Source organism: Gracilibacillus caseinilyticus (assembly GCF_022919115.1).
Classification (GTDB): Bacteria; Bacillota; Bacilli; order Bacillales; family Amphibacillaceae; genus Gracilibacillus; species Gracilibacillus caseinilyticus.
Window position 1 is genome coordinate 2593361 of the sequence record NZ_CP095072.1, and the last position, 115343, is coordinate 2708703.

Sequence of the window (115343 nt, forward strand, 5' to 3'; positions counted from 1 at the left end):
TCATGTTGGTGACTCTTTATCAAGTGATATAGGTGGAGCTAATAACGCCGGGGTTAGAAGTGTCTGGATAAATCGTAATAACAAAGATTGCAGAGAAGAAGATAAGCCTGACTATGTAATTAGTAGTCTCACTGAATTGCATAATCTGGAGATTTCTGTATAGAAATATTTTTAATTAACATGGAGAAAGTTATTCGCTAAATACAAGCATTTGGCCATAGCAAAAGCCTGTTGTTCCATAAGGAGGAAAAACATTGATTGCCGAGTTAAATAAACAAGATTTTTATAAATGCAAAGATCTGGTCAATAATTTTGGTCAGTTAGAAATCCTGGCAATAATTAATGGAGTCAACCCTGGTCGTATATTTGTAGATAATCCGGAAACTCCTGGTTCTGGAGTGGTTTGGCAAGGGAATAAGGATGGATTTGTCTTTTTTGGAAATGAACAAAATGAAGAATTTAATAGCCGGATCAACTATTTTATTGATAATGTGATTGAACCGCAAGCAAAGAGAATCGGATTAGATTGGTTTGAAGCTATCGGAAACCATGAGGGCTGGAATAAAGTAATCGAAAAAATATTTGAACATCGCGACCTCGGCGATTGGGATCAAAGAGTATATGTATTAGATAAAAATGATTATATCGCTACCAATAAACCGAATATTAACAAAGAATATACTGTTCACAAAATCAATAAAGGTTTCTATGAAACAAATCAAAACTCGTTAAGTAATTTTGACTTTTTACGATCGAAACTATTAGGAGCATGGTCTTCACTAGACAACTTTTTTAATAGCGGTATTGGATACTGCATTGTTTACAACAATGCAATTGTAAGTATTTGTCATTCGGAGTTTGCTGTGGATAACGTACATTGTATAGCCATTGAAACAGTAAGAGAACACCAGGGAAAGAAATTAGCGCAAAAAGTAGCTCACCGTTTTGTGACAGATTGTTTAGACAAAGGGATGGTTCCATATTGGGACTGTATGGAAGTAAACAAAGCCTCGATTGCATTAGCGGAGAATATCGGGTTTAGAAAAGTTTTTGATTATAAAGGTTATGACTTTAAATTATAGAATTAATTGATCAACAGCAAATGATCGGAATGTGTATTACTATAAAGAAGGAGTGAAATCTTTGAAACTAAGACAAATGGCAGTTGCTTTCCTCTATAATAAAAAAGAAGAGATTTTATTTCTCCAAAAAAAGAAAAGAAGCGCTTTGCATCCGGGGTTATTAGTACCAATCGGTGGCCATATCGAAGGTGATGAAATAAACGAACCTAAAAAAGCATGTCTAAGAGAAATTGAGGAAGAAACAGGTCTAAAGAGTCATTGCATAAAAGATCTTACACTTAGATACATTGTGCTTCGCGTAAAGAGTCATCAGGAAGTGCGAATACAATATGTTTTCAATGGTACGGTTTCTGAACAGGCTACTTTAATTGAAAGTGAGGAAGGATCACTATCCTGGTTGAGTTATGAAGATATTATTCTTAACCATAATGTAACAGCAACAACAAAAGAAATAGTAAACCATTATGACAGGACAGGGAAGTTCGATGGAAAAATATATGTAGGTTCCATGACATCTATAGAAGGAAAGCCTGATATAACGTGGGGGTTATTAGAAGATTGGGAACCGCAGATTTTTAACTGACTTGTGGTATTTCAATCAAAAGTGAGATTTGGAAAGGTTGATCAGCTAATGGTATTCCGCTCAAAAGTTGATACATTTTTTGTTAGTTTTATATCGATTGCAGTACTTATTATTGGATTGGTCTGCTTTTTTCCTTTGTTTCTTGAAGGTGGAAGTGAACTGCCGGTAGCCGTAATACTAATATTGATATTCCTTATGCTAGCAAGTTTTATTTTGTGGTGCGCCTTCTCGGTCAAATACGTCTTTTATCAGGAATACCTATTTATAAAAGGTGGACCATTTAAAAGCCGCATTTCCTATGAAAAGATCACAAAGGTTTCACCTGCCAAAGATATTTTTACTGGCTATAGAGTATTATCATCAAGGGATGGGATAGAAATCTTTTATATTACAGCGGTTTTAGGAAGTGTGAAAATATCACCTGAAGAAAAAAAGGAATTTATCACTGAATTAACAAAACGATGTCCGAGCGTACAGGTGCATAACTAGCCGAACAGAAAGATTACCAGTATATATTAATACAACAATAACTACGATACATTTGATTAATTTTATTGATCCTAAAATATCTGTCATTGCAGATGATGTTGTAAACGGAAGAGGAAGTTACCACAAGCTGAAAAGTATGTCCATCAGGATGGTTACTGCGAGGCTGCTTGGGACATTATTTGCTCAATTGTTATTTATATGGGGCAAAGTATATATCGTGTAATCGTATTAATTTTCTAGGAGGAATAGGATGCTGAAGAGAAGATATGGAGATCGTTCAGGCTGGAGCCGGATACTGGAACGAAAATATTCGCAGACATATCTGGAATCTGATGAATTTAGAGGCTATTTATCTTTATTAAACACAATAAAAGTAAACGAACCTTTATCGGTGCATTATGGTGAAAAAAATATCTGTATTGTGGATGACGGTTACATGTGGTTACAACAATTTCCACTTGATAGAAACCATGCTGTAACGACAATGTTTGATGCTAATGGCAATATCGTTCAATGGTATATTGATATCTGTCTTTGTATCGGTATTGAAAATGGTATTCCATGGATGGACGATTTATTTCTGGATCTGATTCTCTTACCTTCTGGAGAAATATTTGAAAAAGATGCGGATGAATTGGACGATGCTTTATCGAAAGGAATTATAGATGAAGCTCATTATGAGTTAGCGTGTAATGAAATGAAAAAGCTTAAGAAACTAATTAGTAAACAAGATTTCCATTTAATAAAGCTGTCAAACAGTCACAAGGAAATGCTAACTGTTAATTTGAAGTAATTGTGGTGAATGTGGAAGATCCACCAGTATATTCTTAATCTTGAGGAGAATAGCAATATGAGTAAGTCTAATTCAACATATAAGGCAGAGAATGCTAATATCGGTTTCAAAGCCGAGATAAGCCGGCTTAAAGCACAAGCTTTGATGGGATGACAGAAAGAATATAAATATTTTAAGTGGTATGGTTTACAAGATGGGATGAACATATTAGAAGCCGGCTGTGGACCTGGTTTTGTTATAGAAAAACTTGTGCAGTCCTTTCCAAATAGCAAGGTAACGGCATTAGATGTAGATGAAAAATTACTAGCTAAAGCTAAATTACTTTTGAATACGACTCCTGATGCACATGTAAAATTTATACAATCGTCTGTTTATGATACAGGTTTTTCTAATAACAGTTATGATTTCGTAATAGCTCGTTTCCTTTTTCTTCATTTACACGATCCAATTAAAGCTCTGCTAGAACTATTCAGAGTATTAAAACCAGGTGGGAAGCTAGTAATTATCGATGTTGACGACGGAATCTTTGGTGCTGTCCAGCCAAAGATAGAAAATTTCAATTCTATTATCCAGAAATTGATTGAAATGCAAGGGGAAGCTGGTGGTAATCGGGAAATCGGCTGAAGTTTACCACGTTTGCTCATGCAGACTGGGTTTTTAGATGTCGATCTAGATGCGATCTCCGTCCATAGTGATTTAGTCGGTTTAGAAGGGTTTAAGGAGCAATTTAATCCGAAGAGATTCGCACCATTTTATGAAAGCGGTATATTATCTGAGAGTGACTTTGATAGTCTGCAAAAAGCCTATGAAAATTTATTATACAATCCTGATTCATACGCAATCATGATTTTCCATTTAGCTTGCGGGACTAAAAAATCATGACTCAGTATGTTTATATTGCTTCACCCAGTAACTTGCCAAATGGTTCACTCGATGCAAATCGATTGTCTATGGAATAAACAACTGTTCTAAAAATATCTTAGAGTTTACACATTTGCATGTGGAGGGATTTATAGCTATGTTTATCGTAAATGTCGAAGGTGCGATACGAAAAAATGATAAATGGCTGATAATTAAAAGAAGCCAAAAAGAGGAGCACGCTGGTGGTCTGTTATCTCTCGTTGGAGGAAAGGTTGAATTAGAAGTCAGCTGTTCGGATGTTTTAGAAGAAACGTTAAAGCGTGAAATATTTGAAGAAGTAGGTGTAACCATTTACGACAACTTAGACTATGTGCACAGTACATCTTTTATTACTGATCAAGGTAAACATGTAGTAGATGTTGTGTTTCTTTGCGGATTCCAATCGGGAGAGGAAGTTCCAAAGAGCCCTGATGAAGTAGAAGAAATCGTATGGCTTAGTTCATATGAGGTAGCCACCCACCCAAATGCTCCTGTTTACTTAAAGGAAAGCATTGCGCGTGCAGCGAAAATGATATCAACCAAAATGGAGGTTGTGAAAGATTGGGAAGATTGATCAACGTCTGTGGTGTGCACATTTACGTAGAGGAATTTGGCAAAACGAATGAAGAGGCGCTCTTATATTTACATGGAGGTCCAGGGGCGAGCTGTATAGATTTTTGTTATTATCAAGCAAAAGCATTGTCAGAAAAACTTAGAGTTATAGCGCTGGACCAGCGTGGAGTGCTTCGTTCAGATCCGATTATGAGCAATGAAAAGTTTGGTGTTGATGATATTATCAGTGATTGTGAAGCGCTAAGAAAAGAATTAGGTATTGAAAATTGGACGGTTTTAGGGCATTCATTTGGAGGTTATATTGCACTGAATTATGCATATGAATATCCGATGTCAGTAAAAAAAAGTGATTTATGAAGCTCCTTCTTTTGATATTGGGCTGTCAGCTAAATCATTAATGAAAAAAGCTGTTTGTTTATTGGAGAGGGATGAACGGAAAGACGTCGCAATGCTTTACAGTAAATACGTGAATGATTCATATCCTTCAAAAGCAATATGGAAAGCATTAGCATTAATCTACAATGAATTTTCTGGAAATAGAAAAGATTACATATATCTTAAATCAATGGAACCTCAAGAATTAAATAGAATCTATGATTCGGTTAATGTTCCTGATGAATTCTGGGAACGTACAACAGTTCATATCCGTAATCTTGAAGAAGAAGGGCTGATATTTGAGAGTTTACTTCCTATAATTCCATCGGTAACACAAGCCTCTTTGGTTCTGCATGGACAGTTTGACCCTGTATTTTGTGATCAACAAAGAAATATTTTTATAGAATATGCTTCAAAAGCTAAAATGATAGTATTCGAGGAAAGTGCTCACTTTCCTCGGTTAGAAGAACCAGAGAAGTACACAAAGGAAGTAATTAATTTTATATTGAAAAATTGATAAGATGTTTTTTGGTGTAAATGAATGGAAGGTATTTCTAATGAAACTATTAATCATGCAACCAAATCTTGAAAAACAGATTGCCCAACTTGAAGCTGAGTTAAAAAATAATCCAGACGTGGATGCGGTCATTTTTCCAGAAGGTTATTTAAATGAAAATGTAGGCAAAGCCTGTGAGCTAGCAAGCAAATATAATACTGTGTTAATCGGAGGGCATAGAAGACTGCAAGAAAGTCCAAAAGACAGGATTTTAATAATAAATCGTTTCGGTGAGCTGATTTTAGATAGGGTTAAATATAGTAAACCCTGCCTTGTTATGATGGAAGAATTAAAAGTTGGTCACATTCTCTGTGATGAGCTAATCGTTCAAGCTATTAACGATGAAGATCATTCGAAAGCCGATTTAATAGTGCATCCAATAGGAGTTGGAATGTTTAGTGAAGAACAGTTTCAACAGTGGATAACAGAAGCGACTAAAATTGCAATAAAGTATAAAACAATGATAATCGGCACTAGTCATGCTGATGGTTCGTATGGTGATACAGGTATTTCTATACCAATAGCTTATTGTATGGATGAAACTGGTGAAGTTGTTTTTATAGCGAAGAATGATGTGCGAACACGCCTGTTAAATGCGGAAACAAAAGAAGTGTCCGTTCTACATAGGTAATGTTAGGTAATCTTTTCCTATTCTCTATAGTACTACACAGTATTGTTTTGAAATTTTGCCAAAAGAAAGAGTGAGGTTGTGAGTTCCTATCAAATAATAAAACTAGCACCGAGTGAATTTTATAAATGCAGTAATATTTGGGATATGACCAGACAAGCAAAAATGGCTGAAATTTTTTTGGAGGAACTGGTCAACGGTAATAGAATAACATTTGTATATGTAGAGAATCACCAGTTTATTGGTGAATGTTCATTGGTATTTAGAAATAATGACCCGGATTATACGATACCAAATAAACGCATCTATTTATCTCGTATGATTGTTAAAGATGACTTTCGAAATCGCGGTATCGGCAGCATTCTCCTGGATTATTTGATTGAATTCGCTATACAGCTTGGATATGAAGAAATCTCGCTTGGCGTTGATACGAATAACTGGAAGGCAATGTATTTATATCACAAAAAAGGATTTACACATGAATTATACACAGGGAAAGATGAACATGGTGAATATGTAAAGCTTCTTAAAAAATTAAGATAGTCGTTTCATTTTTCTGCGTCAGTGATTGTCGGAAAGGAGTATAATAATGAAGGTAGCTTTTTTTGATAGAGACGGTACCATTATCGAAGATTACCCTGATAAGGAATGGAGCTCAATCAAACATCCGTTATTTTTAGATGGTGCAATCGATACATTAAAAGAAGTCGTTGATAAAAAGTATCAGATCATTATTATCACCAATCAATACATCATTAACGATGGTTATATAACGTTAAATCAATATCACAGTTTAAATAAGCAGATGCTGCATGAGCTAAAAAATCATAACATTGAAATACATGATATTTTTTATTGTCCTCATAGTGAAAGAGAAGGTTGTTCCTGCATGAAACCTCGAGACGGAATGATAAAATCAGCACTAGAGAAATACCCAACAATAAATTTGGCTGACTCCTTTCTGATCGGGGATTCACCTGTTGACCTGGAACTTGCTGTCAGCATGAAAATAAAAGGCTATGGAATTGGCCTTGGAGCAGATTATCAGACAGAAAATATTGTGCAGTTGAATGATATAAAAGAATTAACGAAATTTATTTAACTTGTATCATTATACTTTGCTATCCAAGAATAGATGGATAAAAAATGAGGGAAAGTGTGATTTTTTGAGAGGAGATAAATGGATCGCATACGTAATGATAGGAATTATTATTTATACAGTCGGGATGATTTCCTTTTTCTCAAGATGCTCCAGTCATTGCAGATCAAATAAACAGCAGTGTCATGATAGGGTTATTGATTGCCATTTTGCTTAAAGTTAAGTAGTAATTAATGTAGGTAAAGCACATGTCTAACCTGCTTACTGTAATAAATAGTGAGTTTCTTTAAAAGAGTAGCAAAAATGTATCGTTTATACCATAACTGATATAGCAAGATATGCAAGAGTAAAAATGGATAAGGCGGGAATAGTATGGACCAACAACGAATTACGATTGTCCCATTAACAACAGAAAATATAAAAGATGTGAATGTAACAAACGATTATTTTACGATCTTCGGCAAGCTCGTCCCAAGTTTTAAAGATGGAATATGGTCACATGGAGAGGAACTTTTTGATAAACCTAGAGAGACATGTTTCCCTGATGATGATTTGAATTGGCAAGCGTATATCGATAATAACAGTAAAGCGTTATTTCTAGCTTATTCAGACGGAAACTGTATCGGACAAGTCCGGATAATCAAAGATGTAAACCGCTTTTGCTACATTGAAAATATCGCGATCATTAAATCAGCAAGAAGACAGGGAGTTGGAAAGCTTCTTTTACATAAAGCGGAGGAGTGGGCAAAGGCACAGAAACTTGTCGGGCTTTCACTGGAAGCGCAGGATGACAATTTAGGTGCATGCAGATTTTATCTAAAGCATGGTTTTAAATTAGGTGGAATGGATACGTATAGACATTACATAAATCCTAATATTGATACCGCCTTATTCTGGTATAAACCTTTTGCATTATCTGATTAGTGTTTATTGATTCATTGAAATAGTAACGAATGATAATAATAACAACTCATTAAGGTGTGGTATAACATGCTCAGTATAATACTGCGAGGAATGGCGATGGGAATGACAGAAGCAGTTCCAGGTGTAAGCGGAAGTACAGTTGCGATGATTCTAGGTATCTATCAACGCCTGATATATTCGTTAAGCATGCTAACGACAAATAAAAGAAAAGAAGTAATCCCTTTTTTGATTACTTTTGGTTTCGGTATGGTTATTGGGTTTGCAGCTGCTTTCAAAATGATCGGTTATTTATTAGATCACTATCATACGCAAACCCTTTTGTTTTTTCTAGGTGTTATTGTAGGGTTCCTGCCTTATTTATGGTCAGAAGCTAAAACATATACGAAATCGGCACTGCGACTTAACCATTATTTGATCATCATACTATTTATAGCTATTGTAATCGCCGGGCAAGTCTTGGGTGGGCTACACCAGATTAATGGTAGTGATTTGTCCATGTCAGATTACATGTTTCTGGTTGCTTCAGGCTTTATTGCCAGTATAGCTCTCGTGCTTCCTGGTATCAGTGGAGCTTTAATTCTCACTATTCTCGGGATTTATGAATTGGCCACAGACTCACTATCATCATTCCACGTGCCTATTATCCTTTCTCTAGGTACTGGTGTTGTTTTAGGAGTTCTGCTTACGAGTAAATTAATTCAATATTTATTAGACCATTATGCTGCGGAAACGTATTCAGCTATGATCGGCTTAGTCGGTGGATCTATTTTTGCTATTTTGAATAATGTGGAAGGAGTTATCACTGGTAATATTATGATAACGTCAATGATGACATTTATTGCTGGGGCAGCTTTTGTGTATTTCTTAAAACAGAGACAGAGGCGTTAATTTGTTTATGGGAGCATCTGCTAAATCGTGCTAGTGGATGCTCCGTAAACGTATAGTCGCGATGCTCGAAGTAGAAGCTGTTTTTCAATGTTGAAGTAAAGAAATCTTTAATTATGTGATGTAGTGAGCAAACTTTAATTTATAAAAATACCTAAAACACATTGAACCACACGTGATAATGTGGTAGAGTAGTATAGACACACAATGTGTATTTGGATTAATTCACTATTATCCCTATTCTTATTATACATCGCAAACTGTATTTTTGTCAACTCTTTTGTAAAAAATTAAGGAGTGTTTGCCATGAGTTTGGAGTATCAGCAGGAACAAAAGCGAGTCAGCAGTGTAATGGAGACGATAAAAGAGGAAAAGAATCGATTAGAAGAAGAAACCTCCAGGCGTAAATACGAGGTGATCGATATCCGCAAACACTTTTGGGAGGAAGTTAAGGTAAATACAGATACATTTGACGATTACCTTGAGACGATCATTGGTCTGAGGCAAGAAGCGCAAGCCCTTTCCGTCAGTCAAAGCAGCCATCAACACGCAACCAAGCGTTTGTCACAGCTACGTCGCATGGAGGAGATTCCTTACTTTGGCCGCATCGATTTTACCGAAGAAGGCAGCTCTGGCCAGGAGCAAATCTATATTGGCATCTCCACACTAAGTGATACGAGTGGTGAAAATTTTCTTATCTACGATTGGCGTGCGCCTGTCTCGAGTGTTTATTACGATTATCAGCCTGGTCCGGCTAAGTATGAAACTCCTGATGGTGTAATAGAAGGCAACTTGGAGAAAAAGTGGCAATATCTAATCCGTCGTGGTGAGCTTCAATCGATGTTCGATACGAGTCTTACTATTGGAGATGAGATTTTACAGCAGGTTCTGGGCAAAGGCACAGATAAACAAATGCACAGTATTGTAGCGACGATCCAGCAGGAACAAAACCGTATCATCCGACAAGATCAGGGTAGACCTTTAATTGTTCATGGTGCGGCAGGAAGTGGTAAGACGTCTGCCGCCATGCAGCGAATCGCTTACCTGCTCTATAAGTACCGAGGGCATCTGAACGCGGATCAAATTATTCTCTTTTCACCGAATTCGATGTTTAGCAGTTATGTGTCCAATGTCTTGCCAGAGCTTGGCGAGGATAATATGCAGCAGGTTACTTTTCAGGAATATTTGATGTATCGGCTTGATAAAGATTTTCAAGTCGAAAATCCTTATGAGCAACTGGAATATGCGTTAACGGCAGCGAACACCCCGTCATACTCTTCAAGAGTTCAGAGTATGCAATTTAAGGCATCTATTCATTTTTTTAAGGCAATTCAATCTTACCGCCAGTCACTGGAATTATCAGGTATGGTATTTAAAAATATTACCTTCAGAGGAGAACCGCTTGTTACCGCACAGCAATTAACTGAACAGTTCTACCGTTACGATACTTCTCTTCGTTTTCCGAATAGGTTGGAGAAATTGAAGGATTGGCTGCTGAAGAAAATCAAGGAAGTCCAAAAGGAAGAACGTGCGAAGCCGTGGGTACAAGAGGAAATAGAGCTGTTGAGTAATGAAGATTATCATAAAGCACATGCTTTTTTAGCGGAAAAAAGAGGCTATCAAAGAGAAGCAATTGCCGACTATGAGATGGAACCAAAAGCACTTGCGCAATTGATTGTTTACCAAAAGTTAAAGCCGTTACGAAAGCGAATCAGCGCTTATCAGTTCATAGACTTTAAGGGAATATACAAACAACTTTTTACAGATCCGCTGCACATTAATAATTGGCTTGAGGTAGATGCGCCAGATAAGTGGGCTTCGATTTGCCAGGAAACACTTAACATGCTCGATGAGAATAAATTGTTTTATGAAGACGCGACGCCGTTTCTGTTATTGAAAGAGCTGATTCAGGGCTTTCAGATTAACAGTTCGATTAAACACATCGTTGTCGATGAAGCACAGGATTATTCGCCATTCCAATTTGAGTTCTTAAAGCGTTTGTTCCCGGCGACTAAAATGACAGTACTAGGTGATTTTAATCAGGCGATTTTCACACATGCAAGTGAGCACGTTAATTTTGATACACTTACCAATCTTTATGGGTCTGAAAAAACTGAGTTAATTAATATCAGCCGCAGCTACCGTTCCACCAAACCGATTATCGAATTTACCCGAAGTTTAGTTCCTAATGGAGCACAGATTATCCCTTTCGAACGCGACGGTGAACGTCCTGCTTTGAAAAAAGTAACGGATTACACAGAGCTGCATGACTCGATTGCCGAGAAAGTCAGAGCATTGCGGCAGGCTGATTATCACAGTATTGCGATCATCTGCAAATCCGCTGAGGAAAGTTATCGTGCCTATGAATCTCTAGCAAGCATTGATGGGATAAAACTGTTGAAGACAACCTCTTCGGAATATGAACAGGGAGTGGTGGTTGTGCCATCCTATCTCTCCAAAGGGATTGAGTTTGATGCCGTGATCATTTATGATGCTTCGGAGCATATATATAATGACGAAAGCTTGCGCAGAATTTTCTATACTGCCTGTACGAGAGCGATGCATGATTTGCAGTTGTATAGTGTAGGGGAGCCGAGCAAGTTTATGCGAGATGCGTTGCGGGATGGTCTCGTCGAAACCTGTTAAAATCAATTCAGTCGGAAAGTGTCTCAATGGACTTACCGGAAAATGTTACTAGAAGATATTAGCAACTTTAAAGATCTAGTAATTATCATGGCAAAAAAATTAATAGTTGTGATGTTTATTTATAGCATTGGTAAGAGGTTTCATTCAATCTTCTTAAAATAAATTATTTGAAAAGACGATCAAACAGTGATCGTCTTTTTTTAGTTGATAATTAACATATTTATGTAATTATGTGATAAAATTGGTACGGAAGATCCTTTTCTGAGGTAGCAGTGTGAACTCAATTGGCAGAGGGAGTTCTGAGAATGATAAAAAGAAAACTGATAACAGTCTTATTAGCAACTCCTATATCATTATGTTTTATTTTTGCAATAATATTTGGTGAATGGAAACAGCCTCGCGAATTGATGGTGATGACTGGGACATTCAGTTTGTGGATCTCACCAATTATATTAGTGTACGGGGTTCCAGTGACATTTTTGTCCGATTATTTATGTAAACGATTTACTGAAAATCTGCGGACTTTGTTTGCATTTCTTATACATATCTTTTTTGGTATATTGTTTGGATTACTATTTCCGATGGGTACAACGCAGTTTTCCTTGTTAGGAGTAGAGATAAATTTTGCTACGCTCTTTGCCTCTATTACAGCTATTTTCTTTTGGATGATAGATGAGGTGATAAGAAGGGTGATACGCTCAAAATAACTTACTAGTATTTTTAAAATTATCAACATACATCGTAAATTAATGTATAGAGAATGATGTGGAAAGGACAATCAAAAATGGAATACATAAAACATGTAAGATCAATGGTCGGAAATGAAAAAATATTGATGGTAGTAGCAGGCGCAATTGTTTTTGATGAAGAAGACAGAGTACTGCTGCAGCAACGTTCCGATAACGGACAATGGGGATTTCCAGGTGGATTTATGGATCTAGGGGAAAGTGTTCAAGATGCTGCAAAAAGAGAGGTTAATGAGGAGACAGGACTTTATTTAGAAGAAATGGAGTTGTTTGCGATTTATTCCGGTCCGCAATATGACAAAACATTCTCGAACGGTGATCAGGTATCACTAGTTTTAATATCATTTATTTGTAAGCGGTATAGTGGTGAACTCATCAAAAGTAACAGTGAATCCCTACAAAATAAATTCTGCTCATTGCAAAACTTGCCGGACAATATATTTACAGAACATAGGATGATAATCGATGATTTATTATCGAACAAAACGCTGCCGATTATTGGCTGACGTGGAGGTTTTATATGAACAAGTGTGTGACGTTAGACAAGGTATCCTTCCAGCTTAAAGAAGACCATAACTTTGACTGGTTAACTGCTTTAGGAGAAGTCTTTTCTGTATTTGATGAACAAGATTCAGGAAATATTTGCTTCGGCATTGAACAAGACGGGGTTAAAAAATTCGTAAAGTATGCTGGCGCTAGAACAAAAGAATATAGTGGACTACCGGAAGATGCTGTCACAAGATTGAAGGATTCGGTAGCTGCTTATGAAAATTTACAGCACAAACACCTTGTGAAGCTGATGGATCATTTCGAAGTGGAACAAGGCTATGCATTAGTATTTGATTGGTTTGATGGTGAATGTCTACACTCTCCTTGGTCTTTTCCTCCACCAGATAAATATTCTCATCCTGATTCACCTTATTTCCCTTTTAAACAATTGCCGGTTAAACAACGATTAGATGCTTTCCAAAGCATCTTAGCATTTCATGTCAATGTCGAAAAACAACAATTTGTTGCAGTCGATTTTTATGATGGCAGCATTTTGTATGATTTTAAAAACAATGTAACGAAATTTTGTGACATTGATTTATATAAACAAAAACCGTTTAAAAATAACATGGGAAGACTGTGGGGATCATCGCGATTTATGTCACCAGAAGAATTCAAAATGGGTGCAGCTATCGATGAAAGAACGAATGTATTTAATATGGGGGCCATTGCTTTTGGCTTACTGGGTGGTGAACTGGATCGTTCCTTTCCAAAGTGGGATACAAGTCAAGAACGGTATGATATCGCAAGCAAGGCTGTTAATCCGGATAGAGTGGAACGGTACGCAACAGTGGAGGAATTATACAATGATTGGGAGTTAACAACAACCTCTGAGCGTATGTAACTCAAATTATCAGTGTGAAGGAGTTTTTAGTCATGCGAAACTGGTTCGGTGCGTCAGGTGTATGTATCAATGAAGAAAATAAATTACTTATGGTGTTACAAGGCAAGCCAGAGGAAGTTAAAAAATGGTCAGTACCATCTGGCGGATTAGAGGAAAAGGAATCATTTGCAGAATGCTGTAGAAGAGAAGTGAGCGAAGAAACAGGATTTATTGTAGAGACAGGTGATAAATTACAGGTGAAGAAAGGTGAAAATAAGGAAATTGGGATAACGTTTGAAGTGCATTATTTTTTAGTGGGCATTTTCGGTGGGGAAAGAATGATGCAAGATCCAGATCATTTAATCTACGATATTGACTGGGAAAGTATAGATGAGCTGAAGGAATTAGATTTAAGTTTTCCGGAAGATCGAGATTTTTTAATTGATTGTATCGAAAGGTTTAGAGCTGGGGAAGGTTTACATTTAAGGAGTTAAGCATATGGCTATTCATTATATAAATCCAAGTAAAGAAACGCTTCATGGTTCTTTTTCGAAAGACTTCAAGCCAGTACTTACCATAAATTCCGGGGACACAGTACGTTACGCTACGCTTGATGCGTTATGGGGTCTGGAACCATTTAAGGAGCAAAAAAGAAGAGTTTTTGAACCGAAAGACTCTATGCGTGATCAGGGCCATGCTCTCTGTGGTCCCATCGCCATTAACGGAGCAGAGCCGGGGATGGTTCTCCAAGTGAACATAAACGAAATTCGCCCATCCTCCTGGGGGTGGAGCTTTGCTGGCGGTCCATCCCGTGTGAAGAAACGTCTCGGAATAGAGGATCAAGAAGTGTATCACTTGAACTGGTCGTTAGATGTCGAACAAAGGCTGGGTACGAGCCAGGAGAATCACATGATATCGTTAAGTCCTTTTATGGGGACGATGGGAATGCCACCAAACAAATCTGGCATACATTCTACCATTCCACCTCGGTTTTGTGGAGGTAATATGGACTGTAAAGAGTTAGTCGCGGGAAGCACCATATATTTACCTATCCCTGTTTCAGGTGGATTGTTTTCAGTTGGAGACGGACATGCAGCACAAGGAGATGGAGAAATAAGTACTCAGGCCGTGGAATGCCCAATGGACCTGGTCGATTTAACGTTCACACTTTGTAAGAATAAGACCTTAACCATGCCACGTGCGCAGACCCCAAATAGCTGGATTATTTTCGGTTTTCATGAAGATTTAGAGGAAGCGTGCATGATTGCTCTAGATGGCATGTTAGACCTGATGCAGGAACTCTATGAATTTGAACGAAAAGAAGCTTATACACTTGCCAGCATTGTGGTGGACCTGCGCATTACCCAAATTGTAAATGGGGTAAAAGGGGTACATGCGGTATTGCCACACGAGGCAATACAGAAGTGAATTTGTTTTGGAGGAGGAGAAGAAAAAATGAAGCTAGCTGTTAATTATTCTGAAGAGGCTGAAAGATTGGTAAGTGATTCTTTAGTGGAAATAGATTTGTTTAAATGCCCAGACTTTAGTAGGGAATGGATTGATCATGCAGAAAAGACCATTCCATGTTATATACACTTTGGATTAAATGCCGGTGATCGACAAATGGACAAAGTAAATTGGGAAAAGGTTAAAGAATTAAGAGAGCAGTCCAAAACACCGTACGTTAATGTGCATGCTGTTGCATTTGCAAAGGATTATCCGAATACAGATATTTTTTCAACGAGCCCTTCTGTGGTTAATGGAATAGTAGATGCAGTCGTACGGGATATAGAAATCGTTGCCGAAAAAGTAGGTATGGAAAACGTCATAATGGAAAATATTGTTTGCAGAGGTCAAGGAGAGAATACGATGCAGGCAATAATAGATCCAACGATCATTAGTGAAATTGTTCATCAGACGGGTTGTGGACTTTTGCTAGATACAGCTCACGCCCAACTGACTTCCAAATGCCTTGGTTATGATGTGAAAGAATACATTTCACAATTCCCTGTTAAACAGCTTAAAGAACTTCATATTACCGGGATACAAGCAGATGAAGAGGGGCGTCTTCGTGACAGCATGTCGATGACCAAAGATGATTGGGAGTTGGCTCGATGGGTTATGCAGCGAATAAAAGATGGAGACTGGCAAGAGCCATGGGTGGTATCGTTGGAATACGGTGGTGTTGGACCAAAATTCGAATGGCGATCAGATCAGGATGTTTTAATCGAACAAGTGCCAATGTTATGTGATTTAGTGAAATAAATGGATGCTTTCATATTTTTTGTACGGTAGGAAAGTATAAAATTTTAACAATGAAGAAGCCCGACGTAGTGAAAATTTAGCATGTACCAAGTATAAGAAAAACTTCGGCACTCGCTAATAGACGAGGCGAATGCCGAGTTTTTCTAATATGATCTGTAACAGTAGAGGGGGATTAGTCAATGAACAAGTTGTATATCTCTGACTTAGACGGAACTTTATTAAATAATGATGCCAGAATTTCAGATTTCACTAAGAAAACATTAATAGATTTACTTGCAAATGGTTTGGATTTTACGATTGCCAGTGCAAGAAGTATACATTCAATCAAGCATATTCTCGGAGAACTGCCTTTTAAACTTCCTGTTATCGAGTTTAATGGAGCTTATATATCCAATTATGAAACCGGCCAGCACGAAATCGTGAATAATATTGAAAAAGCCCTTCTGATTGAGTTGTATTCTGAGTTACAAAATTGTGATTGTACGCCTTTTATTTCTTCATTTGATGGAAGGGACGACTGTCTATACTATGATATTCCAACCAATGATGGCATGAATTATTATTTGAACGCAAGACAACAGGCGAAGGATAAAAGGCTGAGGGAAGGTTTCGATGTAAAACAGATTTTTTCTGAACAAGTCGTCTGTTTAACTTTTATACATAGACAAGACAGCTTGCAAGACTTTTACTTTAAAATAAAGGAGAAGTTCGGCGAATTTATTGAAGTACATTTTTTTGAACATTTATATTCACCAGGATGGTATTGGTTCACCATTCATGATAAGCGAGCGACAAAAGATCAGGCAATAAAAGTGCTCCAGAAGCAATATGGTCTGAGTGCTTCCTATTTAACGGTGTTTGGAGACGAATCGAATGATATAAAGATGTTCAAGGCAGCGGATCAAGCAGTGGCAGTAAAAAATGCAATAGCAGACCTGAATGAGGTTGCCACTTCGTTTATTGGAACTAATGAGGACGATAGTGTAGTGAAGTACATTTTGAGTGATAGATTGTAAGGGACAAGAACTGTGCCGATATTATGAGAGTTTTTAGAAAGATGAAATGGAATAGGTTAAATGGAGGTAGGTATGTTGAATTTAGTAAGAACGATACAGAAAAAGTTTAGAGAGCGAAATAAGACATTTTTAGCTTTGGATATTTTTTTTAGCGGTTTAACAATCTTCTTTGCTCTTCGAGTACTATTCGAATCTATATCGGCTTTGTCAAGTTCAGATGTGTCAACTGATTATTCCACTTCATTGATGATTGGTATGTCCTTTTGCTTAGGGTTAACGTTTGTTGTACGGGTTGTTGAAATGATCGTAACTCGTAAGAAAGAATATTTCAAATTGCTCCTATTATCAACGATTTTTATTCTCGCTGTAACTGTGTATATGTTTTTACTAGAATACATTCTTTGATGTGGCCCAAATTCGGAAAGCATGGTTGTAAATGGAACAATTTTTTAAGGAGAATAGCTATGCCTGTAATAATACATCAGCAATTTATTGAAGCATCGGTAGAAAGGTGCTTTGATCTAGTAAGAAATGTAGATATCCATACACAAACGACTTTGAAGACAAAGGAAAGAGCTGTTGGCGGAGTAACGGAAGGGCTATTAGAGCAGGGTGATACCGTTACCTGGGAAGCGGTTCATTTCGGTGTGAAGCAAAGACTGACAGCTAAAGTAACAGTAATGGAGAGGCCTCATCAATTTGTAGATGTTATGGTAAAAGGAGCTTTCCAATCCTTTACTCATACACACGAATTTATCGAAAAAGAAGATGGCACTGTCATGATTGATCGATTCCAATATAAGTCACCAATTGGTTTCATTGGCGTTTTAGCTGACAAGTTATTTTTAGAGAAATATATGCGCGGATTTATTGTATCTCGGGCAAGGGCACTGAAGAAGATTGCTGAATGTTCATGCATGTAAAATATTGTTGAAAGGGTGCGGTTGGATGGCATTTGTTGTAGGGTATGGTGTTGCGATTCTTGGGGCGATTTTTGCTTATCTGCTGAGCGAGAATAAGTCTAAGAAAAGCAAATATATTATTTGGGGAATCGCTCTTATGGTAGCAATATCGCCATTTTTATCCTTTGCTGTCGGTTTGACATATGCATCTCTAGTAGAAAACGGCTGGGCCATACTTGGTATATTTTCGATATTGTTTCCTATAGGATTTGTATCAGGACTGATCATGCTTTTGAAGGGAATATTTAAAAAGGAAAAAGCAGAGGAACATCTTTAGCGATTTCTTAACAGAATAGTTACACTGGAGGAGGCTTTTGATGGACTGGAACTGGCAAGATTCCGAAAGAATTAGACCTCTCAGAAGAAACAAATTAATAATTACACTTGGAACAACCTATTATCGATACTGATGATGTACAATCCGCTGCTTGCTTATCAGAGTGAGGTTGATAATCTGTAACCAATTATATTATTCTATCTATTATAAAAAATGTGTAAAGGAATGAGCGCTCATGAAATTTGTGTTAGTATTCGGTCCCCAGGCAGTTGAGAAAATGACAGTAGGGCAAGAACTGTCGAGCATAACGGATCTGAAACTATTCCACAACCACATGACGATTGATATGCTTGTACCATTTTTCGATTTTGGACCTGACATGTGGAAATTATCAACGCTGTTTCGGGAGGAGATTTTTAAGCATTATGCCAAAGGTGATAAGTATGGCATGATCTTTACATATGTCTGGGCATTTAATGAAAGAGAAGATAGGGAGTGTGTTGAGAATATTTGCAACATTTTTAGCTCACAAGGTGGTGACATTTATTTTGTGGAATTAGAAGCAAATGTAGAAGAACGGCTTAAACGAAATAAAACACCTAATCGCCTGGAACAAAAGCCGAGGAAGAGAAATATAAAACAATCCGAAGAAAATTTACTGAACAGTATGGATACATATCGATTGAATTCAGAGCAAGGAGAAATAAAACAGGAAAATTATGTGAGAATAAACAATACAAATTTGAGTGCTGATGAAGTGGCTCGCATGATAAAAAAAGAATTCATGTTATAAAGGAGCTTTATGCTTAATGAACAATTCTAGAGAAATAAAAGCTGTATTTCTAGACCGGGATGGCACAATTTGTGGGGATGACACTGTACATTATCCGGGAAAATTTAAATTATTTCCTTTCACACAGGAACTGATTAGTAACTTAAAAAAGGATGGTATAAAGGTATTTTCGTTTACCAACCAACCGGGAATATCAGCAGGAAAAGCTGCTACGCATGATTATGTCGAAGAACTAACTGCTTTTGGATTTGATGATATTTTTATTTGTCCTCACCACCCAAGTAAAGGTTGTTTTTGCAGAAAACCTAATACAGGCATGCTTCAAACGGCTGCTGAAAAACACAAGCTATCATTAGAGAATTGTGTGGTGATCGGTGACAGGTGGAGTGATATGCTAGCTGCTTCAACGGCTGGTTGTGTGAAAATCCTAGTCAAAACGGGGGCAGGTCATGCAGCACTAAACGAACATTTTGACAAAATAAATGACATTGAATTGGAATATATTGCAGAAAATTTGGAAGATGCAGTAGACTGGTTGTATCAGGAATATAAAATAACATAAGGAAGTGGAAGAATGGAAATCTATCAAGCTACCATAGCAGACCTGGACGGAGTATCCGATTTATTTAATTTGTACCGTGTGTTTTATCAGCAAACTTCAGATATAGGGGGAGCTAAAACGTACATAAAACAACGTATGGAAAACAAAGATTCTGTTATATTTGTTGTGAAAGAGGATCAACAGTATCTAGGATTTACTCAATTGTATCCTGCCTTTTCATCGATATCTATGAGTAAAGCATGGATATTGAATGACCTGTATGTGGATGCAGAAGCGAGAAAACGAGGGATAGGAGAAAAACTTCTACATAAAGCAAAAGAACATGCTATCGAAACAGAAGCTAATAGCATTAGTTTAAGTACAGCGCCTGATAATGCAAGTGCTCAGCGATTATATGAAAAAAACGGATATGTACGAGATTCGCAATTTTATCTTATGAATTAAGTTTGGTGTAAGTAATTTCGCTTACGAAAAATTTTGTCAAATAAAGCATTCAACCAATTTAGAGGTGAACTCATGCATTTATCTTTTCAAACGCATAATTATACCGTTACCCATGCAGGAGAAACGGTTCAGCTACTAAGAAAGGAGTTCGCGCTCCTTCACTATTTATTTACGAACGCAAATCACAGCTTTACAAGGGATCAACTTTTAGACGCGGTATGGCAATCAGAGGCTCCAAGTGATCGCACAGTCGATGATCATATTTATCGTCTGAGGAAAAAATTAAATGATTGGAAACACGTCATAACGATTGAGACGGTGAAAGGCTATGGATATCGTTTAGCGATCCATCATACTGAAAAAACATCCCCGTTTGTTCATGACGAAGAATTTAGACGATTGACATCCGATTTGTTTAACAAATATCACTTATTCGGTCAAGGAGAAGCACTAAATATACTACTTCAACAGGATTCACTTGGCATCGAAGTCGAACGAGATAAAAGAGCCTCTATTGCATTTATGCAGGGAGATATGTGGAGTTTTATTGATGCTGGCGAGATTTCATTTCCAGAAAAGGCTTTATTTCTTTTTTACATATATATTATTATTACGAATCAACCTGAGAAGATTATTCCATATTTTGAGAAGGCATTAAGAAGAGATGTATTTTCTAGTGAAACTAGTGATGAAGCAAGAATATTATCACCAATCACTTTTTATATTTTAGGAAGAGATTTTGTAAAGGCAAAAGAGCATTTGCATCTAGCGTACAAAGACGTTCCAAATGATCACGGATTTTATCCTTTCCTCCAGCTAAATAAGATGATGTACCACATGTGTTTAAAGAACTCATCTGAAGTAACGCTAATTATTAACGAAATGAATGAATTTTTTTCAGAAAAACCGTATCAACGAGAGTTCGGTTTGTTTCATGTATTAAAAGGATTGTATACGGTTCAACTAGGTGATAACGAACAAGGAAAACAAGAGATCGTTAAGGGCTTTACTATTATTCGCCAAACTCGTTTTAAATCACATGTATTTTTAGCAATTAGAATTTGTTTGTTTATGTTAGAATACGACATTAAAGAACCAGATTTGTTTACGCAATGCAAAGCAGAATGGCATACACTTAATAAAGATTATAATTTCGTGGACATAGAAGTGGCCGTCGAGCAACAAATAAGAGAATTCGTATAACCTTCAAATATTTTTGGAGGTTATTTTCTTGCTTATCTGATATTCCTCTGACATTCATCTTTTAAAATGAAATCATTCTATTAAAAGTGAGGAATTTCTTATGACAACTGCATCCATTTGGAAAAATAAAATGTTTTTGCGTTTATTTAGTTCCTATTCCGTTTCTATGCTAGGCCGCTGGTTCGACATGGTGGCTATACTGATTCTGTTTAGCTATGTGTGGGAAGCAAATCCATTCATTATCGCTTTAATTCCGGTAGCTTATGCTTTACCGCATGCGTTTTTAAGTCAATTTTCTGGTGTTCTGGCAGACCGTTTTAATAAAGTAAAACTCATGCTGACTGCTGATATTGCCACTGCCATATTGACACTGATCTTATTTTTTGCTCCGAACCCTGCCATTGCTCTTCCGGTTTTACTTTTACGAGCAACGGTTACGGTGATTCATTTCCCCGCCCAGCAGGCACTTATTAAAAGCGTAGTAGAAGAAAAATTAATAGTCAAGGCTGTCACCCTAAATGGTTCTGTTGATCAGTTGACAAAAATTATTGGACCATTTCTTGGAGGGGGATTAGCTTCTGCTTTCTCACCAAAACTTTGCATACTGTTCAACGCTATCGCTTATGGGGTGTCAGCTCTGATTCTTGTAAGTATTTTAAAAAAAGACCTAAGCAGTATCCATTCAAATTTGGCGCAAAAACTCTCTTTTTGGCAATCCTGGCGAGAAGGATGGTCTACTGTTCTTAACAGTCGCATACTAATTGTTAGCATTATTTTCTCCTTATTGGCTTTTATAGCGATTCAGATGGTGGATGCTCAAATTGCTGTATTATTCCGCGAGATTGCGCCAAGTCGACCAGAATTAATTGGCTGGCTCATGGCCTCAGCAGGGGCTGGCGCTTTTGTTATGCTAGTAATGATGAATCGCTTGGATAAGGTTCATTCATATGGATTTATCTTTGGAGGAAGTGTTCTTTTTATCGGAGCAGGTTTTGGCGGTGTGGGTTTTCTGTATGTTGGAGTACCTAATTATATTCCTGCCAGTTGTGGATTTATTGCCGGATTAGGTGTAGGGCTCTTTTCTGTTGGATCAAATTATGTGATTCAAAAAGAATCCACTAGTACAAATATCGGTTGTGTGTCAGGTATATTTAGTTCGTTAACCAGCTTAATGGTTTTAGTTGCTCCGTTAGCAGGTGGAATGCTAGTTAGTTTGATTAATGTTGAAACGGTATTCCAAGCTGTCGGCATATCGCTAGCTGTTATTGGTATCATAGGTATTATGTTTAGAAAAGTTTTATGGCGTGAGACTGTGCAGACTGATTCTACTTCACGAGTAACTAAATCTGTATAAAGGTATGACATATAGTGAGTCGGGACCAGGTTGGTTATTTTTACAAATAAAAGCCCATTTTCTTAATCGAGTAAATGGGCTTTTATTTAATTTTTGCTTATTCACTATGTGACTAATTCGCTTTCCGATAATGTCCATGTTTCTTCTTCACGCTATATTCTGTCTTTAACCAATCCTTTGGCCCCTGACTAATTTTGTCAGCCCCAGCGTATTTCGTAACCGTTTCTACCACACGATCTAACGGAATGACATTATACGCATAAGGAAGCTGCTCCTCATAGTTATATTCAAAAGTAAAAGGATCGGACGGTGGGTTCATTTTCTCCATATTTTCACTTCCGACAATATGAGAAGACCATGCCCAGTTGCCGATGGTTGATTTGTCATGCCATGTGAATCCTGTTGTGAACAGGTTTTCACCATTATTGTCCCAACTGCTTCCAGTATAGGTTCCATACTGGTTGGTTACTTTGGAGTTTACAATTAAATTTCGGTTATAGGCGTTCTGGAAGAGCTCCGCCCACTGTTCATCCATGTTCTTTGTATCTAATCCTTGAATCTCCGCACCAATGATTGGTTCGTTAATGTCATGGAATACAGAGGTGTCTGCTGCGATGGAAGCTCCGTTTCTCGCATTAAGTGCTCGGGAAAGTTGATCTCTTCCGTGTTCTGCAATAGCACTTACGTGATCCAGGACATTCTGGTGTGTAGAGTTATCCAGATACAAATTGTATGCATGTCCAGTACCTTGTCGAATCATCGGGACACGCTGGCCGATATTCGTATAACGATTATAGGCAAGGGTTAATCGGATTCGCTGATTACCATCTTTATAATTCGTTCCACTACTGCTTACATAGTCCACATAATCTTTATCCCCTGAGCCAGTTAAGTGTACTTTGCTGTGATAGGCAGCATATGCCATAATCTGCTCTTTCGTCGCACCATCATGACGCATGTTGTAGTATACACTGTCGCCAGTAAGCTCGTTTGCCACGTATTTTTCTTCCATATACTGAATCGATTGATAAATATCACTGTCTTTTGCTGGGTGTTCATTGGCAGGTAAGCCAAATTCAGACCAAGAGATGGTAATATTAGAGCCACCATTTTCGGTATCAATTAATCCGTCTGATGCAATCGAAAATTGACAATGGTCAATCCATACATTGTTGGCACCATTTACTTTAATAAAGGTCCAGCCTACTTCCTTATGTCTCCCGGTATCATCCCATTGCCACATGCCATCAAAATTAAGGTTTCGTATCACAATATCATTAGAAGAACGTTGTAAATTTATTTCTGCACTCCTGATCGTTTTCCCTTTTTTAGAAAAGATCGTTAACCCATCTACATTATTTACATCCAATTGTGAAACACCGGAGGAAGCTAATTTTGGGTTGGTAAATCCGTTCGTAGGATCTCGGTATTCTCTTATGAAGCGATATTTCTTCGTTTCTTCTTCATTCAGATTTAATGATTTCCATCCAAGGTTAAGATCTTTCGCTATTTCAATTACTTTAATGTCTCCATTTCCAGCATCCAATAATGCTTGCAGGAACTCTCTTTCTGTTTTTACTTTACGATAATAAGAAGTACCCATGTATTCACTTCGATCATGAACGCCTGATGAAGCATAACCAGTTACGGATAGATAACTATTATCATAGTTTTTGAAGTGTCTTTCTGTGTTCGGTATCGAATCGATTGCTGCTGCATTTGCTACACTATTGCTACTGAATAGTAACGGTAGAATAATCAATGATAGAAATAATAACCAAATGAGTGATTTTTTCATCGTTATCTTTTTCCTCCTTTTAATAATTGTCCATGTAAGTCTGGATGGGATGCCATATACTCTTTAGCCAATTATTTTTCAAGAATCACCTCCCGATAATTGTAAGCCTTTTCATTGTTGTGGTGCCAAAATAGGCTGTTATGTTCATTGTATCAATCTTTTTATTACATATTTTGTTGTTTTGTGGTGTAAAAGGTTACAATTTCTGCTTTTGGGGGGAGTTATGTATAGGGAGGAAGGTTGTAACCTGGGCAGGAAACCTTCCTCATCCATCTTTTTCTGCGCAAAGTTATACACTTTCAGTTAGCTGCCGCTCCAAACATCTTTCGCTAATTTTCCATCTGCCTGTAGTGTTTCCAGCCACTGTATTGCCTCGTCGTCTTCTTTTTCGTGTATTGATTGATAACAGCGTTTTAGTGTATCTTCTACATCTGGCGCCATATTGTTTCCATCTCCACAAATATATAATTTAGCTCCTTGGTCAAGCAGTTCGATTATGGTTGCGGCATTTGATGTCATTAAATCCTGAACATATGTTTTTTGTGTACCAGGTACTCGTGAAAAGGCAGTATGAAGCATCAATTCACCATTCTTTTCATATTGCTTTATTTCATCTTGGTAGATAAAATCATTCTCATTTCTGCAGCCAAAATAAAGGTGCGTCTCACCTAATGGAATTCCTTGTTTCTTCAGCTCGGATCGTGCCTGAAGAAAGCCTCGAAAGGGTGCGAGTCCTGTTCCTGGACCAACCATAATAATAGGTGTTGCCTCTCTTTCTGGTAATTGAAAGTCAGAGGCAGGCGTCCGGATGAATATTTTCAGGTTATCTCCAGGTTTACAGTTAGCTAAATAATGTGATGCCACGCCACGATAGATCCCATTCTCACTTCGGGCAGGGCCTTCCACTACCGCAACGGTAATGCTCACATGCTTTGGATGGACACGTGATGAACTGGAAATCGAATAATATCTTGGTTTTAATGGAGGTAAAAGTGCTAAGCATTTTTTAAACGTGATCTCACATGCTTCATATGTTTCTAGCAAATCCAGCATAGAAACTCGTTTTTCTAAGATGGCAGTTTGATAGATTTCTTCTTCTAGTAGTGCCTCGAGCTCCTTTTGGTGGGGAGGACATGTTGTACAATCAGCAAGTTCCCGAATTTGTGCGCGAGTTGCTGGTTCCTGTAATTCCACATTGTAAGTAAGCAGGCTCTGCAGGCTGACTGGGCGATCCTGCGGCAAATGTACAGCACTTCGTCCACTCGTTTTCAGGATTACCAGGTCGTTTTTAGTGAGATGAAATCTGTTCAGAACACGGCTCACATTGTCGCTGCTATTAGCAGGGAGCACTCCGAGATGATCGCCTTCCTGATAGGTCACCCCTTGTGGGAGCTTTATTTCGACATGCCGGGTGCTTCGACCGCTATCTGAAGCCTGTAATTCTCTGTTCTCGGTGATGGTAGCATCAAACGCTTCATAAGAACGGACGAGAGGGGATTCCTCCATTTCTTGTACATATTGAAGTGTTAATGTATTTTTTACAGTTTCTACTTTTTCATTTAGAGATAAATGGAAGGTCTCCATCGCATCGGACCACATTTTTTCCTTCCATTTGTCTAACAGATCTTCAAAATCACCATTCACATCACCTTCTCCTCGCTTAGAGAATCGAACGGCTCCTTTTTTCGTCAGCTGTTCATCAATCATTCGAGGAACGTCCTGATAGGTGCTGGCCCAATTACGGTCCCCACAGCCGAATACTGCATAGCTAACACCTGCAAGTTCCCCTTGCTTCGCGGTCTCTAACCATTGTACAAATTGACCGGCATTACTCGGCGGCTTGCCATTATAAGAGGAAGTAACGATAATGACGGCACCTTCTTTTGGAAGAGCTCCTTGTCGGTTATTTAGTGCATCCACCTCTGTTTCAACACCATAAAGCGAGGCAGTATCCGCCAGTTCTCTTGCAACTCCTTCAGCAGTTCCGGTATCTGAACCATACAAAACGAGTAATGGACGTTGGTTAAGTCCTGAGATGGTAGGTGTTTGATTGGCGGTAAAGTCTTTAGCTGCGGTTTCGCTATTTGTCTTGTTCGCATTGTTAAATGCAGCTTGCTTGCGTGGTTTAACTTTTATCTTAAAGTTGTCTGGTTTTAATGTTAAGGTTTGTTTCACATCAAGCTGGTAGTTTTGAAAATCGATGAATTGAAATTGCTGAAGCAACATACCTAAGACGAGCGTTGCTTCATGCAGGGCAAATTGCATCCCAATACAAGCTCGCTGACCGTTGCCGAATGGTTTAAAGGCATGAGGTGGTATTTGATCTCGATCTTCAAAACGTTCTGGCTGGAATGTTTCGGCATTTTCTCCCCATGCTTCAACATCTCGATGCAATTGTGGGATGAGTACGGTTAGTCTTTCTCCTTTTTGTATGGCATATTTTCCGCCAATCACTGTATCCTCTTTGGCATAAAGGCTGAAGGCTGGGGCAGTTGGCCATAATCGCAGCGCCTCATTTAGTATCATGCGTACGTATTTAAGTTTTAGAACTTGTTTGTAGGTAGGAGTGGCTTCAGTTAATACTTGATCGACTTCTTCATAAGCTTTTTTCAGTTTATCTGGATTTTTTAATAAAAAGTAGAGTGCAAAAGATAGTAAACCACTTGTCGTCTCATGTCCGGCAATGAGAAAAGTAATGATTTGATAGCGGATATTCTCATCGTTCAGCTTCTCACCGGTATCGGGATCCTTCGCGTGTAGCATGCGCGCAAGTAAATCATTCTCTTGTTGACTGCTATTGGCTTTGCGGTCCGTAATAATGCCATCAACTAACTGAAACATCTCCAGAATGTCTTGTTTAAACTGTCGTTGGGTTTTGTGCATAAGTTTTGTTTGTAACTGGAATCGCTGGTTTTGGTGCATGGCTTCGTCCAGTGCACGCACCATACTCGTAATGAAGGGAAGGGGAGTTTCTCTATAATAGCTGTTAAAACGGTAATTAAAGGCACACAGACCGATAGTATCTAAAGTAAGACGAGTCATATCATCAGGAACATCAATGGTTTCATGTGGATTGAGCCGGGCCCATTTTTGTACGAGTTGTTCGGCAATATCCGTCATGACTGTATGATAGCCTTTCATAGCAGGCTGGCTAAACGCCGACATCAGAATATTATGTGCTTTCTCCCAGTTAGGTTCGTGTGTCCAGCTTGTAAATAATCCATCTCCTCCAAAGGCACGGACTTTGTCTAGAGGGCCATCAATACTTTTGTCAAATCGTGATTCGTCACAGACTTCCTCTACAAGCTTATGCCCGGACACGATAATGGTTTCGCTTGCAGGAGTTTGCAGGCGGTAAATGGGACCGTGATCTTCTGCTAATTCCATAAAGGATAATATAGGTTTATCTGTATCTAGCAATGGTAGATTTCTAATTGGACCATATGTCTTTGGTTGTGGAATGGTAAAGGTTTTTTCCATATTAAACACCCTTTCTTTATGATGAAATGATAGATTCAAAAAGATCAAAAATCAAATCTGTCATGTTCTGCCGTCTATTTTTAGGATTTACCAATAAGGCTGTTTGCTATAATATGACATTCTTTCACGTCGATCTTATGACGATTCCTCCATTTTCTCAATTATTTTATGAATATATCGCATTTGTCATGCGAAAAATATTTGGATATTTTGTTTTGTGACGAAATATGCAGTAAAATACAAGGCACTCCAATGACGAGAAATCCCACTGTTTTACGTCGGTTTTACGTCGGTTTTACAGAGGTTACCATTTGTTCCTGATCTGTAATATAAAAATCCATTTCTGGTCGTTCCTCGATTAATTTTAATTTTTCCAGCTTGAAGAAATTTACCTTAAGATAAGGATCATGATCGATGACGGGCAATTCATTTGTTTGCGCAATATATTGATCGACAGCATGCTGGATCTGATCCAATGCTAGTGCAATATGTTTTTCCTCCTCCTCGAACAAGTCATAGGTTTCCTTGGACATGTAGTAGTTCTTTTCGGGAATTCCCTTTAAGAACGGAGCAAGTAACGAATAATCTAGTGATAAATCGTCTTTTGCGACAATTTTTAATGGAATATCTGCTGGCAGTTCTTTACTGAATGCATGGATGGCATGACGTACTTCTTCTAAGGAAATATCCTTAATCGGGTACGTTTTTTCTTTGTCTTTTTTCTTCTTCTTAAACCACATTCGTATCACCTCATTATTTGCGAAAATTGTATAAAAAATGGTCACTGAATAGCTGCTTTTAGTTAAATTATAGCAAATTTTAGCTAAGAACACAGAATATTACTTTATTTTAGCCGAAAAACTGTCATTTCATATCCAAATTTATCAAAACTTGTTACATTATAAGCGAATGCAAATCCAGAGGAGGAATAAAAATGGAAATGTTAATGGAGAAAGTACGAGAAATCAGTCCTAAGACACTCGCAATTGTTGGAAAAGAGGAAGGTGGTCAATATTTTACAAGGGTGATTGAATATGATGAAGCAGATGATTATGAAACGACCTGGAGTACACAGAAAGTACTGGATTACACGTGTAGAGAATTTGGCATCAGTCTTCGAGGGTTGATTGAAGGATCACGGATGTTAAGTAAGATCACGCATAAACCGCCGATTGCTATTGACCGGATCAGTGGTATGTATTTTTTTCCGATTGAATCTCCCCAAAGAAAAGCCTGTACCTGGATTGCGCATTCTCATGTGCTCGAGTTGGAAAAAGTCGATCATGATTTAACAAGAATTGTTTTCAAAAATGGGCGTGACCTGATTTTGGATGTTTCGTATGCGACAATGATTAATCAACTGTATCGCACCGCACAATACCGCTATTTATTAAGCAATAAAATGGAACAGATTTTAGAGTCTGCCCAATTCGTGGCAGAAGCCAAATGGCATAAGCATTAATCGATGAACCGTTAAGACTGCTCTCCAGACTTAACGGTTCTTTTCATAGGTGAAGAAAGTAGAAAATCACTATCATTAAGAAGAAATTGTGCTGAAGATTAAATAAAAGAATGGGTTTTGATGATACGGATTATGTAAAGTAGAAGCTTAGTGATAATTTTGAAATGATTCCTGTGCTGGGATACCGCTCCGGCCAACCACTCCGCGTCCTGCGGGGCATATTTCCGGAGATATGCTACGCACATACTATCCGTCAAAATGACCATCTCTAAATAGTTTACTTTACATAATCCGTATTATAGGTAGCTGTATATACTTAAGATTAATTAGGGGGCCGGGTTTAGGCCTGGTTTTGCTTATATTTATAATTTTATTTTTTCTTGAGAGGTAGATTGTAAGGCGGCGTTTGCCATTAATTCTTCTAAGATGACCTCTACTTTTTTTCGGATAGCAGGGTTGAAATAGTTGCGTTTTTCTTCTTTACCCTTACAGGTGAACAAATAAGAGGTAAAGGAATCGTTTTTGTCTAAAGAGACGACTTGAATCTTCTCCTTGTACATTTCTTTGCGTAATTTTCTTCTTTCTTCTGTTGCATTTTTTTCTATTTTTTTCAATAACGCGATGTAAGGTTCGTTTATTTTAAAAGGGGAAAGCTGGTTCATTTTTTCTAAATCGTGTTTAATAACAGTTAAAGCCATTGATAAAAACAGAAAACGCGATGCTAATTTCCATTCGTGTTCGTTTAAATATCTCATTTTCTATTTCCACCTCCATAAAGGGAACATTTGTTCTAGTATATGCTTGATTTTAAAAAAATGCAACAAAATTGTTAAAAATGCAGGTAGAAAATCATGGAATCATTATGGTGCCGTGGTTCGTAAGTGAAAATAAGGGTATTTGAGAAGGAGAACGACCGCTAATACCCTGATAAGTCTCGCTATCCATAAGCAAAAAACCGCTTATGGAAGTCTCGCTTTACCACGGTGATAAGCGTTCGTAAGCGAAGAGGTTTAATCGGGAAGATGGACGACCGCTAATACCCTGATAAGTCTCGCTATCCATAAGCAAAAAACCGCTTATGGAAGTCTCGCTTTACCACGGTGATAAGCGTTCGTAAGCGAAGAGGTTTATTCGGGAAGATGGACGACCGCTAATACCCTGATAAGTCTCGCTATTCATAAGCAAAAAACCGCTTATGGAAGTCTCGCTTTACCACGGTGATAAGCGTTCGTAAGCGAAGAGGTTTAATCGGGAAGATGGACGACCGCTAATACCCTGATAAGTCTCGCTATTCATAAGCAAAAAACCGCTTATGGAAGTCTCGCTTTACCACGGTGATAAGCGTTCGTAAGCGAAGAGGTTTAATCGGGAAGATGGACGACCGCTAATACCCTGATAAGTCTCGCTATTCATAAGCAAAAAACCGCTTATGGAAGTCTCGCTTTACCACGGTGATAAGCGTTCGTAAGCGAAGAGGTTTAATCGGGAAGATGGACGACCGCTAATACCCTGATAAGTCTCGCTATTCATAAGCAAAAAACCGCTTATGGAAGTCTCGCTTTACCACGGTGATAAGCGTTCGTAAGCGAAGAGGTTTAATCGGTAAGGGGAACGACCGCTAACCCCCTGATAAGTCTCGCTATCCATAAGCAAAAAACCGCTTATGGAAGTCTCGCTTTATGTGAATAATTAGGAAAATTGGCAAAAAAATATTAAAATAATAATAAGTTATATTTTTAGTTGTTTGAAGGAGTTAAATCGCTGATGCTTACATACAATATTAGTAATATTGATAACATTAATGTCGATCAAATAAAAGAATATATCGAAGCACATGAATTTGGGCAATTGGTTGATTTTTTGCTGCGGAGTTACGAAAGTTTAGGTCCGCTTCCGGGTGTGCTGTTGCCCTTTTTAGAAGCTTTTTTACCTTTTTTGCCATTGATTGTGTTTGTGATGACAAATGCAGCGGCATACGGGCTGCTGGAAGGTTTTATCCTGTCATGGGCTGGCGGCAGTGCCGGGGCAATTGCGGTATTTATGCTGGTACGCCGATTTAGGCATATCCGTTTGCTACGTTGGATCAGCCGGAATAAGCAGGTGTCGAAAGTGACGGAATGGTTAGAACGGCATGGATTTGGTCCGTTATTTATTCTGTTATGTTTCCCATTTTCTCCTTCGGCTATTATTAATTTAGTCGCTGCCATTTCCGGTGTGGGATTTTACCAGTTTGTTCTGGCAGTACTGTTGGGCAAAGGTGTCATGATTCTTACCGTATCATCGATTGGAGACAGTATCGTTTCGTTTGCACAAAATCCGCTTAAAACGATTATATTACTAATAGGTATTTCGATTCTTTGGGTCGTTGGAAAATATATAGAGAAACGTCTGCAAACACGAGCAGATCAAAAAAAACGTGAGTAAACGGATTAAATTTTTCCAAATGGGGTAAATTAGTTAATAATGAAAGTCCCTTTGGAGGGAAGCCAATGGATAAAAAAAGAATATGGTCAATCGTACGTATCGTCATTTTTGCAACAGTGTTGGCGGTCATTTTCCGTTCCTATTTATTTGCGAGTTATGTCGTTAACGGAAAATCAATGGAGCCGACACTGCATGATGGGAATCTCTTAATGGTCAATAAAATGGTATATGATTTAATGGATATACATCGCTTTGACGTAATTGTGTTTCATGCGAATGAACAGGAAGATTATGTGAAGCGCGTTGTGGGTAAACCGGGAGATCATATTGAATATCGGGATGATGTCTTGTATGTCAATGGTGAAGCTGTAGAGGAGCCTTACTTGGAGCCATATCGCGAGTCTGGTGAGATCCTTACTAAGGATTTCAGCTTAGAGGTTGTCACTGGTGAGAAAGTAGTACCCGAAGGCAAGTTGTTCGTATTAGGAGACAACCGGACCAAGAGCTATGACAGCAGAGAAATAGGCTTTGTTGATCAGGAGACGGTAGTTGGCAAAGTGGATATACGTTACTGGCCAATGTCAGAACTGAACTTTCAATTTATACACTAAAGAGAAGAAAGCGCTTCAATTATAAAAAGTCTAATTTGAGAATGAGATCATTCTTGAATTAGACTTTTTTATGTCGGACGAATTAGAAAATAATGTGAAAAAAAAGGTGTGGGATTATGGTATGATGAATGAAGAAAGGTAAGCGGTGGCAAGGGGGAAGAAATCAATATGAATGCCTACAACGAGGATCCAGCATCTTTACCAGCGCTATTCATTGTGTTAGCAGGTATGCTGGTTGTGATGTGGGGATTTAATAAAATAGTCAGAAAGAAATTGAACGTTAAAAAATCAATTCTTAAGCACCATTTAAATGATTGGCATAAAAAAGTAGACTGGACGATCAGAGTTGTAATTATTATGTTAATAATCCTCGGTTATGCCGTGAATATAACCAGACCGGTTGAAGAAAAGATCTGGTTTTTGCAACCTTTGTATATAGGTCTTTTCGGTACATTAGTATCAGAGTCAGTCAATGCCTACATGGAATGGAAATACGCTGAAAATCCGAAGCAATATTTAGCAACAGTCAGCGAAATATACATTGGTGCTGTCTTAATAATAACTCTATTTACTACGGACTGTTTTGGCCTGTTGTAACAGAGGAGATAATAGAAAAAAATAAAGATAAAAGAGGGAAAGGAAGCCAATATGAATACCGTTGATTTGGAGCCAATGTTTTTTCTGATATTAATTCTTATAATTGTCGTCAGAAAATTGAATGTCGATAAGTTACCTCCCAATCAGCATTTTAATAATCAGTACAAATAGTGAGACTGGACGATTCGAATAATCACAATACTGGTTATTATTTTTGGTTTTATCTTTAATAAAACAAGAAAATATGGTGATACGATCTGGTGGTTGCAGCCTTGGATTTTACTTGCGATTGGCGCACTGATAGGCGATGCAGCAAAGGCTTATATGGAGTGGAAATACGCTGAAAATCCAAGACAATATTTAGCAACCATCAGTGAACTGTGCTTGGCTGTGGTCTTAGCAATCGGTATCATTACTGCAGCCTTTTTTGACTTAATTTAAGAAGGAGAGGAAAGCATATGCAGCAACAAACAGTAGGTATTCTATTATTTAATGAAGTCGAAGTGCTCGATTTTGCAGGTCCGTTTGAAGTCTTTTCATTAGCTTCAGATTTAGTAACAGAAGAAAAATTCTTTCATGTAGTAACCATTGCCGAAAAAGGAGAAGCGCTTCAGGCACGAAATGGACTACAGGTACTGCCAGATTATCAGTTTGACAATCATCCTAAGCTTGATGTGTTAATTGTGCCAGGAGGATATGGCGCAGAGGAAATAGAAATACATAATCCTAATGTTATAGAGTGGATTCTTAAGCAAAAATCCGAAGTCGATATTGTTGCCTCTGTTTGTACAGGAGCATTGCTGCTAGCAAAGGCAGGTATGCTCGACGGCAAAAAAGCGACAACGCATTGGCTTGACCTCGACCGTTTAGCAAACGAATTCCCCAAAGTAGATGTGCAACGCGGTGTTAAATTCGTGGATGAAGGAGCACTTGTTACTTCCGGAGGGATCTCAGCAGGCATTAACATGTCTTTTCATCTATTGGTACGCCTATGTGGAAAAGCAGTTGCTGAGCATACAGCGAAAAGAATGGAATATGATATTCCGTTTATGGAGGATAAGGATAGTAGGAGAGATCAATGAAAATACCTCTAAGAACGAATCACGTGGACAAAGTTTAGAGGATAGAGCAAAAAGGAGAATGGCATGAGTACGCAGATGAAAGATTTCTTTGGTACAATCATCATTTGTATCATTGCATTTTTCCTACTCGGGAATTATTTCGATGCTGGAAACTACATAGAAACAGCAGTCTATACGTTTGGAACAATTATTATTGGATTATTGTCTTATATCATCTCGTTCTTACGTCAATTACGAAGAGAAATGATGGGAGAAGACGATTCATTCTCTGAGGAGTGATCGGATGTTAGGTGTTAATAAAGGAGAAGTAAAACTTGATCCACCTTCTGAAGATTGGAAAAACTTATTTCAGATAGAACAGAAGCTGTTACACACGATTACTGGAGCTGACATTGTAGATATGCAGCATATAGGGAGTACCTCTATTCAGCATATCAGTGCGAAACCAATCATTGATATGCTGATCGGAGTGAATGATTTAAAGCGAATAGAGCATTTTGGCAGAACAAAATTAAAAAATCATGGTTACTATCATTTATCGAAAGTACGTGTGGAGGGGAAAGAGGTTTTTGCTAAGTTTAGTAATATGGAAAAACTGACGAAGACACATATTCTCCATGTTGTGAAATATCAGGGACCGCTATGGAACCAGCTCACTTATTTTAGAGATTATATGAATGCCAACCGAGAAAAAGCAAAAGAATATGAGGCACTCAAGCAGGAATTAGCATGGAAATATCCTAATGATGAACGTTCGTATACAATGGAAAAAAAGAAATTTGTAGATAGGATAATAAGAGATCTCCAATAGAAAAAGAGGTGTAATCTATGTTTTACCATAAAATAGACGAAGAATTATCCTTAAAATTAATAGAATTAAAAGATGCCGAAAAAGTATTTGCCTTAACTGAAAGTTCACGCGATTATCTCCGTGAATGGCTGCCATGGCTTGATTTCACAACAAAATTAGAAGACACCAAAGCATTTATCCGAAATTCCTTGAAGGGCTATGCGGAAGGAGAGAGTCTTACTACTTTTATTGTCTATCAAAATGAAATCGTAGGAACCGCGAGCTACAATAATCTCGACAGGAGCAACAAAATAGCTTATATCGGTTACTGGCTTGGAGAGGATTATCAAGGAAAAGGCATTATGACACGAGTGGCAGGTGCGTTAACAGACTATGCCATAAACGAGCTGAACATGAATAAAGTAGATATTCGAGCTGCAGCACAAAATCAAAAAAGCAGAGCAGTCCCAGAACAATTAGGATTTGTCCAGGAAGGAAGCGTCAGACAGGCAGAATGGTTATATGATCATTATGTTGATCATGTTATTTATGGCATGTTGGCGGATGAATGGAAGAAAGCCTAATCCCATTTAATCCGTGCTCCTTGTGTAAATAAAAAAGAATGATATGGCATATGGTGAAAAGAATGTATATGTGAGAAGTGTGGGATAAGTGGAAACTTTCAACATTCAACTGGCAGCGTTAATACTAGTTGTTATTTTTGTGGCGATAGCAATCTTTCAAATGTTATTGATACTTGGCTATCCAGTAGGTGAATATGCTATGGGTGGAGAAAACAAAGTATTACCTGGAAAATTTCGTCTGGTCAGTATTGTAAACGCAGCTCTTTTACTTGGTATGGCGACCGTTGTTTTGCATCATACCTCTTTCCTTACCACTTTTGATATGCCCACACTTATCTTGATGTGGATCATCACCAGTTTTCTCGCTATAAATACGATTGCCAACCTCGTATCTCCTGGCAAAAAAGAAAAGCTGGTGATGACACCTGTTGCCGGATTGGCCTTTCTGTTAAGCTTTCTCATCACCATTATATAACCTAATCATAACATAGCAATTTTTTCATCACTTTCCTTTACCACAGAACATTCGTTTGCTATAATGGGTGTTAGAATATCAGACGTGTAGGAAAGTAGGTGTTTTCTGTTGTTGCGATTTTTAATGGGTAGTGCGACAGTGAATAAAAGCGAGCAATGTTTACAAGAAATCAGACAAGAACTCAGGCAAGATCCCCAAGGTCCTTCCATTATCTATTTAGTTCCAGATCAAATGACATTCCAGCAAGAATATGCGCTTTTAAATGGTGACGACATAAATGGTTCGATTCGTGCGCAGGTGTACAGCTTTTCACGGTTGGCTTGGCGTGTAATGCAGCTGACAGGTGGGGCAACCAAGAAATATATTACGTCCACCGGGATGCAAATGATGCTGAGAAAGATTGTCGAGGAGCGGACAGACGATTGGAAAGTCTTTCAAAAAGCAATCGAAAAGCAAGGTTTTATCGAACAGTTAGAGGAAATGATCACTGAATTTAAACGATATTGTGTGACACCGGATCTTATTACGGCACAATTAGATGAAATGGATCGTTTCCAGCATAAAACTGTCGGAGAAGTGGCATTACATCATAAATTAGATGACTTATTATACATTTATCAAAGCCTGCAGCATGCATTGGCAGGGCATTATATGGATAGTGAGGATCAGCTGCAGCAGTTAGTAGAAAAACTCGAAGACACGAATTTTCTTGAGAATACGACTGTTTATATTGACGGTTTTCATCAGTTTACACCACAAGAATTACTAGTCATTGAGGTAATGATCAAAAAAGCCAAAAATGTGACGGTTACGTTAACGTTAGAGGAACTGAACAATGAAGTGACGCCGTTAGACTTATTTTACCAAACAAAAGAAACCTATTATCAGTTACAACAACTGGCAGAACAAGCATCAGTCCCGGTGGAGATAGAATATGCAGATCAGAATGCGGAGACTAAAGATGCCTTTATTCATTTGGATCATCATTTTGACAGCCGGCCTGTACAGCCTTTTTCTGGTGAAGCGCCGATTCGGATTGCGGAAGCAGTACATCCGCGTGCAGAGGTGGAGGGGACTGCTCAGGAAATAGTACGGTTAGTGAGAGATCAGGGCTATCGTTATCGTGACTTGGCTATTTTAATACGCGAACCGGATGTGTACCATGATTTAATTACAACCGTTTTTCAAGATTATCAAATACCGATTTTCGTTGACGAGAAGCGTACGATGCTGAACCACCCTCTCATTGAGACCGTTCGCTCGTTATTAGATGTTGTGGAAGGGAATTGGCGTTACGATGCCGTTTTTCGTCTGTTAAAAGCTGGTTTTATTCCGCAAGGCGAGGGAGAATTCCGGCTGGATCAGGAAGCTATTGATGAGTTGGAAAATTATGTGCTGGAATATGGTGTCAGGGGCAGAAGCAGATGGTTATCAGATAAAGACTGGATTTTTCAGCGATTCAGAGGGTTTGATCAATCTACCCAGACGGATCGGGAATTAGTGGCGCAAAAACGCATCAATCATTATCGGGATAAAATTGCCGAGTCATTGACGAACATTGACACAAAGCTACGGACATTACCAACGATCCGTCAAAAAACAATTGCATTATTCGAATGGCTTGAATCGATCGGTGCCCCTGCGCAATTAGAACAAATGCGGGAAGATTTCGATGCACAAGGACGGGTGGAGAAAGGCCGTGAGCAGGACCAGGTCTGGGATGCGGTCATTCAGTTGCTGGAAGAAATAACGGAAGTAGCGGGCGAGGAGGAAATGTCGCTTTCCACCTTCCGAAATGTATTAGAATCCGGGTTCGATGCCCTGCGTTTTTCACATGTGCCTCCAAGTATTGATCACGTTGTGGTTGGTTCAATTGACAGATCGAGAATGCACGGTATTAAGACAGCTTTCTTGTTAGGTGTCAATGAAGGGACCTGGCCAATGAAACCAGGTAGCGATGGACTGATTACAGAGGAAGAGCGATCTGTGTTACAAACACATGGTTTAAAGCTGGCGGAAGGTAGTAAACGTCAGTTGTTGGATGATTGGTTCTACGTCTATTTAGCCTTTTCCTTGCCAGCGGATTATTTATGGATCAGTTATCCAATCAGTAATGAAGAGGGCAACCAAAAGGCTGCTTCCTCATTGATAAAGAGAATGGAAGAGTTATTTCCTCATCAACAGAGTCGATTATTTTTGCAAGATCCGGAGGAAATGACGGAAGCAAATCGATTTGTCACGACACCGAACAAAACACGAGGTGCGTTGACAGCACAATTGGCAAGAAAGCTGAGAGGTTACCCGATTGAATCAATTTGGGAATCTGTGTTGAATTGGTTTATTGAGCATTCGGTCAAGCAACAGATTCATCAGCAAGTATTAAAGAGTTTGTTTTATCAAAATAAACCGGTGGATTTGGAAAAGGATACGGTTCAAGCATTATATGAGAAAGAAATCAATGCAAGTGTATCAAGGTTGGAAATGTATCATCGTTGTTCCTATCAGCATTTTGCCAGGTACAGCTTAGGATTGGAAGATCGTCCAACCTACAAGCTGGATGCACCTGATATTGGGCAATTATTCCATGAAGCATTAAAACAAATTACCGAATGGATCCAGAAAGAAGGCAGGCAATTTGCAGATGTTTATGATCAGGATGCCAGGAAATATGCAAATCGTGCGGTAGGTGAGCTGGCGAATGTGCTGCAGCATCAGATACTGCACAGTTCCAATCGTTATCAATATATCCAAAAGAAATTAGAGAGTGTCATCGCAAGAGCAACCTTTATATTAAGTGAACAAGCGCGGAAGACACACTTCGCCCCGGTAGGCTTAGAAGTTGGGTTTGGTTATCCGGATCAACTGCAGTCATTAACGGTACCGTTACCGAACGATCACACGTTATTGTTGCGTGGACGCATTGACCGAGTCGATCAAGCGTTTGAAAATGAACAATTATATTTGCGAATTATTGACTATAAATCCAGTGCAAAAGGGTTAAATCTAACGGAAGTGTATTATGGACTTGCACTGCAGATGCTAGCTTATTTAGATGTCGTATTACAAAATGCAGAAGGCTGGCTTGGACACCCGGCCTCACCAGCAGGGGTGCTTTATTTCCACGTCCATAATCCGATGATTTCAGCAGACGACTTTTTATCAGAAGACAAACTCGAACAAGAAATCTTCAAAAAATTCAAAATGAAAGGTCTGATGGTCGATCAGGAAGAGGTTGTCCGGATGATGGATACCACATTAGATTACGGCCGAAGTAATATTATTCCTGCTGGCTTCAGTAAAACAGGGTCCTTTTATAAAGGTTCACAAGTAGCGGAGCAAAATGTCTTTAACGAACTGCAAGGCTATATTCACCGATTAATGGAGAATGCCGGACTTGCGATTACAGAAGGTAAAGTGGATCTTAATCCATTTCAACAGCAGCAATTAACAGCCTGTACATTCTGTGATTTCCGTTCTGTCTGTCAATTTGATCCGACACTTGCGGAAAATAATTATCGTAAATTAAAAGAAATGAAAGACGAAGAAGTAATCGAAGCAATCAAGCGGGGTGAAGCATAGTGCCGCAATGGACAAAAGAACAAGAAGATGCTATCTACCAATCAGGTAAAAATATTCTCGTGGCAGCAGCGGCAGGATCGGGAAAGACAGCGGTATTGGTCGAACGGATTATTAAAAAGCTGTTACACGAAGAGAAACCGGTCGATATTGATACGCTGTTAGTCGTTACCTTTACAAATGCGGCAGCACAGGAAATGCGTAATCGAATTGGTGCTGCCATTGAAGTGTCACTAGAGGAAAATCCGCGTTCCTCACATCTGAAAAAACAATTATCATTGTTGCAGAGTGCGTCGATCTCTACCTTACACGCTTTTTGTATGGACTTAGTCCGTAAGTATGCCTATCAAATTGACATTGATCCCAACTTCCGAATTGCAGACAATATGGAAGCTGATCTGATCCGTCAAGATGTACTGGAAGAACTTTTTGAAACGTGGTACGGCGAAGCGGATGAAGAACAGCAAGCTGCTTTTTTCTCTGTAGTTGACCGGTTTAGTAATGATCGAAATGATTTAGAAGTGGAATCGCTCATTTTAAAAATGTATGAATTTTCAATCCAGCACCCGAGTCCAGATGACTGGCTTGATCAAATGGCAACTATCTATCAAGTCGATCCAGAGACAGATGAGACGGAGATTCCATGGCTCCAATTGCTGAAACAAGAAGTAATCGAACAGCTGGATGTAATGGAACTGCTGGCAGATCAGGCCTTGGGTGTCACGAGAGAAAGTGATGGTCCTTATCATTATGCGGAAGCAATTGATGCGGATAAAGAAATGATTCAGCAAGCAAAAGGGGCGATCCAGATATCTTGGGATGAGGCGCGCTCTGTTTTTGCCGGAAGTAAATTTAAGGCATTGTCCCGTAAAAAGGTAGAATGTGATGAAGCCAAGAGAGACCAGGCCAAAGATTTACGAGATCAACTGAAAAAAAGGTGGGACAATATCGCGAAGAATTGGTTCACCCGGAGTTTACAGGCGCACATCACGGATATGCATGCTCTTTATCCGACGATTGTAAAATTAACGGAAATGATCAAACAATTCAAAGCTGGTTATCAGGAAGCGAAGAAAGAAAAAGGCTTAGTAGATTTTGCGGATTTGGAGCATTTTGCATTAGATATTTTAATGAAGGATAAGTCATCGCGAGAGCCATCTTCTGTAGCAGTTGACCTGCAAAAGAAATATTCCGAGGTAATGGTCGATGAATATCAGGATACGAATATTGTACAGGAGACGATTCTTTCACTCGTGTCTGATCAACAATCAGGCGGGAACATGTTTATGGTAGGAGATGTGAAACAAAGTATTTATCGTTTCCGCCATGCTAATCCAGCACTATTTATTGAAAAATACAACCGTTTTGCCAAACAGGATGATCCAGGCTATCGGATCGATTTGGCACGGAACTTCCGAAGCAGAAGGGAAGTGCTGACGGCAGCAAACTACATCTTCAGGCAATTATTCGATCCTGATGTCGGTGATATTGAATATGATCAAGATGCCGAATTAATCTATGGCAACACCGATTATGAGAAAGTTCCATTTCCTAATGTCGATACCGAATTGTTGATCATTGATCAGGAAACGCAGGAAAGTGATCCGGCTGATCAGGAACTGGAGAGCGAAGAAGATCTGGAAAAGGCCCAGCTCGAAGCACGTGCATATGCAACGAAGATCAAACAGTGGATCGGTGCGAACGAGGAAGACGCCACTGAAATTATGGATAAACAAACAGGACAGTCACGTAAGGTGGAATATCGGGATATCGTTATTCTGTTACGCTCGATGACATGGGCCCCAACCATTATGGAAGAGTTTAAGAAACAGGGAATCCCTGTATATGCCGAGTTGTCCTCCGGTTATTTTCAGGCAATCGAAATCCAGGTAATGATCAGCTTACTAAAAGTACTGGATAATCCAAGACAGGATATTCCGTTAGCCTCTGTGTTAAAATCACCAATCGTTGGCTTGAATGAAAATGACTTGACTCAGATCCGTCTTGCGAAAAAAGGAGCACCTTATTATGAGGCACTAAAGGCGTATCTGAAAGCTAATGAGCATACATCACTGGAACGATTTATGTCTCAATTAACTTATTGGCGGAAAGAAGCAAGACAAGGAGCGCTTTCCACATTAATCTGGGAGATTTTCCAGGAAACCGGCTACTATGATTTTGTCGGCGGAATACCAGGTGGACGACAGCGACAAGCGAACTTACGAGCTCTCTATGATCGAGCCAAAAGTTATGAAGCAACGTCATTTAGAGGATTATTCCGTTTCTTACGCTTTATTGAGCGAATGGAAGAGAAGGGTGATGACCTTGGTGCAGCGAAAGCTCTCGGTGAACAAGAAGATGTGGTCCGTATCATGACCATTCATAAAAGTAAAGGATTGGAATTCCCGCTGGTAATCGTTGGAGCGGCGAACAAGCAGTTTAACCAGCAGGATATTCGGGAGAAGTACTTGCTGCATAAAGAACTTGGCTTTGCTTCGAAATATATTGATCCGGTCAAACGAATCATGTACCCAACTTTAATTTATCACGGAATAAAGAAACAAATACAACGTGAAATGCTTGCAGAAGAAATGCGTGTACTGTATGTGGCGTTGACCCGTGCAAAAGAGAAAGTCGTGTTAGTTGGAACGGTTAACTCGTTTGTAAAGAAGAAAAAGAAATGGGCGAATATCTTGTCCCATAAGGACTGGGTGCTACCTTCCTATTACCGGCTTGAGTCATTGTCTTATTTGGATTGGATTGGTGCCAGTCTTGTTCGTCATCAAAGTGGTGAAGTACTTCGGGAACAGAACGATCCATTATATGTACCGAATGATATAGCAGAGGACCTTTCCGTCTGGAAAATTGACCGGATTCATCAGAGTGAGTATCAGACAATTGACGAGAGTAATCAGGAAGAGATTGAAGCTATTCAAAAGGCGATTTACCAGTGGCATGGCCTTGAATTAGAAGATGAGCAATTAGCACAGCAAGTGAAGCGTCAATTGGAGTATCAATACCCTTATCAGGATTCTGTCTTTTACCGTGCGAAACAGACTGTAACAGAAATGAAGCGACAGCATGAGGTGAAGGATGACTACAGTGCGCAGCAGATCATTGAACCATTTCGTGCCCCAATACGAAAGCGGCCACGATTTATGCATTCAGAGCAGAAGTTGACAAGAGCAGAAATCGGTACTGCCATGCACACAGTTATGCAGCACATTCCGTTATCATCGGACTGGACAGCTTTATCTTTAGCAGAATATATTGCGCAGCTAGAGGCAAAGGAAATACTGACTGCTGATGAAGCGTCAGTCATAGACGTCGATGCGATATTGGCATTCTTTCAAACCGATATTGGTAAACTGTTAGTACAAGCAGAACACGTCGAACGCGAGATTCCTTTTAGTTTGACATTACCTGCTCAAGAAGTATATCCGAACTGGAGCGAACCTCAACAGGAGAGAATCTTTTTACAAGGGGTTATCGACTGTGTGATCAAGACGGAGCAAGGTTGGTTGTTATTAGATTATAAGACCGATCAGATAACAGAAGATCACTCATCTGAATTAGAGCAAAAATTAATCAACCGTTACAAGGTGCAAATAGATCTTTATGCAAAAGCACTCGAAACTATTTGGAACCATCCTGTAACGGAAAAGTATTTATATTTCTTTGACAAGGCATTATTGGTACATGCATAAGGAGTAATCCTCCTTATGCATTACCCCCAATTATCTGATCAACTGCATCTGGATCAACCGAGTTGGTAATGTTAAAACCAGTATTGGTGTTAGAGAAATCGCCATTATTATTGCCACCAGCACCATTTGCTGATTTTGACGCACTTTTTGGAGAAAGATAGAAACTGTCACCAAAATTAATAACACCACCACCAACACTATTTATTTTAATTGGTCCTACGATAGAAGGCATCCTTTCACAACCTTTCTAATTATCTTTTAGTATACGGATGTGTTTAATTTTCGATAGCGCGTTAATATGTTTGTTACTGCCAAGCTGAACGACACTAGATGAGGAAACCCCGTTAATAAAAATGGTGGAAACGGATATGTTGGAATGGTAGTGGCAATGTTCACCAGTTACGATTTCAGGGTCTTGTATAGGATAGACCTCTGTGTTGAAAATTGGATATTGATCCAATTCAAATCCTTTGTCAGAGGAAATACCGCCTTCTTTTTGGACTGCGAGTACGTCTGCCTTTGGTTCAATTTTCTTAGCATCACCAATTTGAAAGATCGAACTATAGGATAAACTCTCCATTTTTAATTGTTTGACTCTAGTCATTCGCGGAAACATCGGTTATCAACTCTTGGTTTCTCGTATTCGTATTATCGCCCACTCCGACGACATAGGATTCCGGTGGTGTATCGAATAAAGATGCTAGATGGATCTCATGGCTGTCACCTACAATAAAAAGTGAGGAAGAGGATACCCCAAGAATAGAAATATTTCCAACACCAATATTCCAGTTATTAACTTGATAGTGCATGCTTATTACCCCTTTTGTTGATTTTCGAACCATTTTTTTAATCCTGTCTGCAATTCCTGTTGAACACTTGATAAGATATGCTGAGGCATTTGATCTGGTGGCACATTGGCCTGTTGATAATGTGCGATGCGACTAGTCAGTTGTTGCCTTAAGTCCTTTAGCAATGTTTGACGGTAACTCTCATCTAAAGGATAGTGAAATTGCTCCTCTAACGATTGAATGTATGGAGGTAAGTCTTGATTGACATAGTTTTCTAATGTTTGATGGACGGAAGGCATTGGGCTGCCAGTTGCCTGAGGAATAGAGAAATCCTCCATCTGTTGTAAATCTTCAGGTGTTACCCCAATGTGTAAGGAGCCATCTAGCCGTTCGATTTTTAGCTGGTCAAAATGATATTCTAATTTTTCTATGTTTGTTTTTGGACCTGCTTGTTGCTGTTCGAGCTGCTGGATACGATTCTCTAAGGAGTTGATCTGCTGAGATTGATGCTGTACTTGCTGCTGCAGTTGATGAATGTAATAAGACATCATGTGATAATCCATATTGATTACTCCTTTCTGAGAATGTTAAAAAGGTGTCAATGGTACTAATGGTTCTGTAATTCCTTGGGGAACAGCTTCTTCCGCTGGCCCCTCAAATTGCCCAGTATTATATAGCTGAGACAAGGCTTGCATTTTTCCAGTGCTGCCGATTTGTAATACAGAGGAATTACTGACACTTCCTACTTTCAAAAAATGAATATAAATCGATTGGTTAACCGTGATATGCAAAAGAATCACCTACTAAATGCCCGAAATATTTTGATCAAATTGGTCATCATCGACCATCGTTGTCTGGGCGTTTTCTAAATGAACACGAATGCCATCACCAGTATTAAACGAGCCTCCTCCAGCAAAGGTTTTTGCTTGTGTATAGGGCTGGATCCGGTAAACATCCCCGATATGAAAAATACTGGAAGAACCAATGTTAATTACTTTTACTGCACCAACAATCGCTGGCATAAACATCATCCTAACATTGATACATCATTCCTTATTTAGTTTATGAATCTAGACCCAGTTTGTGAAACGAGTGTAAAAAAAACTTCGAAATACTAGTTTCTTCCAAATATTTAAAATAAAGTGAGACTTCAATCAGTGGGGGGGTTGCCCCCCATTGATTGCTAGCGAAACTTATCAGGAAGTTATCGTCCGTTTATCCCCTACTTAGCTTCTTATTTATCTCTCGAATCTTGAAGTGGGGGTATTACGGACGGTTAGCTTCGTGATAAAATGAATGAACAATAGCTACCGTTAAAAAAAGGGGGAAAATCTGTGAATCAAGCTACACCATTACAGGACTCTAACAGACTTCCATGGATTGATACAGCAAGAGGCTTCGCTATTTTTGGTATATTTATGGTTAATTTAGCTTCTTTTCATGCGCCATACTTTATGTACGGGAATGGACGTAATTATTGGGGGACAGGAGAAGCAGGGCTATGGCAAGTCATCCTGGATATCTTCTTTCAGGCTAGTTTTTATTCCTTGTTTTCTTTTTTATTTGGATTTGGTGCTCAAATCATTTATGAAAATCTACAAAAGAAACACGTGGCATCACCTCGTAAATGGTTGATTCGAAGATTTGCTATATTATTAGTGATTGGCCTGCTTCATGCGTTCTTAATCTGGTATGGAGATATCCTGATTACATATGCAGTAATTGGTTTTTTACTGTTATTATTCCTTCGTCGCAGTAATCGTACCATACTGGCATGGAGTTTTTCATTATTGTTGATTCCGGTACTGTTGTATTCCGGTTTGCTATTTCTCGCGAGCTTCATTGAAAATATTGAAAATCTTTCTGATCAGGAAGCAATTGCTGCAGCTTTTCAGCATTATGGTGATGGAAGCTGGAATGAAATTATCAGACAGAATGCCATAGATTGGTTTCACGGTAATTCGCCGATGAATTTTATCTTGGTTTTGTTAAATATTTTACCTATTTTTCTTCTCGGCTTACTTTTTGCCAGAAATAAGTGGCTGCATGACATCGAGCAATATCAGAAAATACTCAAGCGTTGGTGGATTGCATCTTTTGTAATCTTTATGCTTTGTAAAGTAGGGCCGTATGCGTTGGGTAATCCAATTTGGCTTTCATTGATACAGGATGAATTTGGTGGCACTGCATCTGCGATTTTTTACATGATTACCATCGCATTTAGTTATCGCTATGTGAAGACATTATTTGATCTGATCGGTTACGTCGGAAAAATGGCACTCACGAATTATATTTTACAGTCGTTGATCGGTATCATCCTGTTTTATTCCTTCGGTTTTGGCTTATATGGTGAACTATCACCATGGCAAACGTTCTTCGTTGGGATCATTGTGTACCCATTACAAGTGCTGTTTAGTTATCTATGGCTCAAACGATACAAAAGGGGTCCTATTGAATGGCTGTGGAGAAGTCTCATCTATCAGAAGAAATTAACGAATAAACGATCTACCGGAGGTGGACAGAAAGATGAACAAACAGCAAATAGCTAAGGAAGCAAAAAAATGGCTAGATAAAGATATCATTGATATTAGCCAATATCATCAGATTGTTGGTCAGTATGAAAATAAAGATCGAACCTTTTTGCTATTGTTGTTTGCCAGTTTATTTATTGGATTGGGCTTTCTGACATTTGTAGCTTCTAATTTGAATAGCATTCCTGATCTGGTGAATATGGCGGTTATTATGGTGTTTATGCTTATTTATTACGTAACAGGGGAGCATTTATACCGCAAGCGTTCGGAGAAAGTCGGCATCAGCATTATGATAATTGGCTTGTTTATATTCGGTGCGGGCATTTTTTTAACTGGTCAGATGTATCACTATGTGTTTGATTATGCTTTTCCATTTTTAATTTGGGCGATCGCTTCATTTGGCTTCTTCATTCTTTACAAGCATCCAGCATTTTTCGTACTGACGTTTACGATAATGACCATAGGGCAAGTTTATAATGGGATCATGCATCAATCTTTTTATCTGTGGCTGTTTATATTTTTTCTACTGTCTGGTCTGTATTATGTATACCGTCATACCGTTTCGTTATACGGTAAGCTGTTTGCGATCGGCTACCTTTTACAAGGAATTGTGATGGTGGCAGCAACTGATCTTGCCTATTACTGGATCGTTGTTCCATTTCTTCTGTTGTATATAATGGGTGATCTGTCGATCAATTTGGTCATTCAATCACCGTTTCGATGGTACGCTTTGTTAGGTGCCTTCGTTTTAAGCAGTGGCGAAACTTTTTTCCTATCAAGTTACCAGGAATATACGGAACTGGAGTGGTTCCCTTTCTATGCCTGGCTTGTTGTGTTTATCATAGCGATCCTATGCAAATACTGGAGGAAGGATAAAGAGGGGCTTACTGATTTAGTCTTGTTTCTACCGGTGATTTTTGCGGGAGCATTTGCCGATCATATCTCGATGGCTTCTTTGTTTATCTTTTCGCTGGGTTATTTATTTAGCGGATACAAGGTGGAAGATCAGTTCAAAATTGGAATAGGAACCGGAGCTTTTCTGATCAGTACATGTATTGCTTATTTCCACTTAGCTTGGGCCTTTTTAGATAAATCCTTGTTCTTCTTTGTAGGTGGCATTCTGTTATTTGCTATGAGTTATTTCTTAGAGAGGAAACGACGTCATGTCAAAAAGGAGGCAACCCGATGAAAAGAAAAGGAGTCTATCTATTAATCGCCGCACAAGCCCTTTTTCTAATTGGAATGGCAGGACTGTATTATACTATAGATATTTTTGGGCAAGAAATTCGCTTGCAAACAAAACCAATTGATCCACAAGATCCTTTTTACGGAGATTATGTGACATTGAGCTATCAGGCTGAAGATATTAATAAAAATAAATGGAAGTTAGAGGACGAACCGAACTATAACCAGCCGGTATATGTGACGTTTGCACCCCAGGAGGATGGAGTATATGAAGTCACTAAAGTGACGGGAGACCGACCGAATACATCCGATCAGGTAGTGGTGGTAAAAGCGAAATATAACTATGATGATTTGAACACCTATCATGTAGATTATGGTTTGAATCGTTATTATGTGGAAGATAATACTGGAACGGAAATAGAAGAAAGAGAACAATTAATTGTGACGATCGCCATTGCTCCTTGGGGTCAGAAGAAGATTGTGACAATTGAGTGAATAGATAGATGAAAAATGAAATCTAATCGATTACATGATATGATGAGTTTGATAAATATATTTTGGGGGTGTACAAAAGATGACACACTTACACATCACAGCATGGGTATTAGCATTAATTCTGTTATTTGTATCCTATGCTATGTACAAAAACGGTAATAAAGCAGGAAAAATCCTACATATGATCTTACGTCTGGATTATCTGCTTATACTTTACACAGGTGGAGATCTATTCGCACAGTATATGGACGGAGGATTTTCAACATATGCTGGAGAGTTAATCATTAAAGCATTAGCAGGACTGTGGGTAATCGCAGCCATCGAAATGATCCTTGTCAAAACGTCAAAAGGAAAACTAGCCAAAAGCTTTTGGATTCAGTTAGTGATAGCATTGATTATAGTGCTTGCACTTGGATTTGGACGTTTACCAATGAACGTACAATTATTTTAATAAAAAGTCGCGGTATTACATCCGCGACTTTTTTTACTTTTAAAAGAGTATATAGTTACTTTCATTAAGGTATTTTGCTGTAGGAAACGGTCCAAGATAAAAAATGATTTTCTATTATACAGATTATGTTAATTAACTTAGTGGTAATGTTGAAATTATTCATATACCGCTCCTACCAACCACTCCTTTTACTTACCACCGACAGTACGAAACCTGGTTCATTTTCCTAGGGCACTTGCATACATTATTAAGAGCTACTAAGAAAGGGAAAGGTGTGTCGATACAGTATGTGTGGGATTACAGGATGGATCGATTTTACCCGCAGCATTGAGCAGGAGCAACAGCAAGTCTATCAAATGACAAAAGAAATTGCCGATCGTGGACCTGATCAGAATGGCTTTTATTTTGAAACACATGTTGGATTTGGCCATCGCCGTTTAATCGTTGTGGATCCAGCAGGTGGGAAACAGCCAATGATAAATGAGAAAAACGGTGATAAATATATTCTCGTGTATAATGGAGAGCTTTATAACACAGAAGATATACGGAGAGAATTATTAAAAGCAGGGTGGCAGTTTGATTCCCATTCGGACACAGAAGTATTACTGAAGAGCTATATGGAATGGGGAGAGGACCACGTTGATAAATTAAATGGCATTTTTGCCTATGCCATCTGGGACCAAAAAAAACAACAGTTATTCATGGCCCGTGATCGACTGGGTGTAAAACCTTTGTTTTATTCCTTGCTTCAAGATGGGGTGTTATTTGGTTCTGAAATTAAAGCGCTGCTCGCCCATGATGAAGTAGAGCCTGTTATCAAAGAAGAAGGTCTATCCGAAATATTTGCACTTGGTCCTTCACGTACACCGGGACATGGTGTTTTCGATGGTATCCATGAATTGCGTGCGGCACACGTTGGTATATTCGATCGAAATGGTTGGAAAACCAGGCGTTATTGGAATGTAAAAAGTGAACAACATACCCATTCTGTTGAAGAAACTGCTGAACAAGTCCGTGCATTGTTCATTGATGCAGTGGAAAGACAGCTCGTCTCCGATGTCCCACTGGGAACCTTTTTGTCAGGTGGGGTTGATTCCAGTGCCATTACAGCAATTGCTACGAATTACTTGAACCAGCACCAAAAAGATCCCCTGCAAACTTTCTCAATCGATTATCAAGAAAACGATAAATATTTTAAGAAAAGCAGTTTTCAACCAAACCGAGATAATGAATATATCGACAAAATGGTAGAGCAATTTGGAACGATCCATCATAATTTTGTGATTGATAACCTAACTTTAGTAGATTTGCTGAAGGATGCAGTTAAATATCGCGATTTACCAGGGATGGCTGATGTAGATTCTTCCTTGTTATGGTTTTGTCAGCAAACCAAACGAGAAGTGACCGTTGCATTATCTGGCGAATGTGCAGATGAAATATTCGGAGGATATCCTTGGTTTTATCGGGAAGATGATTTGAATCGAGAAGGCTTTCCTTGGATTCGATCTTCCGAAGTCCGACAAAATCTACTACGAGATGATATGAACGAAAAACTTAACTTGGCAGATTATACCCAACAAAGATATGAAAAGACTATCAATGAAGCACCATTATTAGATGGGGAAGATCCAGAAGCTACGGCAAGACGCCAAATGTTCTATCTGAATATGCATTGGTTTATGCCTACACTGCTGGATCGTAAGGACAGAATGAGTATGGGGGCTAGTTTTGAAGCGCGTGTGCCTTTTAGTGATCATCATTTGGTAGAATACGTTTGGAATATTCCCTGGGAAATAAAAAACTATGGCAATCGTGAAAAAGGCATACTTCGAAAAGCATTAGAAGGCATTCTACCCGATGAAATTCTTTATCGTAAGAAAAGTCCATATCCGAAAACACATCACCCGGCATATACGAGTGCTGTCGTAAATTGGATGGAAGAAATTATTGCGGATAAAGATGCGCGATTATTCGAGATATTAGACAGGGAAAAGGTGAAGGAACTAGTTACACAAAAAGCCTCCAATATTAGTGCGCCATGGTTTGGTCAGTTAATGACAGGTCCCCAGCTGTTGGCACACATTTGCCAGATTGAACATTGGTTAAAGCTGCATGATGTAAAAATTAAAGTGTAAGCTGAATATTTTAGAAAGTAGTGAGGGTTATGATAAGAAAAAAGTTGCTTATCAGTATGCTGCTTCTTTTATGGATCCCGACGTCTCTTTATGCATTAACATGGGCATACCCTTTTGTCGTTTTAGACGGACGTGTATATGAAGTCACATCATATCAAGTAGATCCCTCCGATGTAGGACTACTGCTCGGGCAAGTCACGAAGGTCGCTAATGAACATACTGGGAGTTATCATGGTAATGCCTCCAACCAATATCCGGTTGGAACGAAGTATTTCAAGATGGATAAAGTGGACGAAAAAGATGCGATCGCGGTAAAGGCTGATCAGCTCTATTATAAGGCAACATTTATAAAATACATGCCATTTCACTGGCGAAACATCCTATCATTTATCATCCCGATGCTTTTTTTAATCAGTTTAATTTTGTTGTACCGAATGCGGGAAAATTTGAAAAAAAGATATAAGAAATCGATAGTGCGTTAATGGAAAAGATAGATGAAGCAGGAATCGTTCTGTTTCTATCTATCTTTTTGCATTATAAAAGTTTTTTAACTTGAAAGGCCGTGTCCACGCAAACGTCCAGAAACCAGGTGCCATTATCACACAGGAGTCTTCGCATATTTCCTACGCTTTAGTAAAGTGCTACAACGTTTGAAACAGCTAATAGCAGTAGTGCTAAGCATAATGTTTTATTAGAATTATAGGATATTAAATTTATAAATACGGTTGATTACCACTCCATATGCTAACTCTTACATAAGTTGTAGAGTCTTCACCTTAGCGTAGGCCAACCACGTAGACTCCCGCAGGACGCGGAGTGGTTGGCCGAAGCGGTATTCCAGCAGATGAATCATTTCAAAATTACCACTAAGCCACTTTACATAATCCATATTATAGGTAGTCGTATATATTTACATTAGTTAAGACCGGCCGGGTATATGTCCGGTTTTTTTATAAGGATTCACAAAAAATTCATAAGAAATTACCTGACGGGTATTTGACTTTCTGTAATTGTCTAGGATAATAGAGGAGGAATCTATTGAGAAAAGGGGAGCAATATGTATTACATAAAACGAATACTAGCAATCTCCGTGCTGTTACTTCTTATTATGCCAAGTATTTCAGTGATGGCAGAGGAGCAGCCTAGTGAACAAATCTATTACCTACTAGTAGATCGATTTGTAAACGGAGACAACAGTAATGATATCAATATTAATATCGATGATCCTTCTGCCTATTACGGGGGCGATTTGCAAGGGGTGACTGATAAGTTAGATCACTTTAACGAGCTGGGTATCACGATGATTAACCTTAGTCCAATTATGTCAGCAGAATCATACCATGGCTTTGATACCGTCGATTTTCAAACGGTAAATGAGCAATTTGGTAATATCGCTGATTTACAAAACTTAGTGAAAAAAGCACATGAACAGGATATCGAAGTCATTCTTGATTTGCCATTAACACATGTCGCAACGACGAACCCATGGGTTCAAGAACCTACTGACTGGCAATCCGGTAATACAGTAGACGTTTTTGGTCAGTCCTTACCAGGGTTAGATTTAGAAAATGAAGAGTTGCAAAACTACTTTCTCGAAACGGCCGTACATTGGTTGACGAGTGCTGATATTGATGGATTTCATGTTTATGTTGATCAGGAAACACCAGCGTCTTTTATTAAAGAATTGCGCGATCGCCTGAAGGAAGAAAACGAGGATGTCACATTAATAGTGGATGGAAGTGAGACAGACTCTACCATGGAACATTCTTTCCAGTCGGAAGCGGTAGACATTCTCAAACAGCCAGGTGAATCGTTGGAATCATTAGTAACGAACGCTTCCGGCGGGGTGCACTATATGGAATCCGCTTTTACCAACCGTTTTACCCATGAAGCTGTACAAGCAGGATTTCATCCGGTTACAAGATGGAGATTAGCATCAACGTTGCTTTACACATTACCTGGATCTTCATTTCTTTACCAGGGGATAGAAGTACCAATGGATAATGGTAAGGCAGAGCCGGATCACCGAATGGCGCAAGTAAATAAAAACGATGAAGAGCTAGTGCAGCATCTTCAAAAATTAGCACAGATCAGAAGTCAATCTACTGCATTACAACAAGGCGATCTCGAAGTTGTTGGGCAACAAGGGGCAATGACCGTTTATAAGAGAATCGATCAAAATGAAACGATGTACATTGCCATTAACAATGACACGGAAACCCAAGCTGTCTCACTAGAGGGGCTTGGAGATGACATGCAGCTTCGTGGCTTATTAGAAGACAATATTGTGCGAAAACAGGACGACGGCACCTATAGATTGATACTGGACCGCGAAACGAGTAATATCTTTGTTTTAGAAGAAAATACAGGTTTTAACTGGATTTTCATCGCAATGATGGTTTTTATTTTTGGTGGCTTTGTGTCGTTTATTGTGGCAGTTAATCGCAGAAGTAAGAAGAACAAACGAGCAAATTAGATTAAATATAAGTAGTTCAGTTTTGAAAAGTACAAACTGAACTACTTTTTTATTAGAAGGCAAATACTGCTCAAGATTGAAACAGATAAAAGTATTGGTTCTGATAATATGGATTATGTCAACTAGCAGCTCTAAGCTATGTGATAATTTTGAAAGAATGAATCAGCTAGTATACCGCTCCGGCCAACCACTCCGCGTCCTGCGGGGCACGGCTGAAGCTAACTTTGTGAAGAAGACCGCTTCACAAAGTGGATCTTCAGCACCTGCATGTCCCGCGGGAGTCTACGTGGTTGGCCTACGCTAGAAAAGGTGCTCTACAACCTTTGTAAAGGCTAGCATATTGATTGCTTTCATAAATATCAGCATTTGAATAACATAATGCCTATAATCACTGCTTTTAGCTGTTCCATACGTTGTAGCACTTCACTTAAGCGCAGGAAATATGCGGAAACTCCCGTGGGATCAGTCGTGTCCGAAAATCCCGCAGGAAAGCGGTCTTTGCTTTCTGAGGAAGTTGAGGCCGATCCCACAGGACGCGGAGCATATTTCCGGAGCTCTGTTGCGCATATAAAACAGTTCAAAATTACCACATTGTGTATAGGTTCACTTTACATAATCCATATTATCGGTAGATAGGACCGCGCTATCAATTTTGTTCATCACGAATAAACACATTTCCCGTCCATACACGTGATTTCCAGCGTTGCCACATTAAAATCCCTCGTATCCATTCATTGGCAATATACCCGATCCATACGCCTAGAAGACCTAATCCGAGATAAATTCCAAAGAACCAGGCAAAGGTAACACTGATTCCCCACATCGAAATAATGCCAGCAACCACTGGAAATTGGACATCGCCTGCAGCACGCAATGAATTAATCAACACCAGATTGAAGGCACGACCAGGCTCTAATATGATGGTTACCAGTAATAAAGTCATCCCCATTTCGATAATGGTGATGTCATCTGTGAAAAATTCTAACAGTGTTGAACCGGCGAAATAAAAGAGAATAGCAGCTAACGTGCTGATCACAAACGCAATCTTTAAACTTTTCACCCCTCGTTTATAAGCCACTTCGATCTGACCTGCACCCATCATGTGTCCAATTAATATTTGCGTCCCGTGTCCGATAGCAATCGAAAACAGCATAAGGAACAGCATTAAATTCTCTACATAAACGCGTGTGGTAATACAAAAAATTAAGTTTGTATGCGCTAACTTGGCCTATTTTCATTTAAATTATGCTACACATGTTGATGGGAAATATTGATCCGTATTAGTTGCACAAAATCTAGGTACCGAAAAACCGATAACAGCTGGAAAAATTGCAGTATCTTCTATTAGTCTAAATCTATTGTTCTCCTTATCATTAAGTATGTTGTTATTTTTATTCAGTGACGGTATCCTGCAGTTCATGAACATACCAGAAGAATTAATGGCGGAAGCATCAACTTATCTCGATATTGTTGGGAGCTTTATTTTTGTACAAGCATTAATTATGACCGTATCTGCCATTCTACGCAGCTATGGTTTCACGAAGGATACGAAGTATGTCACCATACTTATGAATATCATCAATGCAATTGGTAATTACTTTATGATATTCGGTCCTTTCGGTTTGCCGGTATTTGGTGTTGAAGGGGGTTGCCTATATGACAATGATCAGACACTTCGTTGGTTTTGTGATCTTATTAGTGATTCTTTTGTGGCGCGTTCTGCTGATTCATGGTTAAACTTCCTTCTCTGTAGTCTTCTAAGTTTAAACTCTACACTATTTAGGCGGAAAAGGGAATGGCATTAATATGGATGATTATTATTGAAAGATAAGCTTACAAAGTGAAACATTTATTTTGACAGATCGTATATACTGTACAGAAGGGAGCGTTTATTATGATAGAAAATCAAGCTTCATCCTGTCCAAAATGTGGAGAGACAGAATTAGGAATTGGAAAACAAAATGGTTATGCAGCTGTAGCACCAGCGAATAAAATGAGTTTTGGATCTGACATAGAATATCTTTTGTGTACGAATTGCGGTTTTATTATTGAAAGTTATGTAACGAAGCCACATAAGTTTAAAGGAACGATACTTTAATTGAGGTGAACCCCTATGTTGCAAGTTGCAACGTTACTATTTTGGCTGTTCCTACTTTTTAGCAGTATCAGTTTTATTTATGGATTACGAAATAAGTCTGTAAAAGCTTTTCTCATTAGTGCTATTTTATTATGTCTGTCAATGCTCTGTAATAGTAAAGTGAATAATGCTTATCAGTTGTTCGTTTTTGCGCCAGTTATTCCGCTTGTATTTGCTTTTGCGATAAGACGAAAGCAGCATATGTCAGGAAAAGCTGGATGAACGAGCGGTTTGTGTATTAATAGTGTAATCAGAAGGTTTCCGTATCATCTGTATAGATAAGCGGAACTTTTTTTAGCTAAGAAAGTATATTACCTCAGTAATGCTGAGTTACTAAAATTTTCGCTTAAGTTTGAGAAAATAAAAATGTAGGTTCTTATAATACGGATTATGTCAACTAACCTTAACAATGTAGTTAGTGGTATGATAACGCTCCGGCCAACCACTTCGCGTTCTGAGGGGCACGGCTGAAGCTAACTTTGTGAAGAAGAGCGCTTCACAAAGTTAGCTTCAGCACCTGCACAATCCCGCGGGAGTCTACGGAGGTCACTGAAAAACACATTATGGAAATTTATTCTCCCACTAAGGTAGCTATAAACAGGTTTAAAGTGGTTTCAATCCACCACTTTTATATGATATTTTGCATGAATTTTGGGATTCGATTTTCCTGTCGCAAATTTTTATGGAGTTTACGTGGTTGGCCTACGCTCTAGTATTGGTTCTACAACTTATGAAAGAGTTAGCATTTTGAGCAGTATCCATCAGATTCCATAATTCACTGTAACAATACTTAGAACTACTGCTTTTAGCTGTTCCAAACGTTGTAGCACTTCCCTAAAGCGTAGGAAATATGCGGAGACTCCTCATGCCTCAGCACGAGCTGAAGATCCACTGTGTCTGTGCCTACTAGTATCGCTTCGAAGTAATCTTCCTCGATACAAGGCAGAAAAGAAGCTGTTCAAGCAGTAGCCTAGCTGAAGCCGTGCCTCACAGGACGCGGAGCATATTTCCGGAGCTTTGCTAAGCATATAAAACAGTTCAAAATTACCACATTTTACTATAGTTTAGGGGTACATTCAAAGGATAACATCCTCTGCTATACGATCTTCCCGCCATTCACATGAATCGTTTGTCCCGTTACATAACTAGCATCGCGGCTAGCTAAATATACGTAGGCAGGTGCTACTTCACATGGCTCACCTGGTCTTCCCATTTCCGAGTCAGAGCCAAAGGTGGCTACCTCATTTTCATCGAAACTGGCAGGGATTAATGGTGTCCAAATCGGACCGGGGGCGACACTGTTTACCCGTATGCCTTGTTTAACAAGCGACTTAGCTAGTGATTTAGTAAACGTAGTAATGGCGCCCTTTGTACTCGAATAATCGATCAGATTCTCACTTCCTTGATAAGCAGTAATAGAGGAGGTGTTGATAATCACACTGCCTTGTTTCAAATAACGGAGGGAGGCTCTTGTTAAGTAGAAATAAGAAAAGATATTGACGCGAAATGTCTTTTCGATTTGATCATCGGTAATATTTAAGAAATTTTGTTGTGGAAATTGGATGGCTGCATTATTGACGACGATATTTATTTTGCCATGTTCTTCAATCACTTTTTCTACTACATCATTACAGAAAGCACTGTCAGATACATCTCCCCTGAACAAACTGCAAGAGACCCCTGCTGCCTCGACCAACTTTTTCGTTTCGTTGGCATCTTGATCTTCATCTAAGTAGATAATGGCAATATGAGCGCCTTCTTTTGCATAATGAACAGCAACCGATCGACCGATGCCACTGTCTCCACCGGAAATAATCGCTACTTGATCTTTCAATTTTTCACTTCCCTGATAACTCTCTTTAACGTACTTAGGGAGAGGGTGCATCTTATATTCGAAACCGGGCTGACGATCTTGATGCTGTTTTGGTAAAACTTCACTCTTTTGATTGTTAGCCATTTTGTACACTCCTAGACACTTTTTATATCTAGTATGGCGCATCCTGATATTGATATGCGAAAAAAAAACTCCCACTTTTTAAAAGTGAGAGTTTCATGTTTATTCATTTAAGAAAAATAACGCAATCGTACCAGGGCCGGCGTGAGCACCGATGGAAGAACCGATCATATTGATCTTGATCTCTTTTACTTGCCATTTTTCGCGGATCATGGTCGCGATTTCTTCAGCTGTCTCGATTGCATCCCCATGGCTGATACCAATCGTTTGCTGCTCCAGGTTCACACCGCGTTCTTCCATTAGCGCAAGCATTCGCTTGTATACTTTTTTGGAACCGCGTATTTTCTCCAGTGGAATTAATTTACCATCTTCCATATGTAACAAAGGTTTGACTTTTAATAATGTACCGACAAATGCAGCCGTTTTACTGACCCGTCCGCCACGGTATAAATATTCCAGATCATCCACGGTGAAAATGTGCTCCATATGCTGATAATTGTGCTTACTTGCCTGAATAATTTCCTTCGCATGAGCACCTGTTTGAGCAAGTGCAGCCGCTTGTAAAACGACCAATCCGTAACCTAATGAGGCACATTTTGTATCGAGGACATGAAGATCAGCATCAGGAAATTCCTCTTTGATTTCTTGCTCCATCAATTTCCCAGCCTGATATGTGCCGGACAAATTTGAGGAAAAGGCTAAATAAATAACAGATGTATTACTTTCCGCATATTTTTGAAATGTATCTTTAAACAATTGAGGACTTACTTGTGCCGTTTTGGGTGCTTTCCCTTCTCGCATGGCATCGTAAATCTTTTTGGAAGAAATCGAGATGCCATCCTCATATTCTTCGCCATCTAATTGGACGGTTAAGGGAAGCTTTTCAATTCCGTATTGCTGACAATCTTCTGCTGTCAGATCACAAGCAGAATCTGCAATTATTTGTACTGGCAAGGGTACCCCTCCTTTTTTCCAAAATCATGAATGAATAATCTTGATTTCGTTTAATATAAGTGTAAGCGTAACAGTAGACTACGTCAAAAAAAAGCCATACAAAAATTTTGACAAAACACTTGGTTTCTCGTCCGAAATTTAGTATAGTGAATCATTGTCTGCTTTGTCGTCGTACAAAATCAATGATTAAGCAGCGTTGAAAAAGGGTATGGAATCATGTGAATTCCGTAAACAGGAGGAATGACAGTGTTTTTAATGGAGACTAAACGTATTGCGATTGTGTTCATCGGTGCAATTCTGAACGCAATTGCGCTTAATTTTTTCTTTATAAGTGCGCATGTTTATGCTAGCGGATTTACCGGTATTTCACAAATTTTGGCGACTGTTTTTTCAGAGTATCTAGGCATAGAAATTGCTAGTACAGGTATTATATTATTTATTCTTAATATACCAGTAGCTATCCTTGGCTGGTTGATGGTAGGTAAAGGATTTACTATTTACAGCTTTCTTTCCGTACTTGCGACTTCTTTCTTTCTAGAAGTGTTACCAATTGTCACGTTATCAGAGGATATTATGCTGAACGCAGTATTTGGTGGTGTCATTGCTGGTGTGGGTATTGGTATTACATTGAAGTGGGGGGCATCAACAGGCGGTTCTGACATTATTGCTATGATCCTGTCCCGGTTAAAGGATAAGCCGATTGGCAGCTATTTAATGCTTATTAATGGCTTAATTATTGTGATTGCTGGTCTCTTAAATGAACCGGAGAACGCTTTGTATACACTGGTAGGTCTGTATGTATCCACTCGCGTGATCGATGGTATCCATACCCGTCATGAGAAAGTAACTGCCATGATCGTCACAAAGAAAGCAGACGAACTGCAGCAAGCGATTCATGATACCATGGTTCGAGGGATCACGATTCTGCCGGTAAAAGGTGCTTACACGAAGGAAGATAAGCACATGCTTTATTTAGTGATTACCAGATATGAATTATATGATTTGGAACGCATTATTCATGAAGTCGATGAGAATGCCTTTACGAACGTGATTGAAACAGCTGGTGTCTATGGTTTCTTTAGGAAAAATGAATAAATAGAAAAAAGAGAAGGAACTGGGATAATCCTTCTCTTTTTTATTAATAACCGTATTTAGCGATAACTTCTTTCACGTTATTGGTAAGCTCGTCCCACTCTACGTCCATTTTTTTATTAATGGTAATAAAATGCTGGAAGCCAAATACATTATCTACACCTTCAAGTGTCATTAATTCATTTAAAATGTCATATTCACTTGTTTGTCCAGGCAAGACTGAGATACTGCCATTACCTTCAAAGATCATTTTGTCACTAGTAAATTTCATTGCATTCGGATTTGGTGTTGCTTCAACTTGAATACTCATGATTTTCCTCCTAGATTACCTACTTTAACAACATGATATCAAACTATAGCGAATTATGAAAGAAATTCAATGGTGGAAGAACAAGGAGGGAGAGCAGTTGAGAAAACAATGGCAATATGTGTTGGTTATTGGTACAATAGCAGGTTTTGTATTGGGCGTATTTTTGTGGATCATGGAAAGAAACACAGGGGAAAAGGTCTATACATTATTATTAAATGTCGATTTCATTCCTTTTTTGCGAAATAGAACATCCATTATACTTGAATGGTTCTTTCATTTAATGATCGCTTGGATGATTACCTGGTTTTATTTAAAGCTTTCGCAGAGGAAAATGTATTTGGCTCTTTTGGTTGGTTTTGTAGCTGGACTGACGTATTTACCTTTAACAATAATCGCTGTACAGTCAACACCGGCAGTAAATGACGGTATGGCTATTTTGTATTGGTTTATCGGTCATGGGACCTTTGGCATAAGTCTGTATTATCTAGAGAGATTCTTTCGATAATAAACAGAAGGCATACCCAGTGTATGCCTTCTGTTGAGGAGCTTATTTCAGTTCGTTCTGTTGCTTCAACTGTTCTTCAAGTTGACGAAGTTCTTGCTGTTCTTCAGCAGTAGCATTCGTATATGCTGATTGAATGGCATCTTGCGCGGCTTGCCTATCTGCATTTGAGAAGTTTCCGTTCTGACGATTCATCATGCGATTGACGGCATTTTTGGCTTGTTCGAACATTTGGTTCTGCATTAGTAAATCCTCCTGTTTGTAGAATCACTAGGTTTATCTTTTGGATGACCATCATGATCCATTCTCAGTAGACTTATGAGTGAGATGGCGGCTACAAAAGAAAACATGTCATCAAACTGGAAATCCTGCTTTTTCCTTTTCTGACTTTCCTCCAGTTTTATCATGCCTTCTTTTGGTATACCTCTATCTAAAGCCGCCACCAAAATCAGAAGCTTAAGGAAAAAGCATGAACACCAATGTGATGTTCATGCCTTATTATGAGCCATTAAGCGAATTTTATTCTGTGAATCACTTGGAAATTTCAGGATTCGAACCGAGCTTTAAATAATCGGCAAGAAAGTTGCCAATGCCATCTTCTTCGTTTGTTTTTGTCTGATAATTGGAGATTTTCGTTAATTCGTCAATTGCATTTCCCATCGACACACCGACACCCGCGAATTCAATCATTTCTAAATCATTATCCTCATCTCCGAAAGCGATGATGTTTTCAACAGGAATATGATAATAGTGTGCAATTTTCTTTAAGCCGACTGCTTTGTTGATGCCTTTTCTCACGACTTCGATGATATCCCAAGGCACCCCCCATTTTCGATGCTCAATAATCGAAGCATGCTTATCATCTAAATATTTTCGTAATTCCTCCACATGATGAGCTTTAGGGTGGATTAATAACGAAGTTGGATCTTCTGCCAGATGATTTTTTAAACTTCCTACAGTAATCAAGTCTTCTTGTTCAGGCTCAGTAAAAATATCTAGAAATTGCTGGTCAAAACGATCAAGGTACATATTATCCTTTATTTCTGCAAAAATATTCTCCACTTCGAAATCATAACAAGTTTGGATGATTTTTTTTGCGGTTCGGTTTGGCAGTGGCGTGTGTAATACATCCCATTTGTGGTCTGTTGGATGATGTATTAAAGCACCGTTGAAATTCACCATGGGAGTATCTAAACCAAGCTGATCATAATATGAAATACTCGCTCGGTGTGGACGTCCTGTTGCAATCACCACAATATGTCCTTCTTTCATGGCTTGTTGAACGATTGATTTAGTATACGTACTAATTTCCTTCTGGTCGGTTAGCAATGTTCCATCTAAGTCTAACGCGACTAAATGTCGATTGGTTGGCATATCATCATCACCTCACTAATGTAATTATAGTCTATAGTTGTTTTCTGCTATTGTAAAGGATTGGCTCATAACAGATATCACCAGGTATGTTACCAATATGCTGCTATATAAACTGCAGATATACCTATCGAAAAGTGGGCTTTGTAAAGATTTTGTATTGTTTCATTTCTATTTTTTGCATGATTAGGTCAGAAGTTATATCATAAAAGTATGACTAAGTTTTTGCAGAAAGGATTGTACCGATGATAGGAATTAGCAAAGAATATTGGGATGGCCTGCCATTACTTCATGTTGTCGACCACGATAAAAAAGATCATCCATTACCAACTTTAACGTACATACATGGATATACCAGTGCGAAAGAGCATAATTTGCCTTTAGCCTTCTTGATGGCAGAGAAAGGCTATCGGGTTATATTACCTGATGCGATGTTACATGGTGAAAGGGAAGAGGATATTTCTTCTTCTGAAAGAGAAATGCGATTTTTTGATATTGTTAAACAAAATTTAGACGATATTGAAGCAATTTATGAAGAGTTAGTAGCAAAGCAATTACTGGATGGCAATCGTTTCGGATTAGCTGGAACGAGCATGGGTGGCATTACGACAGCCGCTGCATTAACACAATTTTCCTGGATCAAGTCTGCAGGCATTTTGATGGGCTCTCCAAAAATATCAGCTTTTGCAGAACGATTAATTGGCGCAATGAAAGCAGAGCATAAAGAATTACCGCTTACTGATGAACAACTGCACCAATTGATGCAAGAATTAAGTGAAATGGATTTATCGATGCAAGTAGAGAAATTATTCGGAAGGGCCTTGTTTTTCTGGCATGGTGAAGCGGATCAGGTTGTACCATTTGATCATGCTTACAGCTTTTATGAAGAGGCAATTGACCATTATAAAAATCCGGAGAACATTCGCTTTTTAAAGGAAATCGGCAAGGGGCATAAGGTCACTCGTTTTGCGATTACGGAATTTGTCAAATGGTTAGAATATCAGTTATAATACAAATCATTTAAAAAGTTGCACAATTGTTTTATAATAGTGACAATAGCTTTGAAGGAGGGATACAGAATGGATCAAGCATTAGAAGAAAATTTAATGGGAGCACTGGAAAACGTGATTGACCCAGAGCTTGGTATAGATATCGTAAACTTAGGACTAGTTTATGGTGTGGATTTAGATGATGAAGGTATTGCTACTGTAACGATGACACTTACGGCTATGGGGTGTCCACTTGCAGGTCATATCGAACAAGATGTGAAACGTGTCATGGAAGATATTCCAGAAGTAAGAGATACAGAAGTAAATATCGTTTGGAATCCACCATGGTCTAAAGACCGTATGTCTAGATACGCTAAAATTGCATTAGGCATTCCGGATTAATAAGAAAAAAGCGTCCCGTACAGGAGACGCTTTTTTTATGTAGATAATGCTTGTCATAAAGGCGTGCCCATAAATGTTTGGTTCTTATAATACAGATTAACGCAAACGGATTATGTAAAGTGGAACCATAAGTCGAATGTGAAAATTTTGATAGGTTTTATATCCGTGGCAAAGCTCCGGAAATATGGTCATCCAAAATACTACCTCTGACATCAGTTTGTAGAGTCTGCACCATAGCGCAGGCTAACCACGTAGACTCCCACGGGACGCGAAGTGGTTGGCCGGAGCGATATCATACCACTTACAACATGTCAAAATGACCGCTTAGCTAACATAATCCATATTATAGGTAATTGCGTATATGTTAGTGATAGTCAGGAATGGGGCGGATTAGTGCCAATAAAAAATCGAGTATAGAAGTGCTATACTCGATTTCAACTGTGTTAAATTTTATAAGAAAATGACGGCTAGAATACCGACGATAAAACAATAGAATGCAAAGTACTTCAAGTTTCCTTTAGCCATTACATTCATAAACCAGCGTAATGAATAATACGTTGCAATTAATGATGCAATAAAGGCAAGTGCATATGGAATCCATAATGTATTAAATTGTGGATTATTGACAACATCGCCGACCGATAATGCCATCGTTCCTACGCTGACTGGAATAAATAGTAAAAAGGAAAAGCGTAATGCCGTTTCCTGCTTCATACCTAGCAGCATGGCGGCAACAATCGTTGCTCCGGAGCGGCTGATCCCTGGGATGAGCGCTACTGCTTGCGCAAAGCCGACGATCAATGCGTCCTTCATCGTCAATTGACCATCATTTTTATCCCCTCGCAAGTTTCGAATAGTCCAGAGTGCAATCCCCGTAATAAACAGTGTAATACCGATCATTTTGGCATTACCACCAAAGGTATCTGAAATGAGGTCTTCAAACAATAAACCGATAAGAGCTGCAGGTACGGTCGCTACTACTAAATAAACAATAAACATAAAATCATCATAATATGTTTTGTCTTTTGTGGTGATATAAGATAAACCATTTTTAGCAATTTGCACAATGTCTTTCCAGTAGACAATTAAAACGGCGAGCAACGATCCAAAGTTCACCAGCACTTCAAATGATAAATTGTCTTTTAAACCAACTTCAAATATTTTCTGCACCATTACTAAGTGACCACTGGATGAAATTGGAATCGGTTCTGTGAAACCTTGAAGCAGCCCTAAAAATAAATATTTAATCAAAATCAAAAAATCTTCCATTATGTATCCCCCTAAATCATTCTAAGATAAAGATAACCCTTGCCATAATATTGATGACAAGGGTTATCGGTCGAGTCTATAATAATTTCTATTCTTCTTCTTTTAAGAGACCGTTTCCTAAAACAATAGCGGCAATGGCAAAAATAGCGCCGATAGAAATAACAGAGCCGAAGTTGAAAGCTTCTCCACCCATACTTGTTAATACATATGATACAACTGTTAAAATAATGACTGCCCAAAAAATCGTTGCGAAATATTTCATCGTCTCACCTCTCCATCTATATATATGTAACTTTAACAAATGATTTATAATTGATGTATACCCTTACGATAGTTCGCCATTATAGTGTATCAAATTTTTTATGTAAAATAAACAAAAATCTTGTCCGATTAGTGATTTGTCATGATACTGTTAAAAAGCTGTATTCAGTTGGTATTGTTTCTTCTGTAAAAGTAATTCGGTTGCGAAGAAGATTTTAAGTCGGTGATATAGGTCTACTTCACCTTATTAATAGGCATTTGCAACACTTTCTTTTGCATTTGTAATCAATTTGTAATGTTTTCTTAGTTTACGGACATGATGCAAAACGATAAAATAGTCCTAAGTGAAAGGTTCGTGGATGCCAATGGTGTAAGGGGTGCAGATGATTGAAAAAATTTATCGTAATGCTTTCATCTATTATATGTATGATTTCGTTTTTATCTGGTTGTCAGTCTGGTGGAAATGGAGAAAAAATAGAAAGAGTCGGCATGCTGATCGAGCATACGGTTCATGATCAGACATGGGGCAATAAAGGGTATCGTGGATTGCTCAATATTCAAGAGGAATATGACACGGATGTTTATTTTCAAGAAGGTGTTCAGACGCAACAACAAGTGAATGTTGCTGTAGAAGAGTTTGCCAGTAAAGGGGTTCAGGTGATCATCGGACACAGCAGCAATTATGGAGAAATGTTTAACCAAATTCATGCCTCTTATCCTGATATTCAATTTATTTATGTCAATGGCGGTTATTCTGCTGATAATTTAATCAGCTTAAATTTCAATGCACAAGCGATGGGTTTTTTTGCCGGCATGATAGCAGGGGAAATGACGGAAACCAATCGAGTCGGGATAATTGCAGCATATGAATGGCAGCCAGAGGTGGAGGGCTACTATGAAGGGGTGCTGTACAAAAATCCCGATGCCAATGTGGATATTCAATATGTCTATGACTGGGATGAACAAGAGTTAGCGATGGAACATTATCAAGCTATGCGTGATCAGAAAACGGATGTTATTTACCCGGCAGGAGATGCGTTTAGTGTCTCCGTTGTTGAAGCAGCAAAAAATGATGGCATTTTTTCCATTGGTTATGTCAACGATCAGCAGCCTGCAGGTGGTTCTTCCGTGTTAACGAGTACCATTCAGCACATTGACAAGCTGTATGTATACGCTATTGGTCAATTAAAAGATGGGGATTTGCCAGGTGGGATCTATAACTTTGGTTTCGATGAAGATGTTATTACGATGGGACCTTACAGCAAACAAGTGCCCGAACGATTTGTCGACCAGGTCAGTGAATCCATCAACGAATATAAGGAAACAGGATTACTGCCACATCAAACGGAAAAATAGCTGTCGATGCCGTCGACAGCTATTTCTTTGAGGACTTTACGAATATGTCTTTGAGTGGAGATAATTTTTGATACGTATCATTTAATAACTGAAAAGTATCAATTAAATCGAATGTGTCGTCGGTTTCTTCAGGAACTGGTTCTTCTTTTTCTGCTTTTTTGCCAAACATCAGTCGATCAAAACGATTATCTTTGTCTTGCGCCAACTATATCCCTCCCGTATTTATACTATGTTAGAGAAAGATTTCTGTATGGTCATTATCCCTAGTTTTTGGTTTTGTGGAAGAAAATAAACTTGAAAAATAAAAGTAGTTATTATAAAATTAGTACCAAGTCTTAATAATTGATAATAATTCCTTTGAGAGGAAGGATAGCTATGAAAGCAGGCGTATTAGGTACGGGTCATTATGTACCCGAGAAAGTATTAACCAATAAAGATATGGAACAAATCGTGGAAACCAATGATGAATGGATTCGTACACGAACTGGAATAGAAGAACGCCGAATTGCAGCAGATACGGAAGATACTTCCGATATGGCATATAACGCAGCAGCACAAGCACTAGATGAAGCAGGTATAACAGGAGAAGATTTAGATTTAATTCTAGTCGCAACGGTAACTCCTGATCAGCCTTTTCCGACAGTAGCTTGTAAATTGCAAGAACGTTTAGGAGCAACAAAAGCAGCGGCGATGGATATCAGTGCAGCTTGTGCCGGATTTATGTATGGTATGATTACTGCACAGAAATTTATTGAAACCGAATCATATAAACATATTTTAATTATTGGAGCAGAAAAACTGTCTAAAATTACAGACTGGTCTGATCGTAATACTTGTGTGTTATTTGGTGATGGAGCAGGCGCAGCCGTTATGGGGCCTGTAAGTGACGAACGAGGTATACTCTCGTTTGAACTAGGCGCTGATGGCAGCGGCGGCCAATATTTAGCACAAAACGAAGACTTTATTTTTATGAATGGTCGCGAGGTGTTTAAATTTGCTGTTCGCCAAATGCCAGAATCCTCTGTAAATGTTGTGGAAAAAGCAGGTTATGCTAAAGAGGATGTCGACTATTTAATTCCGCACCAGGCAAACATCCGTATTATGGAAGCTGCCAGACAACGACTTGGTATTGAAGTAGATCGAATGGCCGTGAATGTTAATAAATACGGCAATACTTCAGCGGCTTCCATACCTATTGCTTTGTCTGAAGGCGTAAAAAACGGTAAAATAAAGGATAATGATTTAGTAGTCTTAGTAGGCTTCGGTGGAGGTCTAACTTGGGGCGCTGTCGCGTTAAAGTGGGGCAAATAAAGAAATGGAGGAATCATAATGACTAAAAATCGAGTTGTGATAACTGGTATGGGGGCGGTCACTTCATTAGGAAATACCGTTACTCAATTTTGGGATCAGATTCAATCAGGTACTTCTGGAATAGATTATGTGACAAAGGTAAATAAAGATGATTTTCCTGCGAAAGTAGCAGCTGAAGTAAAGGATTGGGATCCTAAACAGTACATGGAGAAAAAAGAATCCAAGCGAATGGATTTATTTACACAGTACGCGGTAGCAGCTGCAAAAATGGCAGTTGAAGATGCGAAGCTTGATATTAATGATGACAATGCTCATCGTGTAGGTGTTTGGATTGGTTCAGGAATCGGTGGTATGGCTACTTATGACGAACAATTCCGTCGATTTATGGATAAAGGCTATAAAAGAGTAAGCCCATTTTTCGTACCGATGCTTATTCCGGATATGGCAGCGGGTCAAGTATCAATTCAATTAGGTGCAAAAGGAATTAACAACTGTTCTGTTACAGCTTGTGCTTCAGGTGCCAATTCGATCGGTGATGCATTTAAAGTAATCGAACGCGGTGATGCAGATTACATGATTACTGGTGGAGCAGAAGCACCATTGACGGATATGTCTTTTGCTGGTTTCTCGACTGCGAAAGCTTTATCTTTCAATGATGATCCGAAAACAGCTAGCAGACCTTTTGATAAAAATCGTGACGGTTTCGTTATGGGGGAAGGTGCAGGTATCCTAGTGATTGAGTCATTAGAATCCGCTCAAAAACGTGGGGCGACGATTTATGCCGAAATCTTAGGATATGGTGCTTCCGGCGATGCTTATCATATTACTTCACCAGCACCGGAAGGAGAAGGAGCAGCACGTGCAATGCAGCAAGCGATTGATGATGCTGAAATCTCTCCAGAGCAAGTTGATTATGTAAATGCCCATGGTACAAGTACGGCATATAATGATTCCTATGAGACAGCAGCAATCAAGTCGGTGTTCAAGGATCATGCTTATCAATTTAATGTGTCTTCTACTAAGTCCATGACTGGTCACTTATTGGGTGCTGCAGGTGCAATTGAATCCATTATCTGTGTGAAATCGATTCAAGACAGCATTGTGCCACCAACGATCAACTATGAAACACCAGACGAAGCGTGCGATTTAAACTATGTTCCGAACAAAGCAATCGAACAAGACGTTAACATCGCCATCACTAACTCACTAGGTTTCGGTGGTCATAATGTAACGTTAGTCTTTAAGAAATATCAATAATTGAAAAAAAACTCCACTTAGCATAAGTGGAGTTTTTTTATGCATATCAATATGGCCATTTTGACAGATGGAATGTGCTTAGCAAAGCTACGGAAATATGCCCCGCAGGACGCGAAGTGGTTGGCCGGAGTGGTATCCCAGCACTCACAATATATCAATGTGGTCCAAAAGCAGACATAATCTGTATTAAAGGAAGCTGGCAATCTGCACTTCTTCGTTCCTGTATCGTAAACAAGAGCATCCTCACAATCCTATTATAGAAAGAAAAATCCTTGCATAACGTTCCTATCATTTGTAATAGATAGAAGGCTTGTACATATACATGTATAAACCGGTTAAGGAGCGGATTAGGGTGGTATATGTATTTATTTTTTTAATAGGATTTGGCTTTTCTATCTCCGGTGGTATTTCGATCATACTCTATTTGAATTTTATTCCTGCTGGCTTATCTTTCATCGATTATCTGTCAATTGTTCAGACAAAAATGGAGTGTTATTTTTTGATTGTTGGCATTATTTTGATGGGCTTTTCATTACAGAAGATCTCGATGTATTCTGTTAAATAATAACAAGAGAAGAATAAATTATCTTGTAATGGTCATACTGTTTGATAAACAGATTAGCTAAAGTGAGGGTTCGTAATATGTTGTATTTACATGATGTATGGGTCAACTGGTTTGAAGGTGAAGAAAATGGCTACAATGTATGTCCTTTTCATGAATGGAGAAAGGCTGACGGCATAGAAATTCTCGATCAAGCTCCAATACTCTTCATTGACAACAAAACCTTCGATTACATTGAAAATGACTTACAAGATATTCCTCAAGAGATATTAGACAAAATTTATCAACGTGCGTATGTGCGAAAAAATCAGGAACGAAAGGCGTTAGATTACGCCTGTATTGTAACGAATGGTACGGCAATTCTGGCATTCGATACAATGGGTTATCATATCCCGATTAGAAAAAGCCGGTTAATTCCTCGCCAGGAGCGTTTAGTAGCAGACCTGATTGAAGGAAGAACGGCTACAACCTATTCGTTAAGTAATACAACGGATAAAGAATTTCACATTTTATCATTGCCAACCAATTATATGGTGGGCTTAACAAGAAAAGAACGTCAATTAAAGCAATTATTAATGATCGCATTAGACCAGTTAAATGTAGGACAGTGTTCGGAAGAAGTACGGTATTGGCTGACAGAATGGTCACCGGAACGCTATCACACCATCAAAGAAATGACATTCCAGAAAGCTTGGCAAACGCTATATAATGAGGTGGTAGAAGGCTGGAGTATCCATCATGAAGAATTTTGCAAACAGATCATCAAAGGACAGGCTTTCTATGAAGACATTTGGGAGCGCGAACAGGATACCTATTCCACAAAATCATTACGATCATAATTAAGCACATAAAAAAGATTCCGATAGTCAAAAGATATCGGAATCTTTTTTATTAAAGTGAATCAAGTTGGCTTATGATTAAATATGGGTTCTTATAACATGGATTATGTTAACTAGCGTTGAAGAAATCTTGAAATGATTCATGTGCTGGGATACCGCTCCGTCCAACCACTCCGCGTCCCGCGGTGAGTCTACGTGGTTGGTCTACGCTCATGTATAGCTCCACAATTAATGCGACAGGTAGGTTAAGGAGCATCACCTGCAAGATTTACATCTAAATTTGATGATGTTCTATGCATAACACGACTGCTTTAAGCTGTTCCATTCATTGTAGCACTTTACTTAAGCGTAGGAAATATACGGAGACTCCCGTGGAATCAGCGCGAGCTGAAGATCCACTTAGTCTGTGCCTGTGTCTACAAGTATTGCTTCGAAGCGGGCTTCCTCGGCACAAGGCAGCAACGAAGCAGTGCAAGTAGTAGCCTAGCTGAAGCCGTGCCCACAGGACGCGGAGCATATTTCCGGAGCTTTGCTAAGCAGATAAAATCTATCAAAATTACCTCCATATCAGACAGCTCCACTATACATAATCCATGTTATAGGTAGTTGGATATTATTTTGTTAGTTAGGATCGGGGGTATTCCCGGTTTTTCTCGCTTATCTTTTCTTTTTCACTCTGCCAAGTCCCATTGCTTTTTTCGCTTTGCGTATCATTTTAGTAGCGGCGAAATTAGCTTTATCTGCGCCTTGATCGAGTAAGTCGTCCAATTCGTCTGATTCAATTAACTGGTAATAGCGTTCCTGGATAGGGCGTAAGGCGTCGATCACAGCATTAGCTGTATCTTGTTTAAACTCACCATAGTTTTTTCCTTCATATCGTGCTTCTACTTCTTCAACGGTTTCACCTGTACAGCTTGCAAAAATAGTAAGCAAGTTGCTTATTCCCGGCTTATTCTCTTTATCAAACTTCACGATACCATCAGAATCGGTTACAGCACTTTTAATTTTCTTTTCAATCTGTTTTTCGGTATCGAGCATAAAGATAGATGCTTTTTGATTATCATCAGATTTACTCATTTTTTTCGTTGGTTCCTGTAATGACATGATTCTTGCTCCTACCTTCGGAATGCTGATTTCCGGGATGGTAAAAATGTCATTAAATCGATAGTTGAATCGTTGAGCGAGATCACGAGTCAGCTCAAGATGCTGTTTTTGATCCTCGCCAACTGGTACGATATCGGTATTATAAAGTAGAATATCGGCAGCCATTAATGGTGGGTAGGTTAATAACCCTGCAGACACGGCTTCTTTTCCATGAGATTTGTCTTTAAACTGTGTCATTCGCTCGAGTTCGCCTATATAACTTACCGTTTGTAACATCCAGCCTAACTGCGTGTGGGCAGGGACCTCGGATTGGATGAATAATACTGATTTATCAGGATCAATACCTGATGCAATATATAACGCTGCAAGTGATTTAATATTGTCACGAAGCTTCAGTCGATCTTGTGGGACGGTAATGGCATGTTCATCTACGACGCAGAAATAGCAATTGTTCTCTTCCTGTAGTGAAACAAAATGCTTCATCGCTCCTAAATAATTTCCTAATGTTAGACTTCCACTTGGTTGAATACCAGAGAATATTGTTTTCATTTTCCTCACCTCTACTGTTTTTTTTGCATTAAAAAAAGTCCATTCTCTTCCCGAAAAAAGGGACGAATGAACCGCGGTACCACCCTTGTTATCACGATAAAAGTGATCACTTAAGTACTAGTAATGCCTAGTGACATGGAATACGTCCTAAGAAAATTCCAATTCCTTTTTCCCTTAGTACCTATTTGCAGCATCCATAGGCTCTCTTCAAGCTAGCGGAGAAAAAGTACTTCTATCTTCTAAATTCCAGACTTTATGATTTGATTGAATTATATAAAATGTTGCAAGATTTTTCAAGCATAATTCGAGTTATCCATAATATATTACAAGTAATACGAGCATTATGATCAGTAAACCACTTCCCTGTACGATGAAAAATCGAAGTGCTTGTATACTGACCCGTTCAGATGGGGGGCGTACTGAAACAATGGTACTTTCCCATTGTTTATGTTTACTAGTATTCGTAAAGACTTTCTGAAAGCTGCCTGCCGTAATATCGAAAAAACGTTTAGCCGTAACATACAATAACAATCCTGCTATTAAGTAGCCTCCACCAAGGTAAAACAATATATTAATATAATGCAAAAGTACGAACTTTTCCATAAATAGAAATACAAAAGCTAGGCATAATAGAAGGTGTATGACAAAAAGAATGGTCTGCCTCTTAATGTGAGTCATAAATGTCGTCTCCTTTCAAGCTAATTATGCAGTATGATAACCTCAAAATCAATTATCAGAATAATCGGAATATAAAGAAAACTTTAAATATTCCAAATATAATAAAGAAAATAAGACTTAAATACCATTTTTTCGCGCGAATCGGTCTATTTTATTAGTTTTTTTAACAAAATGTATAAAAATTTAGTGAATTGTGTGAAAATTCCTTGTATAATAAGAATTGTTAAATTTGTCTTCATAATAAATTAATAAAACTAGGGGGTTTAATTAATGAGACAAAACAAATGGTTTTTGCTAGTAGTAGCTCTGCTTTTAGGACTAGTACTTGCAGCATGTTCAACAACAGGAAGTGATTCTGAAGAAGGATCAGAAGAGGAAGGAAATACCAATGAATCTGAAAGTACGCAAACAGATGAAGAAAAAGTCTTGAATATTGCGGCAACTGCAGATATTCCGACAATGGATCCGATTATGGCTGAAGATAACGTCTCCTTCCAATATGTTTCGGCTGTCTATGAGGGCTTATATCGTATAGCAACTGGTGGTGAAATTGTATCAGGTGTTGCGAATAAAGACGAAACAGAAATTAGTGAGGATGGATTGACTTATACTTTCCATTTGCGTGAAGATGCAACATGGGAAAATGGAGATCCTGTAACTGCACAAGATTTCGTTTATGGCTGGCAACGAGCAATTGATCCAGATAATGGTTCTTTTTACGCTAATTATTTAATGAGTGGTAAAATTAAAAATGCAGCTGAAATCTATGCTGGTGATATGGAACCATCTGAATTAGGTGTAAGTGCACCTGATGATTATACGTTTGTAGTAGAATTAGAAAAAGCGGTTCCTTACATGGATTCATATGCAGCATTTATGACATTTTTACCGCTAAATCAAGAATTTGTTGAAGAACAAGGTGAAGATTTTGCATTAGCACCTGAAAACATGCTTTCTAACGGTCCATTCAAAATGACGGAATGGGAAACTGAAAGTGGATGGGTATTAGAAAAGAACGAAGATTATTGGGATGCAGAAAATGTTGCATTAAATAGTATTAATGTAAAAGTAATTAAAGATGCGGATACAGGTCTTTCTAACTACGAAGTTGGTGAACTTGACCGTGTATCTTTACAAGGGGCTCAAGTAAAAGACAATCAAACAAGCCCAGAATTTAAATCATTAACAGAGACAAGTGTCTTCTGGTTAAAAATGAATCAAGCTTCTGCTGAAAAGTCTGAATATATGCAAAACCTTAATTTCAGAATGGCACTAGCTAAAGGATTTGATAAACAATCTTATATTGACGTGGCATATGGTAATGATTCAGAGCCAGTAAACTATTTTGTACCACATGATTTTGTTCAACATCCTGAGACAGGTGAAGATTTCCAAACTGGTAGTGATGTGTTAGCGTTTGATGTGGAAGCTGCTCAAGAATATTGGGAAAAAGCGAAAGAAGAGTTAGGATTTGAGGAAGTAACTTTAAGCTTTCTAAGTGGAGATACAGATGTTTCTAAATCAATTAGTGAATTCATGAAAACTGAATTAGAAGAGAACTTAGAAGGACTAACATTGGAAACAGTTAACGTTCCATGGGCTCAACAACTAGAATTAATGCGTAAACATGAGTATGAATTAGCTGTATCTGGCTGGGGTCCAGACTATAAAGATGCTATTTCCTTCGTAGACCTTTGGGTGACAGGTGGAGAAAACAATGACGTTGGTTATTCTAACGAAGATTATGATGCACTTGTGAAATCTGCGAAGAACGAACTTGCGACTAAACCTGTTGAGCGTTTTGAAGCACTTCAACAAGCTGAAAAAATTGCTTTAGAGGATGCAGCAATTGCACCGATCATGCAACGTAAAACTTCTGTGCTTTCTAAAGACTATGTAAAAGGTATGGATACCATGAACCCATTTGGTAATGATTACAGCTTTAAATATGTAGATATTCAAAAGTAAGCTAATCTAATATCAAATAATGGAAAAGAGAGTATAGCCGATGATTAGATGAGCTGTACTCTCTTTTATCCTTTTTAGGCAATAGTGTGAATATTTCGTCAATTATAAAATTATTTAGGGAAAAAACAGGAGGTGGATGCGATGGCCAAATATATACTGCAACGACTTATATACATGATCATCACGTTATTCATCATAGCAACAGCAACATTTTTTCTAATGAAGATGCTTCCAGGCTCTCCTTTTGACGCAAATGCGCAAAAAATGTCGGAAGAACAGTATGAGTCAATGTTGGAACACTATGGTTTGGATGAGCCGGTGCCGGTACAATATGTCAAATATATGGCTGGTATGGTACAAGGTGATTTAGGCGTGTCGTTTCAATATGATAATCGAGCGGTTACAGACGTAATACTAGATCGACTTGGTCCATCTGCACAATTAGGAGCACAAGCATTAATTATTGGGGCAATATTGGGGATTATTTTAGGTATGGTCGCTGCGATTCGACACAATACATGGGTAGATTATACATCAAATGTTATTGCGGTAATAGGGATTTCGATTCCGTCCTTTGTATTTGCCGGTATCTTACAGTATTATTTAGCGGTTCAGTGGAGATTGTTCCCGCCATCTTTCTGGGAAACACCGATCCACACGGTCTTGCCGACGATTGCATTAATGATATTCCCAATGGCCATCTGTGCACGATTCATGCGTACAGAAATGCTTGAAGTATTAGGGTCTGATTATATTGAATTGGCGCGCGCCAAAGGGGTGTCCAGTAACAGTATAATGTTTAAACATGCGATGCGAAACGCATTAATTCCGGTTATCACAGTATTAGGTCCGATGACAGTTAGTTTGATGACCGGTACGTTAGTAATTGAACAAATTTTTGCGGTACCAGGTATCGGGGAACAATTCGTAAGCTCTATCAACACGAAAGATTACCCAGTTATTATGGGTACAACCATGTTATTCTCCATTTTATTCATTGTGGTTATTCTTATTGTTGATTTACTGTATGGATTAATTGATCCACGTATCCGTATTTCGGGAGGGAAGAAATAATGGACAATCATTCAAACAAGAAAATTAGCTCGGATAGATTTAAACGAGTCCATTTAGAAGAGGATCGTGGTGAAGAATTGACACGTCCTCAGCTCTCCTACTGGAAGGATGCCTGGATCAGGTTAACCAAAAATAAAGGGGCAATATTAGGTTTAATCGTCCTAGTGTTTATCATATTTATGGCATTAGTAGGACCTTTCTTTAATGATTATGACATTGAAGATGCCAATTATGATGCAGCATATTTACCACCTAAAATACAAGGCTTGGAATGGCTTGGATTTGATGGTTATCAAACCTATGAAGTACAAGGTGCTACGGAAGAAGAGGCAATCAAACGTGGTATGGAAGGCTATGAGTTAGAAGAGCAATATGTTAGTAGTACAGAAGTTATCTTAACGCCAGAAGAAAGTGATGATGGTTATTATACCGTAGCTATAGAAGCCGATGCCTATAGTGCTCAAGGTTTTGAAGATGAATACTTCTGGTTCGGAACCGATAAAATGGGCCGTGACTTATGGACAAGGATTTGGAAAGGAACACAAATTTCCTTATATATCGGTTTCTTAGCAGCGATGATTGATATGGTTATCGGGGTTCTGTATGGTGGAGTTTCCGGTTATTATGGCGGACGTACCGATAATGTCATGCAGCGGGTAATTGAAGTATTATCCGGTATTCCGAACTTGGTTATTGTTATCCTGATGATCATCTTACTGAATCCAGGTTTGCTGGCGATCACGATTGCCTTAACGATTACTGGCTGGATCGGTATGGCAAGAATTGTTCGTGGTCAAGTATTGAAATTGAAAAACCAGGAATTTATTTTGGCAGCTCGTACGTTAGGGGCAAACGACAGCAGAATTCTAATGAAGCACTTAATCCCAAACGTGATCAGTGTTATTATTATTAACACGATGTTTACGATTCCGAGTGCGATTTTCTTTGAATCGTTCTTAAGCTTTATCGGTTTAGGGCTTCAGCCACCAATCGCATCACTCGGTACTTTAATTGACTCAGCATTTGACAGCTATCGAGTATATCCATACATGTTATTATTCCCAGCTGTCATTATTTCGTTATTAATGATTGGCTTCAATATTTTAGCAGACGGTCTGCGGGATGCGTTAGATCCTAAGATGAGAAAGTGAGGTGGAGCATATGGATCCAATTTTAGATGTTCGTAATTTACATGTAACCTTTGACACGTACGGCGGGAGTGTTAAAGCTGTACGAGGAGTTAATTTTCAATTAAATAAAGGGGAAACATTAGCCATCGTGGGGGAATCCGGTTCTGGTAAGTCGGTAACTACAAAAGCTTTGATGGGGCTTGTAGCAAAACCAGCAGGGCGTATACCAGAAGGTGAAATCCTTTTTGAAGGAAAAGACTTAGCGAAACTAGCGAATAAAGAAATGCAAAAAATCCGTGGAAAAGATATTTCGATGATTTTCCAGGATCCGATGACTTCGTTGAACCCGACCATGAAAATCGGTAAACAGATTATGGAAGGTTTAATTTTACATCAAAAAATGTCAAAAGCAGCAGCGAAAAATCGTGCGATCGAATTACTGGAACTAGTAGGTATACCACAGCCGGGTAAACGGATTAATCAATATCCGCATCAATTCTCCGGCGGTATGAGACAACGTGTCGTTATTGCCATTGCACTGGCCTGTAACCCGAAAATGTTAATATGTGATGAACCAACTACTGCACTGGATGTAACGATTCAGGCACAAATTCTTGAATTAATGAAAGATATCCAGAAAAAAATGGATACATCGATTATTTTTATTACACATGACCTGGGTGTAGTTGCGAATGTTGCCGATCGTGTTGCTGTTATGTATGCAGGGAAAATTGTCGAGACAGGAACTGTTGATGACGTCTTTTATAACCCGCAGCATCCATATACATGGGGCTTATTAGGTTCCATGCCAACAGTGGATAGTACCGAAGAAAAGTTAACGGCGATTCCTGGTACACCACCGGATCTTATGCACCCACCAAAAGGGGATGCATTTGCTGCCCGTAATGATTATGCGATGCAAATTGACTTAGAAGAAGAACCTCCAATGTTTAAGGTTTCCGATAGTCATTACGCCGCAACATGGTTATTGCATGAGGATGCACCAGAAGTTGAGCCACCTGCATCTGTAAAATTGCGCATGAAGGGAATGGCGAGACGAGACAGCTCAACAGGGGGAGGAAACCCATCATGAGTAAAGAGAAACTTTTAGAAGTTAAAGATTTAAAGCAGCACTTCGATACAGGGAGAAAAGGCGTTGTTAAAGCGGTAGATGGTATCAGCTTTGATATTTATCGTGGCGAAACCTTTGGACTGGTTGGCGAGTCAGGCTGTGGTAAATCGACAACAGGACGAACCATTATCCGTTTATACGATGCTACAAATGGTGAGGTTAAATTTAATGGGGTAGATGTCCATGGCAAGAAATCAAAGAAAGACTTAAAACAGTTTAACCGTAAGATGCAAATGATCTTCCAGGATCCGTACGCTTCGCTTAATCCGCGAATGACGGTAAAGGAGATAATATTAGAAGGTATCGAAATTCACGGCTTGATAAAAAATGATAAAGAAAAAACAAAGCGTGTAGAAGAGTTACTAGATACAGTCGGCTTAAATAAAGAACATGCTACGCGTTATCCACATGAATTCAGTGGTGGTCAGCGTCAGCGTATCGGTATTGCAAGAGCACTTGCAGTAGATCCGGAATTTATCATTGCCGATGAGCCGATTTCTGCACTAGATGTGTCGATTCAGGCGCAAGTCGTAAACCTGATGAAAGAACTGCAAAAAGAACATGGTTTAACATACCTTTTTATTGCCCATGACCTTTCAATGGTAAAATATATTAGTGATCGTATAGCGGTTATGTATTTTGGCAGAATTGTTGAATTAGCGGATGCAGATGAATTATATAATAATCCACTTCATCCCTATACGAAGTCACTTTTATCTGCTATACCGTTGCCAGATCCTGACTTTGAACGGACGCGTGAGCGGACATTATATGATCCTGCTAAACACGATACAGAAGGCGCAGAATTCCGTGAAGCCAAGCCAGGGCACTGGGTGCTATGTACAGACGCTGAATTTAAGAATATGAAGTAATATAGAAAACGAAAAGCTCTTATCTTGACGATAGGAGCTTTTCCATCTGTAATAAGGAAAAAGGACTAAATTGGAAAAAAGCAAATTTTTTTTTAGTATTTTTAACAAAAAGAAACAAAAATTCTATATAATAATACTGTACATAAAAATTGTTGTAGGAGTTTGATAGGACATGCAGAAGTACATAAGATGGCCAGTCACCATGATTTTGATGATGGTAGTATTCGCAAGTATCACACTTCCAGTAAGTGCAGCAGGTGAAGAAGAGAAGCCGAGGCTTAAGGCGGCGTCACATCAAAAGCTTCAATCAAAGTTAACCAAACATAAACTGCCTGAAGCTTTAGCTCGTTTTTCATTTGTCTCTGATTTAAATTTTGAGTACCCTGATGCGGTTCGTGGAATTTATGTAACTGGAAATTCTGCAGGAGGCAGCCGATTTGAGAAATTAACCAAACTTATCGATAATACGGATTTAAACAGTATGGTAATTGATATTAAAGAGGATAATGGTTATGTCACATACAAACCAGAAGAGAAATTACCTTACGAAGGTGTCGCTAAAAACTATATGAAAGACCCAAAAGAAGTGCTAAAGACCTTAGAAAAAAAAGGTATCTATCCAATAGCACGTATTGTCGTATTTAAGGACTCGATGCTTGCAGAGGCACGTCCAGATTTATCATTTACCGAAAGTAATGGGAAAGTATGGTCGAATGGTAAGGGAGAATCTTTCGTCAGTCCATTTAAGAAAGAAGTATGGGAGTACAATGTTGAAATCGCTAAACGAGCTGCTGAATTAGGATTTAAAGAAATTCAGTTTGACTATGTTCGGTTTCCGGAAGGGTTCGAAAAACGCGATGATGAGTTACAATATGATTTAGGTGAATATGCCGATGTTGATCTTGATAATATTAAGAAACGTGTGAAAGCTGTAACAGATTTTGTGTCATATGCGAAAGAAGAATTAGAATATTATAATGTCGATGTATCGGTTGATATTTTCGGATATGCGGCGACCATTGAAGAAACACCAGGAATCGGACAGAATTTCTCGAAGATTTCTAACAATGTAGATGTGATTTCATCTATGATTTATCCAAGTCACTGGACACCGTATTTCGGAATAGATAAGCCGGATACAGAACCATATAAGCTTGTTAACGAATATGCTAAAGTAGAGAATAAAGTATTAGAGGCTTTAGATAATCCACCGACCTCCAGGCCATGGATTCAGGATTTTGAAGCACCGTGGTTATATAGTGGATCCACTTTCCAATATGGTGTAGAAGAGGTAGAAGCACAAATTAAAGCATTAAATGAAAATGGCATCGATGAATTTCTGCTTTGGAATGCGGGGAACAGCTATACAGAAGGGGTGGATTACACACCGTTGGATTAGTCCTCACACTAAGTAAGGCCTATTCTCTGAAAGAAGGATTGTTTTTTTTTTGCGATTAATTTATGGCAAAAAGGGTAAAATGTAAATGATTCTATTTAACGATATAAATAAAGGGGAGATAAAAGGTGAATTGGTATGAGAAACTGAATCAATATTTCCCTGTGGAGGAAATGAAATCAAAAGAACATATGGAGCTGTTACTACAGGAGAAAGGAGATGTCTATCATAAAGATGAAGGAATTCATCACGTATTAATGTATGCGGAGTTTCCAACATTCTTATTTATAGACTATGTTTATGTGTCTAATGAATCCCGTGGTCAAGGAATTGGTCATCAGCTGATGGAGAAATTAAAACAAAAGGGAAAGCCAATTATATTAGAAGTAGAACCGTATGATTATACAGATAGTGATTCTACGAAACGATTGCGCTTTTACCAGCGAGAGGGCTTTAAACACGCTGTGAAAATAGGGTATACACGTAAATCGCTTGCAACAGACGAACATAATACACTGGAGATTTTGTTTTGGTCACCACATGGAGAGAACGAGGAAGAAATATATCAACAAATGAAGAGGATGTATAAAGACATCCACACGTACAAGGATGCAGAAATCTATGGAAAGTCCTATCAGCATGTAGACGAAGTGCTAACTTATAATAATGAGCGTGAAGCAGATGATATATTTGAAGCGCTAGACAGGCAAAAAAATAATCAAAAAAAATAGAAATAAAATGTTTAAGGAAGGTTGGAAAGGGTATACTCATTATAACGATAGCAATTGTGTAAAAAGTGAATAAAAACACATAATACCCTATCATTCCAACACAAGTTATAGTATACTTAGTACATAGTTGGTAGATTAAAGTTATTTTAAAGTAATAAAAGATGTAAAGCAAAGACATCTACAGTATAAATTAATCCATTGAGGAGTGAAGTTACATGGTAACACTTTATACCTCGCCAAGTTGTACATCATGTCGTAAAGCGAAAGCATGGTTAGAGGAGCACGAAATCCCATTCACGGAGCGTAATATTTTCTCAGAGCCGCTAACGCTTGATGAAATTAAAGAAATTTTGAGAATGACAGAAGACGGGACAGATGAGATTATCTCGACTCGATCAAAAGTATTTCAAAAACTAAATGTGAATTTGGATCAACTTCCGTTAAAGGATTTGTTCCAGCTTATTCAAGATAATCCGGGGCTGTTAAGAAGACCGATCATTTTAGATGAGAAAAGACTACAAGTTGGCTATAACGAAGATGAAATTCGTCGCTTCTTGCCTAGAACTGTACGTACATTCCAACTTAGAGAAGCACAACGAATGGTCAATTAAATGAAAGAGCAGATCTCTTACAGGATCTGCTCTTTTTACTAGACAGGAACAACCATTATCCACAATGAGTAACTAGAGATAGTATAATGAATACTCATTTTGACTACATTAGGTGTACGTATCCTCGAATAAAATTATCCAAAAAATCATGAGAGATAATACGAAGTTTGTCGCTAATAATGACGAGAAAAGCAATGGATATTTACTGCCATTTTCTTTAAAGGGAATTTCGTGTATTTTTCTGAAATATAAGCATATAACTAGTGACAAATAGGTTATAATAAGCTACAATCTATAATTAATACATGTCCAATGGTCCAATTTTATTTTTTTGAGTTTTTATGTTTTCAAATAAGCATTATTTATCATACAATAGAAGAAACATCCTTTTTATATTTATTCACGTATAGGAAGGTAAAGAAGAAGTGTAGTATAAAAAGGGGTTATATCCAGATAATTTTACTAACAGTATGATTTTAGTGTTATCTTTAATTGGCCACAGGGTATATGTATTAATAAGGGTTAAGATATACGAATAGTGATCCCTTCCCACCCAATCACTTATCAAGAAGGGAGAGTATAAGATGGAAATAGAAAGAATTAACGAAAATACAATTAAATTCTACATCTCTTACTTGGATATTGAAGATCGTGGCTTTGACAGAGAAGAGATCTGGTACAATCGTGAAAAAAGCGAACAGCTTTTTTGGCAAGTAATGGATGAAGTCAATTACAATGAAGAAGACTTTCAAATTGATGGTCCATTATGGATTCAAGTTCAGGCTATGGAGAAAGGCTTGGAAATTGTTGTTACCAAAGCACAGATTTCTAAAGATGGTCAGAACCTGCAATTGCCAACAGAGTCTGGTAAAACGATTGACATGCCAGTCGATGATAAGATTGAATCTCTTCTTGAGGAGAAATTCGGACCAGCTGATAAAGAGGAACCTGAAATTGAGCAATATGGCCAGGACTTCGTAGTGGTTGTCAGCTTTAAAGAATTAGAAGATATCATTCAATTAAGTCATGTTTTTGATACAACCATTGGTATGAGAGATGAGTTATATTATTACAATAATCAATACATGTTGGTTGCCCGCTTTGATGAGGATTATTTAACAGATGATGAGCAAGAAGATTTAATCAGTCAGATTCTCGAATATGGGCAAGAATCAACAGTGACGGTATTTATCGTCGAAGAGTACGGTAAAGCAATTTTTGAAGAAAATGCACTTTATCAAGTGAAAGAAAATTTTAATCGTTAACTAAGTGTCTGAACAGATGCTTAGTTTTTTCTTTTGTAAGCAAGTATATCGTTATCTCAGTAAAGCCGAATTATAGCTTTGGGACCATTTTGATATATTGAGAGTGCTTGGATACCGCTCCGGCCAACCACTCCGTGCCCCACAGGACGCGGAGCATATTTCCGGAGCTTTGTTACGCACATAAAACATTTCAAAATTACCACATTGTAATACAGTTTACTATGCATAAATGGGAAGTTGTATAACTTATGATAGTTGGGACCTGGCGGGTACGCCTGGTTTTTCTTATAATTAGATATTCGCAGAAACTTAAATAATTTGAAGTCTAGATGGATATCATAGAATTAATCCATTTATGAAACAATAATAAAAAATATGCAATTATTTCGATTTACGAAATAATTTGTGTTATGATATACTTTGTATGTTAAAAAGCGAAGGAAGGATTTTATGACAACAAACGAATCAATTAATCGTGTTCCGTTGATGATAGTGTTAATCTCCGGAGCATTTGTCGCGATATTAAATCAGACACTATTAGGTACAGCTTTACCGCATATTATGAAAGATTTAGAAATCGATGCAGCTACAGCACAGTGGTTACAATCGATTTTTATGCTTGTTAACGGGATTATGATTCCTGTTACGGCGTTTCTTATTGAAAGATTTACGACAAGAGCGTTATTTTTAACAGCAATGGGAAGCTTTGCACTAGGTACATTAGTAGCTGCGATTGCCCCGGACTTTACAGTATTAATGGCAGGACGAGTATTACAGGCTGCAGGGGCAGGTATTATGATGCCATTGATGCAGACGGTCATGTTCTTAATTTTTCCTATTGAGAAACGTGGTTCTGCTATGGGGATGTTCGGCCTTGTGATTGCCTTTGCACCAGCAATCGGGCCAACATTATCCGGTTGGTTAGTAGAGAATTTCCCTTGGAGAAGTTTATTTTATGTCGTATTGCCTATAGCTATCATTGATATTATTGTAGCTTACAAAATTTTAGTCAATGTCACCAAACAAACATATCCGAAAGTAGATGTTCCGTCCATTATCCTTTCAACATTAGGTTTTGGAGGATTGCTTTACGGATTTAGTATGGCCGGAAATGCAAGCTACGGATGGGGTAGCCCGATGGTTTATATACCTCTAATCGTAGGTGCTATCACATTGTTTATTTATATTCAGCGCCAATTGAAGTTACCAAAACCAATATTGGAGTTTCGCATCTTCAAATATAGTATGTTTAGCTTAACAACAGCTATTGGTATGATTTCCTTTTTAGCCATGATTGGTGGGGCGATTGTTTTACCAATTATGATGCAGGACTATTTAGGATTTACTGCTTTTGAATCTGGTTTGGCCTTATTGCCAGGGGCATTATTAATGGGGATTATGAACCCGATCACAGGACGTTTATTTGATAAATTTGGAGCGAAATGGCTTGCCATCACAGGTCTCGCACTTGTTACGGTAACGACATTAATGTTCTCCAACTTATCACCGGAAACAACTTTCACCTATATTACAGTGGTGAATGCGTTCCGTATGTTTGGGATAGCGATGGTTATGATGCCTGTTACAACAGCAGGGCTGAACCAACTTCCAGGTAAATTTATTCCACATGGTACAGCGATGAACAATACGATGCGCCAAATGTCAGGTGCAATCGGTACAGCATTGTTAATTTCGATCATGTTGAATCAGGCAGTTCCATCAGAAGGACTCGCAGGAATGATCCAAGGTGTAAATGACTCATTCCTGGTAGCTGGTATTATTTCAGGAGTTGGTTTTGTTTTAGCATTCTTCATTAAGCATTCCCAACCGGAAAATCCTGTTTCTTAAAGAGGATTTCTCACCTTCATGTCGAATTATTGTACATGGAGGTGATTTTTTTGTTACAAGCAGTTGATGACACTGGCAACTCTGTTTCCATTTGGAACTTACCCCGAGATGAGATCCAATTAATTAGAAAACAGTCTATGTATTGTCCGGTTTGTAAAGAATCCGTTATCGTCAAAGCAGGGATGCATAATATTCCCCATTTTGCCCACTACCGCTCTAGCGGTTGTGTACACTCAGGAGAAGGAAGTTATCACGAACATGGTAAGCTTGATCTTTATCTTTGGCTAAAGCACCAAGGCTATCAAGTTGAACTTGAACATCATTTTTCAGAGCTTAACCAGCGAGCTGATATGCTGTTGCATATTAATGGAAAAAAGATAGCAATTGAATATCAGTGCGCAACAATTCCGATTGATCAAATAATAAGCAGAACAAAGGGTTATATCGAAGCAGGTATTCTCCCTATCTGGATTCTCGGTGCAAATAAGATGAAAAGAACAGGAAGTAATTCACTTCATATCTCGACAACGGACCAATCCTTTCTATATCAACCTCATCCATCCTTTCCAATTCGTATTTTCTATTATTGCTCAGAAACGAAAAAAATGATTCTTTATCAAGATCTTTTATTTCTAACTAGAACAAAAACGATTGGTACATTGCAAAGTATTCCTCTTGAGTGGCTAACATGGAAAGACCTGTTCCGTAAAAAGCATCATCATCGAAAATGGTTTGCAAAGTACTGGAAGAATTATAGGCAAAAATGGCCACATCGTCCTGTGTCACCCTATCAGAAAAAAGAAACAGAATGGCGGCAATGGTTATATCTTCGTAAGCTGACTGTTCACTCCTTACCTGATTACGTATATCTTCCCATTCGTTCCCAATATTTAATGATGACTCAGCCTTGGATTTGGCAATCGTTATTATATGTAGAATTGTTTAAAAAAAGAGAACACTTTTCCCTTCAACAAGCAGCCTTGCTTGTGCAGCATCACGTCCATTCAACTGAGTATTTTCCCTTACTTTCTCTCAGGAATGATCCAGTTTTTGAATATTTACAGTTATTAGTGCGTATAGGTATTTTAAAGGATAACGACAAAAATCATTATGATGTAAATCGTACTACTGTATGATTACAGAGAAAGTAAGTTATAATAAGACTAATTCGGAAAATAAAGGAGGAATAGTGATGGCAAAACCACAGAAATCATTGCCGAAGCGAGATGAAATACCAGAGGAACTAACGTGGAAACTAGAAGATATTTATGCGAATGATGATGAGTGGGATAAGGAATGGCAAGCGGTTAAAGATTTATTACCGAAATTCCAGGATTATCAAGGAACGTTAGATGAGAAAGCAAGTAATGTTTTTGAATTACTGCAATTGCAGGATGAAGTGTCTGATCGCCTAAGCACCTTGTATACATATGCTCATATGCGTTACGATCAGGACACAACTAATTCCTTTTATCAAGCCATGAATGGCAAAGCGGAGAATCTCATTACACAAGCATCGAGTACGATGAGCTTTATTACTCCTGAGATTCTCAAACTGGATGAAACAACGTTAAAGGCTTACTTAAACGAACATGAAGGACTGCAGTTATATCGCCACACATTAGATGAAATAAATCGTCAGCGTCCTCATGTCCTTTCCGAGAAAGAAGAAGCGCTGCTTGCGGAAGTTTCAGAAGTGACAGATAGTCCATCACAAACTTTCGGAATGCTAAACAACGCTGATTTAACTTTCCCAGGGGTGAAAGATGAACAAGGTAATGAAGTAGATCTAACACACGGCCGTTATATCAACTTTTTAGAGTCGAAAGATCAACAGGTACGCCATGATGCGTTTAAAGCGATGTATGATACGTATGGCGGTCTCAAGAATACATTTGCTTCTACACTACAGGGAAATGTGAAGAAAGATAATTTTTACGCAAAGATACGAAATTATAAATCAGCCAGAGAAGCAGCATTAAATCAAAATAACATACCTGAGAAAGTATATGATAATCTGATCGAAGCAATTCATGAAGGACTCCCATTACTTCAGCGATATGTTGCACTCCGCAAGAAAGTACTTAACTTACAAGAATTGCATATGTACGATCTTTATACACCACTAGTTAAAGATGTAGAGATGACTTTCAGCTATGAACAAGCACAGCAAACCGTAACGGAGGCGTTAAAACCATTGGGAGACGATTATTTGGAAGTGATGCAGCAAGCATTTAGCAATCGCTGGATTGATGTGGAGGAGAATAAAGGGAAACGCAGTGGTGCTTATTCATCTGGTTCTTACAGTACCAATCCTTATATTCTGATGAACTGGCAGGATAATTTAAATAACTTATTTACATTGGCACATGAATTAGGTCACTCCATGCATAGTTATTACACGCACAAACACCAGCCATATCGTTACGGGAATTATTCGATATTCGTAGCGGAAGTAGCTTCCACTTGTAATGAGGCGTTGTTAAACAACTATTTAGTTGAAAAGACTAATGATAAAAAAGAAAAATTATTTTTATTAAATCATTTCTTAGAAGGGTTCCGCGGTACGGTATTCAGACAAACAATGTTTGCCGAGTTCGAGCATCAGATTCATGTAGCTGCTCAGGAAGGCGAGGCATTAACGGCTGATAAGCTTACCGAAATGTATTACGAACTTAATAAGTTATATTTTGGTGATGATTTAATTATCGATGAAGAAATCGGTCTAGAGTGGGCGAGAATTCCTCATTTTTATTACAATTATTACGTGTATCAATATGCAACTGGTTATGCCGCGGCACAGTCGCTTGCTTCTCAAATATTAGAGGAAAAAGATCCTGCAGTTGAGCGTTATTTAGGATACCTGCAGTCAGGCAGCAGTGATTATCCGATAGAAGTCTTGAAAAAAGCTGGTGTCGATATGACAGAAAAAACGCCAGTGTTAAACGCATTAAAGGTATTCGAACAAAAATTAGAAGAAATGGAACAGCTCTTAAATGAAATAGAGTAAGAGGAAGGCCACCATTATCGAATGGTGGCCTTTTGAAATCCTTTAAATTGTTTTTTATGGTGGAAGAAGTAAACTGTGAAATAAATGGTGAAAAACAGAAGAGGAACGGTGATATAGGGCGGAATCAGCCGCATTAATCCGAATATATTTAAGAAAAAGGCGAAGACAGGTATAAGTAGCAGGAGTATTTTCACTTATGTACCTCCTTTCCATTTGAAATAACAGGGCACATTGCTAGGATTGAGAATATACGGTTATGTTTATTGCTTTATTATATGTAATCAAGCGTGGGAGTAGAAGTGTGACACTTTTGTGAAATTATGAACAAATGTATTGTCAATTTTATTTATGCTTGTTATAGTTATAATAAGTTAAACAAACAACCCCTTTGTTTGACCTGAAACTTTCTCCCATCCTTTATCTTAAAGAATAGATAACAAAAAAGGACATGTGCTGAACATGTCCTTATTTTGTATATTTCCAGAAGTAACCGAATTTGACCGGTACCTTCTCGACAACCTGCTTCAATTGTAATTTTTTCATTTCTTTTTCCGCTTTTTCCATCGACCAATCATATACAACGGCAATTTCTTTCGTGCCAACAAAATCATAATGAGATAAAAAATCTAATAATTTCGGCTTCTTCGCAGGCAATGGTTCTTTCTGCAACATTTGCTTCAGTACTTTGACATAGATTTCATAAGGATAAATTCCGGAAATTTTTAATCCTGCGTCGTCTTCAGACTGATTAAAGAATACCATTGTCGGAATATACTCAACATCCATTTCTTTTGTGATTTTTAAATCACATTGTAAGGCTTTTTTGGAGGAAGTGGAATATAAGTCTTCTCGAAACTCTTCAATATCAAGATGTACCGTATTCGCGCAATCTAACAGAACTTCTTCTTGAGAAATATCTTTTTTCTCTAGAAAAGCCAGTTCTTGTAATTTACGTAAGAATCTTTTACCAGCTTTTTTCCCTTGCAATTCTGCAGCTTTGATCGCAATGGATGCAAGCCAAGGATAATGAATAGGGTTCTCGATCCAAAGGTCACCATCACAGCTCATTCCTGTACGACTAGCCGTCTTTTCCCAGATATCTTTCAACTTTCTAGGTTTTTCAAATTTGTCCTTATGCAGACTCGTTAATTGACCACTTAATACGGTCCGAATGGTAAAAAAGCGACCATATTCAATCGATAATTTCTTTAAATAGGGTTCTAATGACCAGCATTCAGGGCAAAGCGGATCAATGAATACATAAATTTCAATCGGTTTTTTTAAAACATCAATAAAATGATAATGCGTTGTTTGGTTTCGATCCTGGTGTTGCCAGGATCCGGCAGAATTCCAATTCACCATGATTCTCCTTTCTCATCAGGCGTATTCATCATGTGATTGGCTGTGAGAGTGAGCCGCTCAAACATTGCACTACGGTACGGTTCTTCAATATTTGCTTCTTCTAAAGCACCTTTCATACAAGCAAGCCAGGCATCACGTCTCGTTGGCGTAATCGGAAAACGCAAATGACGCTTTCTCATCATAGGATGCCCATGTTCTTGGATATATAATGGAGGTCCACCAAAAAATTGAGTTAAAAATTGTGTTTGTTTTCTTGCTACTTCCGAAAATTCGTCTGGGAAGAGGGGAATTAGATCAGGATGTTTAGACACTCTCGCGTAAAAAGCCTCAACTAATTCCTCAATTTTTTCGTGCCCCCCAATTACCTCATAAATGCTGTTTCCTTCAACTTCTCTCATATCCTCCAAACCTTTCACTTTGTGGTACTTATTTCTCTATCTCTCTTTATGTTACTATATTGTAACAGTCTTTATATAGAACTAGCAACTTATGTGATTTAACGTATAATGCAATGTACTGTAAGGATGAACTGTTATCATACAGATATCCTTGTCTGTAACGGATTTAGAACTGTGTTCATCGATGCCGGACACTATTACAAACTTTTGATTACAGATGCACGGTTTGATAAAAGCGTTCAATTTTATTAGCGGTTTGGCGTTTAGGGATTTGGTGTGTTGCTAACAGCTTCTCAAATACTTGATAGCCATGTGTTTCATCGGTTGCTTCCAATTCCAGTTCATAATCGGTATGACCATTGTAATTGCTTTTATCCAGTACGAGGGTACAAGCATCCTTAGTAAACTCTATGCGTTTCGTTTCCAGCATACCACCATATTTTAGTGCATGAATGTCAATGTTCATTTCATTAAGTGCGTCCGTGATATCCCGCTTTGGTATAATATCCTCATCGATCCATTTATCAGCTTCTTTCTCTGTTATGGTACAATGTGTCTCTAACAGCCCTGCGCCATTTGGATTTGGCTGTTTAAGTGTAAGCTGATACGTGTTATTCTTTTCACGGATACGCAGTGCTGCACGGTTTTGCTTCAATTGAAAATCTTTTGTTTCAAAATAGTGATTTCGTTGCAAAATGTGAGATCGGTTCCCTGCATTGTAATAGTTAAGTAATTGCTCATACTCTGACCCTGTCAGCATATTTTTAAATTCTATTTCGATTTCCTGTGTCATCTTTCTCCTCCTTTTGCATGTATATTTTGCAGCATTCAGAATAAAAAAGCAAAAATATTGATACAAGCTATGATTACTTCTTTCGTTTGGAATATGGTAAAATAATCATAGACAAAGATAACACAGGTGGTGCTAGACATGAATTGGCGAAACTTCTTGGCACCTTACGCACAGGTGGTTGAAGAACTAAAGGTGAAATTGAAAGGGATGCGGGCTCAATTTGAATTTGAATCCAGTCATTCTCCAATAGAATTTGTTACAGCCCGGGTAAAGCCGGTCTCCAGTATTAAAGAAAAAATGAAACGGAAAAATATTCAGATTGACGATATGGAAGAACTCCAAGATATTGCAGGAGTCCGTGTTGTTTGTCAATTTGTAGATGATATATATGACATAGTAGACCGTTTGAAGACACGAAATGATTTTGACGTTATCGAAGAAAGGGATTATATTAACCACAAGAAAGACAGTGGTTACCGCTCTTATCATCTTATTATTTCTTATCCCGTCGAGACAATACATGGTGAACGAAAGATCATTGCAGAAATTCAGATTCGTACATTAGCAATGAATTTCTGGGCAACAAATGAACATTCTCTAAATTATAAATATGAAGGGAGAATTCCGGAAAAGGTAAGGGCAAGACTGAAACGAGCAGCAGAAGCAGCTTTTAAACTGGATGAAGAAATGGCAAAGATTAAAGACGAAATTCAAGAAGCACAACGCGTGTTCCGAACAAATAAAAGCAACAATGACAAGTAAGGGGGTAACAAGTGTGCGTTTTGCAATACTTTCACGCGATGATAATAAATCCGAAGTAATCAAAGCTAGGATGAAACAATATTTAAATGATTTCTCTCTTGAATATGATGAAGAAAAACCTGAACTAGTTATTTCTGTAGGTGGTGATGGTACTTTTCTAGAAGCATTTCATACATATAGGCATCGATTGCAGGATACGGCATTTATCGGTGTCCATACGGGGCATCTTGGTTTTTATGCGGACTGGGTACCGGAAGAAGTAGAGAAATTAATTATAGAAATAGCGAAAAAACCTTTTGAAGTGGTGGAATATCCTCTGTTGGATGTCAAAATACATCCAATTGGTGATGAATCCTATACCTCTTTTTTAGCATTAAATGAGGTGTCGGTTAAGTGTGCTGATGGAACAGTGGCAATGGATGTCCATATAAAAGGTGCGCATTTTGAACGTTTTCGCGGGGATGGCCTTTGTGTATCGACACCGTCAGGCAGTACAGCATACAATAAAGCGCTGGGGGGAGCTATTTTACACCCATCTTTAAACGCTTTGCAGATTACCGAGATGGCATCCATTAATAACCGGGTCTACCGGACGATTGGATCTCCGTTAATTTTGCCAAAACATCATATTTGTGAATTATTACCGATCTATCACAATCGAAAATTTATGATTACAGTGGATCATCGCACTGAAGAATATGACAATATTGATCGGATCGAATGTCGCGTGTCAGATGAGAAAATACGATTTGCACGTTTTCGAGCATTTCCTTTTTGGAAAAGGGTGCATGACTCCTTCATTTCGGATGAAACAACTTGATATAAATGTAGGTGGAACAAAGTGAAATGGAAAGTAGATCAAGACTATCATGAAGCGTTATTACGTGACTATTTACATCAGGCAAGAGGGATTTCACGACGAACGCTTACTGCTGTGAAATTTCGTGGTGGTAAATTATTCGTTAACAATCAGGAAGTTAACGTACGGCATATCCTTTCTGAGGGAGATAACGTTGAAGTGATCTTCCCACCGGAAACGAGAAGTGAATTGTTAAAGCCGGAACCTCTTCCGCTTGATATTGTGTATGAAGATGACGATGTATTAGTCGTCAATAAGCAGGCTTACATCGCTACGATGCCGTCCTATCATCACCCACAACATACCTTATCCAATGCGGTTATCTTTCATTATGATCAAGAACAACTGCCGTATACGGTCCATGTCGTAACAAGACTGGACCGTGATACTTCGGGATTATTATTAATTGCAAAACACCGGCACAGTCATTCTGTTTTATTCCGTGATCAACATGAGGGAACGGTAAATCGTCGTTATCAGGCCATTGTATCCGGGATAATGGAGGACAAGAAAGGGACGTTGGATTTAGCGATTGACCGCGCACCAGATTCAATCATTCGGCGTGTTGTATCCCCATCTGGCAAGCGGGCGATCACTCATTATCAAGTGTTAGAGGAACAGGATGATGTTTCATTAGTAGAAGTTCGTCTGGAGACAGGCAGAACCCATCAAATCCGTGTCCATTTCTCTGCAGTTGGTCATCCGCTCATTGGAGATAGCTTATATCAAGGTGATACGACCTTTCTAGATCGACAAGCGTTACATTGTCACCAACTGGGCTTTCATCACCCAATGACAAGAGAACGTCTGCAATTCGAGATACCTTTAGCTGATGAGCTGGAGAGGACATGGGAATCATTGAAAAAGCAATAAACGAAGGAATGGGGATAAAAGTGTCCTTGTCACAATAAAAGCCGAATATAACGTGAATGTTGTTTGATGACAATTTACGTTATATTCGGCTTTTTTTATGCTGTTGACAAAATTAACTTCTTACAAAATACTCTATTTTCAACCGATGTGAAAGTGATTATATATTCACACTCCTATATACTTTCTGTCGCCACAGTTGCTGAGCGACACAAAATCGGGACTCTCGATCGAGATTTGTATCCAAAGCTAGGGAAAGGAAACAAAAGTCAAAGCAACAACCAGAGATTTGTATCGAAAAATAAGATCATCACTTAATTGTCAGTTCTTCGCTTAAACCGTACTAAACAAGCCCATATTCCAACGTCATGCATCACGTCAAAATATGGACCAGCCAACCGCTTATTATTAATATCGGAATTTTTCTTCTACAAATGGCATGCTTGCTGGCACGCTGACGGTTGTTTCTTCTGGAAGGCGAAATGCGGACAATTTGTTGCCGAAAACGCAGCCCGTATCAATATTAACGGTTTTATGAACGAAACGTGGTTCTAATACGGGAGTATGACCATACACAACCCAGCGTTCTCCTTGATAGTTCTGGGCCCAATCTCTTCTTACAGGCCGTCCGTCGGGATGTTTTTCACCTGTTATATCGCCATATAGTACGAAGGTTTTCACTTTCTTATCGTCCCTGCCAATATATTTTTCTGGTATACCGGCATGTGCAATGACAACGTCCAGCTCATCGATCTTTTGATAAAGAGGTGCATGCTCATAGAGTGTCATCATCATTTTTTTCACTTCTGCCTGTTCATCAGCTGGCAACTGCTGATATTCGGCAACTGTTGTCTCGAGCCCATGCTGATGCGAGACGTTATTGCCAAGAAAATAACGGTATAATTTATTGCAATGGTTGCCAGGCACATAATAGGCAATTTTTTGTACATGAACCAGTTGATATACAAAGCGTATCACTTCAATCGATTGCGGACCCCGATCGGTTAAATCGCCGACAAAAGCGATACGTCGTCCATCTGGATGGTGAACGTGGTTATTTTTTTCTACGTGATAACCGAGCTGATCCAACAGGTCCATCAGCTCATGATAACAGCCGTGAATATCCCCGATGATATCTAATTTCATAACCAAAACCCCAGTCTATTATTGCTATTGTATATAGTTAAGATTCGTCAAACATATAGGTTTTTATACGGAAGAAAACATTTAAGACAATTCCTATTGCCATTAAATAGGTCAGTGTTGAGCTTCCCCCATAGCTGATAAATGGTAATGGCAAGCCCGTAACAGGTAATAATTGAATCGACATGCCGATATTTTGGAACACCTGATACGTAAACATACCGATAATCCCTGTCACCATATAACTGGCGAATGGATCTTTACTTTTGAGTGCAATAAAAATTAACCGGTATATTAATAAAAAATATATTAAAATCAACATGCTTGCACCAAAGAAACCAAATTGTTCAGCAATGGTGGAAAAAATATAATCCGTCTGATATTCCGGAATATCGGTCGCTTTTTCAAATGTTCCGATTCCTTTCCCAGATAACTGGCCAGATGCAATAGCAAGCATCGCCGTCAAGGTTTGGTAGGCACCTTCCTGGCTGAATTGATCTGGGAATAACCAGCCTTGGAGCCGGTCGACAATATGGCCTAAATCCTTGTCATACAAGAATTGGTTGACGGCTTCCGTGAAATTAAGGTAAATAAACAGGACTGTCACTACCATGATGACACCAGAACCGACAATTGTAAGAATAATTCGCCATTTGATTCCTGAGACTAACAACATACAGGCTGTGATCGATGCCAACACCAATACACCACCATAGTCAGGCTGCTGTGTCAGGAAAAAAATCGGTACTAGTGCGGCAGCTGCCATTTTACACAGTAGCCATAGATCCATTTTGACTGTATGTACCGGATATTTTTCATTGTGGGCTACCATGATGTGTGCTTGAAATATAATCAAAAACACTTTCATAAACTCGGCAGGTTGCAAGGTACCAAATCCGGGAATAGAAAACCAGCCCCAAGCGCCATTTACTTCTCTTGCAATTCCAGGTGGAAAATGGAAGAAGAGCATAAGTAATGCCAAAATCCCTAATCCATAGAGGATCCAGGAGACTTGGCGTAAACGGTCATAATCAAACATCATAATAACAGCGATTAGCATAGATCCTGCAATATACCATACCATTTGTTTGATAAACAGGTTGTCATAGTCAGCACCTTTTAAACTTAAATAAGGATCTAACGTATATAAAGTGAAAACACTTATAATTCCGAAAATAATCACGATAAAAATAAGCGAGTAATCTAGTTTTGCATTTGCATTCTGTTCAGGCATATTCTGTTAAACCTTTCTTTCTTGAAAAATTTAGTCCACATCTAGTATAGTGGAAAAATGATTTTTTGAGAATAAAAATATATCAATTCTTTCGATATTGTATCATTTTTTGATAATAAGAATGTGTAAAATCTGCGTATTTTTTTACGAGATATGTTATTCTTTTAACATCTTCATAAAATTATGTCAAAAGGTGATAGGAGGCGGACTAATGGAACATTTAGAGCAGCAAGAACGTATGGAAATGTGGAAAAAGATTCAGGAAACCCTCATCAATGAACAAATTGATCAATTTCGGGCTGAATATTTAGAATTACATCCGTATGATCAAGCCAAAATATTTGAGGAACAAAACGAAGACATCCGCTTCTTAATCTATTCCTATTTATCTCCAGAAGAGATGGCAGAAGTTATCGAGCAGGTCGATCAAGACATCGTATCTGATTTCATTATTGAAATGGTTCCGGCATTTGCCGCCAAAATATTAGAGCACATGTCTACAGATGATGCGGTAGATATATTAAATGAATTAGATAAGAACAAGGTCGCAAGCTTTTTGACTATCATGGACAAGCGATCTTCTGAAGAGATTAAAGAGCTTCTCCATTATGAAGAAAAAACAGCGGGGAGTATTATGACGACGGAATTCGTCGTGATACATACGACCATGACTGTTAAAGATGCGATGCGACATTTGCGTAAAGAGGCTCCGGATGCAGAGACGATCTACTATATATATGTTGTCAATTCCTATAAAAAATTAGTCGGTGTTATCTCATTACGAGATTTAATTATCGCAGAGGGAGATTGGCTGATTGAGGAAGTCATGAGTGATCGAGTAGTATCTGTGCCTGTTGGCGAAGATCAGGAAGAAATAGCACAAATGATGCGCGATTATGATTTCCTTGCCTTGCCTGTTGTTGACTTTCAAGAGCATTTACTGGGTATTATTACAGTTGATGATATCATGGACGTTATGGAGGAAGAAGCGAGCGATGACTACTCCAAGCTTGCCGGTATCTCGGATGTAGAAAGTAGTGGGGATACAGCAATCTCTTCTGCAAAAAAAAGATTACCCTGGCTCGTCATCCTGCTATTTTTAGGCATGTTAACAGCAAGTCTGATCGGTCGCTTTGAAGCAACGCTTGCGCAGGATCCGATTTTGGCCGTATTCATTCCACTGATTGCCGGCATGGCTGGTAATACCGGGACGCAAGCTCTGGCAGTTGCTGTAAGAAGTATTTCGACAGGAGATATGAATAAAAAAGGAAAAGCAGCAGTAATCTGGCAAGAAGCTAAGACCGGCTTGATTACTGGTGTTTCATGTGGAGTGATTATTACGCTATTAATTGCATTGTGGTATCATGATTTTTATTTGGGGATGCTAGTAGGTATCTCCATCATGGCAACCTTGCTGGTGGCGACTATTTCCGGTGCATTTATTCCACTTGTAATGGACCGTTTTAAAATTGACCCGGCAGTTGCCTCGGGGCCATTCATCACTACATTAAATGATGTCATCTCGATTTTTATTTATTTTGGTTTAGCAACGACCTTTATGAACTTTTTATTATAGAGAGGGGGACTGCACATGCACGGAGAATCAGTAAGTTCACTCGTCATCGTTATTATTGCAGCCTTTTTAACACCAATTCTGTTGCATCGGTTCCGATTGAAGATGATTCCTGTTGTTGTAGCAGAGATCATCGTCGGCTTAATTATTGGCCATAGTGGTTTTAATCTAGTGGAAAACAGTGACTGGCTGGAAACATTGTCTACACTAGGGTTTATTTTTCTTATGTTCCTAAGTGGTTTGGAAATTGACTTTACCATATTCTCGAAAAAGTGGCGTAAACAAAATGGTTCGAAAAATATGCCAAATCCAGTCAAATTGGCCACTATCATATTTATCGGTATATTAATATTATCTTTTGGTCTATCCTATTTGTTTGTATTGTTTGGTTTTATCGACAATATTTATTTAATGACGTTAATTATTTCTACTATTTCATTAGGTGTTGTCGTTCCAACGTTAAAAGAAGCGCAAGCTATGCAGACAACCGTTGGACAGACGATTCTGCTGATTGCCGTTATAGCTGATTTAGCAACGATGATTTTATTAGCTATTTTTGTTTCTTTCTATGGAGATGAGTCCGGGAACATGTGGCTATTACTATTATTGTTCGGTGTTGGTGTCCTCCTTTATTTCGTTGGGAAATATTTCAGGAACCAGTCGTTTATTGAAGCAATGTCGAAAGGTACAATTCAGATCGGTACAAGAGCTGTATTCACGCTGATTATCTTCCTTGTGGCATTGTCTGAGAGCGTTGGAGCTGAGAATATCCTAGGTGCTTTCTTGGCTGGTGCGTTAGTGTCGTTATTAGCTCCAAATCAAGAATTAGTACAGAAATTGGACAGTTTTGGTTATGGCTTTCTGATTCCGATTTTCTTCGTGATGGTCGGCGTCGATTTGGACTTGAAAGCTTTATTCGGAGAACCGAAGATATTAGTGTTAATTCCGCTACTGTTCTTTGCGTTATTACTATCAAAAGTTATTCCTGTGTTCCTGTTGAAAAAATGGTATGACACCAAGACAGTGATCGCATCCAGTATGCTCTTAACGTCAACGTTATCGCTTGTAATTGCGGCTGGAACGATCGGGGAGCGACTAGGCATCATAACTACTGAAATGAACGGCGCTCTCGTGTTAGTTGCTGTTCTATCCTGTATTATTACACCAGCCTTCTTTAAGAAATATTACGTGAATGAAGAGGAAGCAAATTATCAGCAGTCCGTCTCTTTCATTGGTATCAATCAGGCAACGATACCAGTATTGCGAGAACTGGATCCAAAAGACTTCGAACCCCATTTATTCCATACGAAGCAGGAGAATTTGGACGACAGCAAAAGCAGATCGATCTTCGAGATTAATGAGCTTGATAATTATGATTTTGATACGCTGGAGATGGCCGGTGTCTTTCAACATGATATCGTGGTTGTCACGACTGGTAACCTAGAAAAGAATGAGGAAATCGCAACTTATGCAAAAAGGCTAGGCGTGGAAAGAGTTATCGCCAGAGTGGAAAATCCGACAATGGAAAAAAGGTTGAAGGAGATCGGTGTCGATGTTTTCTCCATTTTATTATCATCGAAAACATTATTAAAAGCATTGATTGAATCACCGCATGTTGTCAACATTTTCACGGAACAAGACAGCCAGTTGTATGAAATTAACATGAACAATGCAGGTTATGAGGGCACGGTGTTGAGAGAGTTCCCATTCACCGGTGATGTTATCATGGTCCGGATCTTCCGAGGCAACGATTCAATCGTTCCACACGGTGATACTGAGCTTCGGCTAAATGATCGCCTGATCGTCACAGGTTCATCTGAATATGTAGATGAATTACAACAGCTTCTGGAATATGTATAGATGCAACTGAAAACCTCCGCATTTGAGCGGAGGTTTTTTATATGGAAAAAAAGCAAGTGAATGGCAGAATCGAATAGAAGACACAAGCACAGACAAAGTGGATCTTCAGCTCGCGCTGACGCATGCGAAGTCTCCGCTTATTTCCTACGCTTAAGGGAAGTTCTACAATGTTTGTTGGATCAACAAATAGCAGCAGTGCAAGGCAGCAGTGGTTGGCCGGAGTGGTATCGTAGCAAATGAATCATTTCAAAATTCCACTAAGCAGCATAATCCGTATTATAGGTAGTTTTATACAGGCTTAAGCCTGACTTTTCCTATGGATTGCTCTGGAATCTTTATAATATTTTCGTGGACAAACTCAGGAATGGTATATAAGTGGATTACTTTCTATCTGCCATTTTTTTGAGTATTCAACCCAAAGGATGGTAAAATAGAAGAAAGAGGTGTTCCTATGAAGCGAATTATTCTATTTGATGGCGTTTGTAACTTTTGCTCCAGCAGTGTGCAATTTATAATACAACGAGATCCTGATCGGAAATTACATTTTGCCTCGTTACAGAGTGAAGTGGGGCAGGAACTTGTACAAAAATATCATGTCCCGGAGGATATCGACAGCTTGATTCTTATTGATAACGATCAAGTCTACACAAAATCTACTGCCGCATTAAATATAGCAAAACAATTGTCAGGTGTTTATCGTTTTGCTCGCATATTTTTAATAATACCGAAACCAATACGGGATTTTCTATATCAGATCATTGCGAAAAACCGTTACAAATGGTTCGGAAAAAAAGAGGCATGTATGATACCCAAACCTGAAGACAGACAGCGGTTTATTGACTGAAAAAGGCTATCCCTAACCCCGGGATAGCCTTTCTACTTAACCTTCTTCTCTTCTTCGTCTTTTAAGGGCATATGTTCTTCCTTCTTCTTTAAACGCCTTAATTAGCGCAAACACAATCATGATCATTATAATCGCAAATGGGAATGCGGCGATAATCGAGGCAGTCTGCAATGCTCCTAGTCCACCTTGCCATAATAACACAGCAGCAGTACCAGACTGAACGATACCCCATGCCACTTTTACAGAAACATTCGGGTTCAGATCTCCATTCGTCGTTTGCATACCAAGAACGAACGTTGCTGAGTCAGCTGATGTAATAAAGAATGTGCTGATTAACAACACGGCTAATACAGCCATTACCGCAGTTAGTGGGAAGTTTTCTAGTACTGTAAATAAAGCAGCTTCGGAACCAGACTCATTCATAATATTATAAATATCGATACCTTCGTTCATCTCTAAGTGAATAGCGGAACCGCCAAACACACTGAACCAAAGCGCACCAAAAATCGTTGGTACTAATAAGACACCAACTACAAACTCACGAACTGTACGTCCGCGTGATACACGTGCGATAAACATACCTACAAACGGTGCCCATGCAATCCACCAAGCCCAATAGAAAATTGTCCAGTTTTCCAGCCAATCCGCATTATCTTGATTAAATGGTGCCATACGGAAGCTCATTTCCGGCAGGTTGGAAATATAAGATCCTAGCGTTGTTGTAAAGAAGTTCATAATAAAGTTAGTTGGACCTGTAAACAATAGGAAGAACATGAGTAAAATGGCTATTACAATATTTGTTGTACTCAGTATTTTTATCCCTTTATTCAAACCTGTTAAAGCGGATAGCATGTACAATACCGTGACAACTGCAATAATGATTAATTGTAAGCCAACGGTATTCGTGACATTACCTGTAACAAATTCAATACCACTGCCAATTTGTTGTGCACCCAGTCCTAATGACGTTGCAACACCAAATACGGTTGCAAATACGGCAATGACATTGATTGTTGTACCAAAACCACCGTTCATATTTTTTCCGAATAAAGGTTTTAACGTACTGCTGATTAACCCTGGTTCATCCTTTCTAAATTGGAAATAGGCTAAAGCCATGGCTAATGTTGCATAGACTGCCCACGGATGGAGTCCCCAGTGGAAAAAACTGTGCTGCATTGCGACACGAGCAGCCGCTGCATCTGTATCGGTAGGGTAAGGTGGATCATGATAGTGCCAAACCGGTTCTGCTGCACCCCAGAACACAAGACCAATACCCATTCCAGCACTGAATAACATCCCGAACCAAGTCAGATAGTTATATTCAGGCTTGTCTCCATCTTTACCAAGAACAATATTTCCGTATTTCGAAACAATTAAAAAGATAGCGAAAATTAAAAAGCCGGTTGTTACTAGTAAATAAAACCAGCCAAATCGACTAACTAGAAATCCTTGTATGTTGGTTGTTACCGTGTTCAGATTTGTTTCGGGTAACACATCCTTAGGAATAAGCCCCCATGCAATAAAGACAATTGAAATTGCGAGTGAAATGTAAAATACTTTAGATACTTTATGCATTCAAATATCCTGTCCCTTCTATATATAGTTTTGTGTATGAGTGCACAATTTACCTTACCCTATTCTAATGGGTAGTATTCCAAAAATCACGAAATACGCATTATTTTTCTAAATGTAAAGGCTTTAATCCTAATTTTACAAAAAAAACCTTCCAAACCTGATTAGGTTTGGAAGGGGGTAGTATTAAAGTACTGATACTGCTGGTAAGCAAGTAATCGCACAGAAACAATTCAAGTCAACAGTGATGCAAATTCCAGTACGTTCTAAATCAGAAACTTGTTCGTTGTCTAGTTGTTCACATGGATCACCACAAGCATGCTCATCATCATCGAACACTAATAGTTCTAGTACAGCACAACCTGTGTCTTCATCTACATCGTTCACCCGGAAGATAAAGCTGCTAAAGCACTCGAAACGAGCAGGACCGCCGTGAGATTTCACTTCAGCACCGTACCCTTTGAAAGGTTTACCTTTTTTATCATATAGAATGAAAGGTACTGTATCTAACCCATTTGCTGTTGCTGGGGATACTAAGTCACGAATTGATTGTGAACAGCTAATATCACAATGGTTGTCAACTACATTGTCTTGTGCTTCGTCGATTGCAAGAACTACATCAAGTACACAGCTTTTTCCAGCTACACTTACTTCATCATGGCAATTTTTACCCATTATCTGACACTCCTTCAGAAAAAAGATTTCGTTAACACTAATAATCTATGTCATAGGAACGTATGCGTATAGACGAGTGTCTCGGTTTTGAAAAAAAGCCTTTAATTTTTTGCTCACAACGATTAGGCAGTTAACATATACATACATTAGCAGCAAGTAAAGGAGGAAATACTTTTGGAATCGAACAATTCTAATCGAGAAATACCGAGAATGTATATTGCACAACCAAACCATGCGGAACCAAGGCGGTCCATGCAATCGGCTTATCATTCAACAAATTACAATAAACCAAAGCAACCATCTAAGAAACAACCAAAACAAATAAAACCTGCAAAGAAACGACAAAAACAAGAAGTAGAAACACCAGCACCTACTATGGAGAAAAAGAAATTTAAAGATATGGATGTCAAAGAAAAAGTTATATATTTTGCCGATATGCCATTTCATGTTCCAAAAAACAAATGCCAAATTGTAACAGAAAGACGAAAATACACTGGGTTAATTGAAGGTTTTCAGAATGACATGGTTGTTTTAAAGGTTGTGAATAAATCCCAACCCGTTTCTGTCCCGTTAGAACAAATACAAGAAATTAATTTAGTTGGATTTTAATAAACACTTATATAGGTCAAATGCATAAGATATAGTGTTCATTGGCAAACGAGTTAGTTCATATATAAATAAGGAGTGGAGAACGTGTCAGAAAAAAAGAAAGTAATTTATGTGAAAGATTTAGTGATCAAAGCGGATAACGTTCGTATCGAACCAACCCGCCGTCACGATCCTTTCTTTGGCCCTCGTTCAGTAGAGGATGACCATCATGAGGTAGATGATGTGGTGGAAGAAAGAGAAGAACATCACGATCATGATGATCATAAAGATCACAAGGATGATAACGATCGTCCACCATTTTCTTGGATATAAGCATAAAACAGATAGCTTTAATGCTTGAAGGCTATCTGTTTTGCTTATTTGTATAAAAATAGGATTAATTAACGGTAAAAGGGGTATATCAATAGAAACATGTGATGGAGGGATGCAGAATGGGTTATATTATGCCGGTAGAAAATTATCAATATCAGCAATACCAGCAGCGTGTGACAAAAGTTAAGCGTGACCCGTTTCCTATAGAGAAAGTGTATCCGATCCAGCATGATACATCATATGAGGAGTCCCAAACAAGAAAAGAGGAAGTGTTACCTTCTTCAACACAGCGAAGCCATTATCGTCTTGTCATAAATCAGCAGCCTGAATCAAAGCCCAAAGCGCATATTTATGCACAAGTCACAGGAAAAGGCAGACATTTTCAAGCAAAAGTGTAGCCAGCATTTACATACGCTGGCTGCACTTTTTTTATAGATTATACCTGAATGATTAGTTTGAATAGTTGCTATTAGCAGATGCTGAAACGTCTATATTTTGAAAGGCTTGATAAAGGCATAGTTGGATGCATGAAGATGACCGGATTTCAGGCGAAAGCGAGTTGCAAGAGGTCGCCGAACGCACTATGATGACTGGACTTCAGACGAAATCGAGTACAAGTGATCGTCAAACGCATGAAGATGATCAGACTTCAGCGGAAGCGAGTATTATAAGAATCACCAAACGTATGTGCAAGATTAGTTCAACACATACAACAAAATGCCTGAAGCAAAAAGCTTCAGGCATGTCTTTCACTTAAAACAGATGTTTTTTTGATGAAATATTAGTAACCCTGAATATACAAAGGCCGTTCCCGTGAATATTCTGCATAAAATACTTCTTTCACTGATGCTATCTCTTGTTTTTTTAGTTCCTGTTCTAACCACGCTTCATCTTTTCCAATTTCTTCTAGGCTGTCCCAGATAATTTCGCCATCGTTAATTAGCATGAATGGCAACACCACTTCCTCTATGGGTAGGTTTAATTCATGTCGTGTAGGCTGCTGATAGGCAGTTTTTTTTAGTACAGAAACGGTACCATCGGTTTCTAAAATGGCATAGTCCACTTCCTGTACAGAGAAGGTATCCTTAGATCGTAACAAATGTAGCAATTGATTAATATCCAATTTGCCTTTTTTCATTTCTTCTCGCTGTAATTTTCCTTTATGAATGATAATCGAAGGTCGACCTTCTAACATGGACCTTGTTTTTTTGTATCGTTGTGTAATTAACTCTGTTACGTATAATAAGGTTCCCCATAATAAAACAGCAAAGCCAATATCCTTAATCCCAACCTGATCGTCATATAACGCATTTCCGACAAGTTCCCCAAGAATAAGTGCAGAGATAAAATCAAAGGCAGTCAGTTGTTTAATTTGGGTCTTTCCAAGTACTTTGGCTAAGATAAACAACATTACAAAACCAAATAATGTCTCTACAAAAATTGAACCAAAAAGCATAGTCTTCTCCTATCTTTACATTATTTTTTACTAGGATAGACAAAAAGCGTTCACTGCATACTAGCAACAAGCAATTTATCGCATATAAAAAGCAGTCTGCTCAGCAGACTGCTTGAAGCTTATAATGATTTTGTCATGGTAACATGGGGGATTCCTGCATCGAGGAATTCACCTGATATGGTTTGGTAGCCAAGGCCTTGGTAAAAACCTTCAGCACGTGTTTGGGCATTTAACTTTGATTTATTAAAGCCTTTTTCCTTCGCTACACCTTCCATGTGTATAAGAATATCCCTTCCATAACCTAATCCGCGCGCTTCTTTCATAACACAAATCCGTTCCATTTTGCCATAGCCATCAACGAAGCGCATTCTGCTTGCTGCAATGGCCTGACCATCGGAATAACCGACGAAATGGATCGCTTCCTCTTCTAAATCATCGATTTCCAGTTCTTCAGCCACATTTTGTTCTTGTACGAAAACGGTATAACGTACATTATAAGCATCTTTTAATTCTTTTTCAGTCTCGACAATTTTAATATCCATTCTTTTTCTCCTTATAACATGGTGATTAATATCTTTTTTAAATCCTTTTGCCAGTATGTCCAAGTATGATTGCCATTAAATTCTTCATAATGATAAACAGAAAGTTTGTTTTTTAAGGCATTATGAAAGGAACGATTCGGTGCCAGGAAATCAGAAATCTCTCCTGTTGTAGTATCTACCTCTGTTTCATCAAGTCCAATTGATTGATATAACTCTAGCTGCGATCCTGCCGGTACTTTGTCCGCTTGTTGCAATACACGCTCATTCATATAAGGTGATTGCATAATCGCTGCGTGGAACGTACTCGGGAATTGACTCGCTACCATAAATGCTAATGTACCCGCGAGTGAATCACCCATTAAAATTCTTTTTGCAGGTGTGATATGTAGTGTTTCTTCCACATAAGGGATCGCTTCTTTGACGAGAAAAGCGATGTAATCGTGCTGCTGTTTGCCGTCTGGATGATACTTTTCCTTACGATCATATTTATCATGATAATGAATGCCGACAAAGATAGTCGGTTCAATTTCCATTTCTTCATGCAGCAGATCACTAAGCGTTGCTACACGGCCTATGCGAAAATAATCTTCACCATCCTGCATCACGCACAATTGATAATCTTGAAATGGTGTAAAACCTTCGGGGAGGTACCATTTCACTTCGATTTCTTCATTTAAATAGGTACTTTCGATATTAGCTGAATCCATGGATCCTTTGCGTCCCATGATATCGCCTCCTTACATGTGCATATTTTAACATAAAAGCAAGAATAGATAGTACCGTCAAATCCTAAAATATTCAAAACGACATGTATGATTCGTTCTATTCTATCCAAACTAAGAAAAAAAGGTGTGAGTGAATTGAAGAAAGGTTTAGTAATTTTAACGATTTGCTTGATGATGCCGCTCATTAGCTTGTCTGTTTTAGCCGCAAATCAAACCGCAACAGTATCGGATGAATTATATGAGGAGATGGCAGCCTTAAAATATCCGAAAGTCTCTGAAGTAGCAAACGTTAAGATGGAGCATAAGATCAATAAAATTTTTCAAAATTATATTACCGCTTCCTATAATGAATTAAAGGAAAATGAAGAGGAAGCAGCGCAACATGATTTCCCTGGAGAATATCAGACCGATTATGAAGTGAAATACAACCAATCTCCATTGCTCAGTATTTTGACGAGTAATTACATGTTTAGCGGTGGTGCACACGGTAATACCGTGGTCGAGTCGTTCAATTTTGATGTTAGTAAAGAAAAACGTGTCTTTCTGACGGATATCCTGACGAAAGAAGAACAAGTCAAAGCAGTTCGGGATTTCGTCTGGGAGTATGCCATAGAACGCCCGGATATCTTTTATCCTGATTTAGAAAAAGGTGATATTAAACTGTCCAATGAAACAGCTTTTTATTTCACGGATGATGGTATTACACTTGTGTTCCAACAGTATGAGATTGCGCCATATGTCTCCGGAAATCAGGAAATAGCAATCCCCAAAAAAGTATATGAAAAAGTATTGAAATAATTAGAAAAAATTGGCTTATCACAAAGTACTCGCGAAAGCCTTAGTTTTCTTATACTTCGTACATGCTAAATTTTCACTACGTCAATCTTCTTCATCGCTAAAATTTTATATTTTTCAAACGTACAAAAAAGAACCGGCAGAACCGGTTCTTTTTTATCGAAATTACTTGCTCACAGTGATTCCTTTCTCTCAGTTGATGCCGTTTTCTAGACGGGCAACTTGCGCTTTTCTTATTTCGCAAAGACGTGATTACCAATTGTAACAGTAGTTTCACGTGAGAAAATCCAATCGCTTTGTGCTGTGTTCGGATTATAGAAGTAGATCGATCCTTGGCCTTGGCCACGGAATGCAATTGCCTCTTTCACAGCACGAATAGATTCGCTGTCGGCTTCTTTATTAATTTCACCGTTTGCTACTGGACTGAATGCGTGAATCACACCATTTGAATAAGTCTCATTGATGACTCCTGTAATTGTGTTTGGAAAATCAGTGTGATCGACACGGTTTAACACAACGGTCGCCACGGCTACTTTACCAGCGTATGGCTCACCTTGTGCCTCTGCATGTACCAGGCGCGCTAATAAATCGAATTCTTTTTCTGAAACACCGGTTGGTATTTGTCAACTCCGCACCAGGATAAAGCATAGATGAAGAGTAATTGTTGACACTCATTAATTCATTAGTAGATACATTATAGTTCTGTGCTATTTTCCAGAACGTGTCTTCTTTTTTGACGGTGTAGGCATCTGCAAAGCCAGGCAGTACCGTTAAACCAGTGACAACTAGTAAACTACTTATGAACATTTTTATTTTAATTTTCATATGTTTCCCTCCTGAATTACTAGTTAATAGATTAGCAGATGTAATATAAAGTTTCGCCATGATATTTTTTCCAATGATGAAAATGGTTACTATAACAGGGGGGAAAAGTTTACCAATTCTTAATTAATTGGATAATGTTGGTTTTTTGGTAAAATTAGCTAGTATTATGACGGATGTTAAGGAGGTGTAACATTGGTAGGAAAGGGTTGAGAGCGTTTTCGGTAAAGGAAAAACTTTGTTACTTGATCAATGATCATCAATTTGCGAAGATATGTTTTTTGATAGGCAGAAGTGGATATTAGAGAAGAACATTAGATAGGAACTGAAAATAAATAGACGAATTTATTGAAATATTATTGACAGATTGTTCATTCTTTCTTATATTATTAATTACCTGCTAATTTTATATCATGATTCCGTAGCTCAGCTGGGAGAGCGCTACCTTGACAGGGTAGAGGTCGTTGGTTCGAGCCCAATCGGAATCATTGTAATACCAAGGGTTTTAGCTCTTGGTATTTTTTATTCCATGGCTATTGACCCCATTTTGGCTACGTAAAAAGGTTTGAAAAATTTTCTGCTGTTTGCTAATGCATATCTGGCAGAACATGAGAGTAGATATCTAAAGTTTAGAGACTTTTCCGTGCCCCAAACTCACTAACAAGTTTGGGTTTTTAACCAGGTTTACCAATGACGTGGCGTAAGTATGCCACAAATGTGGTGGGCTTTTAATTAATTAAGGACCGACAAGAAAATCGGTCCAAACAAATAACGATTATTTCTCTTTTTCATTGTTGAATTTTGACGGATCAGTTTCCTCTGCTATCTCAGTAGAATACTGTAAATTTCTATTCCTCTCAACGGCTGAGCTTTCTTCATCTGCTGTTGGAGCAAACAATAAAGGTAAGCAGCATAATGCACCAATCCCTACCAAAGTATAGATAACTCTTGATAGTGCAGCATCTTGTCCTCCGAATATAGATGCAACTAAATCAAACTGAAATAATCCAATTAACCCCCAGTTTATAGCTCCTATAATTACTAGTGCTAAAGCGACACGTTGTAAAGCATTCAATTATTTCGCCTCCTTTTATAAAATGGTACATACTTATTATTAGTTTAATTTTTTTAGTTATACATTGGATATTTTTCCTAACTGCCACGTTAGTTTTAGGTATTTTCTATTCAATATGTTACAATACCATCTAAGGGAGTGTCCCTCCCTTCTCACATTGTGTTCAGTCCTTACCATTTCTATTTACAAGTCACACTTGTTCAATAGTGGTAAGGACTAAAATGAAATTATTATGAAATGGAAATAAATAACTTCAGGGATTCCTGTAGCAACCATCACTATTAGGTAAAGTGGTGTCTTTTTTACATTCATATTGATAAGGGCATTTTTTAATAGCAGTATTTACGTTTTAACCCAATCGGAATCACTATAAAGCCAAGTGTCATTGGACACTTGGCTTTATTTATTACTAAGTAAATAGTAGAACAACATTGGATATTATTATAAAAAACGACCTACTAAAACTTCATGTAGGTCGTTTTTTTGTATAATTATCGTTGCTCTTGATTTGTCATATCTGTTGCATTAGTAATTAATTTTTGAATTTGTCTTCCTTGTCTTTGACTATTCATCATGTTGTAGGCTGCAACACCTATCCCAATTGATCCAAGAACAGGTAACCATTGAATATTTCTCATTATTATCCCCTCCTAAACTTGGCTCTTAAAGCCTTTTATATTTTGTGGAGAAAATATAAAAGCATGTGTGGAAATCATTTCTCATCAACATCGGATTAAAAAATGTAGAAATGAATAAAACTAAAATTGTTTCAAATCATTAGAACTAAATGGAGGTTAAATCATGAAGAAAATCATCACTTTACTATCGTCCATTGCGATTTCAATTGGTGTTTTATCAGCATGTGCAATGAATAACGATAATCAAATGAATGAACAACCGGAAGATGTAAACTACGAGCCCACTAAATATGATGAAAATAACAATATAAACAATAGAGGGCAAGATATGGATACTGATCCTCGAAATATAAGGGAACCAAATGAGACCGATACTCCCAATAACATGGATGAAGAAGAACCCGATCTTGATGAAGAACCATCTGAAGAGAGAAGAGGAAATTAGTTAAAGCTCCTTTTTCATTGTTTAATCCTTACCAAGCAGTTAGTTTCTTAAATCGTCTGCATGGTAAGGACCATCTTCTATAACACTAAATAGATAACCCCAAAATATAGCACGACAAAGTAAATAAGGGAAGTATTGTCTTTTATTTACTCCTTACATTATCTAAATAAAAAAGACAATACTACTAAATAACGTTAGAAACCGCAGGAGGAAATCAAATGAAACAACGTTATATCGTATTTTACATATCATTATCTATACTCCTTTTACTCGTTATTGCCGGGGCAGTAATACCTAAAACATTAGATGAAATCACGTTAAACATTCAAACCTTCTTTTCAGACGCGTTTGGGTGGTATTATTTAATTCTGGTTGCTATCGTGCTGGTCGTTTGTCTATATTTACTTATCTCACCTATTGGGCGTATCAGGCTCGGAAGTCAAGATCAAAAGCCGGAGTTTTCCAGACCGACTTGGATTGCGATGTTATTTAGTGCTGGTATGGGGATTGGACTTGTATTTTATGGCACATCAGAACCGATTAGCCACTATGCAATTAGTTCTCCGACGGGTGAAGTAGGTACCGATCAAGCCATAAAGGATGCACTTCGATTTACTTTTTTCCATTGGGGAATTCATGCTTGGGCTATTTATGCCATCGTCGCTCTTGCTATTGCTTATTTTCATTTTAGACATAAAAAGCTTGGATTGATAAGTGCGACATTACAGCCAATCTTGGGAGATAAGATAAATGGAGTCACTGGAAAAGCAGTTGATATCTTTTCGGTATTAGCGACTGTGCTTGGTGTCGCGACTTCACTCGGGTTCGGTGCCGTACAAATCAATGGTGGTTTGAAGTATCTTTTTGACGTTCCTGCAACGATTTGGATCCAATTTATTATTATTGCGATCGTTACCGTTTTATTTTTGATATCTGCGTGGTCTGGCTTAGGAAAAGGTATAAAAATTTTAAGTAATGCCAATATGATTTTGGCAGGTGCGCTTTTTCTGCTTATGTTCATATTTGGTCCGACACTTTTCATTCTAAACTTATTTACCAATACGCTTGGTTCCTATATTCAAACCTTGCCGCAGATGAGCTTTCGAATAGCACCATTAAATGAAGACATTCGTGGCTGGATTAATGGATGGACAATTTTTTATTGGGCTTGGTGGATTGCTTGGGCACCGTTTGTAGGAATCTTTATTGCTCGCGTTTCTAAAGGAAGAAGTATAAGGGAGTTCGTATTCTTTGTTCTTCTGGTACCTTCTCTCGTCGTTTTCTTATGGTTCTCGACCTTTGGTGGTTCCGCCATATCACTTGAACACAATGGTATTGCAGATATATCAAGCCTTACTGCTGAAGAATCGTTATTTGGGGTGTTCTCCCATTACCCAATGTCATTGTTAATGTCGATTACAGCAATGATTTTAATCGGATCATTTTTTATCACATCTGCAGATTCAGGAACCTATGTATTAGGGATGATGACAACCAATGGTTCGCACTCTCCTGGTAATAAAATAAAATTCACTTGGGGGATATTGCTCTCTGCAATAGCGTTAGTTTTGTTATACACGGGGGGGCTTCAAGCGTTAGAGAACATGATGATTATAGCTGCGTTGCCATTTTCCATCATTATAGCGTTAATGGCGATCAGTTTATTGAAGGCTTTACGGGAGGAAGCGAAAGAGCTAGGGATAGGTCGGATAAAAAAAAGAAAAGCATAACACTTCTAGTAAAGAGCTAATCACTTATTGATTGGCTCTATGCTTCAGATAATTTTGAAAGAAAATATGATAGTATCAGGATGTGATTTGTTACGTTACAATCGTTAGTTATATCTGTGGTGAATGTTGGTGTTGATAACAGCTTCCTAAAGTAATTGATCATGTAGAGGCTCAAGCAGGAAAACATGTAGATACAAATAGAAGTATGATAACAAAACAGCAATTTAGTATAAAGAGAAGAACTCCGTGGCTATTTCTTTTGATTAATAAAAAACGTTAAATAATTTCAAATAAGTTCCCAATTATTTTTCCTGCGCCTCTAAACAACCAGAAGATAATACGAAAAGGTAGAAAGATAATTTCAGGAATCAAAATCAATATATCAAACAAAAATTCCCAAAACGAGTATGGCTCATTCTTTATTTGACTTCTTTTCGTTTTTGTTTTGTTCCGTCGTGTTTTCAATGCGCACTCTCCCTTTTAATTGGAAAAATAATAAATATCGATAGCGATAGTCATAGCAATCAAAGATAGGGTGGTTAGAAAATCTAAGTTGGTCTTGTACAGGAAATAAGCGTCATCGTTCAACAGATTTTCTTTAATGGATGCATAAACAAAAGAACGTCTTCTAATTGAGGAAATCGGCTGATTCGATGAGCAATCTGTGATCTTGAAATCGGTTCCTCCGTATCCGCCAACGGCATGTAATATCTTATTATTATTCTGATCAATTACTGTCATGGAAGGTGATTTCCATTTTACCTCCGACTTAATTGTTGCTAGTTGATCTCCAAGGGTTGAGTAAAGGGCAAGGTCATAACTGAATCCTTTCCCTTTCTTCACCATACCTAGGACCTCTTTATTTGCATCCCGGACCGTGAATTCTAAGCTAATTACACTATGTAAAGAAAGAAGTTTTAATAATTGATTACCGGCGTTTTTTGCTGATGATTGAGTTTCTTCGATGGTTCCTATTATGGTCTGATTAGTCTGGATGGAGTATAGTCTACCTCGGAATTGGATCCGGGTATCTCGCTGCACTGATATTTCATCATATTGATCGAACATGAAGTATCCTCCTGTTTTGTGCCTTCTATATATATTACGACTGTGTAATCGATCAGGTTTCATCTTTTTCAACATAACCTGAAGAAATAAGTAAAAAATTGAAAAAATTACATAGTTAGTCTGCTTTTGAAGTGATTCCCAATCTGTTTTTTGTTACATTAAATTTAAAAAGGAAGGAGCGGATCAATTTGAAGCATTTCACCTTCATTTTTGTCATGGTGATAGTTGTTATAACAGGGTGCTCAGACAATGTACAGCAAAATAGTGGGGAAGAGGAAAACAAGGATGTTGAAGTAGTGGCAGAAAACCTTGAAGTCCCATGGTCGATTGAAAAATCTCAAGATACTTTTTATTTGACGGAAAGACCCGGAAATATTGTGAAAATAGAAAATGGGGAAGTGGAACGGCAAAGTGTTGAGCTGAATAAAGAAATTGCGACAGCGTCAGAATCGGGTTTGTTAGGATTTGTACTGGATCCTGATTTCTCAGAAACAAATCTGGCTTATGCGTATTATACTTATGAGGACAGTACTGGCCAATTTAATCGCATTGTCACACTTCGCCTACAAGATAATGCTTGGATAGAAGAAGACTTACTTCTTGATAAGATCCCAAGTGGTTCGTATCACCATGGCGGTCGCTTAAAGATTGGACCGGATGGAAAACTGTATGCAACTGCAGGTGATGCCAGTCAAGAAGATATTGCGCAAGACCAGGAATCGCTGGGTGGTAAGATATTACGATTGAATCTTGACGGCAATGTTCCAAGTGATAACCCATTTTCTAATTCCTATGTATATAGCTATGGACACCGAAACCCACAAGGTATGACCTGGTCGTCTTCAGGTACTTTCTATGCCAGTGAACATGGGAATAATGCCAATGATGAAGTAAATCTAATAGAAAAAGGGAACAATTATGGATGGCCAATGATAGAAGGTCATCAGGAGCAGGAAGGTATGGTTTCTCCTTTATTTACTTCCGGAACTGATACAACCTGGGCTCCATCTGGTATCGATTTTTATCAACAAAAATTGTACGTCGGTGCATTACGAGGAGAAGCTGTTTTAGAGTTTGATCTTGAAACGGAGGAGCATCGTCAAGTAGTGAGCGGGTTAGGAAGAATTCGGGATGTGTTGATCGAAGGAGATTCACTTTATTTTATCAGTAATAAAACAGATGGCCGAGGTAGTCCTGATGAGAATGATGATAAACTTTATCGAATGTCACTTAGTGAAACGGATTAATGGTCGCTTCTAATTAACCCAATTCATCCGCAAAAAGCAGGTAATGATGACAAATGGATGTGGTCTTTTGTACCTTATGTCGTTCATCCAAAGTTGTTAAAATGGAAATGGAACGTTTGAAACAAAGGGTACCATTGAATACTTTCTGAGAGGATGAATGTAATGGAATCAAAACAAATAACACCGGAACAAGAAGTTTTAGGTGTACTAGGTGGTAAAATTAATAGGGATCCTTTCGCTGTTTTTGAAGATTTACGAAACAATGGATCTGTCCGGCCAATACCGATGCCGATGGGTGATCCTGATCATCAAACATGGATTGTGTCACATATGGAACAGGCCAAGCAAGTATTGAAAGATCAAGCAACTTTCTGTGTGGATCCTGCTACAATTGAAAAAAGCAGTGATACAAAAAAATCGTTAATCAATAGTTCGGAGGAGGTAAGCTCTAATTTATTTCTTTCAAACTCTTTAAATGCATTAGATGAGCCGGATCATCGACGATTACGACAATTAGTATCGAGAGCATTTACTCCAAAATATATGGAAAGTTTACGTCCAAGTGTACAGAAAATAGCTGATGATTTACTCGATCAAGTACAAGATAAGGGTGAAATGGATATAGTAGTGGATTATGCTTATAAATTGCCAATCAATGTTATATCAATCATGATCGGAGTGCCTGAATCCCAACGTGAAAAAATTTATCATTGGTCAGAAGCGATTGCGAATGGACTTGGTGTAGGGAGAGTAGACGAAGACGTTGCAAAAAGCTTGGAAGCATTTGGTGAATACTTTAAACAGCTTATAGATGAGAAGCGCCGTCATCCTAGTGATGACTTAATCAGTGAATTGATAGCGATAGAAGAAGAGGGAGATAAATTAACTGAAAATGAACTTCTTTCAATGGTTCAACTATTAATCTTTGCAGGTCATGAGACTACTTCTAATTTAATCTCTACCGGAACATTAATGCTGCTGGATCATCCGGAACAATTAAATTTGCTTAAAGACGATCCTGGCCTGGTTCCAAATGCTGTGGAGGAATTATTGCGATATCATGGTCCATCTACAACTGCTGGTCCGCGTTATGCCAGAAAGGATACGGAATTAGGAGGACAGCAAATTAAAAAAGGCGATATACTTTTTCCACTACTGAAATCAGCAAATCGTGATGAAAATGTCTTTTCAGATTCGGAAGACTTGGATGTGACACGCGATCTCAAGCGTCATCTTGCTTTTGGACAAGGTGTTCATATGTGTTTAGGGGCGCCGCTTGCAAGAATAGAAGGAGATCTTGCTTTTACTACATTATTAAGAAGAATGCCACATATCAAATTAAATATTCCAAGAGAAGAGGTACAGTGGCAATTTAAGTTGGCTGCACAAGGTTTATCTAGTTTGCCCGTATCTTTCTAAGCCGTTCTATAAACAAGCTACACCCCAAAATTCGTTTTTGGGGTGTAGCATTGTAACGATTATTTTTTTATACGTTAGGAAAGCATAAAATTTTAGCGAAGAAGCAGTTCGACGTAGTGAAAATTTAAAGTGTACCAAGTATAAGAAAAACCTCGGCACTCGCTAATAGACGAGGCGAATGCCGAGTTTTTCTAATGCCCTTTCTTCTTCAACTCAACCTCATACGTAAATGGTACAGGATTCTTATCATCAGCAGGAGCTGCATACGATGTAATCATCCGATTGGTTCCTTTTTTAAATAATTGTCGTAATTGTAATGCGTTCTCATCTGTCACATTAAACGGATCGACAGTAATGACTTTATATTTTTTCTTGTTCTTCAATTCCCGTTCATTAATAAATGTCACAGTGTAGTTTACGTAAGTCTCCGTTAGTTCTTGGAATGACGTGAAAGGATCTGTCGAAGCTCCGTCCTGATAGTAGTCTATTTCTGGAATTGCAATATTATCAATGTACCAGCCATTATTTGTTGTTCCCCAATCTGTGAGGTAACGGAAGGAGATCAGAATCTCCTGACCAGAATAGGCGGATAAATCAAAGGATTCCTGCTGCCAGTTTTCAGAATGTCCGGTAAAACCAGGCACGTTCTCTTTGATTTTAGGATATCCTTCTTCTACTACATCACTTCTAGTGTTTTCATTTGCTAAGCTTTCCCACGTTTCACCGTCATCCGTCGAAACTTGCACAACACCAAAATCCCATTGTTCTTCGATATCAATAAGTTGGTCAAATTGCAGTGTAGCGGTTGACAGTGAGGTGAGATCTGCTTCAAAAATAAGCTCATTGTCCGCTTCATCCGCTTTGCCACCCCAAAGCACTTTCTCTTCAGAACCTAAAGGATCATCGACAGAGGTCCAAGGTGTGGAACGAAAATCAACCCCATCAAAATGAATCGTGTCAATCTTCTCATCGAAGTCTAACGTTTTGAAATCACCACCCCATGCAGGCACACCATCTTTTTCATAAGTTAAAGCTTTCTCATAATCGACTGTAATGCCACGAGGTGTTCCTTCATCATCGACTGGGAGATTGCGCAGATCAATACTTGCAAAATTATATTTGTCGTCGTCTATTGCGAGTGTCGTGATAAAGTCCTGATAGACATCTGTGAAATCCTTTCTTGATCCGTATGCTTTTAGTACTTCGTTTACACTTGTTAGACCTTGTGAAGTATTCTTGGCCAAATCACGAATGAATTCCTGACCAAATTGTTCATTCATAAATAATGTAAAAAGATAGACTTGTCCATAGTCTGCAATTGTTTCTGGACCAGTCTCTGCAGACACGTGTTCATCCCAGTTTACTAATGAATTTTCTGGATGGTCTAAGTAAAAGTTAATCGAGCCT

The 115343-nt window shown here is 38.5% G+C and carries 126 protein-coding genes, 1 tRNA gene, 1 pseudogene and 1 other annotated feature (2 of these 129 running past the window's edge); of the genes and pseudogenes, 90 read left to right on the forward strand and 38 right to left on the reverse strand.

The features are described from left to right. The 32 genes from MUN88_RS12145 to MUN88_RS12300 form a co-directional block, all read left to right on the forward strand. Positions 1-163, forward strand: the 3' end of a protein-coding gene (locus MUN88_RS12145) for an HAD family hydrolase (protein ID WP_244724494.1). It extends 512 nt beyond the left edge of the window; 163 of the gene's 675 nt are visible here — the last part of the coding sequence; the start codon falls outside the window, past its left edge; its stop codon occupies positions 161-163. Between the two features lie 91 nt (positions 164-254). Continuing rightward, positions 255-1082, forward strand: coding sequence for a GNAT family N-acetyltransferase (locus MUN88_RS12150; protein ID WP_244715381.1), 828 nt, complete (start codon positions 255-257; stop codon positions 1080-1082). A 61-nt stretch (positions 1083-1143) separates the two neighbouring features. Continuing rightward, the gene (locus MUN88_RS12155) at positions 1144-1665 is read left to right on the forward strand and encodes an NUDIX domain-containing protein (RefSeq protein WP_244715383.1); all 522 of its coding nucleotides are present in this window, start codon (positions 1144-1146) and stop codon (positions 1663-1665) included. 195 nt (positions 1666-1860) lie between these two features. Next, on the forward strand, positions 1861-2154 hold the full coding sequence (locus tag MUN88_RS12160) for a PH domain-containing protein (RefSeq protein WP_244724496.1): 294 nt from the start codon (positions 1861-1863) through the stop codon (positions 2152-2154). Between the two features lie 52 nt (positions 2155-2206). Further along, positions 2207-2377, forward strand: coding sequence for a lipid II flippase family protein (locus MUN88_RS12165; RefSeq protein WP_369809883.1), 171 nt, complete (start codon positions 2207-2209; stop codon positions 2375-2377). A 27-nt stretch (positions 2378-2404) separates the two neighbouring features. Then, positions 2405-2947 (forward strand): ribonuclease FAU-1 family protein, encoded by a 543-nt coding sequence (locus MUN88_RS12170; protein WP_244715385.1) that lies wholly within the window; start codon positions 2405-2407, stop codon positions 2945-2947. A 198-nt stretch (positions 2948-3145) separates the two neighbouring features. After that, positions 3146-3571 (forward strand): class I SAM-dependent methyltransferase, encoded by a 426-nt coding sequence (locus MUN88_RS12175; RefSeq protein WP_244715387.1) that lies wholly within the window; start codon positions 3146-3148, stop codon positions 3569-3571. Positions 3572-3589: 18 nt separating this feature from the next. Further along, the gene (locus tag MUN88_RS12180) at positions 3590-3829 is read left to right on the forward strand and encodes a hypothetical protein (RefSeq protein ID WP_244715389.1); all 240 of its coding nucleotides are present in this window, start codon (positions 3590-3592) and stop codon (positions 3827-3829) included. A gap of 136 nt (positions 3830-3965) precedes the next feature. Next, entirely contained in the window at positions 3966-4421 is a 456-nt protein-coding gene (locus MUN88_RS12185) for an NUDIX hydrolase (protein ID WP_244715391.1), read from the forward strand. After that, positions 4409-4777, forward strand: a complete 369-nt coding sequence (locus MUN88_RS12190) for an alpha/beta fold hydrolase (RefSeq protein ID WP_244715393.1) — start codon at positions 4409-4411, stop codon at positions 4775-4777. Before MUN88_RS12185 ends, MUN88_RS12190 begins: the two co-directional genes overlap by 13 nt. Continuing rightward, a complete protein-coding gene (locus MUN88_RS12195) occupies positions 4767-5312 on the forward strand; it encodes an alpha/beta fold hydrolase (protein ID WP_244715395.1) in 546 nt (181 codons plus the stop codon). Before MUN88_RS12190 ends, MUN88_RS12195 begins: the two co-directional genes overlap by 11 nt. 40 nt (positions 5313-5352) lie before the next feature. Then, the gene (locus MUN88_RS12200) at positions 5353-5982 is read left to right on the forward strand and encodes a hypothetical protein (protein ID WP_244715397.1); all 630 of its coding nucleotides are present in this window, start codon (positions 5353-5355) and stop codon (positions 5980-5982) included. Between the two features lie 78 nt (positions 5983-6060). Beyond that, on the forward strand, positions 6061-6522 hold the full coding sequence (locus MUN88_RS12205; RefSeq protein ID WP_244715399.1) for a GNAT family N-acetyltransferase: 462 nt from the start codon (positions 6061-6063) through the stop codon (positions 6520-6522). A gap of 46 nt (positions 6523-6568) precedes the next feature. Continuing rightward, on the forward strand, positions 6569-7081 hold the full coding sequence (locus tag MUN88_RS12210; protein ID WP_244715402.1) for an HAD-IIIA family hydrolase: 513 nt from the start codon (positions 6569-6571) through the stop codon (positions 7079-7081). A 369-nt stretch (positions 7082-7450) separates the two neighbouring features. Next, positions 7451-8002 carry a GNAT family N-acetyltransferase gene (locus MUN88_RS12215; protein WP_244715404.1) on the forward strand — a complete coding sequence of 184 codons (552 nt, stop codon included), beginning with the start codon at positions 7451-7453 and terminating at the stop codon, positions 8000-8002. A 66-nt stretch (positions 8003-8068) separates the two neighbouring features. Next, positions 8069-8890: a DUF368 domain-containing protein gene (locus MUN88_RS12220; protein WP_244715406.1), complete on the forward strand. Its 822-nt coding sequence runs from the start codon at positions 8069-8071 to the stop codon at positions 8888-8890. 303 nt (positions 8891-9193) lie between these two features. Then, a complete protein-coding gene (gene helD, locus MUN88_RS12225) occupies positions 9194-11533 on the forward strand; it encodes an RNA polymerase recycling motor HelD (protein ID WP_244715408.1) in 2340 nt (779 codons plus the stop codon). Positions 11534-11838: 305 nt separating this feature from the next. Next, positions 11839-12240, forward strand: coding sequence for a hypothetical protein (locus tag MUN88_RS12230; protein ID WP_244715410.1), 402 nt, complete (start codon positions 11839-11841; stop codon positions 12238-12240). Between the two features lie 77 nt (positions 12241-12317). Next, positions 12318-12785, forward strand: coding sequence for an NUDIX hydrolase (locus tag MUN88_RS12235; RefSeq protein WP_244715412.1), 468 nt, complete (start codon positions 12318-12320; stop codon positions 12783-12785). A gap of 14 nt (positions 12786-12799) precedes the next feature. Continuing rightward, positions 12800-13672 carry a serine/threonine-protein kinase gene (locus tag MUN88_RS12240; RefSeq protein ID WP_244715414.1) on the forward strand — a complete coding sequence of 291 codons (873 nt, stop codon included), beginning with the start codon at positions 12800-12802 and terminating at the stop codon, positions 13670-13672. Positions 13673-13704: 32 nt separating this feature from the next. Beyond that, positions 13705-14145 carry an NUDIX hydrolase gene (locus tag MUN88_RS12245; protein ID WP_244715416.1) on the forward strand — a complete coding sequence of 147 codons (441 nt, stop codon included), beginning with the start codon at positions 13705-13707 and terminating at the stop codon, positions 14143-14145. A 4-nt stretch (positions 14146-14149) separates the two neighbouring features. Further along, positions 14150-15079 carry an acetamidase/formamidase family protein gene (locus MUN88_RS12250; RefSeq protein ID WP_244715418.1) on the forward strand — a complete coding sequence of 310 codons (930 nt, stop codon included), beginning with the start codon at positions 14150-14152 and terminating at the stop codon, positions 15077-15079. A 27-nt stretch (positions 15080-15106) separates the two neighbouring features. After that, on the forward strand, positions 15107-15916 hold the full coding sequence (locus MUN88_RS12255; protein ID WP_244715420.1) for a multinuclear nonheme iron-dependent oxidase: 810 nt from the start codon (positions 15107-15109) through the stop codon (positions 15914-15916). A gap of 179 nt (positions 15917-16095) precedes the next feature. Next, positions 16096-16932 (forward strand): HAD-IIB family hydrolase, encoded by an 837-nt coding sequence (locus tag MUN88_RS12260; RefSeq protein WP_244715422.1) that lies wholly within the window; start codon positions 16096-16098, stop codon positions 16930-16932. A gap of 72 nt (positions 16933-17004) precedes the next feature. Continuing rightward, entirely contained in the window at positions 17005-17337 is a 333-nt protein-coding gene (locus MUN88_RS12265; RefSeq protein WP_244715424.1) for a hypothetical protein, read from the forward strand. A 59-nt stretch (positions 17338-17396) separates the two neighbouring features. Further along, positions 17397-17855 carry an SRPBCC family protein gene (locus MUN88_RS12270; RefSeq protein WP_244715426.1) on the forward strand — a complete coding sequence of 153 codons (459 nt, stop codon included), beginning with the start codon at positions 17397-17399 and terminating at the stop codon, positions 17853-17855. A 25-nt stretch (positions 17856-17880) separates the two neighbouring features. Then, entirely contained in the window at positions 17881-18171 is a 291-nt protein-coding gene (locus tag MUN88_RS12275; RefSeq protein WP_244715428.1) for a hypothetical protein, read from the forward strand. 235 nt (positions 18172-18406) lie between these two features. Beyond that, on the forward strand, positions 18407-18964 hold the full coding sequence (locus tag MUN88_RS12280; RefSeq protein ID WP_244715430.1) for a DEAD/DEAH box helicase family protein: 558 nt from the start codon (positions 18407-18409) through the stop codon (positions 18962-18964). Between the two features lie 16 nt (positions 18965-18980). Continuing rightward, the gene (locus MUN88_RS12285; RefSeq protein ID WP_244715432.1) at positions 18981-19526 is read left to right on the forward strand and encodes an HAD-IIIA family hydrolase; all 546 of its coding nucleotides are present in this window, start codon (positions 18981-18983) and stop codon (positions 19524-19526) included. Between the two features lie 12 nt (positions 19527-19538). After that, the gene (locus MUN88_RS12290; protein WP_244715434.1) at positions 19539-19970 is read left to right on the forward strand and encodes a GNAT family N-acetyltransferase; all 432 of its coding nucleotides are present in this window, start codon (positions 19539-19541) and stop codon (positions 19968-19970) included. 72 nt (positions 19971-20042) lie between these two features. Beyond that, positions 20043-21173 carry a winged helix-turn-helix domain-containing protein gene (locus MUN88_RS12295; RefSeq protein ID WP_244715436.1) on the forward strand — a complete coding sequence of 377 codons (1131 nt, stop codon included), beginning with the start codon at positions 20043-20045 and terminating at the stop codon, positions 21171-21173. Positions 21174-21273: 100 nt separating this feature from the next. Then, positions 21274-22527: an MFS transporter gene (locus tag MUN88_RS12300; RefSeq protein ID WP_244715438.1), complete on the forward strand. Its 1254-nt coding sequence runs from the start codon at positions 21274-21276 to the stop codon at positions 22525-22527. Between the two features lie 112 nt (positions 22528-22639). Here MUN88_RS12300 and MUN88_RS12305 read toward each other — a convergent pair whose 3' ends face one another. The 3 genes from MUN88_RS12305 to MUN88_RS12315 all read right to left on the reverse strand — a co-directional run bounded on the left by MUN88_RS12305 (position 22640) and on the right by MUN88_RS12315 (position 28545). Beyond that, on the reverse strand, positions 22640-24325 hold the full coding sequence (locus tag MUN88_RS12305) for a pectate lyase family protein (RefSeq protein WP_244715440.1): 1686 nt from the start codon (positions 24323-24325) through the stop codon (positions 22640-22642). 303 nt (positions 24326-24628) lie between these two features. After that, positions 24629-27805 (reverse strand): bifunctional cytochrome P450/NADPH--P450 reductase, encoded by a 3177-nt coding sequence (locus MUN88_RS12310; RefSeq protein ID WP_244715442.1) that lies wholly within the window; start codon positions 27803-27805, stop codon positions 24629-24631. Between the two features lie 284 nt (positions 27806-28089). Beyond that, entirely contained in the window at positions 28090-28545 is a 456-nt protein-coding gene (locus MUN88_RS12315; RefSeq protein ID WP_244715444.1) for a DUF3939 domain-containing protein, read from the reverse strand. Positions 28546-28739: 194 nt separating this feature from the next. Here MUN88_RS12315 and MUN88_RS12320 point away from each other — a divergent pair, with 194 nt between their 5' ends. After that, complete coding sequence (locus MUN88_RS12320; protein WP_244715446.1) at positions 28740-29267, forward strand: competence protein ComK; 528 nt, start codon at positions 28740-28742, stop codon at positions 29265-29267. Positions 29268-29629: 362 nt separating this feature from the next. On the opposite strand, the gene MUN88_RS12325 is transcribed toward MUN88_RS12320, so the two are convergent. Continuing rightward, positions 29630-30022, reverse strand: coding sequence for a YhjD family protein (locus MUN88_RS12325; RefSeq protein WP_244715448.1), 393 nt, complete (start codon positions 30020-30022; stop codon positions 29630-29632). A gap of 1009 nt (positions 30023-31031) precedes the next feature. On the opposite strand from MUN88_RS12325, the gene MUN88_RS12330 reads away from it, so the two are divergent. From MUN88_RS12330 to addA, 11 genes are all read left to right on the forward strand, one after another. After that, on the forward strand, positions 31032-31691 hold the full coding sequence (locus tag MUN88_RS12330) for a TVP38/TMEM64 family protein (RefSeq protein ID WP_244715450.1): 660 nt from the start codon (positions 31032-31034) through the stop codon (positions 31689-31691). A gap of 65 nt (positions 31692-31756) precedes the next feature. Beyond that, on the forward strand, positions 31757-32302 hold the full coding sequence (lepB, locus tag MUN88_RS12335; RefSeq protein ID WP_244715452.1) for a signal peptidase I: 546 nt from the start codon (positions 31757-31759) through the stop codon (positions 32300-32302). Between the two features lie 168 nt (positions 32303-32470). Beyond that, a complete protein-coding gene (locus MUN88_RS12340; RefSeq protein WP_244715454.1) occupies positions 32471-32899 on the forward strand; it encodes a DUF4181 domain-containing protein in 429 nt (142 codons plus the stop codon). A gap of 222 nt (positions 32900-33121) precedes the next feature. Continuing rightward, positions 33122-33340, forward strand: a complete 219-nt coding sequence (locus MUN88_RS12345; RefSeq protein ID WP_244724498.1) for a DUF4181 domain-containing protein — start codon at positions 33122-33124, stop codon at positions 33338-33340. Between the two features lie 17 nt (positions 33341-33357). Continuing rightward, positions 33358-33981: a DJ-1/PfpI family protein gene (locus MUN88_RS12350; protein WP_244715456.1), complete on the forward strand. Its 624-nt coding sequence runs from the start codon at positions 33358-33360 to the stop codon at positions 33979-33981. A gap of 63 nt (positions 33982-34044) precedes the next feature. Next, complete coding sequence (locus MUN88_RS12355; RefSeq protein WP_244715458.1) at positions 34045-34260, forward strand: hypothetical protein; 216 nt, start codon at positions 34045-34047, stop codon at positions 34258-34260. A gap of 4 nt (positions 34261-34264) precedes the next feature. After that, positions 34265-34792 carry a GrpB family protein gene (locus MUN88_RS12360; RefSeq protein WP_244715460.1) on the forward strand — a complete coding sequence of 176 codons (528 nt, stop codon included), beginning with the start codon at positions 34265-34267 and terminating at the stop codon, positions 34790-34792. Between the two features lie 17 nt (positions 34793-34809). Next, positions 34810-35355 carry a GNAT family N-acetyltransferase gene (locus MUN88_RS12365; RefSeq protein WP_244715462.1) on the forward strand — a complete coding sequence of 182 codons (546 nt, stop codon included), beginning with the start codon at positions 34810-34812 and terminating at the stop codon, positions 35353-35355. An 88-nt stretch (positions 35356-35443) separates the two neighbouring features. Beyond that, complete coding sequence (locus MUN88_RS12370) at positions 35444-35830, forward strand: hypothetical protein (RefSeq protein ID WP_244715464.1); 387 nt, start codon at positions 35444-35446, stop codon at positions 35828-35830. A gap of 105 nt (positions 35831-35935) precedes the next feature. Then, positions 35936-39409 (forward strand): helicase-exonuclease AddAB subunit AddB, encoded by a 3474-nt coding sequence (gene addB, locus MUN88_RS12375; protein WP_244724500.1) that lies wholly within the window; start codon positions 35936-35938, stop codon positions 39407-39409. Continuing rightward, complete coding sequence (gene addA / locus MUN88_RS12380) at positions 39409-43113, forward strand: helicase-exonuclease AddAB subunit AddA (RefSeq protein WP_244715466.1); 3705 nt, start codon at positions 39409-39411, stop codon at positions 43111-43113. The genes addB and addA overlap by 1 nt, the downstream gene beginning before the upstream one ends. A 13-nt stretch (positions 43114-43126) precedes the next feature. On the opposite strand, the gene MUN88_RS12385 is transcribed toward addA, so the two are convergent. The 6 genes from MUN88_RS12385 to MUN88_RS12410 are packed head-to-tail and all read right to left on the reverse strand — an operon-like array spanning position 43127 to position 44923. Beyond that, entirely contained in the window at positions 43127-43345 is a 219-nt protein-coding gene (locus tag MUN88_RS12385; RefSeq protein ID WP_244715468.1) for a spore germination protein, read from the reverse strand. A 15-nt stretch (positions 43346-43360) separates the two neighbouring features. Beyond that, a complete protein-coding gene (locus MUN88_RS12390; protein ID WP_244715470.1) occupies positions 43361-43717 on the reverse strand; it encodes a spore germination protein GerPE in 357 nt (118 codons plus the stop codon). Next, positions 43710-43922 (reverse strand): spore germination protein GerPD, encoded by a 213-nt coding sequence (locus tag MUN88_RS12395; RefSeq protein WP_244715472.1) that lies wholly within the window; start codon positions 43920-43922, stop codon positions 43710-43712. The genes MUN88_RS12390 and MUN88_RS12395 overlap by 8 nt, the downstream gene beginning before the upstream one ends. Positions 43923-43927: 5 nt before the next feature. After that, complete coding sequence (gerPC, locus tag MUN88_RS12400) at positions 43928-44464, reverse strand: spore germination protein GerPC (RefSeq protein WP_244715474.1); 537 nt, start codon at positions 44462-44464, stop codon at positions 43928-43930. A 24-nt stretch (positions 44465-44488) separates the two neighbouring features. Beyond that, positions 44489-44692 carry a spore germination protein GerPB gene (locus MUN88_RS12405; RefSeq protein WP_244715476.1) on the reverse strand — a complete coding sequence of 68 codons (204 nt, stop codon included), beginning with the start codon at positions 44690-44692 and terminating at the stop codon, positions 44489-44491. Positions 44693-44704: 12 nt separating this feature from the next. Next, the gene (locus MUN88_RS12410; RefSeq protein WP_244715478.1) at positions 44705-44923 is read right to left on the reverse strand and encodes a spore germination protein; all 219 of its coding nucleotides are present in this window, start codon (positions 44921-44923) and stop codon (positions 44705-44707) included. Between the two features lie 312 nt (positions 44924-45235). Between MUN88_RS12410 and MUN88_RS12415 the strand changes: the two genes are divergently transcribed. The 7 genes from MUN88_RS12415 to MUN88_RS12445 all read left to right on the forward strand — a co-directional run bounded on the left by MUN88_RS12415 (position 45236) and on the right by MUN88_RS12445 (position 53174). Continuing rightward, on the forward strand, positions 45236-46450 hold the full coding sequence (locus tag MUN88_RS12415; protein WP_244715480.1) for a DUF418 domain-containing protein: 1215 nt from the start codon (positions 45236-45238) through the stop codon (positions 46448-46450). Beyond that, entirely contained in the window at positions 46428-47621 is a 1194-nt protein-coding gene (locus MUN88_RS12420; protein WP_244715482.1) for a DUF2157 domain-containing protein, read from the forward strand. The genes MUN88_RS12415 and MUN88_RS12420 overlap by 23 nt, the downstream gene beginning before the upstream one ends. Beyond that, positions 47618-48112: a GDYXXLXY domain-containing protein gene (locus MUN88_RS12425; RefSeq protein ID WP_244715484.1), complete on the forward strand. Its 495-nt coding sequence runs from the start codon at positions 47618-47620 to the stop codon at positions 48110-48112. The genes MUN88_RS12420 and MUN88_RS12425 overlap by 4 nt, the downstream gene beginning before the upstream one ends. A 79-nt stretch (positions 48113-48191) precedes the next feature. Beyond that, positions 48192-48563 carry a YisL family protein gene (locus tag MUN88_RS12430; protein ID WP_244715486.1) on the forward strand — a complete coding sequence of 124 codons (372 nt, stop codon included), beginning with the start codon at positions 48192-48194 and terminating at the stop codon, positions 48561-48563. Between the two features lie 287 nt (positions 48564-48850). Next, the gene (asnB, locus tag MUN88_RS12435; RefSeq protein ID WP_244715488.1) at positions 48851-50698 is read left to right on the forward strand and encodes an asparagine synthase (glutamine-hydrolyzing); all 1848 of its coding nucleotides are present in this window, start codon (positions 48851-48853) and stop codon (positions 50696-50698) included. 29 nt (positions 50699-50727) lie between these two features. Beyond that, complete coding sequence (locus MUN88_RS12440; RefSeq protein WP_244715490.1) at positions 50728-51180, forward strand: hypothetical protein; 453 nt, start codon at positions 50728-50730, stop codon at positions 51178-51180. 575 nt (positions 51181-51755) lie between these two features. After that, positions 51756-53174: an alpha-amylase family glycosyl hydrolase gene (locus MUN88_RS12445; protein ID WP_244715492.1), complete on the forward strand. Its 1419-nt coding sequence runs from the start codon at positions 51756-51758 to the stop codon at positions 53172-53174. Positions 53175-53820: 646 nt separating this feature from the next. Here MUN88_RS12445 and MUN88_RS12450 read toward each other — a convergent pair. Then, positions 53821-54339 carry an MATE family efflux transporter gene (locus MUN88_RS12450; RefSeq protein ID WP_244715494.1) on the reverse strand — a complete coding sequence of 173 codons (519 nt, stop codon included), beginning with the start codon at positions 54337-54339 and terminating at the stop codon, positions 53821-53823. A 163-nt stretch (positions 54340-54502) separates the two neighbouring features. On the opposite strand from MUN88_RS12450, the gene MUN88_RS12455 reads away from it, so the two are divergent. The 3 genes from MUN88_RS12455 to MUN88_RS12465 all read left to right on the forward strand — a co-directional run bounded on the left by MUN88_RS12455 (position 54503) and on the right by MUN88_RS12465 (position 55533). Beyond that, positions 54503-54979 (forward strand): MATE family efflux transporter, encoded by a 477-nt coding sequence (locus MUN88_RS12455; RefSeq protein ID WP_244724502.1) that lies wholly within the window; start codon positions 54503-54505, stop codon positions 54977-54979. An 89-nt stretch (positions 54980-55068) separates the two neighbouring features. After that, positions 55069-55272: a transcription initiation factor TFIIIB gene (locus MUN88_RS12460; protein WP_244715496.1), complete on the forward strand. Its 204-nt coding sequence runs from the start codon at positions 55069-55071 to the stop codon at positions 55270-55272. Between the two features lie 15 nt (positions 55273-55287). Then, complete coding sequence (locus MUN88_RS12465; RefSeq protein ID WP_244715498.1) at positions 55288-55533, forward strand: hypothetical protein; 246 nt, start codon at positions 55288-55290, stop codon at positions 55531-55533. 874 nt (positions 55534-56407) lie between these two features. Here MUN88_RS12465 and MUN88_RS12470 read toward each other — a convergent pair. Further along, the gene (locus tag MUN88_RS12470) at positions 56408-57268 is read right to left on the reverse strand and encodes an SDR family oxidoreductase (protein ID WP_244715500.1); all 861 of its coding nucleotides are present in this window, start codon (positions 57266-57268) and stop codon (positions 56408-56410) included. 99 nt (positions 57269-57367) lie between these two features. Continuing rightward, a complete protein-coding gene (locus tag MUN88_RS12475; RefSeq protein WP_244715502.1) occupies positions 57368-58219 on the reverse strand; it encodes a DegV family protein in 852 nt (283 codons plus the stop codon). A gap of 246 nt (positions 58220-58465) precedes the next feature. Here MUN88_RS12475 and MUN88_RS12480 point away from each other — a divergent pair, with 246 nt between their 5' ends. After that, complete coding sequence (locus tag MUN88_RS12480) at positions 58466-59314, forward strand: YitT family protein (protein WP_244724504.1); 849 nt, start codon at positions 58466-58468, stop codon at positions 59312-59314. 43 nt (positions 59315-59357) lie between these two features. Here the strand turns inward: MUN88_RS12480 and MUN88_RS12485 are convergent, their stop codons facing one another. Next, entirely contained in the window at positions 59358-59621 is a 264-nt protein-coding gene (locus MUN88_RS12485; protein ID WP_244715504.1) for a NifU N-terminal domain-containing protein, read from the reverse strand. A gap of 97 nt (positions 59622-59718) precedes the next feature. Here MUN88_RS12485 and MUN88_RS12490 point away from each other — a divergent pair, with 97 nt between their 5' ends. Further along, a complete protein-coding gene (locus MUN88_RS12490; protein WP_244715506.1) occupies positions 59719-60126 on the forward strand; it encodes a hypothetical protein in 408 nt (135 codons plus the stop codon). 42 nt (positions 60127-60168) lie between these two features. Here MUN88_RS12490 and MUN88_RS12495 read toward each other — a convergent pair whose 3' ends face one another. Together MUN88_RS12495 and MUN88_RS12500 are read right to left on the reverse strand one after the other, a co-directional pair. Then, on the reverse strand, positions 60169-60366 hold the full coding sequence (locus tag MUN88_RS12495; RefSeq protein ID WP_244715508.1) for a DUF3813 family protein: 198 nt from the start codon (positions 60364-60366) through the stop codon (positions 60169-60171). 288 nt (positions 60367-60654) lie between these two features. Beyond that, positions 60655-61497 carry a Cof-type HAD-IIB family hydrolase gene (locus tag MUN88_RS12500; protein WP_244715510.1) on the reverse strand — a complete coding sequence of 281 codons (843 nt, stop codon included), beginning with the start codon at positions 61495-61497 and terminating at the stop codon, positions 60655-60657. 242 nt (positions 61498-61739) lie between these two features. On the opposite strand from MUN88_RS12500, the gene MUN88_RS12505 reads away from it, so the two are divergent. Continuing rightward, positions 61740-62504 carry an alpha/beta fold hydrolase gene (locus MUN88_RS12505; protein ID WP_244715512.1) on the forward strand — a complete coding sequence of 255 codons (765 nt, stop codon included), beginning with the start codon at positions 61740-61742 and terminating at the stop codon, positions 62502-62504. A gap of 69 nt (positions 62505-62573) precedes the next feature. Next, complete coding sequence (locus tag MUN88_RS12510) at positions 62574-62885, forward strand: metal-sulfur cluster assembly factor (protein WP_244715514.1); 312 nt, start codon at positions 62574-62576, stop codon at positions 62883-62885. A gap of 450 nt (positions 62886-63335) precedes the next feature. Here the strand turns inward: MUN88_RS12510 and MUN88_RS12515 are convergent, their stop codons facing one another. Further along, complete coding sequence (locus tag MUN88_RS12515; RefSeq protein WP_244715516.1) at positions 63336-64154, reverse strand: undecaprenyl-diphosphate phosphatase; 819 nt, start codon at positions 64152-64154, stop codon at positions 63336-63338. Positions 64155-64242: 88 nt separating this feature from the next. Continuing rightward, complete coding sequence (locus MUN88_RS12520) at positions 64243-64416, reverse strand: DUF2929 family protein (protein ID WP_244715518.1); 174 nt, start codon at positions 64414-64416, stop codon at positions 64243-64245. Positions 64417-64802: 386 nt separating this feature from the next. Between MUN88_RS12520 and MUN88_RS12525 the strand changes: the two genes are divergently transcribed. Beyond that, a complete protein-coding gene (locus MUN88_RS12525) occupies positions 64803-65771 on the forward strand; it encodes a BMP family ABC transporter substrate-binding protein (protein ID WP_244715520.1) in 969 nt (322 codons plus the stop codon). A gap of 19 nt (positions 65772-65790) precedes the next feature. On the opposite strand, the gene MUN88_RS12530 is transcribed toward MUN88_RS12525, so the two are convergent. Further along, positions 65791-65976 (reverse strand): hypothetical protein, encoded by a 186-nt coding sequence (locus tag MUN88_RS12530; RefSeq protein WP_244715522.1) that lies wholly within the window; start codon positions 65974-65976, stop codon positions 65791-65793. A gap of 170 nt (positions 65977-66146) precedes the next feature. Between MUN88_RS12530 and MUN88_RS12535 the strand changes: the two genes are divergently transcribed. The 4 genes from MUN88_RS12535 to MUN88_RS12550 all read left to right on the forward strand — a co-directional run bounded on the left by MUN88_RS12535 (position 66147) and on the right by MUN88_RS12550 (position 69740). Then, positions 66147-67082: a beta-ketoacyl-ACP synthase III gene (locus MUN88_RS12535; protein ID WP_244715524.1), complete on the forward strand. Its 936-nt coding sequence runs from the start codon at positions 66147-66149 to the stop codon at positions 67080-67082. An 18-nt stretch (positions 67083-67100) separates the two neighbouring features. Then, positions 67101-68339, forward strand: coding sequence for a beta-ketoacyl-ACP synthase II (gene fabF / locus MUN88_RS12540; protein ID WP_244715527.1), 1239 nt, complete (start codon positions 67101-67103; stop codon positions 68337-68339). Positions 68340-68691: 352 nt separating this feature from the next. Further along, a complete protein-coding gene (locus MUN88_RS12545; protein WP_244715529.1) occupies positions 68692-68904 on the forward strand; it encodes a YuzI family membrane protein in 213 nt (70 codons plus the stop codon). Between the two features lie 77 nt (positions 68905-68981). Then, positions 68982-69740 carry a DUF3603 family protein gene (locus MUN88_RS12550; RefSeq protein WP_244715531.1) on the forward strand — a complete coding sequence of 253 codons (759 nt, stop codon included), beginning with the start codon at positions 68982-68984 and terminating at the stop codon, positions 69738-69740. 657 nt (positions 69741-70397) lie between these two features. On the opposite strand, the gene trpS is transcribed toward MUN88_RS12550, so the two are convergent. Together trpS and MUN88_RS12560 are read right to left on the reverse strand one after the other, a co-directional pair. Continuing rightward, positions 70398-71393 (reverse strand): tryptophan--tRNA ligase, encoded by a 996-nt coding sequence (gene trpS, locus MUN88_RS12555; RefSeq protein ID WP_244715533.1) that lies wholly within the window; start codon positions 71391-71393, stop codon positions 70398-70400. A 55-nt stretch (positions 71394-71448) separates the two neighbouring features. Next, positions 71449-71639, reverse strand: a binding site (T-box leader). Positions 71640-71702: 63 nt separating this feature from the next. Then, positions 71703-72071 (reverse strand): DUF3899 domain-containing protein, encoded by a 369-nt coding sequence (locus MUN88_RS12560; protein WP_244715535.1) that lies wholly within the window; start codon positions 72069-72071, stop codon positions 71703-71705. Positions 72072-72341: 270 nt separating this feature from the next. Between MUN88_RS12560 and MUN88_RS12565 the strand changes: the two genes are divergently transcribed. From MUN88_RS12565 to pepF, 12 genes are all read left to right on the forward strand, one after another. Next, a complete protein-coding gene (locus tag MUN88_RS12565) occupies positions 72342-74039 on the forward strand; it encodes a peptide ABC transporter substrate-binding protein (protein ID WP_244715537.1) in 1698 nt (565 codons plus the stop codon). A 141-nt stretch (positions 74040-74180) separates the two neighbouring features. Beyond that, entirely contained in the window at positions 74181-75113 is a 933-nt protein-coding gene (opp3b, locus tag MUN88_RS12570) for an oligopeptide ABC transporter permease (protein ID WP_305852465.1), read from the forward strand. Continuing rightward, a complete protein-coding gene (opp3C, locus tag MUN88_RS12575) occupies positions 75113-76264 on the forward strand; it encodes an oligopeptide ABC transporter permease (RefSeq protein WP_244715541.1) in 1152 nt (383 codons plus the stop codon). Before opp3b ends, opp3C begins: the two co-directional genes overlap by 1 nt. A gap of 10 nt (positions 76265-76274) precedes the next feature. Beyond that, positions 76275-77336, forward strand: a complete 1062-nt coding sequence (locus tag MUN88_RS12580) for an ABC transporter ATP-binding protein (protein ID WP_244715543.1) — start codon at positions 76275-76277, stop codon at positions 77334-77336. Beyond that, the gene (locus tag MUN88_RS12585) at positions 77333-78247 is read left to right on the forward strand and encodes an ABC transporter ATP-binding protein (protein ID WP_244715545.1); all 915 of its coding nucleotides are present in this window, start codon (positions 77333-77335) and stop codon (positions 78245-78247) included. The genes MUN88_RS12580 and MUN88_RS12585 overlap by 4 nt, the downstream gene beginning before the upstream one ends. A gap of 172 nt (positions 78248-78419) precedes the next feature. Further along, on the forward strand, positions 78420-79646 hold the full coding sequence (locus tag MUN88_RS12590) for a putative glycoside hydrolase (RefSeq protein WP_244715547.1): 1227 nt from the start codon (positions 78420-78422) through the stop codon (positions 79644-79646). Positions 79647-79771: 125 nt separating this feature from the next. Continuing rightward, positions 79772-80374, forward strand: coding sequence for a GNAT family N-acetyltransferase (locus MUN88_RS12595; RefSeq protein WP_244715549.1), 603 nt, complete (start codon positions 79772-79774; stop codon positions 80372-80374). Positions 80375-80589: 215 nt separating this feature from the next. Beyond that, positions 80590-80985, forward strand: a complete 396-nt coding sequence (gene spxA / locus MUN88_RS12600; RefSeq protein WP_244715551.1) for a transcriptional regulator SpxA — start codon at positions 80590-80592, stop codon at positions 80983-80985. Positions 80986-81569: 584 nt separating this feature from the next. Next, positions 81570-82250, forward strand: a complete 681-nt coding sequence (mecA, locus tag MUN88_RS12605; RefSeq protein ID WP_244715553.1) for an adaptor protein MecA — start codon at positions 81570-81572, stop codon at positions 82248-82250. A gap of 450 nt (positions 82251-82700) precedes the next feature. Then, on the forward strand, positions 82701-84098 hold the full coding sequence (locus MUN88_RS12610) for an MDR family MFS transporter (protein WP_244715555.1): 1398 nt from the start codon (positions 82701-82703) through the stop codon (positions 84096-84098). A 50-nt stretch (positions 84099-84148) separates the two neighbouring features. Then, positions 84149-85234 (forward strand): competence protein CoiA, encoded by a 1086-nt coding sequence (locus MUN88_RS12615; RefSeq protein WP_244715557.1) that lies wholly within the window; start codon positions 84149-84151, stop codon positions 85232-85234. A gap of 56 nt (positions 85235-85290) precedes the next feature. After that, positions 85291-87108 carry an oligoendopeptidase F gene (gene pepF / locus MUN88_RS12620; RefSeq protein WP_244715559.1) on the forward strand — a complete coding sequence of 606 codons (1818 nt, stop codon included), beginning with the start codon at positions 85291-85293 and terminating at the stop codon, positions 87106-87108. A 14-nt stretch (positions 87109-87122) separates the two neighbouring features. Here pepF and MUN88_RS21965 read toward each other — a convergent pair whose 3' ends face one another. The 4 genes from MUN88_RS21965 to MUN88_RS12640 all read right to left on the reverse strand — a co-directional run bounded on the left by MUN88_RS21965 (position 87123) and on the right by MUN88_RS12640 (position 89661). Further along, positions 87123-87242 carry a hypothetical protein gene (locus tag MUN88_RS21965; protein ID WP_501993628.1) on the reverse strand — a complete coding sequence of 40 codons (120 nt, stop codon included), beginning with the start codon at positions 87240-87242 and terminating at the stop codon, positions 87123-87125. Positions 87243-87573: 331 nt separating this feature from the next. Next, positions 87574-88467: a ClpXP adapter SpxH family protein gene (locus MUN88_RS12630; RefSeq protein ID WP_369809992.1), complete on the reverse strand. Its 894-nt coding sequence runs from the start codon at positions 88465-88467 to the stop codon at positions 87574-87576. Next, positions 88464-88868, reverse strand: a complete 405-nt coding sequence (locus MUN88_RS12635) for a globin domain-containing protein (RefSeq protein ID WP_244715565.1) — start codon at positions 88866-88868, stop codon at positions 88464-88466. Before MUN88_RS12635 ends, MUN88_RS12630 begins: the two co-directional genes overlap by 4 nt. 211 nt (positions 88869-89079) lie before the next feature. Next, on the reverse strand, positions 89080-89661 hold the full coding sequence (locus MUN88_RS12640) for a CYTH domain-containing protein (RefSeq protein WP_244715567.1): 582 nt from the start codon (positions 89659-89661) through the stop codon (positions 89080-89082). Positions 89662-89799: 138 nt separating this feature from the next. On the opposite strand from MUN88_RS12640, the gene yjbM reads away from it, so the two are divergent. From yjbM to MUN88_RS12655, 3 genes are read left to right on the forward strand one after another with little or no spacing between them, the layout of a single operon-like run. Then, the gene (gene yjbM / locus MUN88_RS12645) at positions 89800-90423 is read left to right on the forward strand and encodes a GTP diphosphokinase (RefSeq protein ID WP_244715569.1); all 624 of its coding nucleotides are present in this window, start codon (positions 89800-89802) and stop codon (positions 90421-90423) included. Positions 90424-90436: 13 nt separating this feature from the next. Next, a complete protein-coding gene (locus MUN88_RS12650) occupies positions 90437-91243 on the forward strand; it encodes an NAD kinase (RefSeq protein WP_244715572.1) in 807 nt (268 codons plus the stop codon). A 21-nt stretch (positions 91244-91264) separates the two neighbouring features. Beyond that, a complete protein-coding gene (locus MUN88_RS12655) occupies positions 91265-92155 on the forward strand; it encodes an RluA family pseudouridine synthase (protein ID WP_244715574.1) in 891 nt (296 codons plus the stop codon). Positions 92156-92560: 405 nt separating this feature from the next. Here the strand turns inward: MUN88_RS12655 and prpE are convergent, their stop codons facing one another. Together prpE and MUN88_RS12665 are read right to left on the reverse strand one after the other, a co-directional pair. Further along, positions 92561-93298, reverse strand: a complete 738-nt coding sequence (gene prpE, locus MUN88_RS12660) for a bis(5'-nucleosyl)-tetraphosphatase PrpE (RefSeq protein ID WP_244715576.1) — start codon at positions 93296-93298, stop codon at positions 92561-92563. 37 nt (positions 93299-93335) lie between these two features. Then, positions 93336-94529, reverse strand: a complete 1194-nt coding sequence (locus MUN88_RS12665) for an FtsW/RodA/SpoVE family cell cycle protein (RefSeq protein WP_244715578.1) — start codon at positions 94527-94529, stop codon at positions 93336-93338. Between the two features lie 211 nt (positions 94530-94740). On the opposite strand from MUN88_RS12665, the gene mgtE reads away from it, so the two are divergent. The 3 genes from mgtE to MUN88_RS12680 all read left to right on the forward strand — a co-directional run bounded on the left by mgtE (position 94741) and on the right by MUN88_RS12680 (position 98806). Then, positions 94741-96105, forward strand: a complete 1365-nt coding sequence (gene mgtE, locus MUN88_RS12670) for a magnesium transporter (RefSeq protein ID WP_244715580.1) — start codon at positions 94741-94743, stop codon at positions 96103-96105. 15 nt (positions 96106-96120) lie between these two features. Next, positions 96121-97962, forward strand: a complete 1842-nt coding sequence (locus MUN88_RS12675; RefSeq protein WP_244715582.1) for a monovalent cation:proton antiporter family protein — start codon at positions 96121-96123, stop codon at positions 97960-97962. Between the two features lie 451 nt (positions 97963-98413). Next, positions 98414-98806: a thiol-disulfide oxidoreductase DCC family protein gene (locus tag MUN88_RS12680; RefSeq protein ID WP_244715584.1), complete on the forward strand. Its 393-nt coding sequence runs from the start codon at positions 98414-98416 to the stop codon at positions 98804-98806. Positions 98807-98842: 36 nt separating this feature from the next. Here the strand turns inward: MUN88_RS12680 and MUN88_RS12685 are convergent, their stop codons facing one another. Both MUN88_RS12685 and MUN88_RS12690 read right to left on the reverse strand, forming a co-directional pair. After that, the gene (locus MUN88_RS12685) at positions 98843-100381 is read right to left on the reverse strand and encodes a glycine betaine uptake BCCT transporter (protein WP_244715586.1); all 1539 of its coding nucleotides are present in this window, start codon (positions 100379-100381) and stop codon (positions 98843-98845) included. Between the two features lie 183 nt (positions 100382-100564). Next, positions 100565-101053, reverse strand: a complete 489-nt coding sequence (locus MUN88_RS12690) for a CotY/CotZ family spore coat protein (RefSeq protein WP_244715588.1) — start codon at positions 101051-101053, stop codon at positions 100565-100567. Between the two features lie 174 nt (positions 101054-101227). Between MUN88_RS12690 and MUN88_RS12695 the strand changes: the two genes are divergently transcribed. From MUN88_RS12695 to MUN88_RS12705, 3 genes are all read left to right on the forward strand, one after another. Continuing rightward, the gene (locus MUN88_RS12695; protein WP_244715590.1) at positions 101228-101662 is read left to right on the forward strand and encodes a CotO family spore coat protein; all 435 of its coding nucleotides are present in this window, start codon (positions 101228-101230) and stop codon (positions 101660-101662) included. An 84-nt stretch (positions 101663-101746) separates the two neighbouring features. Continuing rightward, positions 101747-101974 (forward strand): hypothetical protein, encoded by a 228-nt coding sequence (locus MUN88_RS12700; protein WP_244715592.1) that lies wholly within the window; start codon positions 101747-101749, stop codon positions 101972-101974. Between the two features lie 119 nt (positions 101975-102093). After that, positions 102094-102372, forward strand: a complete 279-nt coding sequence (locus MUN88_RS12705; RefSeq protein ID WP_244715594.1) for a hypothetical protein — start codon at positions 102094-102096, stop codon at positions 102370-102372. A gap of 383 nt (positions 102373-102755) precedes the next feature. Here the strand turns inward: MUN88_RS12705 and MUN88_RS12710 are convergent, their stop codons facing one another. From MUN88_RS12710 to MUN88_RS12720, 3 genes are all read right to left on the reverse strand, one after another. Next, positions 102756-103430, reverse strand: coding sequence for a DUF421 domain-containing protein (locus MUN88_RS12710; RefSeq protein ID WP_244715596.1), 675 nt, complete (start codon positions 103428-103430; stop codon positions 102756-102758). A gap of 119 nt (positions 103431-103549) precedes the next feature. Further along, a complete protein-coding gene (locus MUN88_RS12715; protein WP_244715598.1) occupies positions 103550-103972 on the reverse strand; it encodes a GNAT family N-acetyltransferase in 423 nt (140 codons plus the stop codon). An 11-nt stretch (positions 103973-103983) separates the two neighbouring features. Continuing rightward, entirely contained in the window at positions 103984-104697 is a 714-nt protein-coding gene (locus MUN88_RS12720) for an alpha/beta hydrolase (protein WP_244715600.1), read from the reverse strand. A 126-nt stretch (positions 104698-104823) separates the two neighbouring features. Between MUN88_RS12720 and MUN88_RS12725 the strand changes: the two genes are divergently transcribed. Next, positions 104824-105495, forward strand: a complete 672-nt coding sequence (locus MUN88_RS12725) for a DUF3298 and DUF4163 domain-containing protein (protein ID WP_244715602.1) — start codon at positions 104824-104826, stop codon at positions 105493-105495. A 230-nt stretch (positions 105496-105725) separates the two neighbouring features. On the opposite strand, the pseudogene MUN88_RS12730 reads toward MUN88_RS12725, so the two are convergent. Continuing rightward, a pseudogene (locus MUN88_RS12730) lies at positions 105726-106317 on the reverse strand (cell wall hydrolase). Between the two features lie 412 nt (positions 106318-106729). On the opposite strand from MUN88_RS12730, the gene MUN88_RS12735 reads away from it, so the two are divergent. Then, a tRNA-Val gene (locus MUN88_RS12735) sits at positions 106730-106802 on the forward strand. Between the two features lie 287 nt (positions 106803-107089). Here MUN88_RS12735 and MUN88_RS12740 read toward each other — a convergent pair. Both MUN88_RS12740 and MUN88_RS12745 read right to left on the reverse strand, forming a co-directional pair. Beyond that, entirely contained in the window at positions 107090-107389 is a 300-nt protein-coding gene (locus MUN88_RS12740; protein WP_244715604.1) for a DUF378 domain-containing protein, read from the reverse strand. A 491-nt stretch (positions 107390-107880) separates the two neighbouring features. After that, a complete protein-coding gene (locus MUN88_RS12745; RefSeq protein WP_244715606.1) occupies positions 107881-108027 on the reverse strand; it encodes a hypothetical protein in 147 nt (48 codons plus the stop codon). A gap of 163 nt (positions 108028-108190) precedes the next feature. Between MUN88_RS12745 and MUN88_RS12750 the strand changes: the two genes are divergently transcribed. Together MUN88_RS12750 and MUN88_RS12755 are read left to right on the forward strand one after the other, a co-directional pair. Then, positions 108191-108472, forward strand: a complete 282-nt coding sequence (locus MUN88_RS12750; RefSeq protein ID WP_244715608.1) for a hypothetical protein — start codon at positions 108191-108193, stop codon at positions 108470-108472. 218 nt (positions 108473-108690) lie between these two features. Further along, complete coding sequence (locus MUN88_RS12755; protein ID WP_244715610.1) at positions 108691-110202, forward strand: glycine betaine uptake BCCT transporter; 1512 nt, start codon at positions 108691-108693, stop codon at positions 110200-110202. 276 nt (positions 110203-110478) lie between these two features. Here MUN88_RS12755 and MUN88_RS12760 read toward each other — a convergent pair whose 3' ends face one another. Then, on the reverse strand, positions 110479-110667 hold the full coding sequence (locus MUN88_RS12760; protein ID WP_244715612.1) for a hypothetical protein: 189 nt from the start codon (positions 110665-110667) through the stop codon (positions 110479-110481). A gap of 15 nt (positions 110668-110682) precedes the next feature. Further along, complete coding sequence (locus tag MUN88_RS12765) at positions 110683-111270, reverse strand: hypothetical protein (protein WP_244715614.1); 588 nt, start codon at positions 111268-111270, stop codon at positions 110683-110685. A gap of 188 nt (positions 111271-111458) precedes the next feature. Here MUN88_RS12765 and MUN88_RS12770 point away from each other — a divergent pair, with 188 nt between their 5' ends. After that, positions 111459-112517, forward strand: a complete 1059-nt coding sequence (locus MUN88_RS12770) for a PQQ-dependent sugar dehydrogenase (protein WP_369809884.1) — start codon at positions 111459-111461, stop codon at positions 112515-112517. 162 nt (positions 112518-112679) lie between these two features. Then, complete coding sequence (locus MUN88_RS12775) at positions 112680-113936, forward strand: cytochrome P450 family protein (RefSeq protein ID WP_244715616.1); 1257 nt, start codon at positions 112680-112682, stop codon at positions 113934-113936. A 191-nt stretch (positions 113937-114127) separates the two neighbouring features. On the opposite strand, the gene MUN88_RS12780 is transcribed toward MUN88_RS12775, so the two are convergent. Continuing rightward, on the reverse strand, positions 114128-115343 hold the 3' portion of the coding sequence (locus MUN88_RS12780) for a choice-of-anchor J domain-containing protein (RefSeq protein ID WP_244715618.1). Its footprint extends 872 nt past the window's final position; the window shows 1216 of its 2088 coding nt (coding positions 873-2088); the start codon falls outside the window, past its right edge; the stop codon is at positions 114128-114130.

Coding starts and splice junctions, on each gene's coding strand:
- MUN88_RS12230 (WP_244715410.1), top strand. CDS start 11,839: ATGATAAAAAGAAAACTGATAACAGTCTTATTAGCAACTCCTATATCA.
- MUN88_RS12255 (WP_244715420.1), top strand. CDS start 15,107: ATGAAGCTAGCTGTTAATTATTCTGAAGAGGCTGAAAGATTGGTAAGT.
- MUN88_RS12635 (WP_244715565.1), bottom strand. CDS start 88,868: ATGAGAGAAGTTGAAGGAAACAGCATTTATGAGGTAATTGGGGGGCAC.
- prpE (WP_244715576.1), bottom strand. CDS start 93,298: ATGAAATTAGATATCATCGGGGATATTCACGGCTGTTATCATGAGCTG.
- MUN88_RS12565 (WP_244715537.1), top strand. CDS start 72,342: ATGAGACAAAACAAATGGTTTTTGCTAGTAGTAGCTCTGCTTTTAGGA.
- MUN88_RS12355 (WP_244715458.1), top strand. CDS start 34,045: ATGAGTACGCAGATGAAAGATTTCTTTGGTACAATCATCATTTGTATC.
- MUN88_RS12185 (WP_244715391.1), top strand. CDS start 3,966: ATGTTTATCGTAAATGTCGAAGGTGCGATACGAAAAAATGATAAATGG.
- MUN88_RS12295 (WP_244715436.1), top strand. CDS start 20,043: ATGCATTTATCTTTTCAAACGCATAATTATACCGTTACCCATGCAGGA.
- helD (WP_244715408.1), top strand. CDS start 9,194: ATGAGTTTGGAGTATCAGCAGGAACAAAAGCGAGTCAGCAGTGTAATG.
- MUN88_RS12460 (WP_244715496.1), top strand. CDS start 55,069: ATGATAGAAAATCAAGCTTCATCCTGTCCAAAATGTGGAGAGACAGAA.
- MUN88_RS12445 (WP_244715492.1), top strand. CDS start 51,756: ATGTATTACATAAAACGAATACTAGCAATCTCCGTGCTGTTACTTCTT.
- MUN88_RS12265 (WP_244715424.1), top strand. CDS start 17,005: ATGTTGAATTTAGTAAGAACGATACAGAAAAAGTTTAGAGAGCGAAAT.
- MUN88_RS12675 (WP_244715582.1), top strand. CDS start 96,121: ATGCACGGAGAATCAGTAAGTTCACTCGTCATCGTTATTATTGCAGCC.
- MUN88_RS12330 (WP_244715450.1), top strand. CDS start 31,032: ATGCTTACATACAATATTAGTAATATTGATAACATTAATGTCGATCAA.
- MUN88_RS12180 (WP_244715389.1), top strand. CDS start 3,590: ATGCAGACTGGGTTTTTAGATGTCGATCTAGATGCGATCTCCGTCCAT.
- MUN88_RS12775 (WP_244715616.1), top strand. CDS start 112,680: ATGGAATCAAAACAAATAACACCGGAACAAGAAGTTTTAGGTGTACTA.
- MUN88_RS12305 (WP_244715440.1), bottom strand. CDS start 24,325: ATGAAAAAATCACTCATTTGGTTATTATTTCTATCATTGATTATTCTA.
- MUN88_RS12585 (WP_244715545.1), top strand. CDS start 77,333: ATGAGTAAAGAGAAACTTTTAGAAGTTAAAGATTTAAAGCAGCACTTC.
- MUN88_RS12665 (WP_244715578.1), bottom strand. CDS start 94,529: ATGCCTGAACAGAATGCAAATGCAAAACTAGATTACTCGCTTATTTTT.
- MUN88_RS12690 (WP_244715588.1), bottom strand. CDS start 101,053: ATGGGTAAAAATTGCCATGATGAAGTAAGTGTAGCTGGAAAAAGCTGT.
- MUN88_RS12515 (WP_244715516.1), bottom strand. CDS start 64,154: ATGGAAGATTTTTTGATTTTGATTAAATATTTATTTTTAGGGCTGCTT.
- lepB (WP_244715452.1), top strand. CDS start 31,757: ATGGATAAAAAAAGAATATGGTCAATCGTACGTATCGTCATTTTTGCA.
- MUN88_RS12500 (WP_244715510.1), bottom strand. CDS start 61,497: ATGCCAACCAATCGACATTTAGTCGCGTTAGACTTAGATGGAACATTG.
- gerPC (WP_244715474.1), bottom strand. CDS start 44,464: ATGGATTATCACATGATGTCTTATTACATTCATCAACTGCAGCAGCAA.
- MUN88_RS12745 (WP_244715606.1), bottom strand. CDS start 108,027: ATGAGAAATATTCAATGGTTACCTGTTCTTGGATCAATTGGGATAGGT.
- MUN88_RS12390 (WP_244715470.1), bottom strand. CDS start 43,717: ATGACTAGAGTCAAACAATTAAAAATGGAGAGTTTATCCTATAGTTCG.
- MUN88_RS12285 (WP_244715432.1), top strand. CDS start 18,981: ATGAACAATTCTAGAGAAATAAAAGCTGTATTTCTAGACCGGGATGGC.
- MUN88_RS12310 (WP_244715442.1), bottom strand. CDS start 27,805: ATGGAAAAAACCTTTACCATTCCACAACCAAAGACATATGGTCCAATT.
- MUN88_RS12220 (WP_244715406.1), top strand. CDS start 8,069: ATGCTCAGTATAATACTGCGAGGAATGGCGATGGGAATGACAGAAGCA.
- MUN88_RS12505 (WP_244715512.1), top strand. CDS start 61,740: ATGATAGGAATTAGCAAAGAATATTGGGATGGCCTGCCATTACTTCAT.
- MUN88_RS12300 (WP_244715438.1), top strand. CDS start 21,274: ATGACAACTGCATCCATTTGGAAAAATAAAATGTTTTTGCGTTTATTT.
- MUN88_RS21965 (WP_501993628.1), bottom strand. CDS start 87,242: ATGCGGCTGATTCCGCCCTATATCACCGTTCCTCTTCTGTTTTTCACC.
- MUN88_RS12365 (WP_244715462.1), top strand. CDS start 34,810: ATGTTTTACCATAAAATAGACGAAGAATTATCCTTAAAATTAATAGAA.
- opp3C (WP_244715541.1), top strand. CDS start 75,113: ATGGACAATCATTCAAACAAGAAAATTAGCTCGGATAGATTTAAACGA.
- MUN88_RS12710 (WP_244715596.1), bottom strand. CDS start 103,430: ATGCTTTTTGGTTCAATTTTTGTAGAGACATTATTTGGTTTTGTAATG.
- MUN88_RS12270 (WP_244715426.1), top strand. CDS start 17,397: ATGCCTGTAATAATACATCAGCAATTTATTGAAGCATCGGTAGAAAGG.
- MUN88_RS12280 (WP_244715430.1), top strand. CDS start 18,407: ATGAAATTTGTGTTAGTATTCGGTCCCCAGGCAGTTGAGAAAATGACA.
- MUN88_RS12510 (WP_244715514.1), top strand. CDS start 62,574: ATGGATCAAGCATTAGAAGAAAATTTAATGGGAGCACTGGAAAACGTG.
- MUN88_RS12520 (WP_244715518.1), bottom strand. CDS start 64,416: ATGAAATATTTCGCAACGATTTTTTGGGCAGTCATTATTTTAACAGTT.
- spxA (WP_244715551.1), top strand. CDS start 80,590: ATGGTAACACTTTATACCTCGCCAAGTTGTACATCATGTCGTAAAGCG.
- mgtE (WP_244715580.1), top strand. CDS start 94,741: ATGGAACATTTAGAGCAGCAAGAACGTATGGAAATGTGGAAAAAGATT.
- MUN88_RS12160 (WP_244724496.1), top strand. CDS start 1,861: ATGCTAGCAAGTTTTATTTTGTGGTGCGCCTTCTCGGTCAAATACGTC.
- MUN88_RS12175 (WP_244715387.1), top strand. CDS start 3,146: ATGAACATATTAGAAGCCGGCTGTGGACCTGGTTTTGTTATAGAAAAA.
- MUN88_RS12715 (WP_244715598.1), bottom strand. CDS start 103,972: ATGGATATTAAAATTGTCGAGACTGAAAAAGAATTAAAAGATGCTTAT.
- MUN88_RS12395 (WP_244715472.1), bottom strand. CDS start 43,922: ATGCACTATCAAGTTAATAACTGGAATATTGGTGTTGGAAATATTTCT.
- MUN88_RS12240 (WP_244715414.1), top strand. CDS start 12,800: ATGAACAAGTGTGTGACGTTAGACAAGGTATCCTTCCAGCTTAAAGAA.
- MUN88_RS12210 (WP_244715402.1), top strand. CDS start 6,569: ATGAAGGTAGCTTTTTTTGATAGAGACGGTACCATTATCGAAGATTAC.
- trpS (WP_244715533.1), bottom strand. CDS start 71,393: ATGAAAACAATATTCTCTGGTATTCAACCAAGTGGAAGTCTAACATTA.
- yjbM (WP_244715569.1), top strand. CDS start 89,800: ATGAATTGGCGAAACTTCTTGGCACCTTACGCACAGGTGGTTGAAGAA.
- MUN88_RS12750 (WP_244715608.1), top strand. CDS start 108,191: ATGAAGAAAATCATCACTTTACTATCGTCCATTGCGATTTCAATTGGT.
- mecA (WP_244715553.1), top strand. CDS start 81,570: ATGGAAATAGAAAGAATTAACGAAAATACAATTAAATTCTACATCTCT.
- MUN88_RS12680 (WP_244715584.1), top strand. CDS start 98,414: ATGAAGCGAATTATTCTATTTGATGGCGTTTGTAACTTTTGCTCCAGC.
- MUN88_RS12440 (WP_244715490.1), top strand. CDS start 50,728: ATGATAAGAAAAAAGTTGCTTATCAGTATGCTGCTTCTTTTATGGATC.
- MUN88_RS12640 (WP_244715567.1), bottom strand. CDS start 89,661: ATGACACAGGAAATCGAAATAGAATTTAAAAATATGCTGACAGGGTCA.
- MUN88_RS12215 (WP_244715404.1), top strand. CDS start 7,451: ATGGACCAACAACGAATTACGATTGTCCCATTAACAACAGAAAATATA.
- MUN88_RS12580 (WP_244715543.1), top strand. CDS start 76,275: ATGGATCCAATTTTAGATGTTCGTAATTTACATGTAACCTTTGACACG.
- MUN88_RS12765 (WP_244715614.1), bottom strand. CDS start 111,270: ATGTTCGATCAATATGATGAAATATCAGTGCAGCGAGATACCCGGATC.
- MUN88_RS12470 (WP_244715500.1), bottom strand. CDS start 57,268: ATGGCTAACAATCAAAAGAGTGAAGTTTTACCAAAACAGCATCAAGAT.
- MUN88_RS12610 (WP_244715555.1), top strand. CDS start 82,701: ATGACAACAAACGAATCAATTAATCGTGTTCCGTTGATGATAGTGTTA.
- MUN88_RS12325 (WP_244715448.1), bottom strand. CDS start 30,022: ATGAGATATTTAAACGAACACGAATGGAAATTAGCATCGCGTTTTCTG.
- MUN88_RS12550 (WP_244715531.1), top strand. CDS start 68,982: ATGTTGTATTTACATGATGTATGGGTCAACTGGTTTGAAGGTGAAGAA.
- opp3b (WP_305852465.1), top strand. CDS start 74,181: ATGGCCAAATATATACTGCAACGACTTATATACATGATCATCACGTTA.
- MUN88_RS12685 (WP_244715586.1), bottom strand. CDS start 100,381: ATGCATAAAGTATCTAAAGTATTTTACATTTCACTCGCAATTTCAATT.
- MUN88_RS12200 (WP_244715397.1), top strand. CDS start 5,353: ATGAAACTATTAATCATGCAACCAAATCTTGAAAAACAGATTGCCCAA.
- MUN88_RS12320 (WP_244715446.1), top strand. CDS start 28,740: ATGGAAATGTTAATGGAGAAAGTACGAGAAATCAGTCCTAAGACACTC.
- MUN88_RS12170 (WP_244715385.1), top strand. CDS start 2,405: ATGCTGAAGAGAAGATATGGAGATCGTTCAGGCTGGAGCCGGATACTG.
- MUN88_RS12275 (WP_244715428.1), top strand. CDS start 17,881: ATGGCATTTGTTGTAGGGTATGGTGTTGCGATTCTTGGGGCGATTTTT.
- MUN88_RS12410 (WP_244715478.1), bottom strand. CDS start 44,923: ATGCCAGCGATTGTTGGTGCAGTAAAAGTAATTAACATTGGTTCTTCC.
- MUN88_RS12360 (WP_244715460.1), top strand. CDS start 34,265: ATGTTAGGTGTTAATAAAGGAGAAGTAAAACTTGATCCACCTTCTGAA.
- MUN88_RS12450 (WP_244715494.1), bottom strand. CDS start 54,339: ATGCTGTTCCTTATGCTGTTTTCGATTGCTATCGGACACGGGACGCAA.
- MUN88_RS12720 (WP_244715600.1), bottom strand. CDS start 104,697: ATGGGACGCAAAGGATCCATGGATTCAGCTAATATCGAAAGTACCTAT.
- MUN88_RS12235 (WP_244715412.1), top strand. CDS start 12,318: ATGGAATACATAAAACATGTAAGATCAATGGTCGGAAATGAAAAAATA.
- MUN88_RS12350 (WP_244715456.1), top strand. CDS start 33,358: ATGCAGCAACAAACAGTAGGTATTCTATTATTTAATGAAGTCGAAGTG.
- asnB (WP_244715488.1), top strand. CDS start 48,851: ATGTGTGGGATTACAGGATGGATCGATTTTACCCGCAGCATTGAGCAG.
- MUN88_RS12290 (WP_244715434.1), top strand. CDS start 19,539: ATGGAAATCTATCAAGCTACCATAGCAGACCTGGACGGAGTATCCGAT.
- MUN88_RS12535 (WP_244715524.1), top strand. CDS start 66,147: ATGAAAGCAGGCGTATTAGGTACGGGTCATTATGTACCCGAGAAAGTA.
- MUN88_RS12385 (WP_244715468.1), bottom strand. CDS start 43,345: ATGCCTTCTATCGTAGGACCAATTAAAATAAATAGTGTTGGTGGTGGT.
- MUN88_RS12465 (WP_244715498.1), top strand. CDS start 55,288: ATGTTGCAAGTTGCAACGTTACTATTTTGGCTGTTCCTACTTTTTAGC.
- MUN88_RS12430 (WP_244715486.1), top strand. CDS start 48,192: ATGACACACTTACACATCACAGCATGGGTATTAGCATTAATTCTGTTA.
- MUN88_RS12425 (WP_244715484.1), top strand. CDS start 47,618: ATGAAAAGAAAAGGAGTCTATCTATTAATCGCCGCACAAGCCCTTTTT.
- MUN88_RS12495 (WP_244715508.1), bottom strand. CDS start 60,366: ATGCAGAACCAAATGTTCGAACAAGCCAAAAATGCCGTCAATCGCATG.
- MUN88_RS12245 (WP_244715416.1), top strand. CDS start 13,705: ATGCGAAACTGGTTCGGTGCGTCAGGTGTATGTATCAATGAAGAAAAT.
- MUN88_RS12755 (WP_244715610.1), top strand. CDS start 108,691: ATGAAACAACGTTATATCGTATTTTACATATCATTATCTATACTCCTT.
- MUN88_RS12340 (WP_244715454.1), top strand. CDS start 32,471: ATGAATGCCTACAACGAGGATCCAGCATCTTTACCAGCGCTATTCATT.
- MUN88_RS12705 (WP_244715594.1), top strand. CDS start 102,094: ATGGGTTATATTATGCCGGTAGAAAATTATCAATATCAGCAATACCAG.
- MUN88_RS12260 (WP_244715422.1), top strand. CDS start 16,096: ATGAACAAGTTGTATATCTCTGACTTAGACGGAACTTTATTAAATAAT.
- MUN88_RS12315 (WP_244715444.1), bottom strand. CDS start 28,545: ATGTGGTTTAAGAAGAAGAAAAAAGACAAAGAAAAAACGTACCCGATT.
- MUN88_RS12420 (WP_244715482.1), top strand. CDS start 46,428: ATGAACAAACAGCAAATAGCTAAGGAAGCAAAAAAATGGCTAGATAAA.
- MUN88_RS12560 (WP_244715535.1), bottom strand. CDS start 72,071: ATGACTCACATTAAGAGGCAGACCATTCTTTTTGTCATACACCTTCTA.
- fabF (WP_244715527.1), top strand. CDS start 67,101: ATGACTAAAAATCGAGTTGTGATAACTGGTATGGGGGCGGTCACTTCA.
- MUN88_RS12485 (WP_244715504.1), bottom strand. CDS start 59,621: ATGAGTATTCAAGTTGAAGCAACACCAAATCCGAATGCAATGAAATTT.
- MUN88_RS12250 (WP_244715418.1), top strand. CDS start 14,150: ATGGCTATTCATTATATAAATCCAAGTAAAGAAACGCTTCATGGTTCT.
- pepF (WP_244715559.1), top strand. CDS start 85,291: ATGGCAAAACCACAGAAATCATTGCCGAAGCGAGATGAAATACCAGAG.
- MUN88_RS12590 (WP_244715547.1), top strand. CDS start 78,420: ATGCAGAAGTACATAAGATGGCCAGTCACCATGATTTTGATGATGGTA.